The sequence below is a fragment of the Snodgrassella sp. B3088 genome (assembly GCF_026535815.1).
In the GTDB taxonomy this organism is placed as follows: Bacteria; Pseudomonadota; Gammaproteobacteria; order Burkholderiales; family Neisseriaceae; genus Snodgrassella; species Snodgrassella alvi_E.
In genome coordinates, this window is record NZ_JAFNPG010000004.1 from 1 (window position 1) to 115,343 (window position 115,343).

At 43.1% G+C, this 115,343-nt stretch carries 105 protein-coding genes (1 of these 105 running past the window's edge); 56 read left to right on the top strand and 49 right to left on the bottom strand.

The window, feature by feature from the left end; genetic code table 11:
* From J3U75_RS03205 to J3U75_RS03255, 11 genes are all read left to right on the top strand, one after another.
* Positions 1 to 574 (top strand): RHS repeat-associated core domain-containing protein (locus J3U75_RS03205; RefSeq protein WP_267390498.1); only part of this gene is annotated, 574 nt, incomplete at its 5' end.
* Positions 575 to 1,042 (top strand): hypothetical protein, encoded by a 468-nt coding sequence (locus tag J3U75_RS03210; RefSeq protein WP_267390499.1) that lies wholly within the window; start codon positions 575 to 577, stop codon positions 1,040 to 1,042.
* 169 nt (positions 1,043 to 1,211) lie between these two features.
* Entirely contained in the window at positions 1,212 to 1,514 is a 303-nt protein-coding gene (locus J3U75_RS11385; RefSeq protein WP_416384689.1) for an RHS repeat domain-containing protein, read from the top strand.
* 133 nt (positions 1,515 to 1,647) lie between these two features.
* Entirely contained in the window at positions 1,648 to 2,100 is a 453-nt protein-coding gene (locus J3U75_RS03220; protein ID WP_267390500.1) for a hypothetical protein, read from the top strand.
* Positions 2,101 to 2,480: 380 nt separating this feature from the next.
* Complete coding sequence (locus tag J3U75_RS03225; protein WP_267390501.1) at positions 2,481 to 3,539, top strand: bifunctional transcriptional activator/DNA repair enzyme AdaA; 1,059 nt, start codon at positions 2,481 to 2,483, stop codon at positions 3,537 to 3,539.
* A gap of 599 nt (positions 3,540 to 4,138) precedes the next feature.
* Complete coding sequence (locus J3U75_RS03230; protein ID WP_267390502.1) at positions 4,139 to 5,296, top strand: THUMP domain-containing class I SAM-dependent RNA methyltransferase; 1,158 nt, start codon at positions 4,139 to 4,141, stop codon at positions 5,294 to 5,296.
* Complete coding sequence (locus J3U75_RS03235; RefSeq protein WP_267390503.1) at positions 5,293 to 6,036, top strand: pseudouridine synthase; 744 nt, start codon at positions 5,293 to 5,295, stop codon at positions 6,034 to 6,036. Before J3U75_RS03230 ends, J3U75_RS03235 begins: the two co-directional genes overlap by 4 nt.
* Before the next feature lie 119 nt (positions 6,037 to 6,155).
* Entirely contained in the window at positions 6,156 to 6,818 is a 663-nt protein-coding gene (locus J3U75_RS03240) for a CsgG/HfaB family protein (protein WP_267390504.1), read from the top strand.
* Between the two features lie 24 nt (positions 6,819 to 6,842).
* Positions 6,843 to 7,202 (top strand): DUF4810 domain-containing protein, encoded by a 360-nt coding sequence (locus J3U75_RS03245; RefSeq protein ID WP_100151644.1) that lies wholly within the window; start codon positions 6,843 to 6,845, stop codon positions 7,200 to 7,202.
* Positions 7,202 to 7,891: a DUF799 domain-containing protein gene (locus J3U75_RS03250; RefSeq protein ID WP_267390505.1), complete on the top strand. Its 690-nt coding sequence runs from the start codon at positions 7,202 to 7,204 to the stop codon at positions 7,889 to 7,891. The genes J3U75_RS03245 and J3U75_RS03250 overlap by 1 nt, the downstream gene beginning before the upstream one ends.
* 337 nt (positions 7,892 to 8,228) lie before the next feature.
* Complete coding sequence (locus J3U75_RS03255; RefSeq protein ID WP_267390506.1) at positions 8,229 to 12,059, top strand: DUF3683 domain-containing protein; 3,831 nt, start codon at positions 8,229 to 8,231, stop codon at positions 12,057 to 12,059.
* A 97-nt stretch (positions 12,060 to 12,156) separates the two neighbouring features.
* Here the strand turns inward: J3U75_RS03255 and J3U75_RS03260 are convergent, their stop codons facing one another.
* The 9 genes from J3U75_RS03260 to J3U75_RS03300 all read right to left on the bottom strand — a co-directional run bounded on the left by J3U75_RS03260 (position 12,157) and on the right by J3U75_RS03300 (position 22,419).
* Positions 12,157 to 15,768: an SIR2 family protein gene (locus J3U75_RS03260; RefSeq protein WP_267390507.1), complete on the bottom strand. Its 3,612-nt coding sequence runs from the start codon at positions 15,766 to 15,768 to the stop codon at positions 12,157 to 12,159.
* A 164-nt stretch (positions 15,769 to 15,932) separates the two neighbouring features.
* Positions 15,933 to 16,304 carry a hypothetical protein gene (locus J3U75_RS03265; protein ID WP_267390508.1) on the bottom strand — a complete coding sequence of 124 codons (372 nt, stop codon included), beginning with the start codon at positions 16,302 to 16,304 and terminating at the stop codon, positions 15,933 to 15,935.
* Positions 16,301 to 16,489, bottom strand: a complete 189-nt coding sequence (locus J3U75_RS03270) for a hypothetical protein (RefSeq protein ID WP_267390509.1) — start codon at positions 16,487 to 16,489, stop codon at positions 16,301 to 16,303. Before J3U75_RS03270 ends, J3U75_RS03265 begins: the two co-directional genes overlap by 4 nt.
* Before the next feature lie 684 nt (positions 16,490 to 17,173).
* A complete protein-coding gene (locus J3U75_RS03275) occupies positions 17,174 to 17,635 on the bottom strand; it encodes a putative T6SS immunity periplasmic lipoprotein (RefSeq protein WP_267390510.1) in 462 nt (153 codons plus the stop codon).
* Positions 17,636 to 17,693: 58 nt separating this feature from the next.
* Positions 17,694 to 18,155 carry a putative T6SS immunity periplasmic lipoprotein gene (locus tag J3U75_RS03280; protein WP_267390511.1) on the bottom strand — a complete coding sequence of 154 codons (462 nt, stop codon included), beginning with the start codon at positions 18,153 to 18,155 and terminating at the stop codon, positions 17,694 to 17,696.
* Positions 18,156 to 18,213: 58 nt separating this feature from the next.
* Positions 18,214 to 18,672 carry a putative T6SS immunity periplasmic lipoprotein gene (locus J3U75_RS03285; protein ID WP_267390512.1) on the bottom strand — a complete coding sequence of 153 codons (459 nt, stop codon included), beginning with the start codon at positions 18,670 to 18,672 and terminating at the stop codon, positions 18,214 to 18,216.
* Positions 18,673 to 18,853: 181 nt separating this feature from the next.
* Positions 18,854 to 19,486, bottom strand: a complete 633-nt coding sequence (locus J3U75_RS03290) for a hypothetical protein (protein WP_267390513.1) — start codon at positions 19,484 to 19,486, stop codon at positions 18,854 to 18,856.
* A gap of 482 nt (positions 19,487 to 19,968) precedes the next feature.
* Complete coding sequence (locus tag J3U75_RS03295; protein ID WP_267390514.1) at positions 19,969 to 22,173, bottom strand: heavy metal translocating P-type ATPase; 2,205 nt, start codon at positions 22,171 to 22,173, stop codon at positions 19,969 to 19,971.
* 39 nt (positions 22,174 to 22,212) lie between these two features.
* Positions 22,213 to 22,419: a heavy-metal-associated domain-containing protein gene (locus J3U75_RS03300; protein ID WP_100151661.1), complete on the bottom strand. Its 207-nt coding sequence runs from the start codon at positions 22,417 to 22,419 to the stop codon at positions 22,213 to 22,215.
* Positions 22,420 to 22,529: 110 nt separating this feature from the next.
* Here J3U75_RS03300 and J3U75_RS03305 point away from each other — a divergent pair, with 110 nt between their 5' ends.
* The 3 genes from J3U75_RS03305 to waaA all read left to right on the top strand — a co-directional run bounded on the left by J3U75_RS03305 (position 22,530) and on the right by waaA (position 27,954).
* Entirely contained in the window at positions 22,530 to 22,931 is a 402-nt protein-coding gene (locus J3U75_RS03305; protein WP_267390515.1) for a MerR family DNA-binding protein, read from the top strand.
* Between the two features lie 129 nt (positions 22,932 to 23,060).
* On the top strand, positions 23,061 to 26,540 hold the full coding sequence (gene smc, locus J3U75_RS03310) for a chromosome segregation protein SMC (protein WP_267390516.1): 3,480 nt from the start codon (positions 23,061 to 23,063) through the stop codon (positions 26,538 to 26,540).
* A gap of 127 nt (positions 26,541 to 26,667) precedes the next feature.
* Positions 26,668 to 27,954, top strand: coding sequence for a lipid IV(A) 3-deoxy-D-manno-octulosonic acid transferase (gene waaA, locus J3U75_RS03315; RefSeq protein WP_267390517.1), 1,287 nt, complete (start codon positions 26,668 to 26,670; stop codon positions 27,952 to 27,954).
* A 763-nt stretch (positions 27,955 to 28,717) separates the two neighbouring features.
* Here waaA and J3U75_RS03320 read toward each other — a convergent pair.
* The 5 genes from J3U75_RS03320 to J3U75_RS03355 all read right to left on the bottom strand — a co-directional run bounded on the left by J3U75_RS03320 (position 28,718) and on the right by J3U75_RS03355 (position 33,992).
* Positions 28,718 to 29,170: a pilin gene (locus J3U75_RS03320; RefSeq protein WP_323811347.1), complete on the bottom strand. Its 453-nt coding sequence runs from the start codon at positions 29,168 to 29,170 to the stop codon at positions 28,718 to 28,720.
* Between the two features lie 833 nt (positions 29,171 to 30,003).
* Positions 30,004 to 31,434 (bottom strand): sulfatase-like hydrolase/transferase, encoded by a 1,431-nt coding sequence (locus tag J3U75_RS03330; protein ID WP_267390518.1) that lies wholly within the window; start codon positions 31,432 to 31,434, stop codon positions 30,004 to 30,006.
* Between the two features lie 188 nt (positions 31,435 to 31,622).
* The gene (locus tag J3U75_RS03335; RefSeq protein WP_323811348.1) at positions 31,623 to 32,072 is read right to left on the bottom strand and encodes a pilin; all 450 of its coding nucleotides are present in this window, start codon (positions 32,070 to 32,072) and stop codon (positions 31,623 to 31,625) included.
* A 417-nt stretch (positions 32,073 to 32,489) separates the two neighbouring features.
* Complete coding sequence (locus tag J3U75_RS03345) at positions 32,490 to 32,939, bottom strand: pilin (protein WP_323811349.1); 450 nt, start codon at positions 32,937 to 32,939, stop codon at positions 32,490 to 32,492.
* Between the two features lie 249 nt (positions 32,940 to 33,188).
* Positions 33,189 to 33,992 (bottom strand): hypothetical protein, encoded by an 804-nt coding sequence (locus J3U75_RS03355; protein ID WP_267390519.1) that lies wholly within the window; start codon positions 33,990 to 33,992, stop codon positions 33,189 to 33,191.
* 354 nt (positions 33,993 to 34,346) lie between these two features.
* Here J3U75_RS03355 and J3U75_RS03360 point away from each other — a divergent pair, with 354 nt between their 5' ends.
* From J3U75_RS03360 to hrpA, 9 genes are all read left to right on the top strand, one after another.
* On the top strand, positions 34,347 to 36,569 hold the full coding sequence (locus J3U75_RS03360; protein ID WP_267390520.1) for a FepA family TonB-dependent siderophore receptor: 2,223 nt from the start codon (positions 34,347 to 34,349) through the stop codon (positions 36,567 to 36,569).
* A 315-nt stretch (positions 36,570 to 36,884) separates the two neighbouring features.
* Positions 36,885 to 37,829, top strand: coding sequence for an alpha/beta hydrolase (locus tag J3U75_RS03365; RefSeq protein ID WP_267390521.1), 945 nt, complete (start codon positions 36,885 to 36,887; stop codon positions 37,827 to 37,829).
* Positions 37,829 to 38,635: a siderophore-interacting protein gene (locus tag J3U75_RS03370; RefSeq protein ID WP_267390522.1), complete on the top strand. Its 807-nt coding sequence runs from the start codon at positions 37,829 to 37,831 to the stop codon at positions 38,633 to 38,635. The genes J3U75_RS03365 and J3U75_RS03370 overlap by 1 nt, the downstream gene beginning before the upstream one ends.
* 79 nt (positions 38,636 to 38,714) lie before the next feature.
* Positions 38,715 to 39,680 (top strand): siderophore ABC transporter substrate-binding protein, encoded by a 966-nt coding sequence (locus tag J3U75_RS03375; RefSeq protein ID WP_267390523.1) that lies wholly within the window; start codon positions 38,715 to 38,717, stop codon positions 39,678 to 39,680.
* Positions 39,681 to 39,776: 96 nt separating this feature from the next.
* Entirely contained in the window at positions 39,777 to 40,745 is a 969-nt protein-coding gene (locus J3U75_RS03380; protein WP_267390524.1) for an ABC transporter permease, read from the top strand.
* Between the two features lie 7 nt (positions 40,746 to 40,752).
* A complete protein-coding gene (locus J3U75_RS03385; RefSeq protein WP_367418803.1) occupies positions 40,753 to 41,709 on the top strand; it encodes an iron chelate uptake ABC transporter family permease subunit in 957 nt (318 codons plus the stop codon).
* A gap of 50 nt (positions 41,710 to 41,759) precedes the next feature.
* Complete coding sequence (locus tag J3U75_RS03390) at positions 41,760 to 42,518, top strand: ABC transporter ATP-binding protein (protein ID WP_267390526.1); 759 nt, start codon at positions 41,760 to 41,762, stop codon at positions 42,516 to 42,518.
* Between the two features lie 11 nt (positions 42,519 to 42,529).
* The gene (locus J3U75_RS03395) at positions 42,530 to 42,769 is read left to right on the top strand and encodes a hypothetical protein (RefSeq protein WP_267390527.1); all 240 of its coding nucleotides are present in this window, start codon (positions 42,530 to 42,532) and stop codon (positions 42,767 to 42,769) included.
* Between the two features lie 279 nt (positions 42,770 to 43,048).
* Entirely contained in the window at positions 43,049 to 47,071 is a 4,023-nt protein-coding gene (gene hrpA / locus J3U75_RS03400; protein WP_267390528.1) for an ATP-dependent RNA helicase HrpA, read from the top strand.
* 70 nt (positions 47,072 to 47,141) lie between these two features.
* Here the strand turns inward: hrpA and J3U75_RS03405 are convergent, their stop codons facing one another.
* The 5 genes from J3U75_RS03405 to J3U75_RS03425 all read right to left on the bottom strand — a co-directional run bounded on the left by J3U75_RS03405 (position 47,142) and on the right by J3U75_RS03425 (position 53,565).
* On the bottom strand, positions 47,142 to 47,564 hold the full coding sequence (locus J3U75_RS03405; protein ID WP_100151676.1) for a hypothetical protein: 423 nt from the start codon (positions 47,562 to 47,564) through the stop codon (positions 47,142 to 47,144).
* A complete protein-coding gene (locus J3U75_RS03410) occupies positions 47,551 to 48,252 on the bottom strand; it encodes a phosphoadenosine phosphosulfate reductase (protein WP_267390530.1) in 702 nt (233 codons plus the stop codon). Before J3U75_RS03410 ends, J3U75_RS03405 begins: the two co-directional genes overlap by 14 nt.
* A gap of 698 nt (positions 48,253 to 48,950) precedes the next feature.
* Positions 48,951 to 49,376 carry a hypothetical protein gene (locus J3U75_RS03415; RefSeq protein WP_267390531.1) on the bottom strand — a complete coding sequence of 142 codons (426 nt, stop codon included), beginning with the start codon at positions 49,374 to 49,376 and terminating at the stop codon, positions 48,951 to 48,953.
* 32 nt (positions 49,377 to 49,408) lie between these two features.
* Positions 49,409 to 49,882 (bottom strand): Panacea domain-containing protein, encoded by a 474-nt coding sequence (locus J3U75_RS03420; RefSeq protein WP_267390532.1) that lies wholly within the window; start codon positions 49,880 to 49,882, stop codon positions 49,409 to 49,411.
* A gap of 641 nt (positions 49,883 to 50,523) precedes the next feature.
* Positions 50,524 to 53,565, bottom strand: a complete 3,042-nt coding sequence (locus tag J3U75_RS03425) for a S8 family serine peptidase (RefSeq protein WP_267390534.1) — start codon at positions 53,563 to 53,565, stop codon at positions 50,524 to 50,526.
* Between the two features lie 622 nt (positions 53,566 to 54,187).
* On the opposite strand from J3U75_RS03425, the gene J3U75_RS03430 reads away from it, so the two are divergent.
* Both J3U75_RS03430 and J3U75_RS03435 read left to right on the top strand, forming a co-directional pair.
* Positions 54,188 to 54,769, top strand: a complete 582-nt coding sequence (locus tag J3U75_RS03430; RefSeq protein ID WP_100140297.1) for a ferritin-like domain-containing protein — start codon at positions 54,188 to 54,190, stop codon at positions 54,767 to 54,769.
* Positions 54,770 to 55,063: 294 nt separating this feature from the next.
* Entirely contained in the window at positions 55,064 to 56,134 is a 1,071-nt protein-coding gene (locus J3U75_RS03435) for a zinc-dependent alcohol dehydrogenase family protein (RefSeq protein WP_267390535.1), read from the top strand.
* A gap of 225 nt (positions 56,135 to 56,359) precedes the next feature.
* Here J3U75_RS03435 and purF read toward each other — a convergent pair whose 3' ends face one another.
* The 6 genes from purF to J3U75_RS03465 form a co-directional block, all read right to left on the bottom strand.
* Positions 56,360 to 57,895, bottom strand: coding sequence for an amidophosphoribosyltransferase (gene purF, locus J3U75_RS03440; RefSeq protein WP_100140299.1), 1,536 nt, complete (start codon positions 57,893 to 57,895; stop codon positions 56,360 to 56,362).
* An 82-nt stretch (positions 57,896 to 57,977) separates the two neighbouring features.
* Positions 57,978 to 58,475 (bottom strand): CvpA family protein, encoded by a 498-nt coding sequence (locus tag J3U75_RS03445; RefSeq protein ID WP_267390537.1) that lies wholly within the window; start codon positions 58,473 to 58,475, stop codon positions 57,978 to 57,980.
* 15 nt (positions 58,476 to 58,490) lie between these two features.
* Entirely contained in the window at positions 58,491 to 59,684 is a 1,194-nt protein-coding gene (locus tag J3U75_RS03450) for an SPOR domain-containing protein (RefSeq protein WP_267390538.1), read from the bottom strand.
* A 42-nt stretch (positions 59,685 to 59,726) separates the two neighbouring features.
* Complete coding sequence (gene folC, locus J3U75_RS03455) at positions 59,727 to 61,031, bottom strand: bifunctional tetrahydrofolate synthase/dihydrofolate synthase (protein ID WP_267390539.1); 1,305 nt, start codon at positions 61,029 to 61,031, stop codon at positions 59,727 to 59,729.
* Between the two features lie 4 nt (positions 61,032 to 61,035).
* The gene (locus J3U75_RS03460) at positions 61,036 to 61,518 is read right to left on the bottom strand and encodes a protein YgfX (protein ID WP_267390540.1); all 483 of its coding nucleotides are present in this window, start codon (positions 61,516 to 61,518) and stop codon (positions 61,036 to 61,038) included.
* Positions 61,519 to 61,530: 12 nt separating this feature from the next.
* A complete protein-coding gene (locus J3U75_RS03465; RefSeq protein WP_100140304.1) occupies positions 61,531 to 61,884 on the bottom strand; it encodes a hypothetical protein in 354 nt (117 codons plus the stop codon).
* 123 nt (positions 61,885 to 62,007) lie between these two features.
* Here J3U75_RS03465 and J3U75_RS03470 point away from each other — a divergent pair, with 123 nt between their 5' ends.
* Positions 62,008 to 63,414, top strand: coding sequence for an FAD-binding oxidoreductase (locus J3U75_RS03470; protein WP_267390541.1), 1,407 nt, complete (start codon positions 62,008 to 62,010; stop codon positions 63,412 to 63,414).
* Between the two features lie 33 nt (positions 63,415 to 63,447).
* Positions 63,448 to 63,882 (top strand): ribonuclease HI, encoded by a 435-nt coding sequence (rnhA, locus tag J3U75_RS03475; protein ID WP_267390542.1) that lies wholly within the window; start codon positions 63,448 to 63,450, stop codon positions 63,880 to 63,882.
* Between the two features lie 601 nt (positions 63,883 to 64,483).
* Here rnhA and groL read toward each other — a convergent pair.
* The 5 genes from groL to J3U75_RS03500 all read right to left on the bottom strand — a co-directional run bounded on the left by groL (position 64,484) and on the right by J3U75_RS03500 (position 69,915).
* Positions 64,484 to 66,130 carry a chaperonin GroEL gene (groL, locus tag J3U75_RS03480; protein ID WP_100140308.1) on the bottom strand — a complete coding sequence of 549 codons (1,647 nt, stop codon included), beginning with the start codon at positions 66,128 to 66,130 and terminating at the stop codon, positions 64,484 to 64,486.
* A 67-nt stretch (positions 66,131 to 66,197) separates the two neighbouring features.
* Positions 66,198 to 66,485 (bottom strand): co-chaperone GroES, encoded by a 288-nt coding sequence (groES, locus tag J3U75_RS03485; protein ID WP_100140309.1) that lies wholly within the window; start codon positions 66,483 to 66,485, stop codon positions 66,198 to 66,200.
* A 493-nt stretch (positions 66,486 to 66,978) separates the two neighbouring features.
* Entirely contained in the window at positions 66,979 to 67,575 is a 597-nt protein-coding gene (locus J3U75_RS03490) for a sigma-70 family RNA polymerase sigma factor (protein ID WP_100140310.1), read from the bottom strand.
* A 77-nt stretch (positions 67,576 to 67,652) separates the two neighbouring features.
* Positions 67,653 to 68,978: a tRNA lysidine(34) synthetase TilS gene (gene tilS, locus J3U75_RS03495; protein WP_267390546.1), complete on the bottom strand. Its 1,326-nt coding sequence runs from the start codon at positions 68,976 to 68,978 to the stop codon at positions 67,653 to 67,655.
* Positions 68,956 to 69,915 (bottom strand): acetyl-CoA carboxylase carboxyltransferase subunit alpha, encoded by a 960-nt coding sequence (locus J3U75_RS03500; RefSeq protein WP_100140312.1) that lies wholly within the window; start codon positions 69,913 to 69,915, stop codon positions 68,956 to 68,958. Before J3U75_RS03500 ends, tilS begins: the two co-directional genes overlap by 23 nt.
* Positions 69,916 to 70,320: 405 nt before the next feature.
* Between J3U75_RS03500 and rpsP the strand changes: the two genes are divergently transcribed.
* The 7 genes from rpsP (at position 70,321) to J3U75_RS03535 (ending at position 75,506) form a co-directional block, all read left to right on the top strand.
* Positions 70,321 to 70,569 (top strand): 30S ribosomal protein S16, encoded by a 249-nt coding sequence (gene rpsP / locus J3U75_RS03505; protein WP_100140313.1) that lies wholly within the window; start codon positions 70,321 to 70,323, stop codon positions 70,567 to 70,569.
* 16 nt (positions 70,570 to 70,585) lie between these two features.
* Complete coding sequence (gene rimM, locus J3U75_RS03510) at positions 70,586 to 71,098, top strand: ribosome maturation factor RimM (RefSeq protein ID WP_100140314.1); 513 nt, start codon at positions 70,586 to 70,588, stop codon at positions 71,096 to 71,098.
* A complete protein-coding gene (gene trmD / locus J3U75_RS03515; RefSeq protein ID WP_267390547.1) occupies positions 71,098 to 71,844 on the top strand; it encodes a tRNA (guanosine(37)-N1)-methyltransferase TrmD in 747 nt (248 codons plus the stop codon). Before rimM ends, trmD begins: the two co-directional genes overlap by 1 nt.
* 14 nt (positions 71,845 to 71,858) lie before the next feature.
* Entirely contained in the window at positions 71,859 to 72,224 is a 366-nt protein-coding gene (gene rplS, locus J3U75_RS03520; protein ID WP_025331156.1) for a 50S ribosomal protein L19, read from the top strand.
* Positions 72,225 to 72,583: 359 nt separating this feature from the next.
* Positions 72,584 to 73,618: a phosphoribosylformylglycinamidine cyclo-ligase gene (gene purM / locus J3U75_RS03525; RefSeq protein ID WP_267390550.1), complete on the top strand. Its 1,035-nt coding sequence runs from the start codon at positions 72,584 to 72,586 to the stop codon at positions 73,616 to 73,618.
* Positions 73,619 to 73,695: 77 nt separating this feature from the next.
* Positions 73,696 to 74,733, top strand: a complete 1,038-nt coding sequence (locus J3U75_RS03530) for an alpha/beta hydrolase family protein (protein ID WP_267390551.1) — start codon at positions 73,696 to 73,698, stop codon at positions 74,731 to 74,733.
* A 590-nt stretch (positions 74,734 to 75,323) separates the two neighbouring features.
* Positions 75,324 to 75,506 carry a hypothetical protein gene (locus J3U75_RS03535; protein ID WP_267390552.1) on the top strand — a complete coding sequence of 61 codons (183 nt, stop codon included), beginning with the start codon at positions 75,324 to 75,326 and terminating at the stop codon, positions 75,504 to 75,506.
* A 201-nt stretch (positions 75,507 to 75,707) separates the two neighbouring features.
* Here J3U75_RS03535 and J3U75_RS03540 read toward each other — a convergent pair whose 3' ends face one another.
* The 5 genes from J3U75_RS03540 to J3U75_RS03560 all read right to left on the bottom strand — a co-directional run bounded on the left by J3U75_RS03540 (position 75,708) and on the right by J3U75_RS03560 (position 80,110).
* Positions 75,708 to 76,343: an alpha/beta hydrolase gene (locus tag J3U75_RS03540; RefSeq protein ID WP_267390553.1), complete on the bottom strand. Its 636-nt coding sequence runs from the start codon at positions 76,341 to 76,343 to the stop codon at positions 75,708 to 75,710.
* Positions 76,344 to 76,348: 5 nt separating this feature from the next.
* Positions 76,349 to 76,684 carry a (2Fe-2S) ferredoxin domain-containing protein gene (locus J3U75_RS03545; RefSeq protein ID WP_267390554.1) on the bottom strand — a complete coding sequence of 112 codons (336 nt, stop codon included), beginning with the start codon at positions 76,682 to 76,684 and terminating at the stop codon, positions 76,349 to 76,351.
* A gap of 59 nt (positions 76,685 to 76,743) precedes the next feature.
* Complete coding sequence (locus tag J3U75_RS03550; protein WP_267390555.1) at positions 76,744 to 77,544, bottom strand: polyamine aminopropyltransferase; 801 nt, start codon at positions 77,542 to 77,544, stop codon at positions 76,744 to 76,746.
* A gap of 619 nt (positions 77,545 to 78,163) precedes the next feature.
* Entirely contained in the window at positions 78,164 to 78,913 is a 750-nt protein-coding gene (locus J3U75_RS03555) for an NADPH-dependent oxidoreductase (RefSeq protein WP_100140321.1), read from the bottom strand.
* 333 nt (positions 78,914 to 79,246) lie between these two features.
* Positions 79,247 to 80,110 carry a phosphoribosylaminoimidazolesuccinocarboxamide synthase gene (locus J3U75_RS03560; protein WP_100140322.1) on the bottom strand — a complete coding sequence of 288 codons (864 nt, stop codon included), beginning with the start codon at positions 80,108 to 80,110 and terminating at the stop codon, positions 79,247 to 79,249.
* Positions 80,111 to 80,334: 224 nt separating this feature from the next.
* Here J3U75_RS03560 and J3U75_RS03565 point away from each other — a divergent pair, with 224 nt between their 5' ends.
* The 3 genes from J3U75_RS03565 to J3U75_RS03575 all read left to right on the top strand — a co-directional run bounded on the left by J3U75_RS03565 (position 80,335) and on the right by J3U75_RS03575 (position 81,437).
* Positions 80,335 to 80,649, top strand: coding sequence for a DUF883 family protein (locus J3U75_RS03565; RefSeq protein ID WP_100140529.1), 315 nt, complete (start codon positions 80,335 to 80,337; stop codon positions 80,647 to 80,649).
* A gap of 86 nt (positions 80,650 to 80,735) precedes the next feature.
* Positions 80,736 to 81,143, top strand: a complete 408-nt coding sequence (locus J3U75_RS03570; protein WP_100151695.1) for a phage holin family protein — start codon at positions 80,736 to 80,738, stop codon at positions 81,141 to 81,143.
* The gene (locus J3U75_RS03575) at positions 81,144 to 81,437 is read left to right on the top strand and encodes a hypothetical protein (protein ID WP_100140324.1); all 294 of its coding nucleotides are present in this window, start codon (positions 81,144 to 81,146) and stop codon (positions 81,435 to 81,437) included. It abuts the gene before it with no gap.
* A 106-nt stretch (positions 81,438 to 81,543) separates the two neighbouring features.
* Here the strand turns inward: J3U75_RS03575 and dapD are convergent, their stop codons facing one another.
* The 3 genes from dapD to fur are packed head-to-tail and all read right to left on the bottom strand — an operon-like array spanning position 81,544 to position 83,615.
* On the bottom strand, positions 81,544 to 82,362 hold the full coding sequence (dapD, locus tag J3U75_RS03580) for a 2,3,4,5-tetrahydropyridine-2,6-dicarboxylate N-succinyltransferase (RefSeq protein ID WP_267390556.1): 819 nt from the start codon (positions 82,360 to 82,362) through the stop codon (positions 81,544 to 81,546).
* A gap of 29 nt (positions 82,363 to 82,391) precedes the next feature.
* On the bottom strand, positions 82,392 to 83,156 hold the full coding sequence (aat, locus tag J3U75_RS03585) for a leucyl/phenylalanyl-tRNA--protein transferase (RefSeq protein ID WP_267390557.1): 765 nt from the start codon (positions 83,154 to 83,156) through the stop codon (positions 82,392 to 82,394).
* Positions 83,157 to 83,180: 24 nt separating this feature from the next.
* Positions 83,181 to 83,615: a ferric iron uptake transcriptional regulator gene (gene fur / locus J3U75_RS03590; RefSeq protein WP_100140327.1), complete on the bottom strand. Its 435-nt coding sequence runs from the start codon at positions 83,613 to 83,615 to the stop codon at positions 83,181 to 83,183.
* A 129-nt stretch (positions 83,616 to 83,744) separates the two neighbouring features.
* On the opposite strand from fur, the gene J3U75_RS03595 reads away from it, so the two are divergent.
* Together J3U75_RS03595 and dapB are read left to right on the top strand one after the other, a co-directional pair.
* Positions 83,745 to 84,125: an outer membrane protein assembly factor BamE gene (locus J3U75_RS03595; protein WP_100140530.1), complete on the top strand. Its 381-nt coding sequence runs from the start codon at positions 83,745 to 83,747 to the stop codon at positions 84,123 to 84,125.
* Between the two features lie 4 nt (positions 84,126 to 84,129).
* The gene (gene dapB, locus J3U75_RS03600; RefSeq protein ID WP_267390558.1) at positions 84,130 to 84,942 is read left to right on the top strand and encodes a 4-hydroxy-tetrahydrodipicolinate reductase; all 813 of its coding nucleotides are present in this window, start codon (positions 84,130 to 84,132) and stop codon (positions 84,940 to 84,942) included.
* A gap of 187 nt (positions 84,943 to 85,129) precedes the next feature.
* Here the strand turns inward: dapB and J3U75_RS03605 are convergent, their stop codons facing one another.
* Complete coding sequence (locus J3U75_RS03605) at positions 85,130 to 85,459, bottom strand: four-helix bundle copper-binding protein (RefSeq protein WP_267390559.1); 330 nt, start codon at positions 85,457 to 85,459, stop codon at positions 85,130 to 85,132.
* Positions 85,460 to 86,149: 690 nt separating this feature from the next.
* On the opposite strand from J3U75_RS03605, the gene J3U75_RS03610 reads away from it, so the two are divergent.
* Positions 86,150 to 86,422, top strand: coding sequence for a DksA/TraR family C4-type zinc finger protein (locus J3U75_RS03610; RefSeq protein ID WP_267390560.1), 273 nt, complete (start codon positions 86,150 to 86,152; stop codon positions 86,420 to 86,422).
* A gap of 571 nt (positions 86,423 to 86,993) precedes the next feature.
* Here the strand turns inward: J3U75_RS03610 and J3U75_RS03615 are convergent.
* Both J3U75_RS03615 and moaC read right to left on the bottom strand, forming a co-directional pair.
* On the bottom strand, positions 86,994 to 87,749 hold the full coding sequence (locus tag J3U75_RS03615) for an XRE family transcriptional regulator (protein ID WP_267390561.1): 756 nt from the start codon (positions 87,747 to 87,749) through the stop codon (positions 86,994 to 86,996).
* Positions 87,750 to 88,983: 1,234 nt separating this feature from the next.
* Complete coding sequence (gene moaC / locus J3U75_RS03620) at positions 88,984 to 89,469, bottom strand: cyclic pyranopterin monophosphate synthase MoaC (RefSeq protein ID WP_267390562.1); 486 nt, start codon at positions 89,467 to 89,469, stop codon at positions 88,984 to 88,986.
* Between the two features lie 68 nt (positions 89,470 to 89,537).
* Here moaC and mog point away from each other — a divergent pair, with 68 nt between their 5' ends.
* The gene (mog, locus tag J3U75_RS03625; protein WP_267390563.1) at positions 89,538 to 90,113 is read left to right on the top strand and encodes a molybdopterin adenylyltransferase; all 576 of its coding nucleotides are present in this window, start codon (positions 89,538 to 89,540) and stop codon (positions 90,111 to 90,113) included.
* A gap of 163 nt (positions 90,114 to 90,276) precedes the next feature.
* Here mog and pntB read toward each other — a convergent pair whose 3' ends face one another.
* The 5 genes from pntB to queA form a co-directional block, all read right to left on the bottom strand.
* Complete coding sequence (gene pntB, locus J3U75_RS03630; protein ID WP_267390564.1) at positions 90,277 to 91,656, bottom strand: Re/Si-specific NAD(P)(+) transhydrogenase subunit beta; 1,380 nt, start codon at positions 91,654 to 91,656, stop codon at positions 90,277 to 90,279.
* Positions 91,657 to 91,668: 12 nt separating this feature from the next.
* Positions 91,669 to 93,210, bottom strand: a complete 1,542-nt coding sequence (locus J3U75_RS03635) for a Re/Si-specific NAD(P)(+) transhydrogenase subunit alpha (RefSeq protein ID WP_267390565.1) — start codon at positions 93,208 to 93,210, stop codon at positions 91,669 to 91,671.
* A gap of 339 nt (positions 93,211 to 93,549) precedes the next feature.
* Positions 93,550 to 94,491, bottom strand: a complete 942-nt coding sequence (locus tag J3U75_RS03640) for an ABC transporter substrate-binding protein (protein WP_267390567.1) — start codon at positions 94,489 to 94,491, stop codon at positions 93,550 to 93,552.
* A gap of 652 nt (positions 94,492 to 95,143) precedes the next feature.
* Positions 95,144 to 95,530: a lactoylglutathione lyase gene (gloA, locus tag J3U75_RS03645; protein ID WP_267390569.1), complete on the bottom strand. Its 387-nt coding sequence runs from the start codon at positions 95,528 to 95,530 to the stop codon at positions 95,144 to 95,146.
* Between the two features lie 18 nt (positions 95,531 to 95,548).
* Positions 95,549 to 96,592: a tRNA preQ1(34) S-adenosylmethionine ribosyltransferase-isomerase QueA gene (gene queA, locus J3U75_RS03650; protein WP_267390571.1), complete on the bottom strand. Its 1,044-nt coding sequence runs from the start codon at positions 96,590 to 96,592 to the stop codon at positions 95,549 to 95,551.
* Between the two features lie 251 nt (positions 96,593 to 96,843).
* On the opposite strand from queA, the gene aroQ reads away from it, so the two are divergent.
* The 9 genes from aroQ (at position 96,844) to ppk1 (ending at position 105,565) form a co-directional block, all read left to right on the top strand.
* Positions 96,844 to 97,302: a type II 3-dehydroquinate dehydratase gene (aroQ, locus tag J3U75_RS03655; RefSeq protein WP_267390573.1), complete on the top strand. Its 459-nt coding sequence runs from the start codon at positions 96,844 to 96,846 to the stop codon at positions 97,300 to 97,302.
* Between the two features lie 42 nt (positions 97,303 to 97,344).
* On the top strand, positions 97,345 to 97,809 hold the full coding sequence (gene accB / locus J3U75_RS03660) for an acetyl-CoA carboxylase biotin carboxyl carrier protein (RefSeq protein ID WP_267390576.1): 465 nt from the start codon (positions 97,345 to 97,347) through the stop codon (positions 97,807 to 97,809).
* A gap of 45 nt (positions 97,810 to 97,854) precedes the next feature.
* Positions 97,855 to 99,213, top strand: coding sequence for an acetyl-CoA carboxylase biotin carboxylase subunit (gene accC / locus J3U75_RS03665; protein WP_100140340.1), 1,359 nt, complete (start codon positions 97,855 to 97,857; stop codon positions 99,211 to 99,213).
* Positions 99,214 to 99,306: 93 nt separating this feature from the next.
* Positions 99,307 to 100,203, top strand: a complete 897-nt coding sequence (prmA, locus tag J3U75_RS03670) for a 50S ribosomal protein L11 methyltransferase (protein WP_267390578.1) — start codon at positions 99,307 to 99,309, stop codon at positions 100,201 to 100,203.
* A gap of 121 nt (positions 100,204 to 100,324) precedes the next feature.
* The gene (locus J3U75_RS03675) at positions 100,325 to 101,122 is read left to right on the top strand and encodes a hypothetical protein (RefSeq protein WP_267390580.1); all 798 of its coding nucleotides are present in this window, start codon (positions 100,325 to 100,327) and stop codon (positions 101,120 to 101,122) included.
* Complete coding sequence (gene argA / locus J3U75_RS03680) at positions 101,119 to 102,456, top strand: amino-acid N-acetyltransferase (protein ID WP_267390581.1); 1,338 nt, start codon at positions 101,119 to 101,121, stop codon at positions 102,454 to 102,456. Before J3U75_RS03675 ends, argA begins: the two co-directional genes overlap by 4 nt.
* Positions 102,457 to 102,518: 62 nt before the next feature.
* Entirely contained in the window at positions 102,519 to 102,791 is a 273-nt protein-coding gene (locus tag J3U75_RS03685) for an oxidative damage protection protein (protein ID WP_100140344.1), read from the top strand.
* 73 nt (positions 102,792 to 102,864) lie between these two features.
* Entirely contained in the window at positions 102,865 to 103,416 is a 552-nt protein-coding gene (locus J3U75_RS03690) for a serine acetyltransferase (protein WP_267390582.1), read from the top strand.
* 85 nt (positions 103,417 to 103,501) lie between these two features.
* On the top strand, positions 103,502 to 105,565 hold the full coding sequence (gene ppk1 / locus J3U75_RS03695) for a polyphosphate kinase 1 (RefSeq protein ID WP_267390583.1): 2,064 nt from the start codon (positions 103,502 to 103,504) through the stop codon (positions 105,563 to 105,565).
* Between the two features lie 127 nt (positions 105,566 to 105,692).
* Here ppk1 and dut read toward each other — a convergent pair whose 3' ends face one another.
* Positions 105,693 to 106,154 carry a dUTP diphosphatase gene (gene dut, locus J3U75_RS03700; protein ID WP_267390584.1) on the bottom strand — a complete coding sequence of 154 codons (462 nt, stop codon included), beginning with the start codon at positions 106,152 to 106,154 and terminating at the stop codon, positions 105,693 to 105,695.
* A gap of 54 nt (positions 106,155 to 106,208) precedes the next feature.
* Positions 106,209 to 107,396 carry a bifunctional phosphopantothenoylcysteine decarboxylase/phosphopantothenate--cysteine ligase CoaBC gene (gene coaBC, locus J3U75_RS03705; RefSeq protein WP_267390585.1) on the bottom strand — a complete coding sequence of 396 codons (1,188 nt, stop codon included), beginning with the start codon at positions 107,394 to 107,396 and terminating at the stop codon, positions 106,209 to 106,211.
* A gap of 527 nt (positions 107,397 to 107,923) precedes the next feature.
* Between coaBC and J3U75_RS03710 the strand changes: the two genes are divergently transcribed.
* The 5 genes from J3U75_RS03710 (at position 107,924) to J3U75_RS03730 (ending at position 113,158) form a co-directional block, all read left to right on the top strand.
* Positions 107,924 to 109,054 carry an ABC transporter ATP-binding protein gene (locus J3U75_RS03710; RefSeq protein ID WP_100140349.1) on the top strand — a complete coding sequence of 377 codons (1,131 nt, stop codon included), beginning with the start codon at positions 107,924 to 107,926 and terminating at the stop codon, positions 109,052 to 109,054.
* 19 nt (positions 109,055 to 109,073) lie between these two features.
* Positions 109,074 to 110,042 carry an ABC transporter permease subunit gene (locus J3U75_RS03715; protein ID WP_267390586.1) on the top strand — a complete coding sequence of 323 codons (969 nt, stop codon included), beginning with the start codon at positions 109,074 to 109,076 and terminating at the stop codon, positions 110,040 to 110,042.
* A complete protein-coding gene (locus J3U75_RS03720) occupies positions 110,035 to 110,919 on the top strand; it encodes an ABC transporter permease subunit (protein WP_100151712.1) in 885 nt (294 codons plus the stop codon). Before J3U75_RS03715 ends, J3U75_RS03720 begins: the two co-directional genes overlap by 8 nt.
* Positions 110,920 to 110,994: 75 nt before the next feature.
* Positions 110,995 to 112,308: an NAD(P)/FAD-dependent oxidoreductase gene (locus J3U75_RS03725; protein WP_267390587.1), complete on the top strand. Its 1,314-nt coding sequence runs from the start codon at positions 110,995 to 110,997 to the stop codon at positions 112,306 to 112,308.
* A gap of 67 nt (positions 112,309 to 112,375) precedes the next feature.
* Positions 112,376 to 113,158 (top strand): hypothetical protein, encoded by a 783-nt coding sequence (locus J3U75_RS03730; protein ID WP_267390588.1) that lies wholly within the window; start codon positions 112,376 to 112,378, stop codon positions 113,156 to 113,158.
* 100 nt (positions 113,159 to 113,258) lie between these two features.
* On the opposite strand, the gene fnr is transcribed toward J3U75_RS03730, so the two are convergent.
* Positions 113,259 to 113,999, bottom strand: a complete 741-nt coding sequence (gene fnr, locus J3U75_RS03735) for a fumarate/nitrate reduction transcriptional regulator Fnr (RefSeq protein ID WP_267390589.1) — start codon at positions 113,997 to 113,999, stop codon at positions 113,259 to 113,261.
* A gap of 264 nt (positions 114,000 to 114,263) precedes the next feature.
* On the opposite strand from fnr, the gene hemN reads away from it, so the two are divergent.
* Positions 114,264 to 115,343 carry the 5' portion of an oxygen-independent coproporphyrinogen III oxidase gene (gene hemN / locus J3U75_RS03740; RefSeq protein WP_267390590.1) on the top strand. Its footprint extends 306 nt past the window's final position, so the window shows 1,080 of its 1,386 coding nt (coding positions 1-1,080); its start codon is at positions 114,264 to 114,266; its stop codon lies off the right edge, out of view.

Here is a 115,343-nt window from a genome sequence, read left to right on the forward strand (position 1 = left end):
CGAACACAGCCAGATACAACAGAACCTGAGGTATCAAGGCCAGTATTTAGACAGAGAAACGGGCTTACATTACAATACTTTTAGGTACTATGACCCAGATATAGGTAGATTTACGCAGCCGGATCCGATTGGGTTGTTGGGTGGGTTTAATCTGTATCAGTATGCGCCGAATGGGTTGATGTGGATTGATCCGTGGGGTTGGAACGGAAAACAAATAGGTACCGAAGATAACCCTTTTAATTCATCGCGTGCAGCGCGACGTGATGCTATGAGGCAAGTAGGTATTCCCACAAGTCAGCAACCAATTAGCCAATCAAAAAATAAGTCAGGACGAGAATATAGTTATATGACATCCAAAAGAATAGGTGGTGGAATGACAATATCTTCTGTCCAAGAACAAACGATGGATATAAGCCATCCAGGTAAACCGCACTGGGAAGCAGGACAGGTTAAAATGAATGATAGAGGAGAACCTATACATAATAGGTATAAAAGACCTCAATTGCGTAATGGAAAAGGTAAAGCATACTATTTGAAATCAAGTAATATATGTAATAGTAAAGGAAAAATGTAAATGAAATTTTCTGAAAATAAGCGCCAATTACTTCATAATAAACGTGAATTATTATATAGAAAGGCGCAAGGAAAAATATATAAAGACAGTTATTTTAGCAAAATTAGCAAATTTACAAATAAAGACGTTGTTATTAACAATTTTCTTAGTTTAGAAGAAACTGATATTTTGATTGACAAAATTAATTGCAAAAAAATTTTTTGGAGTAAAAAAAAATATAATTGCTCTTATAAAGAAGTCATTGCTTTTATTCAATCGAAAATGAATAATCAGTTTTTTTATTTATTGATTGATACAGAATGGAAGTATTGTGGAGCATATATTGTCATGAATGAGATTGCTGAAGAATATGATTTTGATAAATTAATTTCTGATGAAATAAGAATTATTCCCCACAACTTATCATTTCAAATTCGAATAGATTATGATTTCAACGAAATAGAATGTGAATATATTTCATATAAATAACTAAATTAATAAACTGTAGCGATAATTTTAAAACGACTTACTAAATGTAGACTGCTAAGATTAATAAAAGAAAATAGTCCAAAATTTCTCTATAAAATAAATATCTATATAGATTTAGTTTTCCAAGTTTTTGGTAAGCATCGATAAAAATTCTCAATACAAAACAAAAGTGCTGTACTACCACACCGATGTTAATGGCGCCTCGGAAGAACTTACTGATGAAGACGGTCACATTGTATGGGCGTGCAGTTATCAGCTGTGGGGCAAGCCGATACAGGAAATCGAACACAGCCAGATACAACAGAACCTGAGGTATCAGGGACAGTATTTAGACAGAGAAACGGGCTTACATTACAATACTTTCAGGTATTATGACCCGGATATAGGCAGANCCCGATTGGACTGCTGGGTGGGTTTAATTTGTATCTGCATAAACCAAAAAGAGCTTCTTTTATTTCTGAAACGTCTATAAATGATCTTTTGAGAAATCTTAATAATCAAAAAATAAATCATAGAAATTTATAATATTGAATTGAAAAGTATATGCTAAGATTTACAAACTTTATATAAAACAATTTTTACCAAATCCAAAAAGGGAATTAATAGTGATTGAAATAAATACTTTTATAAAAATAGGTCATGATCAATTTATGAATTTTTTAGCATATCATTATGATATTAAAGATGTAAATAATATTGAGGGCAGCATACATCTGAATATAAACCGTGTTATTTTATTGAAATATAATATGTGTGATTATATTGATAAACTATGGGCTAATTTAGTTGAAGGATTGGAGCAGATAAAAAACAATAACGAATTTAAAATACATTTCGAGAGCCAACCAATTGAAATAAAACTAAAACCGATAGGAAATGATGTACTGGTTAGTGTTAATAGTAATTTGAAAGTTGAAGTTTTAATAAATAAAAAATATTTTATAAAAGCCATGTCTGAACATGCATTATATTTTTTTGATAAACTTTCTGGTTTCAATAAAATTCAAGAAAATCGGTATCAATCGGAAATTGAACAATTAGAACGAATTTGCCTGTAAATCAATTAATCGAAATAATTTATATAAAGATTAGAAAAATTAAACTTATTGTTGATATTAACACTTCACAAAAATATTTATGAAATTCAAATTCATAACTATTCTATTAACTGAAAATTCGACAATAAATTAATCTAACGCATCTCAGTTTCTTTTTATATTTTAATTATTTTTGATGAAAGATTTTCATCGAAATTCATTTACCAGCTCCCAAGCTAGCAGCAATATTATTCTTCGTATTTAAATAGTCATCAAATTTTCGGTTGTGACTGATACAAATTTTTCATTAACATCATTTCATCAGATTTAATAATCAACACATTATCGATTGCCCAGCAAAGCCACAAAAACTAAGTCAGAAAAATCCAGGTAGCTAAAACATGCCCATAACAGACAAAAACATTATTCAGAAATACTATCAGGCTTTACTTGCAAAAGATCCCGCATATGTTGGTATTTTCTTTGTAGGGGTGAAAACAACTTCAATATTTTGTATTTCTACTTGCAGAGCGAGAAAACCGAAATTTGAAAATACCGTATTTTATCAAAGCGTAAAAGAAGCCCTGAATGCGGGTTATAGGCCATGTAAAATCTGCCGGCCTACCGAAAATGCAGATGAAGCGCCTGAGCAAATATTCAAAGCAATCAAAATGATTAGCCAAAATCCCAAGATAAAGATATCCGACTCGGTACTAAGAGAGCATCATATCAGTCCGGAAATCGTTAGGCGTTGGTTCAAAAAAAATTACGGCATTACTTATCAGACCTATCAACGTATGTACAGAATCAATCAAGCTTATCAAGAATTGAAAAGCGGCAAAAAAATAACGGATACAGCATTCGACCATGGTTATGAATCACTTAGTGGTTTTGGCTATACATATAAAAAATTTGTTCAAAATGCCCCCTCCAACCATGCTGAAAACAATATTATCCTGATTAACCGTTTATCCACACCCATAGGCCCAATGTTTATATGCGCCACGCAGCAAGGTATTTGTCTGCTGGAATTTGTAGACCGGCGAATGTTAGAGACGGAGTTTCAGCAATTACAAAAATTACTAAATGGAACAATCATATTTGGCGTAAATAATCATATCCAACAAGCCAGAGCAGAAATTGAGCAATACTTTCAAGGAAAAAGAAAAAATTTTACCGTCGCCCTGCATACCTCGGGGACACCATTTCAGCAATCCGTTTGGGCATGTTTACAAACCATCCCCTTTGGCGAACTATATACTTACAAACAGCAAGCCGAAAAACTAAACCATCCTAATGCAGTCAGAGCAGTAGCCAATGCAAATGGCTTGAATCGGATTGCCATCATCATTCCTTGCCACAGAGTAATTGGTTCCAACGGCCAGTTAACCGGATATAGCGGTGGATTAGAACGCAAACAATGGCTGATTAATCACGAAAAAAGCTATCAGCATTTATAACAACTAAAAACCTCATTTTATAAAACACCCTTCAATCGGACTAATCCCTTTAAGTTCTGGTAAAGACTAATTGAAGATTGTTACCAAAATTATAAGTATTATCAAAATTTTATTTTCAAATATGTATCTAATCCGGTAAGAGAAAATACTGAATCAAAACAAGTACCACAATATTTCAAATTAAGTATCCAAAGTTTATAGCTTAGGAAAATGGATAGAAGGCATGCTTATAAATGTATCAATGTATTGATTCATTCAATCAATCAGTAAACGAAATTTTAATTTATTACTCGAATAATTTTATATTTAAATATCATATTATCTGGATTTCGTAATAAATTTTAATTACTTTAGGTACACTATCCATATACTTGTGAAAATTCACACAGCTCAACCAGCCTAAAATCAGCACGATCGTGCTTTTGTTTTGCAGCAAACCAATTGGCTTTATTCACTATACAGTTTCACACTTAATCACTCAAATTTGCGTATCAGCCTGTTTAAACCATAGTCAATACATGACTTCAATATTACAATCACACCATTCAGACATGCTTGATCAAAACAAGCATAATCATTTTTTCTTTATAAAGTATTGCATGAATTCTTATTCTTTATTTGTAAGCTGCCCGCGCGGACTGGAAACCATATTAAATCAGGAACTGGTGAAGCTGGGCTGCGAACAGATTCACCCTCGCGATGGCGGTGTAGCCGTTAACGGCGATTTAGCCACAGTCTACTGCATCAATCTGCATAGTCGCGTAGCCAGCCGTGTACTCATTCGCCTTAGTAGCGGCCATTTTCGCAACGAAAACGATATTTACCAACAAGCAAAAAAAGTCGACTGGACCAAATGGTTTGACGTTAAAAAAACCTTCAAAATACATATCGAAGGCAAACAGGCGCAAATCAACAGCCTGAACTTTGCTGCCCTCAAAGTAAAAGACGCCCTTTGCGACGTTTTTCGCGAGCAAAACGGCAGTCGACCCAGCGTGGAAAAATTTCAGCCTGATATTCGCATTCATGTTTTTATCGAAAAAAACGAACTATCCATTTATCTGGATACTAGTGGTGAAGCCTTATTCAAACGCGGCTACCGCAGCGACACTGGAGAAGCACCATTACGCGAAAATCTGGCCGCTGGACTGCTGTTATTGGCAGGCTACAACGGCAGTCAGCCTTTTATGGATCCATTCTGCGGCAGCGGCACCCTCGCCATAGAAGCAGCATTGATAGCCAGCAACAGCGCCCCCGGCCTAGAGCGTGCTTTCGGATTTGAACATCTGCTCAATTACGATGCCAACTTATGGCAGCTGCTGCGCCGTAACGCATTATCCGCAAAATGCCAGCCCCAAGCACCGATTTCTGGTGCAGATATTGAGGGGAAACTGATTGTACTAGCTCAAAATAATGCTCGTTATGCCGAAGTAGAACAGTATATCCAGTGGCAGACTGCCGATGCGCTGGATACCCGCCCCAATGGTACCAACGGTATTATGCTCAGCAATCCCCCCTACGGTGTGCGCTTGTCTGAAATCCAGTTACTACACGCTTTATACCCTCAAATGGGAAGCTGGTTGAAACAACATTTTGCCGGCTGGCTGATTGGTATGTTCAGTGCCGATCGAGATATGCCCAAACTAATGCGCCTGTCGCCCAAACGCAAGATTCCGCTTTTCAATGGCAATCTGGATTGCCGCCTATTCCTGCTGGACATGGTAGCCGGTTCTAATCGAAATAAAGAGCACAAAGCATGACAACCGAACAGTACGAAGTACAACGTCTGTCCAAACGCATGGCACAATTGGGCTTATGCTCACGCCGTGAAGCTGACAGCTATATTGAACAGGGCTGGGTAAAAGTCAATGGCGTTACAGCTGTACTCGGACAGAAAGTACTAGACTCAGACCGCATCGACCTCAACCGGCAGGCACACCGCCAACAAGCCGAACGCGTCACCATCCTCTTAAATAAGCCTGTTGGCTATGTTAGTGCGCAACCTGAAAAAGGCTATCGAGCAGCCGTCGAACTGATTACCGAAACCAATCATTGGCTGGAAGACAAAAGCCCCATTCACTTTCAGGCTACCCATACACGCCATTTGGCACCGGCCGGCCGGCTGGACATCGACTCTGTTGGATTACTTGTCCTCACTCAGGATGGGCGAATTGCCAAACAGCTAATAGGTGAAAACAGTGGCATAGAAAAAGAATATTTAGTACGCGTCAGCGGGCGTTTAGATGATAAAGGCTTGGCACTACTGAACCACGGTCTTAGTTTGGATGGTGAAAAATTGCGGCCGGCCAAAGTAAACTGGCAGAATCAGGATCAATTGAAATTTATCTTGAAACAAGGTAAAAAACGCCAGATACGACGCATGTGTGAACTTGTGGGCCTGAAAGTGATTGGACTAAAACGCGTCCGCATGGGCAGAATCAAACTTGGTGCCCTTCCCCCCGGCCAATGGCGCTACCTGAGCCCACAGGAAAAATTCTGATACTAAAATTAATAGAGAAATCTAGTAATAAAATTTACTTCAGATTTCAACTAATATAATTTTGACATAAAAAAACAGTCTCTATATACTTTGCCCAAATTAATTTAACATAAATAACCATGAATAAATTTTATTTAACCTTATTAAGCGCATTTTTATTATCAGCCTGTGCCACCGAAAGCTCACAAGTTTTAAATGTACCTAAAATAGAAACCTATCAGCAGGCATACAATGGTATAAAAGCTCCATTGGCAGTGGGTAAATTTGATAGCCGTGGCAATATGGGCGGGGGCATTTTCAGTAACAGTACAGACCAATTGACCAGCCAGGCTAAAACCATCTTAATGGCAGATTTGCAGCAAACCGGACGTTTTTCAGTTCTTGACCGTGGCAACATGGATGAAATCAAAAACGAAGCAAATTTCAAAGGAATGAATCAGAAAATTAAGGGTGCGCGCTACGTAGTAACTGGAGCCATAACTGAATTCGGTCGCAGAAATATTGGTGATCAGCAACTATTTGGCATACTAGGACAGGGTAAAACACAAGTAGCCTATGCCAAAGTTACACTGAGCATCGTAGACGTTCAATCCTCCGAAATTGTCTTCTCAAGTCAAGGTGCTGGTGAATTCAAACTTTCTTCACGAGAAATACTTGGTACCGGTGGCCATGCAGGCTACGACGCCACATTAAATGGAAAAGTTTTGGATCTGGCTATTCGCGAAGCAGTTAATAATCTAGTACGCGGTATAGATAAAGGACAATGGAATCCTCAACCTTAAATATAAATATTAGGTAAAACAAAAATGAAACATATCTTAACAACGGCCATAGCTGCCTTGTTATTGGCTGCGTGTGCTCAGAACAATCAGCCAGCTCGCACACTTTATTACTGGGGAGATTTCAACAAACAGCAATATCAGACCCTTAATAATGCCCTGACTCCTCAGGAACAAATAGCCAACATGGAAAAATATTTCCTTGATGCACAAAGCAATCAGGCTAAAGCTGCCCCCGGTACCCATGCACATTTGGGCATGCTTTATGCCAAAGTAGGTAATTTAGCCGGAGCCAAGACTCAGTTTGAAATGGAAAAACAAGCGTTTCCTGAATCAACCGCCTACATGAACTTTCTGCTCAAAAATGTAGCCGGAGTAAAATCATAATGCGACTAATCAAACTATTATTACCCTTGTCTGTAGCCACCATACTTTCAGCATGTGGCACCACTGCACAGAAACAGCCCTACGATTACAGCAAATTTCAGCGCACTAACCCCCGTTCTATACTGATAGTACAGCCAACTAGCTCATCAGTAGAAGTAAAAGCACCCAATGCTGTCTTAGCTCAATCAACCAGACCATTGGCAGAATCTGGCTACTATGTATTTCCAGTCGTTTTGGTCAATGAGACATTTAAAGAAAACGGATTAAATGACGGTGCAGAAATACAGGCTGTTGATTTGAAGAAAATTCGTCAAGTCTATAATCCAGATGCTATCCTATATATGGATATAGATGATTACGGTACCAAATATCAAGTGATCAACAGCACTACTACAGTAAGCGTTTCAGCTAAATTAGTTGATGCCAAAACCGGTGATATCATTTGGACAGGTGCAAAAAAAATTACCGTTAACTCCAATGATAACGGAAATCAGGGTTTTCTAAGCGCAGTCACATCTGCTTTAATATCTCAGATTAAAGACAAAGTAAAAGACACTGCTTTTGACCTAGCCGGAAATGTTGAAGCAAACCTGCTTTCTGCCGGCAGGACAGATGGTATTCTTTATGGCCCCTATCACCCAGCCTATCAAAAACCGGTCACACAGCTACCTCCTGTGCAAAACCAATAAATGCCAAAGCCCTTTAATTCAAATTAAAGGGCTTTTTAATGAAATGACAAAATATCAGAAATTTCAAAAAATAATAAAATCAAAATACGACAAATAAACAACAATAATATTGTTTATAAGCTGAAAATATATAAAAACAATACCATAGCAAACCAGACTGACAACTTATACATGAAACAAAATCCCATTACACCGTCAGATTTTTCCATTGCCACACATTTCGTTTTCACCTAAATTGTCAGCAGACAAAAATACGAAATACAGCGTAAATCAGTTAAAATAACCCGTTTACAGATTCATTAATTTAACGCCAGCAGAGCGGAACGGAACACATTTAATGAGCACACAGACCAATCAGCGCATACGCGAAATTCCCTATAACTACACCTCCTTTTCAGACCGAGAAATAGTTATCCGTCTTCTAGGTAGCCAGTCGTGGGAATTATTGCAACAACTGCGCGAACAAAGACGCACAGGTCGCTCTGCACGCATGCTGTTTGAAATACTGGGTGACATCTGGGCAGTAATTCGCAACCCCTACCTTATCGACGACTTACTCGAACATCAGCACCGTCAACAGGCACTGGTCAAAGAAATGCATCACCGCCTAAACGAAATTCAAAAACGGCGCGATAACAACCAGCAGGTTGCCCAGCTCATAGAGAGCACCGAACAGGCCATCAACGATTTTGACAGCAGCTTCGGCAAAACCCGCAGCAAACGCGAACAAGTATTTAACCGTCTGCGCAAAATCACTCATAAAGACAACATCATGTTTGATGGTCTGGCACGCGTGACACACGTTACCGATGCCACCGACTGGCGCATCGAATACCCTTTCGTTGTCATCAACCCAGACCACGAAAAAGAAGTTGCCCCGCTGGTTCGCGCCCTGATAGAGCTTGAACTAACCATTATCCCGCGCGGCGGCGGTACCGGCTACACCGGCGGTGCCATCCCCATGGACGCCATGAGCGCCGTTATCAACACAGAAAAACTCGACCAGTACAGCCCTGTAGCCTTACAAGCATTACCTGGACTCGAAGGCACCCACCCCGTTATCACCTGTGGTGCTGGCGTCGTTACCCGCCGTATAGAAGAAGCCGCCACAGCAGCCGGCTGGGTATTTGCCGTCGACCCCACCTCAGCCGATGCCTGCTGTATCGGCGGCAACGTAGCCATGAACGCCGGCGGAAAAAAAGCCGTATTATGGGGCACCACCCTTGACAACCTCGCATGGTGGAAAATGGTTAACCCCCAAGGCCAGTGGCTGAAAATCGAACGCGTGCGCCACAACTTCGGCAAAATCCACGACGAAACCACCGCCATCTTCGACATCCACACCCTTGATAACGATGGCTATTCCATCATCAAAACCGAGCGCCTCGAAGTGCCCGGCCAGCGATTCCGCAAAGTCGGACTCGGTAAAGACGTTACCGACAAATTTCTTGCAGGCGTACCCGGCGTACAAAAAGAAGGCACCGACGGCATCATCACCTCAGCCGCCTTCGTCCTGCATCGCATGCCCAAATATACCCGCACCGTGTGCATGGAATTCTTTGGCACCGTAGCCAACGCTACCCCCTCCATCGTCGAGGTGCGCAACTACATGCTCAACCACAAAACCGTCAAACTCGCGGGGCTGGAGCATCTCGACTGGCGCTACGTCCGCGCCGTTGGCTACGCCACCAAGGCAGCCGGCAAAGGCCGCCCGAAAATGGTATTACTGGCCGACATCGTCTCCGACGATGAAAACGAAGTACAAGCCGCCGCTGCCCACATCGTGCGGCTGGCCAATGCCCGCTGTGGCGAAGGCTTTATCGCCGTCACCCCTGAAGCGCGCAAAACATTCTGGCTCGACCGCTCCCGCACTGCCGCCATTGCCCGCCATACCAACGCCTTCAAAATCAACGAAGACGTTGTTATCCCATTAGAACAGCTCGGCAGCTACTCCGACGGCATCGAACGCATCAACATCGAACTGTCCATCCAGAACAAACTGGCCTTGTGCGCCGCCATCATCGACTACCTGCAAACCAAACTGCCCGTAGACAAACTCGACACCGACCTGTCCAGCGCCGAATTGCTCGGTTCACGTAAACAACATGCACTGGATTACGTCACCAGCATCCAGAGTCGCTGGACATGGCTGCTAAACCATCTCGATGCCCCACTGACAGACTACCTGCAACAATTTCCGCAGAAACTCGAAAACGACGAACCTGTCTCAGACCAAAGCTGCTTTATCGCCATGCGCGACTTTCACCTGCGTGTTTCCGTTAAACGCGACATCATGCAGCCACTGGCAGAAATCTTCAGCGGCAAAACCGACACCCTCATACTGGAAAAACTCGACGAAATCCACCGCCACATCATTCGCGGCCGCGTATTCGTTGCCCTGCACATGCATGCCGGAGACGGCAACGTCCACACCAACATACCAGTAAACTCCGACGACTACGACATGCTGCAAACTGCGCATCAGGCCGTAGACCGCATCATGGCACTGGCTCGCAGCCTTAACGGCGTAATTTCCGGCGAACACGGCATCGGCATCACCAAAATCGACTACCTCACCACAGCCGAAATGCAGCCTTACTGGGACTACAAAAAACAAGTAGACCCACATGGCCACTTTAACCGTGGCAAACTGATGCCCGGCGCCAACCTCGACAAAGCCTATACCCCATCATTCGAATTGCTCGGCGTAGAATCCCTAATCATGGAGCAGTCCGAACTCGGCCAAATTGCCCATTCTATCAAAGACTGCCTGCGCTGCGGCAAATGCAAACCCGTGTGCAGCACCCACGTACCGCGCGCCAACCTGCTTTACTCCCCGCGCAACAAAATCCTTGGCGTCGGACTCCTTACCGAGGCATTCCTGTACGAAGAACAGACCCGCCGCGGCGTTTCTCTAAAACACTTTGATGAACTCAACAGCGTAGCCGACCATTGCACCGTCTGCCACCGCTGCATCAAACCGTGCCCCGTAAAAATCGACTTTGGCGACGTAACCGTTGCCATGCGCAACTACCTGCGCAAAGCTGGCAAAAAAAAATTCAACCCCACTGTCTACATGGGCATGGCCTTTCTTAACGCCACAGACCCCAGAACCATCAAAGCCCTGCGCGCAGGCGTAATCAAAACCGGCTTTAGACTGCAAAACTGGGGCTACGAAATGGGCAAACACTTCAGCCTAGGCTGGCTCAAACGCCAGAAAACCGCCCCGCGTGCCACCACCGCCAAACCCGAAATCCGCGAACAAGTTGTTCATTTTATAAATCGGCCACTGCCGCGCCACGTACCGATTAAAACAGCGCGTGCCCTGCTTAATATCGAAGACAGCACCACCGTACCAATTATTCGCAACCCACAAGTAAGCGAAGAAACCGAAGCCGTTTTCTACTTCCCCGGCTGCGGCTCCGAACGCCTGTTCAGCCAGATAGGCTTAGCCACACAAGCCATGTTATGGCATGTAGGCGTACAAACCGTACTGCCTCCGGGTTACCTGTGTTGCGGCTATCCGCAGACCGCCGGCGGCAACAAAGACAAAGGTGACAAAATCACCATGGACAACCGCGTCCTCTTCCACCGCGTGGCCAATACCCTCAACTATCTCGATATCAAAACCGTAGTCGTAAGCTGCGGCACCTGCTACGACCAGCTCAGCGATTACCATTTCGACAAAATTTTCCCCGGCTGCCGCGTACTAGATATCCACGAATACTTGTTGGAAAAAGGGCTGAAACTCGATGGCATCAAAGGTCAGCAATACCTGTATCACGACCCTTGCCATACCCCTATCAAAACCACCCAGCCAATCAAAGTAGTTAACGAACTGATGGGACAAAACGTACCCTTGTCCGACCGCTGCTGCGGTGAATCCGGCATGTTTGCCGTCAACCGCCCCGATATCGCCACACAAGTACGTTTCCGCAAACTGGAAGAAATCGAAAAAGGCAAAGCCAAATTGCCTCAAGGCGAACCAGTAAAAATACTCACCAGTTGCCCCGCCTGCCTGCAAGGGCTTAGCAGATATACCGACGATGCCAATATCAAAGCCGATTATGTCGTGATAGAAATGGCCAAACACATACTAGGCGAAAACTGGCAGGATGAATTTGTGCAAAAAGCCAGCAATGGGGGAATTGAACGAGTGTTGTTGTAAGTAATAAAGAACAAGGTTGCTGGCATATAATATGGAGCAACCTTATTTTTATAAAATATTAATCTTAACCATTGAAATAAATATGCATAAAAGATATTTATTTACAATATTCATCTTGTTCCGCAAATCGAACTTCTGGCAATGCATCGTTTTTAGCTTTATCCAAAATATTTTGTAAAGCTGGGATTGGTTCATTTCTTTGTTTCAGAATATCACGTGCTAATTTGACACATTCTGCTCGTATATTTGAAAGTACGATTACATCTTCATTTTCTTCTTCATAATTCATATAGTCTGCTTTCTCAAATAACTCTGGTAAATTTTCAATTAAATTATTTATATCATTAGCAGTTAACCAATTGTCATTAAGCATCTTATTAACCATTGCTAAAACAGCGACTAATCCCAAAAAATAACCTAGTTCAATCATATAAATTAATTTTTCAATGAATGGCCGAATAACACTTTTATCTGATTTAAGCCCACGTCCCCATTCATAAATTGCCTTAGCAGAATAACTAATTGATTGAATATTCTCACTTCTTAGACCACTGCGAATTATTCTCTGAACTTCTCCGTTCCAAGCACCATTATGTAAAACAAAGGGTATTAATGCGACAACGGCCGCATCAAATTTTACCTCTGAAAGATATTTACAAAGTGCATTAAATCGACTTTGATTCTTAGCCTCATCAGGAAGCATTGGAACTATTGCCGTATAAAGTACCGAACCAATAAATTTAGCAATATTTTTTTCTATATGATAATCATCTAGATAGTATTTAAAGTCTTTAGACTCTGAAAAGCGCCAACTAACTAGCTTATCGAAATAATCAACAGCTTGCTCTGGAGTAGGCAAAATATTATTCAGTGGCCTTAAAGCTAAATTTTTTATAATTGCTAATTTTTGACCATTAAAATCATTTTTTTCAAGTGATGAATAAATATTATCGGCTATTAATTTTTTAATTATATTCAGATTATTATCTGGACATAAAGCCAGTAAAACGCTCACATATATATATTGATTTTTATATGAACTAGGTAAATGTTGAAAATCGAAATTTTTTCCACATATAATTTCAACTAATTCTTTTCTTTCCTCTTTAGTTATGAAATTATTTTCAATTAATGGAAACAAACGGCATAAAATGTTTTGCCCAGTTTCAGAAGAAATTTTTTTAATTGCAAGTGTATTAATCAGATTTTTTATCAAATAAGTAATCTTTATATTTCCATCGCGCGTACCCGGATAATATATAATTACATTAGGATAATCATTATTATCTACCAATGGAAAATTTAATATATCTACCAAAAACTCACTGTGCTTATTTTTAGGTATGGATTGCAGTGAATACAAAATTAAATGGCTTAAAGATTTAAAAATTCTAGTTTTTTTAACTCCTTTAGAACCGATTTCCATTGCCAATTTGAATGTTTCTTTAGCTTTATTAATCGAATTTCGAATTTGTATTCTTGCTAAAAATTCTAAATATATGGATAAACGAATTTCTATTTCATTTTGATTTTCTTTAATTTTATTAGAGAGTGCTTTATTCAACCAATACTTTACTGCTTTTTGAAAACAATCAAGCAATATATCCACTTCTTTTCTATCCATTTGTGCAATCTTGTTACGACTTAAAATAGAATTAATTTCATTAGCTTTTTCATCTTTTACTGAACGAACAATAAAACCAATTCGCGTGAGTTTATCTAGTTCAGAAATTTCCGAAAATTTAAAAGCTTCTTTACTCAGTAAATTAAAATTTTTCCACCGAAATGGTAAACCAACTGTATTACAGAGGTAATCGAACCAGACTTCTGTTGCAAAAGGAGTAATTTTTAAGCTAGTTGCAATTGAAACTGTATTTGAATTATCTATATAATGGCCAGATTCAAATGCAGGAGTTTTTTTAGTTTGCCTTTGTTCTTTGTTTTGTTCTTCAAGATGGTCAGTAATTTCATTGTCAAGCGACAACAGAAAATCATAGGGGTTGCATTTCTTTATTGTAAACTTCTGCTCATAAACTTTCACATATTCATCGTATAAAATAAAATTTATTATTCTCTCTAAGTATTTAGCCCAAGCAAATCTGGAAAGAAAATATATTGAATTTTTATTATTACGATAACCTATAGATAATTCATAAACTGCTTGCTTAACCAGATTAGCACTTTTTTGATATTCCGCTAGTTCAACTAATAAATAAGCTTTCCTAAGTTTCCAGATTGGATCTAGTTCAGATATTTTATCTAATTGTTTTTCAATCATATAATAATCCATTTTATCAAGCGCAACTATTGCCTGATGATAAGCCAATTCTGTTTTCAATTCTGGCCAATTATGGATGTTATTGTTTAACCTTGCGCTTATTTTTTCTAAATCTTTATGTAATTTCGAATCTTTATCTGCCCATCTGGAATATTTAAGCAGAAACAATGCAATTTCTAATTGTTGCTTAATTGTTAATTTGCAAAGTTGCTCTGAATCAAAAATTCTTAAAAATAAATCTATATATTCTTCATCTAATGGTTTAGAACTTACTTGGTATAACCAGAATATTTCATATAATAATTTATCACGCAGTTCTTTGTTAATATTATTTATTTCATAAACTAATATAGACAACGTATCTAAATTTTTTATAATACCCCAACGCTTTTCAAATGGGCATACCAACCAGTTCGGATATGACTTTCTGTCTTTCTTCAAAAGCGGGAGTAATATATTTTGAATTTGTTGCTCGCTTTCCAATTTTTTAGTAGATTCATTGAATAAATTATAAAGATTTATATGTGAATTTATCTCTGCTGGTTTCCAATCCCATGTATATTCCGATTTAAATTCTTCTAATTTTTTCAGAAATAATTTTATAACTGTTTTATGTTGCAAATTTTTATCATCAAAATCAGCAACTAAACCATGTAAATCGATAGGCGCCACATTAAGGCTTTCTAAATATTTTCTTTTAGCTGCTGAAAGATTTAATGCACCAACCAGATAAATACGACGAGCATTAGATTGGAGATTATCTCTTACCCAACCAATCCATTGTAAAAAGTTCGGGTCATCACCGGAAAAGCCGATTAAACACAATTCATTTTCAACAAATACCTGCCGGACAAAATTAACGAAAATGCCATATTTTTTCGGATAACAACGATAATCTTCCTGCGTGAATATCAAATCACTGCTTACATTAATTGTGCCATGCAATTTAACAATACGGGGCGAATGACAGCTAGCCATATCTTCTTGTTTACTCGCAATATCGTATATGGGTTCGTGTATATTTTTAGCCCCTCGTTCCAGCAAAGTATCCCAGTTGGTTGTTAAAACTTCTGACCATGGCATAGATAATAATTGTTCATAAAGTTCAGCAGGCTCCCATATTTCATCTTCCACTGCATTTTTTAACAAATCATATAGTCTCGCTTTCCCAAAATAATCTTGATACATTTGCGCCAGTCGTAATGCGTCGGTATGCTCACTTTCACCCAATTCATCAGCCAGTTTTTGGGCTAAATCTCGCCAAATAGGTAGTTTTTTATCAGTATCGTAAGTGGTAGCTGCGCAACGACTAAAACCTGCGCCCACCATAATCGCTACTCCGTGTCCAAATTTATCACGCTGCCAGAGAGCCTGCGCCAATTTTTCGATTAAAGGATAATCGGTTAACTTTGTAATATCATCTTCATTCATATTTCTATACCCCCAGTAAACCAATTTTTATGGTTCTTGCTAAAAATCAACTTTTCTTTTTTTGCCGTAGACAATATTTAGCTAAGCAAATTAACACTGTAATGTACCAAAAAACGCTTATAGCCGTGAAAGCGATAAGCGTGTTAATTGTTACTATAAATTTATCAGCAATAAGAACTAGTAATCATTTTGCAGCTGCTTTCAATGCTATTAATACTGGTTTTCAGGCTGGAAAGCAAGATGCTAAGTATACCTGCGAATTGCAGCATATTTTGATTGTCTACCAGCAGGCTCTGGCTGTTGATTTGCTGGCGTTCGAGCTGAAGCTGGCCGAGGGTGCTGATAAGAAAATCGATGTTGCGGCTGGTGCTCTGGCAGTATTCGATGATGGTACTTAGCTCATGCTGTTTGAGCATAAGAGCTTTTTCTGCGGGGGTTTGGGTTTTGTCTTGAATAATGGCCAGCTCACTAGCCTGTTCAAGCAGTAAGGCGGGGCTATTGCTTAGGCTGGCGTCGATATATTGTTGCTGCGTCATTGTACACCTCCGCCAAGATTGCTGGTTTGAAAGTGGTGTTCACCTGATTGGCGGCTTGTTACTGTTCCTTTTACAGCGCAATAGATTTTCAATTTACCCGCATACCGAGCAACTGGTTGTGATGAAAGAAGGGAAGACAGAAGCAGATATTCACTGCATGGGATAAGCTGCTGAATTGCTTTCATGTTGGTAGCCTTTCATAATAACTTTGAGAAAGCCTACTTCCATACTGACAAGCATAAGACAAATTGACTGACAGGCAGTATGAACCGTAGGCAGAAAACCTATTTGCCATGGTTCACTGTTTAAAGCACACCACTGGCACGGGATTCAGACAATAACCGCTCAATAAAATTATTGGCGGTGTTGTCTGTCATACTAATCAGCCTGTCAAAGCTGGCTGCGCTATTGAACGCAGCAAAGTTTTTTTGCTGGTTAATTATTGATATGTCAATAAGCTGTTCACGCTATGGTATAGGATTCTGCTGATATTTTTAGTTATACAACCAATTTTCCCAATCGGCACCACACTCTGCCCTGTCCTCGCCTCAGACAGGCTGAAAAAGCCAGTTTCTTTACCCATAATTGCAAGATGATCCTGCGTAACTATAACCGCGCTTTCACGGCCATCTACAGCTATGTAATTCCGCTTTCTATTGGTTTTTTCACTAAAATTCCCTTTTCCTTTTACTCTGTTTGGTTTATGTTCTGCCCCATTAGCCACTACTTGCTATAACCACAATATTGCTTAGCTGAGCCATTATTTTTTTTCCCGTCCCTTATTTATGTATAAGGCTTTGAGTTAAACAATGCTTATTCAGGAAAGACATTTTTAGGATAAAAAACAACTTACTTTTCCCTGAATACAATCAAATATCATTCCGAGCTTTTTCATCAAGTAATAATTGTAGTGAATTATCCTTATTTCTTATGATACGCATATATCTTATCCAATCTTTCTGTGTTGATTTCTGCGATTTATTATTTTTCATTTCTTCAGAGGTGAAACCAATGGAATACGGAATATTAGTTTGAAAATGGAAATTAAAATTTATGCATTGCTGATTTTTGACATAATACAGTTTTGCAGAATCTGAATAATCTTGGCTCCAGAGTTCTCCCACTCCAGCTTGATGGACATCTGAATTTAAAATATGAAATTCTTTTATTTGCCTGAAAAAATCTTCATTCTCTGGAATACTAATGCAGGGCTGGCCATCTTTTGTTAATACTATATCTGGCGTATGAAATACATTACGATGCAATATGCAACCTGTTATCAAGGCTGCTGGAAGAAATACTGGCAAAATTCGAAAAAGTTTTTTATTCATTCTCCTTGTGTCCCTATGAATTTCATACAGGTAATGTGCTATATTGCTTCAACCAAAATCAAGAATAATCACGTGCCTCAGCGTCTAATAATAATTGCAACGTTCCATCTGGTTTTTTTATGATTTGCATATATCTCATCCATTCTTTATCAGTAGATTTATTATTTTCTTCATTGCCTTTCTCATTTGAAAAAAAACCTATATGGTAGGGAATATTATTCTGAAAATGATAATTAAAAATCAGGCATTGATCATTTTGAACATAATAGGGTTTTGCAGAATGAAAATAATTTTTACTCCAAAGTTCTCCTACTCCTACTTGATAAACATATAAATATGAAATATCAAATTCTTTTTTTCGTCGGAAAAAATCTTCATTTGCGGGTATACTGATACATGGTTGTCCATCCTTTTTTAATTCAATTTCGGGCGTATAAAATACATTGTTGTGCAATATGCAACCTGTTATCAAAGTTATTGTAAGGACTATTGGCAAAATGCGAAAAAGATTTTTATTCATTCTCCTTGTGTCCTAATAAATATCATCCAGATAATGTGCTGTATAGCTTCAATCAAAATCAAGAATAATCACGAGCCTCTTCGTCTAATAATAATTGCAACGTTCCATCTGATTTTTTTATTATTCGCATATACCTCATCCACACTTTCTTTGTAGATTTTCTATTTTCTTCATCCCCTTTTTCTGTAGAAAAAAAACCAATATCATATAAAATATTAGTCTGGAATTTATAATTGAAATATAAACATTGTTGGTTCTTTACATAATAATAATTTTTAGAATCTAAAAAATTTTTGCTCCAGAGTTCCCCTACTCCAGTTTGATAGACATCTAAGCCTAAAATATTAAATTCTTTTTGGCGACGGAAAAAATCTTCATTCGAGGGGATACTTATGCAAGGTTGGCCATCTTTTTTTAATACAATATCCGGGGTATAAGGCCTTATACAACCTGTAATCAGGATTACTAGAAACATAATTAATCCCCTGCATGGATATTTTGTTATCAACCTCTTCATACTTTATTCCTTATTGATTTTCGAATAAAAATAGACTTGAAAGCCTTCTAGTTAACAGTTAATGATTGAAATATAGGTTAAAAATATCAAACTGCAAAGATAAATCTTATTCTGGTAGACAAATTCATTACTAATTGTATTTTATGATCATTTTCATTTTCTATTTGGTAAAAATTCTGATTCATCCAAATATTGCTTTTTTATCTTTAGGATTTTTTAGAAATAAGCATAAATTATCTTCATACATTTTAAGCCAGTATTTTTGTACAAGTTGTATACTTTTCGGATAACTATCTTTAAACTCTTCGTTTGTAATTTCTTTCCATACATTAAAACCATAATTTTTCAAAGCATAATAATCTGCAATAATGGAAGCCTGCTGCTCCATACCGTAATTAGATAATAGTTTGCCTTCTTTCAACCCATATTCGTAATTTGCGATTAAACTGAATGCGCCACGCAAGGCTACCTGCATGCCCATCTGATATTGCCAAACATGGGTCATTTCATGCATAAAAAAATGTTTTCTTCTAATCGGTTCTATGGAATAATCTCTTGAATAATATTCATGCGGCCAGTATATTCCACCAAATGGTGTGATCGCATATTTACCTTGATGCGGCAGCAAGATGCCATCCCGAACTCGTACTTGTGATAATACTATGGCACTTTTAAAAACAGAGGTTACCATACTCATTTCGCCTGGAGTTAACAGACGAGATTGGGACTTGATATGATTACTTGCAGTTTCGTAAAGAAGATCTAATATTAACCCAGAAGCACCGCAACAACTTTCTGTCAGTAAGTTTGCCATCAGATTACCCCTCTATGGTTATGTAACATTCTAAATTCGAAAATCAGTATTTTTCTGATTTATTTTTCATCCTATTCTAATTCAATCCAAGATATTTTTGGCTTGGATTTATCTAGATGAAATTAAATTTAGTGATAAATATCAAAATGAAATTAATTCTAAAATGATATGCTTATTTGGTATAAAAAAAGCTATATTATTGTATGATTAGCAGAATATTGAGTACTTTTGTTGATTTACTTTTATATCATCTCAGTATTGATTAGTTTAGAAAAAAAATATTTATGCCAAAAACATATCAACAAGATGTTATGTCATAAATAGCAGCGCTACTGGAAAATTGTGCTAATTAGTTATATTTTTAAAAATTTTCACAAAAATCTTAGAAAAATAAGAAAAATTAAGCTGGAATCAGAATTGCGAATGTAAAATATATAGATAGAGTTAAGCTAGAAAATAACTTTACTCAATAAATAAAATATTTATTCCAGCCCGCTTTTTTTCAAGCGTAAAGCATTTAGCAATACCGAGATGGAACTCATGGCCATGGCTGCACCCGCAATCACAGGGCTAAGCAAGCCGATAGCGGCTAGCGGAATGCCAAGTATATTGTAGAAAAAGGCAAAAAACAGATTCTGTTTGACGACGCGCACGGTAGCATGAGCTAAAGCCAGCGCATCGGCTACCTGTGTAACAGAGTGGCGCATTAGCGTAGCTGAAGCAGTATTAGTGGCTACATCAGCACCGCCATACATGGCAAAGCTTACATCGGCGGCAGCTAATGCGGGCGCATCGTTTATACCATCGCCTACCATGGCTACTACATTTCCCTGTTGCATAAGTTGGCGAACTGCTTCGGCTTTCGCGCGGGGATTCATTTCTGCATGATAATGATTGATACCCAGCTGCTTAACAATGTATTCTACGACGCTGTGCTGGTCGCCGCTCATAATATAAATGTCAATATGTTGTTGTTTTAGGCGCTGAATAGCTTGAACGGTATCCTTTTTAAGTGCATCGGCTATAGCAAAGGCACCTTCTAGTTTATCGTTGATAGCTACGACTACAATGCTGGCTATCCGCCAGATTTCTTGTTGTTTTAATTCTTCTGGGATGTTAAAGCTGCAATAAGTGGGATTGCCCACTTTGATTGTGCCATAATTTTCTACCTGTGCCAGTGTGCCCTGCCCGATATCGCTGTGGCTGTTGGTAGCGGTTAATGGGGTTAATTGTTGCTGTTGTGCTGCTTTTATGATGGCCTGTGCCAGTGGATGGGTAGTGAGCTCTTCTACGGCTGCAGCCAGTTGCAGTATTTTTTGTTGGCTGTATTTACTTTCTGGCGCCTGCCATTGCGCAACTATTTGCGGTTGGCCGCTGGTTAAGGTACCGGTTTTATCCAGCACAACGGTGTCTACCTGACTGGTACGTTCGAGTGCGGCGGCATCTTTAAACCAGACACCATAGCGGGCAGAACGCCCCATGCCCACCATCATAGCTGCGGGTGTAGCCAGCCCCAGCGCACATGGGCAAGCGATAACCAATACTGCCACACCGCGGGTAACAGCTTCGTTGATACCATTCCCCAGCCACCAATTTAATAGAAAGGTTAATACAGCTATGGCAACTACAGTAGGAACAAATACCATGGATACTTTGTCTGCCAGCCGTGCAATTGGTGCTTTGCTTCCTTGAGCTTGTGCCAGCGCCTGCATCATGTCGCCCAGCAGGGTCTGGCTGCCTAGGGTCTGTGCCTGATAAGTGATGCTGCCATTGCTGATAAGAGCACCAGCAAGGACTTTGTCTCCGGTTTGTTTTAATAAGGGTTTGGATTCGCCGGTAAGATAACTTTCGTCACACCACGCTTCACCACTGTGCACGAGGCCATCGGCAGCAATGCGATTACCGGCATTGGTTTGTAGAATGTCACCCGTTTGTATCTGGCTTAAGGGAACTTCTTGCCAGCCGTTTTCTGTCTGCTTGCGTACCATTTTCGGCGTAAGCTGCAATAACAAGCTCATGCTGTTGAGACTCTGTTTTTTGGTACGTTGTTCAAGATATTTTCCCAGTGAGACAAAAGCTATCACCATTACACTGGCTTCAAAATAGATATATTGGTGGGCATGGTTCTGATGGTTAAAGAGCATAATGCTGGAGTACAACCAGATGGCTAGAGTACCTAAGGACACCAGTACGTCCATATTGGCCACGCCGCCTTGCAAGGATTTGATGGCACTGGTGTAAAATGGCCAAGCAAAGCCAAGCTGGATAATGGTGGCAAGGATAAACTGCCACAGCGGCGGCAGCATCCAATGCTTCCCTATCAACATGCCAAGCATGCCGATGATAAAGGGGATGGCAATGAGCCAGATTATGGCCAACCGCCACGCTATACCGGTATGTTTACTGGAATCAGCCTCGGCCAGTGCATTGAAACTGCTTTCACTGGCAGGGGTTGCTTTGAAACCAGTTTTAGCCACCATTTGAACAATATCTTCTGTGCTCAGCAGCTTGCTGTCAAAGCGGGTTTGTAATTCATCACTGGCAAAATTAACATCAGCAGTCTGTATACCCTGCTGCCGACGCAGTACTTTTTCTATGCGGTTGGCACAAGCCTGGCAATCCATACCCTCAATGGCAAAACGCGCTGAGGTTGTTTGAGAACTTTTTGTAAGCAAGTTTTCTTCCATGGTATTAACCTTTATTTGCCCAACCGCTGAATTTAAAAATTAAACAACATCAAAACCGGCCGCTTCTACCGCAGCTTTTAGGGTATCAATATTGGTAAGGCTTTCATTAAAGCCTACATCGGCAAGACCTGTAGCAAAGTTAACGGCTACGGTTTCTACGCCAGGGCTGCCTTGTAGTGCTGAAGTAACACTTCTGGCACAGCCTTCACACGTCATTCCGTCAATTTTAAACTGAACCATTTGCATGATTGTCTCCATATAAAGTGGGTCTATAAAAAGTATTTTAGTAAAGCTTAAACCTTAACCCTGTGATAAAGTCAAGTTTTATTCCGGTTTACCCATTTTATTAATTTGCTATGAATATCAGTACAGCAGAAAAATTATCCGGCTTGTCTAGCAAAACAATACGTGATTACGAAGCCGCTGGCTTAATTCGGCCACAGCGACAAAGTAATGGCTATCGCGATTACAGTGATGTAGATATTGCTACATTGAGTTTTATCCGCCATGCACGTGAAGTGGATTTTTCACTGGCACAGATTGCTGAGCTGCTGGCCTTACGCAATGATCCACTGCGTGCCAGTGCGGATGTGAAATCTCTGGTAGGTGAACATATCCAGCGCTTGAATAAAAAAATATCAGATTTGAATAATATGAAAGATACATTGGAAAGCTGGTATAACCGTTGTAAAGGTAATGATTCACCTAATTGTGCCATTATTGATGGTTTGGATAAGCGTGGCTGTATAAAGTCGTAAAACTAATACGGTATCGCATTTTTGATTAAAATATTATAAACAGGTATTTGAAGTAACTAAAACTGTCTTTTTGTTTAAAACCAGCTAAAATAGCCAATTTTGTGGCTATTTGCCTGCTTTATTGTTGCTATGCGTCTAACCCATATCAAACTTTCCGGTTTTAAATCTTTTGTTGATCCCACTACGATTGCCGTACCAGGAAAGCTGGTGGCTGTAATCGGGCCAAATGGTTGTGGAAAAAGCAATGTGATTGATGCCGTACGCTGGGTGCTGGGCGAAGCATCGGCCAGACAGCTGCGCGGTGAAAGCATGCAAGACGTGATTTTTAATGGTGCCAATACCCGCCGCCCCGCCCCGCGCGCCAGCGTGGAACTGGTATTTGACAATAGTGACGGCCAGCTTCAGGGTGCATGGGGACAATATGGTGAGGTGGCAATAAAACGCCAGCTCACAAGGCAAGGTGAGTCTACCTATTATATTAATAATCAAGTAGTACGCCGACGCGATATTACAGATTTATTTTTAGGTACAGGGGTTGGAGCTCGTGGCTATGCAGTGATAGAACAAGGGATGATTTCACGCATAATCGAAGCAAGGCCGGAAGAACTTAGAGCGCATATTGAAGAAGCGGCAGGGGTTTCCAAGTACAAGGAACGCCGCCGCGAAACAGAAAACAGACTGGCAGACACACGCGAACACCTGCAACGACTGGCGGATTTACAAAGTGAGCTAGACAGGCAGGTAGAAAAATTACAACGACAGGCAAATACAGCACAACGCTATCAGGAACTAAAAGAACAGATAGCGGGTAAACAGGATTTATTTGATTACAGCCAATGGCAACAGGCACTGGCTCAAGCTGATGATGCTACTACAATGTATCAACAGCATGACAATGCTCAGGAAACGCTTCAACAGCATCTTGAGACACTTGAAGAAAACCTACAGCAATTGCGCGAACAGGAACAGCAGCAACAGCAACAGGTACGCGAAGCAGAAATGCAACGCGCCGGTCTGCGCGAACAGTGGGCGCGTCTGGAAGAACAGATCCGTCACCGGCGTGACTGGCAACAGCGCATGGCGCGAGAACAAGCACAGGCTCAATCAGAACTGCAACGATTGCATGAAGAAGACCGGCAACAGCAGGAGCAGCTCGAATCAGCCAATAGTGAATTGGAAGAACAGCAAATAGTGCGCGAAGAATGGGCTATGCAAGCTGCCGAGCATGAAGCACGTATGCCAGAGCTCGAAGAGCTGGCACATCTGGGTGAACGCACACGCCAGAATCAACAGAATGAGCTGGCGCGGCTGGAGCGTGAACTGGCAATTAAACAACAGCAACACCAGCATGCGAGCAGCAGTATTACGCAGTTACAACAACGTCAGCAGCGGCTGGAAACAGAGCTGGCGCAGTTAGCCTTACCCTCTGAAGAAGAGATGGAAAAAACGCGGGACAGTGCATCTGAACTGGAACAGGTAGTAGCAACACTGGAGGAAAACCTGCTGCAGTTTGAGCAGCAGCGAGACAATGCCCAGCAAGCACTGGCACTGGCTCAACAACAGTATCGCCAGTTGGACAAACAGCAACTTACACTGAATGCTCAGGTGGAAGCGCTTACCGCAATGTTGCCAAAAGCAGAGCACAGCAACACGACAGCGTCAGAACATACTGATATTCCCTTGCTGTGGCAGCATATGCAGGTTGAACCACACTGGCAGCATGCAACCAGTGTAGCGCTGGGTCATAAAATTCAGGCTCATTACTGTAAACAGCTACAGCTAGACAATATCCAGACTGAGCACACTTCGGTATGGGTCAATCTAAACACTCCATCCGAAACATCACCCGTTGCCAGCGATGCCTTGTTGCAGCATATTGAAGTAGAATCACCCTTTGAAGAAGTATTGCATTTCTGGCTTCGGCAGGTGATATGCGCTGAATCTCTGCAAGCAGCCTTACTACTGCAAAAGGAGTTAGAGGCACATCAACTGATTGTTACTCCGGAAGGCCATTGCATAGATGCTATAAGCATTACCTTATATGCTGAAGATAATGGCTCTAGTTTATTGCAACAGCAGCAGCAATTACGTGGACTGCAACAAGCCCTTGTGGATATCGAACAACCCTGCCAACAGGCACAAGAAGCCATGCAGCTGGCACAGCGAAATCTGGATAATACAGAAGCTCAACTATTACAGTGCCAGCATCAATTGAAACAACAACAACAAAGCTGGCAGGCTGCCTCAGCACAGGCCACAGAATTGATTGCACGTACCAGCCAAGGGCAGCTTCGCCGGCAACATATTCAGCAGGAATGTGCCCAAATAATCAATGAATTAACCCAATACGAACATATACAGCAACAGGCACAAGCAGATGCCGATAATCTGACGCTAGCTATAGACCAATTGCGTCCCCAGCTAGAAAGCCATACGACCAACCAGCAGAACCAACAGCAAACCCTCAAACAAAGCCAGCTGGCGCTGCTAGAGGCACGAAGGCAACAAGGACTGGTTGAAATGGCCATTGTGCGCCTACAGCAGCGAATCCAGAGTGCGTCGCAGGAGCGCCAACGGATTGCACGTGAGACCGAACGTTGGCAAGAACGCCAGAGCGAGCTGGCTCTTGGTATTGTTGACGAAGAAGTAGAAGACGAACAAACTTTGCAAACTGAAGAATTGAATGCACAGATTAATGTAGCCAGTGAACGTTGTGCCGATGCACAGCAACAGTTGCAAGAGCTTCAGCAACTGTTACAACAGGCACAGCAACAACAACACACACTAAACAGCCGCTTACCTCAACTACAGGCGGACACACAAAAAGCCCTACTCCAGCAGCAGGAAGCCTTACTAAATGCCAAACGTTTTTACGAAACACTTCAACAGAATAAAGCCGATATAGATACATTGGCAGAACAATTTGCCCATACCCAAACAGAATCTAAGGAACTAAGCGAGCAAATCGCTACTCTTGCACAGAAAATCAATGCTTTGGGCGCTGTAAATCTGGCTGCATTACAGGAATTGGAAGAAGCCCATGAACGCGCTCAGTACTATCAGCAGCAAACTGCTGATGTTCAGGCCGCCATAGCATTACTGGAAGAAGCCATCAGTACCATTGATGAAGAAACAAAATCCCGTTTTAAAACCACATTTGATGCAGTCAATCAGAAAGTACAAAGCTACTTCCCAACCTTGTTTGGTGGGGGCGAAGCACATTTGGATATGGTTGGCGATGACTTACTCAGCGCGGGCGTATCCATTATGGCGCGACCGCCTGGCAAGAAAAACAGCACTATTCATCTGCTTTCTGGTGGCGAAAAAGCTTTAACGGCTATGAGCCTTGTATTTGCTTTGTTCAGCCTTAATCCGGCACCATTCTGTTTACTGGATGAAGTAGATGCGCCATTGGACGATGCCAATACAAGCCGTTTCTGTCAGCTGGTACAACAAATGTCCGCACAAACTCAGTTTGTTTATATTTCCCATAATCGGCTAACCATGGAAATGGCCGAGCAACTGGTAGGCGTTACCATGCAGGAAAAAGGGGTCTCACGGATCGTGGAAGTTAACATCCGGCAGGCTTTGGATATGGCTGAAGCCTAAGCCAAAGAACAAATATCGATATCAGTACCTTCATTCCTGTAAACAACTGCTTATAAACGGGGTTAAACCCGTGTGTTTTTTATTATATTATGAAGGCCTTGAAACAGGCTTTTTACATTGAGTTCATATGCTATTGAATCTTTTATATCAATTTTTATGGTTGCTCGCCCCTCCTTTTTTACGCCGTTATTTGCGTCGACGTGCCAGACTGGCACCGGCTTATGCCCTATATTGGGCTGAACGTTTTGGAAAACCTTATCCGAATGCGGTAAAAAACGCTATCTGGATTCATGTAGTATCAGTAGGAGAAACACGTGCCTCAATTCAGTTTATTCAAGCGTTGCAAAAACGGTTTCCAAATATACCTCTTTTAATCACTCAGACTACCCCTACCGGCCGTGCTACTGTGCAGCATTTTTTTCCGCAGGCACAGTGCCGTTACCTTCCCTATGATAAAAAATCGTGGATAAACCAGTTTATCCAAGACCATCAACCTTTATTTGGTGTGTTGATGGAAACAGAAATATGGCCGAATTTAATTAATATCTGTGCTAAAAATCGCATTCCTCTATTTATGGCTAATGCACGCCTATCAGAAAAATCATTGCAAGGCTATCTGAAAGTGCGATCGCTGGTTGCTCCTGCTCTCAGCACCTTGACAGGCTGTTTTGCTCAGACAAATGCAGATGCCGAACGCTTGAAAAAAATTGGTGCGGCACATCTTAAAATATGTGGTAACACCAAGTATGATATTTCTCCAACCGAAGACATGCATGTTTTAGCACAGACATTCAAACAACGTATCGGCAACCGGCCTGTGATGGTTTGTGCCAGTACCCGCTATTACCATGGCAGCGACGAAGTACAATTATTGCTCGACGCTTGGGCAAAACAGAATACCGGCCATACATTACTGATCATCGTACCGCGCCATACAGAACGTTTTCAACCAGCTTTCGATTACGCAGAAAAACTTAATTTTATTACACAGAAACGTAGCGATAATCTAAATATTTCCCCAGAAACTCAGGTTTGGATTGGCGACAGTATAGGTGAGTTGTTTGCTTATTATTTATGTGCGGATATTGCTTTTGTAGGCGGCAGTCTCGTTGACAGCGGCTGCCACAACATTATCGAACCCATCGCCTGCAACCTACCCACTTTATTTGGCCCATCTACGTATAATTTCGCTGATGCTGCACCAAAAGCGGTTGCTATCGGAGCAGCGCAACAAATCAGATCTGCAGAAGACTGGGCAACTACCTCATTAGCCTTACTTGCCAATCCACAGCAACGCCGATACATGTCGGAAAATGCAGAAGCTTTTATTACACAACATCGCGGTGCCAGCGAAAGAATGGCACAGGCCATTTTGGACAATCTTGCGCTTACAGCCAAGAACTCTCAGCACTAAGACAAATATTGTATTTAAAGAGCTGCAAATTATAAACAATATATCAAATAAACCCTATAGCATATTATTTATTGAACAAATAAAGTACATTAACACTAATTTTATATTTGGAATCATTAACAAGACTGATTCAGATTAAATACACTTTTATTTCAATCCTATGTCTTAGTTTTATATTAATAAAATGAGCCAAACATATTTTTGTTTGCTTAGTGGGAACTTATGTATTTCAATTTCATATATCTGAATAAACGGTAGAGAGTCAAGCTCAAAACTTTCTTTGTATTCATCAAATATAATTAAATAAATATGATATAAGCATATATAAATCTACTTGTTTTAATTATATTAGCGAAGATTTGAAAAACTATTTTGAAATCCACTTCTGGCATACTTTTGTCTGCCGTCAAATAATGGCTAAAAGCCATTGTAAGTATTTTTACCAGCATATCGTGTTAAGAATACGGATAATAAGTATTCAATTTCATCTACTAGATATTTAATTTTCTCTGTCCTGCCTTATTCTTAGCATGATATATCACACAAGAGTATAACTTATGATTAAATCAATAGACTAATAGAATTGACAACCAGAAAAAACTTCTATTAAATATATAAAATTGTTATAAATACAGATAAAAAAATTTATAACAATTTAAAAGATAAGGTAGTTTCATTAAAAATTTAATATTATTTGCATTATTCGCTTTTTGTTCATATAAAAAAGCCACTCAAAGTGGCTTTGAATTAAATTCAATAAGGATTACAGGTAAGCTTTAGGAATGTATTTATCATTCATAGTAGTGCCGGTAGCATTCTTTTTCAAAGAGCCATTTTTCAAAACTGACAATACCAATATTTTACCTGAAATAGCTGCAGATACGCCGGTTTGATTGACAGTATACTTAATTGTACAACCTGTATCTCCCATGGCTGAAGTAGCTGAACTCATGGTAACGGTACCACCGATTTCAGCTGTGCCATATTTACCTTTTTGCTGATCTACAGCAGCATTAGAACCAGTTGTACATACACTGTTTTGCATGTTATCTACTACCTGTGATTTCAAACCAGCAGCAAGGCTAGAAGCTTCGGATGCCTGAGAACGAGCAATATAGTCAGAATACGCAGGTACAGCGATAGCAGCCAGAATACCGATAATTGCAATGACAATCATCAATTCTATTAATGTAAAACCTTTTTGAAATGCTTTCATTTTAGTCTCCATGTCAATATGGTTAATAAACTAGTTGAACATAAAATCATTAGCAATTTATATGCCTAATTTTAGGATTATACTATTTTTATATATTAATTTCATTATTTAACATTTTTATAATTGAAGAATTCAAACTAGTAACCTAACAAATATTTAGACTTAAGATTAAGCTTAAGAAATTTATTTATAATTTTCAATTATCAAACTGTTTTTGTAAAACAATCTATTTTGTAATAGACGAGCACCACCATATAATGCGTTTAATTATTGCGTTAGTTTTGCTTATATAGCTAACACTTAAATATACAGCGGCTGACAATATTACTAAAACAATCGTCTGCAACTTTCTCACCATGTTTGGTTCGACTAATCGAGATGTCGATGTTGCAAGTCTAAAAATACGCTATTGGTGTGTAACAACAAATCCGCCGCTCGGAAAACAACACCTCTACCTCATATGCCTTATTTACCCTTCCTCAACAAGGCATCAATACATTTCAAAAATGCAAAAGCTTTTATTGCACATTATCGGGTCGCTAAACCAAGCTTGGCACAGGTCATTTTTGCAATTTTGGTCTTGCAACAAATCATTCACTGTATTGTGATGGATCTGTAGTTTAAGAAGCTGCAAAATTACAACCAAGTAATTAAATGTGCTCTAAAGCATTTTTTATCAAGTTATTTAGATACATTCAGACTGATTTTATTTTTAAAAAATCAAAAACCATATTGACACACATAAAATTTCTCTTCAATTTAACCATATAATACTATTGTATATTATAAAAATACCAAATCTACTTAGTAAGTTAGGCATGACAATAAGCCTGTTAATTAACTCGTATGTGAATAAATGGCACTGAATCAGGCTTAAAACTGTCTTTAAATTCATCGAACACAATGGGCGGGCTATGGTCACCAACAACTACAATATCAGTATGCTTAAAACCACCTCTTTTTATTTCATCAGCAAGTACCTGAAAAAACTGATGTTGAAGATTCAAATTCCGGCATGCTTCTTGTCTTCCATTAAATAATGGCTGATGGCAATCATAAGTATTCGCTCCCAACATATCCAGCTCAGAATAAGGATGATGGGTGTTCAGTGTTAGCCAGTATATAAATGATTTACCCTGTGCAGATTTATTGGCAGCTGATACATCATGCACAATATTGTAGTCACAAGCTCCAGGAAATGAATGACATTGCTTAATATTACTGAATTGAGGAAAAAAATGCGCATCTTGCAAATCCATATGTGGATACCAATCTTTTCTGTCATACATCTTGGCATAAGAACCATGGAAAGCTTGGACTGTGTACCCTTGTTTTTGTAATCTTACCGGAACACATTTTTTGAACTTATCAAACGGACCTAGTTTAAAATTGGAACTTTTAGCTTTCAAATCACATAACTCTCGAAGCTCCCCCATTATGGTACTGTGGAGTGCTGGATTTTCACCCTGAGCAATTAGCTGTACATTGGGTAAATTCAGCAAAGGTGCTTTTACCGATGAATTAATAGCGCCATGTTCAGGTACAAAAGTCCCCCATGACTCATTTAAAATAAATAGTATTTTTTTAGGAGGATGCTGTATATTGATCTGCTTTTGTAACACCCCACCATGCGGCCAATCATAAAATTCAGGTTTAAGCGTTCCACGCCAGAAAAACTGTGTATTAAATTTAAGATTTTGAATCGTTTCGTAATAACTTCCCCACCAACCTACAGTCTGATAACGATCTGATAAATTAGCACCGCGATAATCGTAAAAACATATGGCAAAAAGCAAATACAATACAGATAAAGGTACAATCATTTGCGTAGAAGCCAAACGAACCAAATATTTCAGGATTAAAAATAAGCTCAAAATGAGATTGCCTAAAATAATTCCTAAAAATAACCAATATAATTTTGGTGCCTGTGGAATGAAGTAAAGTAAATCAACGAATTCAGACAAATTATCATAGTGATAGAATTGTTTAATCCAGTACAGAATATCAAAAATATAAATACAAATATATGTAATAGTAAATAAGACCAACGACCACTTTTTACGCAAGCATAACAACGGTATTATCCATACGTATTCGAGTACAATATCATAACGTTGTGAATAAGTAATTAAATGTGCAAGCCAGAAAAAAACATTATTTATGATCAAGTAAAATATAAGAAAACACCACAACCGTAGCGAAAAATAACGCTTAACCAAGAAAAAAATTTTGGAAAAAACGGGAAAATGTACAGCCAATTTCATATCTAGATCACATTGTATTAATTTATATAATATTTATAAGGAATTACTAATACATATTAATAATCTTTATAAAAAAATTTGCCCATAAATGAAGGCAAATTTAATATTTAGCAAAAAGAATAATCATTTATTATCTATAAATATAGAAAAGCCACCATCGGTGGCTTTATGTTGTATCTTAACAAAAATTATAAATAAGCTTTAGGTATATATTTTTCATCCATATCTGTACCGGCTGCTGATTTCTTTAATGAACCATTTTTCAACACAGACAATTCTAATTTTTTACCTTTAATAGCAGCAGAAACACCGGTACTATTTACAGTATACAGAATTGTACAACCTGTATCACCCATGGCTGAAGTAGCTGAGGTCATTGTTACGGATCCTGCAATTTTTGCAGTACCATATTTACCTTTTTGCTCATCTATAGCTTTATTATTTGAATCACAGGTATTATTTTGCATGTTATCTACTATCTGTGTTTTCAAACCGGCAGCCAGACTAGACGCTTCAGATGCTTGAGAGCGCGCGATATAGTCAGAATAAGCAGGTACAGCGATGGCTGCCAAAATACCAATAATCGCAATAACAATCATCAATTCGATTAATGTAAAACCTTTTTGGAATGCTTTCATTTGAGTCTCCAGTTAAAACAGTGAATAACCTAATTACACATTAAAAGCATGTAGCAAATATCATGCCATAAACTAGTATTTAACATTTTTTATCTTATATTAAGTAAAGATAATTAGTTGTAGATTAACTCAATATCCAAAATTTTTCACATTATTTGTCTCAAAATACAAACTACTAAATATAAAAATTTTTAGATATCGAAACATTTTAATTCAATAAAAAAAATATTTTCAATATACTACGAAATTGTTAAAGCAATTCCAAACAAATATTGTAAAATTGTAACTGCATTGACAATATAAATAAACAGAGTTTATTTTTACTCTTTCGATAAGTTTTTTATTGGCTAAAATGTATTAATGTCTTACGAGCCATCAATAACTTGATGCTACCCTAACAAATTTTTGGATTAATTATCAAATAAAAGCATTGGGCAGATATTTTTTATCAATTGTACCGTTATTAAATTTCAGAGAGCCGTTGGCAAGTACATCCACTACCATATAACGGTTAATTAATACTGAGGAAGCTTTTTGTGAATATACACTATATTTAATTTGGCATCCTGTCTGAGTGCTTGCTGAATTTTGAACATTACTCAATGGAAATTCAGTGCTAATTTCTGCAATACCATATCTACCTGTATAACGATATTCAGATTGATTCTGAGCCCTACAGCGTTGATGCTGCATATTATCTAAAACCTGAGCTTTCAAATTTCCAGCTAAATTAACACCTTCGGCTAATTGAGCACGAGCGCTATAGTCTGCATATAAAGGCACCGCAATAGCTGCCAAAATCCCAATTACAGCGATCGCAATCATTATTTCAATTAGTGTAAAGCCTTCAGCTTGTAATTTATTCATAATATATTTGATTAGATGAATGAATTTTTCTAAATATTCATAATATTGAAAATATTTATTAAATGATATTATATTTTATAGTAACTTTCATAAACTATTTACATTTAAACATGTCTGTTATTTAGCTATTGATATTTTTAGTCATTGATTACCTTATAATTGATTTAATTTTATATCTTTGTAAATCATAAACTTATATAGCAGAAAATATAAGTTATGTCTTATTTTAAGCTAATCACACTGAAATTTTTACAGATAAAATTTTTTCATATACGCACATACGGCTGCCAGCATGGCCAGCTGATCTGTTGTGTGCCCCATTTCTGCTTCAGCATTGATGTAATCAATCTGTCTCTGCGCGGCCCAGACTGATAATGAACCATCATCGCGTACTGTCTGATTATTCTGTAAAACCACATTGAAATTATGGCCGGCAAAAAAATTAAAGGCTTGTGCACTTGTTACATAAAAAAAATCGTGCGGGTTTTTGTCTGGGCTAATGGCTATCTGACTCACGTCTTGAGCCATGGAGTTACCCGGCATATAGTTTCTTACGGACAGTCCGGCAGTGTGTGTGTTATGCACTGCAATAATCAGTTTTTTCTGGCTTAAATACTGTTGCAGGAAATTTTCAGCCGCCTCACTCAGCTGCTGCAAGATTAGTGCGCAGTTGCCTTTATTACATTTTAATGCTGCTTTTCGTCCGTTTGCAGTAAAAATTCTATTTGGGTCAAAGTGAAAGCTGAACTGCTGATTACGGATGATGATTTCGCGGCTGCCGCCATGGCGCAAATCCAATAAACATCCTTGCTGAATCTGATTTAAGGTAATCAATGCAGTGCGTCGAGCAGTTTCTTCATTATCATGAATGTGTATCCATGTGATATCCGGCCAAGGCGTACCTGTACAAGTTTCGTAGGCAGGTATAGTAATAACTGTATTAGCAGGAGGAGAATTGTCTATAGCTGCAGTTTCCGCGTATACGGGTAGCGCTATGGATAATGCGGTCCATAACGCAGCGTAATGATAAAAATGGATAATTTTTTTCTTCATTTTGTTTACCATATGATTTTATTACATTTTATTTTTTCGTATTAGCTGTTTATAGACTTCTATTTTTATTCTTTAAAAAGATGTGTACTAGCCCTACTGAAATTAAGTAGTGCATAGTTTGCTTTTAGAAATTTACTAAGTAATTTGATGTTAACTTCTAATCAGCTTACATTTTGAGTTTAGGGTGTCAATTTTTGTCACTTTCAACTGATTTGTGTAACTAAAAGCAAGTATTATTATGTATAGGTATGAATTTGTAGCTTTTAGTTAGTTAAAGATGGTTTTAATTGAAAATAATAACAAGATTAATTATCATTCACACCTTTAACAAATTATAAACTCTTTCTGTATTGTATGTCTCAGTCTCCTTTCCCTTCTTTCAAACTGGCTTTATTACCTTTACTCTTTTCCGGCGGTATGGCGCATGCACAGGATGGTGCCAAACTTGATGATATTTATGTCACAGCCGAACAGCAAGTTAAACAATCACTTGGTGTATCAAAAATTGATAGTCTAGATATTGAACGCAGACCACCGGTGAATGACATTTCTGAGCTGGTACGGACAATGCCGGGGGTTAATCTTACTGGAAATACTGCATCTGGCCAGCATGGTAATAAACGCCAGATTGATATTCGTGGAATGGGGCCGGAAAACACCCTGATTATGATTGATGGCCGCCCAGTAACCTCACGTAACAGTGCACGCATGAGCTGGCGCGGTGAGCGCGACACCATCGGCGACAGTGACTGGGTGCCGACAGCTGAAATACAGTCTATAGAGGTAATCCGTGGTCCGGCTGCGGCTCGTTATGGTTCGGGTGCTGCTGGTGGGGTGGTGAATATTGTGACAAAAAAAGTCAGTAATGAATACCACGGTGCTATTAATGCATTTATGAATCTGCCTGCCGATAAAGAAGAAGGCGATACCCATCGGATAGGTTTTGATTTAACTGGACCTATTATTAAGGATGTGCTGGGGTTTCGCCTTTATGGCAATCTAAACAGTACTGATGCTGATTCTCCTTATATCAATCAACGTTCGGGAGACAGGGGCAGCAAATCTTTGGTAGCCGGACAAGAAGGTCTACTGAATAAGGATGTAGGCGGCAGGCTGGCATGGCGCCTTTCTCCGGCACAAACTCTAACGCTCGATGCCACGTATAGTAGGCAGGGTAACCGCTACAATGGCGATGGGCCGAATAATGTACAAACCGATTATACGCAAAGTTTATATGGCAAGGAAACGCGCCGTGTATACCGTCAGAGTTTTGCTCTCACCCATGAAGGCGCATGGGATTGGGGTGATAGCAAGCTGGTGGCGCAATATGATAAAACTACTAATAGTCATTGTTCTGAGGCGCTTGCGGGTGGACCGGAAGGTTTGTGTCAAGATTTAGGAACGAAAGATATCACCTATGCTGACAGTGTCCTGACTACCAAGCGGCTGGCCGGTGAAGTTCACATTCCTTTTTCTGTTTGGGTACCGCATGTTTTAACTATGGGAGCAGAATATCAGCACGATAAGCTGAATGATCCTGACGGTCTGCGCCGCATTCCTATGCCGAATGCTGTGTACCCAGCTGCGGCTAATCACACGCCATCGCTTAGTAGCTGGGCCGGCTACGTGGAAGACAATATCAGTCTTACCGAACAGTTGAAAGTGGTACCGATGCTGCGCTATGACCATAATAATAAAACTGGCGGTAATGTTAGCCCCGGAATCAATATGTCATGGCAGTTGCATCCAAACTGGCTGCTCAAAGGTGGTATCGCACGAGCATACAAAGTACCTAACCTGTATCAAAGTACAGACAGCTATATGCTGTACAGTAAAGGTAACGGCTGTGCTGTTTCTTCAGGCAGTGGCCGCGGTTGCTACTTGATTGGTAATAGTAAGCTAAAACCGGAAACCAGTGTTAATAAGGAAATTGGCTTTGAATTTAGCAAAAATGGCTATCTGGCTTCGCTGGCTTATTTCCGTAATGATTATAAAAATAAGATTGAAGCCGGACGGCAAATCATTTTCACCGGAAGTTCCGGAATCAGTGCCCGCTCCGGTGGCTATGATTACTTTGAATGGACCAATACACGTAAAGCGCTGGTAGAGGGACTTGAAGGCAACTTTACTTTGCCGTTTTCCAAACAGTGGAAATGGGTGAATAATTTTACTTATATGTTTAATTCCAAAAACAAGGAAACCGGTAATCCGTTATCTATTATTCCCAAATATACAATTAACTCCTCTCTGGCTTGGGCACCTACGGAAAAATGGGATACGTTGCTGACTTATACCTATTACGGCCGACAGAAACCACGTACCGTGCCGGTCAATCCGGTAGAAGCAGGGATTGGCAATGGCGGACAAGGTACAGTCGGCCTGAGTGGCGAAGAAATGGGCAGCTATGGTATCTGGGGAATTTCAGCCGGATATGCGGTGAATAAAAACATCAATGTTCGCGCAGGGATGTCAAATATATTCAATAAGCGCATCTATGCTTCCACTTTACGCGGTACGGCCTACACTTATAACGAACGGGGACGTGCAGTGTGGGGCAATATGAAAGTTTCTTTCTGATTATGCCGAAGCATCAGGTTGTCACTGTGGCAGCCTGATAAAAAATATTTGGTTTTCACGTGACTTCGATGTCCAAATAAGTTATATTTATTAATAGTAATGATTATTATTTATAAATAATCAAGGATAGTCCCATCAGCAAAGGTAAACATAATTTATTGATTATCTGAAAGATTTAACCAAAATCCTGATCTGGTGTATTAATTAAGTACTCTTTCATCTTTTTTTGCAATGCAGCAACCTAATCTTACTTCGCTACCGTCTTGTTGTCTCCATATGCTTACTAAAGCCAATCAACTGACGGAAAGATTAAATATGCGCCAGATTATCATTTTTTTATTAATGTTTTTTACGGCCTTAATCTTGCACAATACAGCTAAAGCCCAGCCTAATCTGAATGAAAGTGCTGATTTTGCTGTGCTGCAACAGCAAAATGGCGGTTATCATTTTACAACCCTGCCGCTTACATCTACAGACGGACAGCGCCAGTACCGCATTTACATCGGGATTCCTGCACAACAGCCTCCTGCCGGGGGTTACCCTGTTTTCTACGCGCTGGACGGAAATGCCGTACTGACTTTTCTAACTCCTGAAAACATGCAGATACTGGCACGGCAGCCTCAGCCTCCAGTATTGGTATTGCTAGGTTATGCAACTGATAAACGTTTTGATGTGCGGGCACGCGCCTACGACTACACCATTGCGCCGGAAGACAACAATACCGACCCACTAGATGCCAGCAGAATCAACGGCGGTGCCGATATATTTCTGGATATGATACAGAATGAGGTTATGCCGGCTGTGCAGATGAAAGTAGCAGTCAACCTAGATAACCAGACACTGTGGGGTCATTCTTATGGCGGGCTGCTGGTACTGCATACTCTATTTACTCAGCCTAATCTGTTTCAACACTATATTGCAGCAGACCCGTCTGTGTGGCTGCATGGCGATTTACTTCAGCAGGAAGCAGCGGAAATGCTGAAGCGTAAGGTTGATTTTTCTGGCAGCAGCCTTTTAATATTCAATAGTAAGCTCAGACCCAAAAAAATTCCTAAAAATCCGCATGTTGCCGCCCGAATTCGGATGCGTAACGAACAAACGGCCAGACAAGGTAATTTGGGCAGAAAACTGGCTGATGAATTGCAGCATCATACTGATTTAAGCGTTAAATACGAAGTTTATCCGCAAGAAAACCATGGCAGCCTGTTTGGCAAAAGCCTGCAACTAACTCTTTTTCACCCCTCAATCAGGCCACAATAATGAATAAACGGTCACCTCATCAAGCTTATCTGGTTCGGGTACAAGATATTATCGATCTAAGCCCTAATCTGCGCCGGCTGGTTTTGCACAGTGATGAATTGGTTGATTATCCGCATCAGTTTAATGGTGCTCATATCAAGATTTTTCTGGCGTCGGCAGGTCAGACTTCGCCGCAACTACCGCAATTTTCCGGTCATGGTTTTAAATGGGGTGATCCAGACAATAAGCCGATTGTGCGCACTTATACCATCCGAGATTATGATGCTCAGGCATGCACGGTAAGTATTGATTTTGTGAAACATGGAGACAATGGACCGGCTTCGGCATTTGCAGAACACGCTCGTGCGGGAGACATCATCGGGATTTCATCACCGGGAGGCCCGAATCCGATGCTGAAAGCAGCTACACGTTATTTATTTGTTGGAGATATTACGGCTGTACCAGCGATTGCATCGTTGCTGTCTGATATTGAGCAGGAGGCCAGTGGAGATGTGGTTTTACTGTTGCCAGATGCCAGCGATTTACCAACCACTCTAAACCTGCCTACCAATATGCAGTTGCATATGTTTTATGGCACTTTAAGTCAGATTCCGGCACTAATAGAAAAAGTGTCCGGTTTTCCACCCCTGTGTGCAGATGATTTTGCCTGGGTTGCTGGTGAAGCTGAAATGGTCAGACCGCTGCGTGATTTATTGCGTAACCAATGGCAATTACCACCACAACGCCATTATGCAGTCCCATACTGGCGCCATGGCGAAACAGAAGAAAGTTATCATGAAGCACGGCACCGATTTATTGAAAAATAGGCGTTTACACCGAAATATGACCTGCCTCTGATTCAGGCAGTATAATTAATGCAAACAATAATGATAGGAAATTCAGACAATGTTTAAATCCTGCTGGAAACCACTCGCTTTATCTATACTGGCATTATCGCTTCTCTCCGCATGCGGCGAAAAAAACACTCAGAACAGTTCTGCCAGTAATACAACTGCTTCAGGAGCTGCTGTTAGTGGCCCCACTGTCTCTGTAAACACTGCACGCGGTGAAATGAACGTACCAGAAAATCCTTCCAAAGTTGTGGTATTTGACATGGCCACCCTGGATGATTTGCAGGCTTTGAAAGTACCGGTAACCGGTGCGCCGAAAAAAGTATTGGTACCTTACTTGCAGCAAACATTGGAAACCGTAAACAACACCGGTACCTTGTTTGAGCCCGATATGGAAGCACTCAATGCGCTGAAACCTCAGCTGATTATCATTGCCGGACGTACGGCACCTAAATATGATGAATTAGCGGCTTTAGCGCCAACCATGGATATGACAGACAGCGGACAGGATCTGATTGGTGATGGCATGAAAATGCTTGATACCTACGGTAAACTGTTTAAAAAAGAAGCTGAAGCCAAGAAACTGCATGATGACATTCAGAATCTGCTAGCTGAAACGCAGCAGGCGGCCAAAGGAAAGGGTACTGGCCTGATTCTGATGGTGAATGCCGGTAAACTTTCTGCTTTCGGTCCTTCTTCACGCTTTGGCTGGATACACACACAAGTCGGAGTACCGGCTGCCGATACCAATATTCCGGCCTCCCCGCACGGCCAGTCTGTTTCGTTTGAATATGTACAGAAAACCAATCCGGACTGGATATTTGTGATTGACCGCACCGCAGCCATAGGTGAGGAAGGCAAAACCGCACAGGCTGTACTCAACAATGATCTGGTACGACAGTCCAAAGCGTGGAAAGAAAATCATATTGTCTACTTAAGCAGTGCCTCTTATCTTGCCGCCGGTGGTGTGCAGCAGATGAAAACCGACTTAACCAATATCAAGGCTGCTTTCACACACTAAAACTAAGTATTATTCGTTCACAGCCTTCAGGTTTCGCTTTGCCGCATTTAATAGCGGCAATAGCGAAAACCTGTTGTCTGTATCTTTGTTTGCCCTATGTTTCGTTCTTCCCAGATAAACGCTATCAATATACTGTTGCTGCCACTATTACTGATTATCAGCATCAGTATTGGTGCAGCCGCTTTTCACTGGAGTGATGTATTTAGTAGCAGCGATACCCGCTCTCTGCTGCTATACAGCCGCCTGCCTCGCTCGCTGGCGATTATCCTTACCGGTGCTACACTGGCTGTAGCCGGCATGGTGCTACAAATCGTTTTACGCAACCGTTTTCTTGAACCAAATATGGTTGGTGCCACCCAGAGTGCAGCACTGGGAATCTTATTGGTATCCATTTGGTTTCCTCAGGCCACTCAGCTGGCGAAAATGAGCTGTGCGAGCATCGTTGCCCTGTTGGGCATGACTTTGTTTTTATTTTTGTTTCGCAGATTACCGCCACATCGGCAGATGATGATACCGTTAATCGGCATCATCTACGGCAGTATTATCGAAGCGCTGGTTAACTTTATCGGTGTGGAAACCAATACTTTGCAATTATTGGCTGTGTGGTTTGCCGGTGATTTTTCGGCGGTATTGGCTGGACGCTATGAGCTGCTGTGGCTTACTGGTCTGATGGCATTGGTTATCTATTTTCTAGCTGACCGGCTCACCATCGCCGGATTGGGGCAGAATATCAGCACCAGTCTGGGCATAAACTATGCACAGATGATGTGGATTTCTCTAATCACAGTGGCCATGATTACAGCCATCGTTGTTGTTACAGTTGGCCAGATTCCGTTTATCGGACTAGTAGTACCAAATATTGTTTCCCGTCTGGCGGGAGACCGCTTACGGCAGAATCTGCCGTCAGTAGCATTAATGGGCGCCAATGCACTGCTGGTATGCGACATTATTGGCCGCATCATTGATCCGCCATTTGAAATACCCGTATCACTGATTTTTGGTATCGTAGGTACCGTGATTTTTCTGTATCTGCTGTTTAGAAAGCCTACCGTACATGCAACCTGACCATACCATGCCGTCGCCCCGTTCTGGTGCACGTTTTCTCGGCGTGCTCGGAATATTATTGATAGTTGCCAGCGTTTTGTTTATGACATACGGTGTAAAAGGGAGCTGGGATTTTGTTTTACAACTGCGCGGCAAGAAATTGCTGATGCTGCTGACTGTCGCTTATGCAGTCGGCGTTTCTACATTACTTTTCCAGACACTTACCCATAACCCCATTCTGACGCCGGGTCTGCTGGGGTACGATTCACTTTACCTGCTCCTACAGACACTGACACTCTTTATCTTTGGTGCAGTGGGATACGCCAGCATTGGTGCTTTCACTAAATTTACCATTGAAGCACCATTGATGATGGCTGCCTCCTTACTACTGTTTCGTACGCTAACTCGAAACAGCAATGGTGATCTGGCTCGGCTGATACTTACCGGCACAATATTCGGCGTGATGTTTCGCAGTTTCAACAGTCTGCTGCAACGATTGATAGACCCTACCCTATTTACCGTCGCTCAGACCAGCTATTTTGCCCAGTTTACTTCAGTAAATGTCAGTATGCTGATGATTGGCATCACAGTGATGCTAATCAGTACCATCTGGATCTGGCGCATGCGCTATCAGCTGGATGTCATGATGCTAGGACGCAACGCCTCTATTGCCCTTGGGATCAATTATCCGCGCCTAAGCCGCAACATTCTGTTGTGGATTGCGCTGCTGGTTTCCGTTTCCACAGCACTCGTAGGACCTGTGAGCTTTTTTGGGCTACTGATTTGTGCACTGGTCAATGCCTGTACTCCCAGCATGACACACCGGCTGCGGATTCCGGCTGCGTTTCTGATGGCTGCACTGATACTGGTCTGTGGGCAGCTGATATTCGAACACGTTCTAGGCATGCAGGGCGTACTGAGTGTGGTTATAGAATTCTGTGGTGGTCTGGTGTTTCTATGGTTGGCATTAAAACGCCAATCCTGAGCTCGCCACCTCAACAGCGTATTGCTTTACTGACTTAACCGGACAGCAAGATGATTTCCATAAAAAATGTTAACTATTGTATCAACGGCGCTACCATCCTGCGTGATATTAATCTTGATATTCCGGATAAAAGCATCACCGCATTAATTGGACCCAACGGTGCCGGTAAGTCTACTTTGTTTTCCCTGATAGCACGCTTGCAACCTTTACAGCAAGGCAGCATCCACATCGATGAGCTAGATGTGAGCAGTGGCAAATCCAATGCTATTGCGCAAAAGCTGGCAATATTGTCGCAAGAGAACAACATTCAAAGCCGAATTACCGTACGCGATTTACTGCTATTTGGCCGCTATCCGCACAATCAAGGGCGTATAACCAACACAGACCAGCAGATTGTCGATCAAGCATTACAACGTTTTGAGCTGCAAGAATTGCAACAGCGTTATCTCAGTGCATTGTCCGGCGGCCAGCGTCAGCGGGCATTGGTGGCAATGACCTTCTGCCAGCAAACTAAACATGTTATTCTAGATGAACCGCTCAACAATTTGGATATGTATCATGCTCGCGAACTGATGCGGCTGCTACGTGAGCTCACCAGCGAACAGGGATTATCTACTGTCATGGTGGTGCATGATATTAATATGGCCGCCGCCTATGCTGACCATATTGTCGCCTTGAAAGAAGGACAGATTGTTATGCAGGGTCCACCGGATAAAATAATTACCGCCGATAATATTCAAACCATATTTAATCTGGATACCGAAGTTTTAAGCCACAAAGGCAAACCTCTGGTCATCCATCATCTGTAGCAGGTCTAATTATGCAAAACACCAAAACACCTCAGTCTCGCAAACAAACTTCTCTAATTATTAGCATGGTAGTCTTGTTTGTCATACTGGCTTCATGGTTTATCTGGCTGTTTATGGGAGACGATGCAGCGGTACGCATGTCCATGGCGCGTATTATGCTGATTTTTTTAGGTTTAGTGTGCACATTCCTATTTGGCGTATCTATCATGATTGGCGTAAAAATCCTACGACAACAACACAGCCGGCACTGAAAATTGCCTGAAATACCTGAAAAACTGCCCTCTTCTACAAAAGATGTGCAGCCTCAGCCCTGCTTTTATCTTTGCTTCTGGCCGTTCACACTGTATATAGCCGTCTAATTCAGCCTGTTTAATTTTTATAAAATCAAATTTTACAACTGTTAAACAGTTGCTTTTTGTCTTTGTCTTCGGCTCAAACCGCAATACAGCCATAAAATCCCTGCAAACAAGCTTAATAGACAGATTTGCTATAATACGCATATCTAATTATATTCCGGCAGTATCTGTGCCATGTCTGTATACGAACTCAACCAAATCCTGAGCAAAGACCGCCACTTTCTACAACGTGCAAGTAAACACCCTGCCCGATTCGGCGGAGAAGAAAAAGTTAACCAGCGTTATCAGCGTTCACACCAGATGTACCTACAACGACAGGCACATCTGCCTGTTCCGGAATACGATAACACCCTGCCGGTACATGAAAGACGAGTAGAAATCAAACAAGCCATCAGCCAACATCAGGTGGTCATCGTCTGCGGCGAAACCGGCTCTGGTAAAACCACCCAGCTGCCGAAAATCTGCCTCGAGCTTGGCCGTGGCGTAGCCGGTCTCATCGGCCATACACAGCCACGGCGGCTTGCTGCACGCTCCGTTGCCGAAAGAATCGCTGAGGAACTGCATAGCCAGATTGGCCACAGTGTCGGCTATAAAGTGCGCTTTAACGACAAAACCGCTCCCGAAAGCTACATCAAACTGATGACAGATGGTATTCTGCTCGCTGAAAGCCAGACCGACCGTTTCCTCAGTGCTTACGATACAATTATCATCGACGAAGCACATGAACGTAGTCTCAATATAGATTTTCTGCTGGGCTACTTGAAACAGCTATTGCCTCGTCGTCCCGACCTAAAAGTAATCATCACATCCGCCACCATCGATGCCGAGCGCTTCAGCCAGCACTTTACCATTCACGGCCAGCCATCACCGGTGATCGAAGTATCCGGCCGCACCTATCCGGTTGAAATCCGTTATCGCCCATTGCACAGCACTGATGCCGATGATGCCGAAATGGAAATCAACGACGCCATCGTCGATGCAGCAGACGAGCTGGCACGCGAAGGTCAGGGTGATATCTTGATATTTCTGCCCGGCGAACGCGAAATCCGCGAAGCTGCGCATGCATTACAACAATCATCACTGCGGCGCAATGATGAAATACTTCCCTTGTTTGCCCGCCTGTCTGCGGCCGAGCAACACAAAATTTTCCATCCCAGCGGCCGTCAGCGCCGCATCGTATTAGCCACCAACGTAGCCGAAACTTCTCTTACTGTGCCCGGCATCCGCTATGTGATTGATACCGGTCTGGCGCGAATAAAACGCTACTCTGCCCGTGCCAAAGTAGAACAGCTGCATATCGAACCCATCAGCCAAGCTGCTGCACGCCAGCGTGCCGGCCGCTGCGGCCGCGTTGCGGCCGGTATCTGTATCAGACTGTACAGCGAAGAGGACTACAACCAGCGCCCCGCCTTTACCGATCCGGAAATTATCCGCAGCAATCTCGCCGCAGTTATTCTCCGTATGATTAGCCTTAAACTGGGTAATGTAAATGATTTTCCCTTTTTACAGGCACCGGACCAACGTTATATCAATGATGGCTATCAGGTACTGCTCGAACTTGGCGCGGTAGATGAACACAATCGCTTAAGCAAATTAGGCGAACAGATGGCGCGTCTACCTATAGATCCGCGCATCAGCCGCATGCTGCTGGCCGCAAAACGTCTGCAATGTGTTGCCGAAATGCTGATTATAGTGGCCGCACTATCTATTCAGGATCCGCGCGAACGGCCGCTGGAAGCGCGTGATGCCGCCGCTAAAGCGCATGAACGCTTCACAGACAAACAATCCGACTTCCTTGCCTATCTAAATATCTGGGATTCCTATCAGCGCGAGCGTGACAAAGGTTTGTCCAACCGGCAGATGGTACAATGGTGTCACCAATATTTCCTTTCGCATCTACGTATGCGCGAATGGCGCGAGCTGCACCATCAGCTGGCTCAGATTGCCATTGATATGGGGCTGACAGATAAAGCCACAGCCTACCGTCAGATACCTGAGCAAAATTCTACTCAGCCTGCCCACAACCAAAACGGTGACCAGGATTTAGCTGCCAAACTCAGGCAGCAGCAAATTGTCCGTCGCCAGCAGCGCCAGATTCGGCAAAAAGCAAAAGAGGCCAGTTATGAACAGATTCACCGAGCCTTGCTCACCGGCTTAATAGCTAATATCGGCTTAAAAAGTCCCGAAGGACACGATTATACCGGTGCGCGCGGCATTCATTTCCATCTGTTTCCGGCTTCAGCTTTATTTAAAAGCAAGCCCAAATGGGTTATTGCTGCCGAATTAACCGAAACCACTCGTCTTTATGCACGCGATGTCGCCAAAATTGAACCGGAATGGATTGAAACCGAAGTCCCGCATCTGCTGCGCCATCATTATTTCGAACCACACTGGGAACAGAAACGAGGCGAAGTCGTCGCCAGCGAACGCATTACTCTTTACGGTCTAACCGTCCTGCCGCGCCGACCGATATCCTATGGACGCATTAGCCCAGCAGAAGCACGCGAAATCTTTATCCGCGGCGCGCTGGTGGCACAAGAATGCGACCTCAAAGCCGACTTCTTCCGCCACAACCGGCAACTGATAGAAGAAGTCACCGAGTTGGAACACAAATCACGACGGCAGGATGTACTGGTAGACGCAGAAGCGCTGTTTAGTTTTTACGACCAGCGCCTGCCTGCTACTGTCGAACAACAAGGGCGGCAATTGCCTTTGGCTGACATCCGTACATTTGAACACTGGCGCAGACAAGCAGAAGTCGAAAACTCACACCTGCTGTATCTAGGCCGTGACGACCTCATGCAGCATGCTGCCAGTAATATTACCGAAAGCCAGTTTCCAGAATATCTCAATACCAAAGACGGCCGCTGTGCTCTAAGCTACCGCTTCGAACCACATCATCCATTCGACGGCGTTACCGTATCAGTACCGCTGCCCCTTCTCAACCGCATCAGTGCGGCACGGTTGGAATGGTTAGTACCAGGCATGATTCGGGAAAAATTGCAATTACTCATTAAAGCCCTGCCCAAACAAATTCGCCGCATTTGCGTACCGGTGCCGGACTTCATTACCGCTTTTCTCTACAGCGAACCTGATACCAATGCCCCACTGTTGCCACAGCTTGCACATGCCATCGCTCGTCACGCCGGCGATATGCGCCTGCTCAACCAAATCGATATCGAACACTGGCATAGCCAACAGCTACCCGCCCATTGCTATTTCAACATTCAGGTAATAGACGACAGCGGCACAGAACTGGCCAGTGGCCGTGACCTGAATGCATTACAGCAACAGCTCGGGCAGGCTGCTGCGGTCACTTTCCGCGATAACAGCAACGAATTCGAACGCGACAACATTACCAGCTGGGACATCGGCAAACTACCGGAAAGCATCAGATTTGCACGCGCTCAGCAGCAACTCACCGGCTATCTCGGTTTACAGCAGCAAAAAGACGGCAGCATCTCCCTGCGTCTGTTTGATACCGCTGCTGCCGCCCAACAGGCTCATCACAACGGCATACTTGCACTGATGAGCCTGCAATTAAAAGAACAAGTAAAGGACCTCAACAAAGGCTTGCCCGACTTTACTCAGATGGCCATGCTACTCAAACACCTTGGTGCTGATACCCTGCGTGCAGACCTGACCCATGCCGTACTGGATCGCGCTTTGATTGGCGAAGATGAGCTGCCACGAGATGAAAAAGCCTTTAAAGAACAGTTGAAACGAGCGCGCAGCCGCCTACCGGTTGTAAAAGAGGCACTTAATCAGTATGCGCTGCAAACAGCATTAGCCTATGGCGAAGTCAGTAGCCATCTGGGTAGACATCCTCTATCCTCACTGCTGCGTCAGCATCTGGACAGCCTGATTTATCCTGGTTTTGCCAGCGCCACACCATGGAAACAATGGCCACGATTGCCCATCTATCTGCAAGCCATGCTTAGACGTATGGATAAATATGGTAGTAACCCTGCCCGCGACAGCGCACGTGAGGCTGATATTCAGGCACTCACAGATATATGGCAGGAAAAGATTCGCCAGTATCAGCAACAAAATCAGCCAATCCCTCTAGCCATTGCTGATTTTCGTTGGATGCTGGAAGAACTGCGTGTTTCTCTCTTTGCACAGGAACTCAAAACCCCTTATCCAGTTTCAGCCAAACGGCTAAGCAAGGAATGGGAAAAACTTACAGCACTATAGCAGTACTCAGACACGGCAGCCCTGCTCTAGGCAAAGGCTGCCGTAAAACCAGAATCATGTAGCTATGGTCTCATTTCTCTGTTAGCTCCTGAAAATCCTTATCCACATGGTCAGACAATCGGAAGCGTACCTCTGCTGGCGGCAACGTTATACCGAGCTTTTGTGCCAGTACCAAACCATCAACATATTTATTCTCCTTCGCCGGAATGTCCAGCACCTTCAGGAAAGCCATTAACTGCTCCCGCGACTGAAAACAAACTGCACACCAATATTCACTATCCGTCACTCGCTGACGCAACTGCTGCGGCATCTTGCCAACACGTTCAAATTCCTGCCGTAAATTTTCAAGCTGCCTCAGTGCCTCTTTGTCAGCACGCTGGCCGGCTTGAAAGTTACGTGGTGGAAAAGTCGCCGTTTTATTTATATTTTCCCTGCCATCATCACCAGACAGCACAGATTGTTCTGCCTTGCCTGCATTCTTAATTTTTTCCAAAAATACACTCCCATCGAAAAATCTCCAGCTCACATAATGGAAAAAATTCTAGAATTTTCTGATAATCTCGCGGATAGAATTTTTTTATTGGTAGCAGAAAGCGCAAATCTAAACTATCAAAAGAACAGCCGAAAATCTGATAATCGCTGCCTAGTCTTACATGATTGCGCTTGAAGCAGTGCAGCAAATCCTGCTTTTTCCAATCCCAAACTGGATAATATTGATATTGGCTTTTTACTATCGACCCATGCCGCTGCATACTCAGCCGCTGCTTAGCTCTTTTCTCAACCCTGGTACCATTGGCAACTGGTGTATCCGGCGGTAAATCAAACATACCACACATCATCAGCCGAATATCGGCATAACCAAAATCTGCCAAGCCGGCTGCATCTATTACAGCAGTATGCTTTGGCGGCTGAAATACATGTGCCCGCAACATCTGATACAGCGCAGGATGTGGCAAACGGGTAATCTTAAATCCAAATTGCTGTTCATATAATTCCAGCTGTTCTTCTACAAATTCCAGCTCCGGCACCAGATAAAGATAATACGGATAAACAGCTGCGAAACGCTTCCTGATGGCCAGATACGCCGCTATCGAATCTTTCCCTGCACTGAAAGCCAGAATACTTTGCCTGTGTTCACTGGCAACTTTTTCAAGCGTCATTTTTCCGGACAAAATAGGCATATATTGACACTTTCAGCCTAGAAATCATTAATAATTTCAATCAGTATACCCACAATGAAAATAAATTGCCTAATTTGTCATATCCGCAGCCACTGCTTGACAAATTAACAAAATAGTCATCGATACTAAAAATTAACAACAAAATATCAATATAAATGCATATCCAAATAGTTTATTCTTAATAAATATAATTTTCAGGCAGAAAAAAGCAATTCACAGCCTAGGCTGAAAACTCTCATATACTTGGCTAGCCAACTGCATAAAAGCAACACTCTTACCTTAAATCAGAACAGATTAAGAATCTTCCAATAGCATCCCATTTGCACCAAACATTTATCTTACGGGCTCACAGCGGAATTAAGCTTATTCCATGCATCAGCCAACAAAACAAATTTATACTTTATTCCTAAAACATCAACTCTCACGTACCACTTATCATCACTACCCTAAGCTAAATTCATGTCTGTATAAATTTATATAAATATCGGATATATAATTTATTTTGTTAAGATTAGAAAATTTTTGTAGACGAAAGATAGATATTTTGATAATATAAAATCCAATATCTAAGCTATTTATTTCCCTGTCCCAGCGATTTTATTTATAAGCTTTTCTCCTACATTCAGGCTTATAAATTTAAATGCTGGGTTCTTTTTTTTATTTATAATTACAATAAACAGATAAAATTATTTGTCATCTCAAGATTTAGTATTGACAGGAAATAGACCCCTTATTACGCCAAGGAAAGCGGCAAAAATATTTAAAGTTGTTGCAGAAGTAATAGCAATCAGAACATTATCTGAAAACAAATCTTTATTAAAGAAAAACCGACACAATGCATAAAGAGTCAATAAAATAGCCCAACCCCATAATGACTTTTTTACAACCTTATATGCCTTAAAACCGTACCGTTCTCTAAGATCTCTATCAGCTTTACTATTAGCTATTTCTTCATCATGTTTTTCTTGAACCAAACTTTTGGCATCGTTAGTGGGGTTTTTTTTAATTTCACTCTTAACACTATCCAATTTTTTTTCAGTTACTTCTTCTAAATTTTCTTTTATTTTAGTAATTTCACTATCAAAGTTATTAAAAGAATTTAATGAACTATTATTATCATTCATGCAAAACCCACTATACTAAAATTTATATTTTTTTATTTATATAATGTTTCATCTTCCATTTCTTTTTTAGTAATAATACTTTCATTATCACCACCCCCTTCAGTCCACGCTGTACCTTTCTGATGAGTTAAATTAGATAACTGACTTGCAGTTTTGTTACCATAAACATTTAAGATTTCATTTAATAATGCATGTATTTTTTTGTCTTTGGGCTGATCAGAAATATAATCTTCTATAATATTTCCTTGTAAATCCATTCTTATCAATTTATTAGTCACAGGGTACGAACCATAACCTTTTAAATTATGATATAGTGAGGGCAATACCGGTCCATAAGTCCATCTATAAAAAGACTCATCAATTAACTCTTCTTTTGTTATTTTTATATACCAAACTTGTGCTAAATAGATTAGCTTTTGTATCTTCATAGGTGTCATGTCTGATATATGTTTTTCTTTTGCCATATCTAATAAAGTATTTACTATAGCATTCACTGGATAAGCCATGGTTTGTTCCTTTTATTCAGTTAATTTTATCTAAAACTTGATGCCTTTTAGATAAAAAATACCGTAATAAACCCAAAATTATTACTGATATGGATAACAAGCTTCCACCAACATATATCCCATACAACCAAGCTTCAGAACAACTTATATGGGAAAAAGTTTTAAGGGATCCCATAATATATATCAAACCGATAGAGAGTATTAATACAACAACTGCTGAAAACAATAACAGAAATCCTCGTAAACAACAATTTTCACATAAAAAATTTTTTTTATTTTCTGTTTCTGACATGATTAAAGTTATCTTCATTCAAAGCCGAATGTAAATTATTAATATTTATAAAAAATATCGATTATGTTTTTCTAGTGGAAAAACATTTACCTTATAAAGATTCAATAATTTCTTATCCTTCTCATTATAGTATAGTTTTCACAAAATTTTAAATATTTTAAATTCATTTTAAATTAATATATGATTTATATAAATGTATTAAATAATTTATTTTTTTAATCATAAAATTATAAGATTTCTAATTTTAACTTAAGTTTTGTTTTTTAATTAAAAATATGTTATAAATAAAATAGGATTTCATAACGAATAAAACCCTATTCTCATTTGATAATCACTGTTTGACTTGTATCTAGAACCGTATTCTTAGATTTGCCCGCCCTGAATTACTGTGCCAGTGACTGCCATTCTCGTACTGATACTGAATACCAGCACTCACATTACGGCTCACTTGTACATTGCTACCAATTGCTGCATTCCAGCGTGTTCTGGCTGACGACCATTTACCCGCTCTTGCATCACTATGAATTCCACTAAATCCTCCTCGTGTGGCATATTCTCGGTCTCTGAAATCATGCTCCACACCCACTGCTCCAAAGATATTCGCCACTATATCCCTTATATCAAACAGATATTCAGCTACTAAGCCGGCACTGCCAGTTACTATGCCTTTGTTTAGCTTTCTGCCATATAAGCCATATCCTTCTGCTCCGGCTTCACTGAAACTGTTCTGTTGCAGATAGTCGTAGCGTAAACCTAACTGCGGTGTCAGTGTCAGACCTTTCATAGCGAATGCTTTACCGCCGTTCAATGCCAGCTGCCACACATTACCTTTCGTTTTCGCTCCGCTATCCTCTCTGGTTGTGCCCAGCCATATGCCACGGGTAACATCATTGGAATAGCGGTTATACCCTAAACTACCGGATAGGTACGCACCCCGCCAGTTGGCCGGCGCATAGAAGGTGCCCAGTGTTAAGCCGTTGCTCTTGATATCGGCACTACCATCTCTTTCACTCCAGTCTGTATTCTGGAAACTGTATGCCGCTGCTCCTGACCAACCATTACCAAAATTTCTGCTTACACCAATCAGACCGCTGTTGCTATTCTGCTTGCCGCGCACTTCGCTTGGATTCCACCGATTCTGTGAATGGTTAAATTCCATAATCAGTGCCGGTTCGGCGCTATCATTGCGGATAGACGACATAAAGTCTGTATTCAGCTTGCCCAGTGTCAGGGTATTCACTACATTGGCATTGCTGTATACCGCACCTGATAATGAATACAGTGAACGCCGTAACGTTTCTGCTGTCTGGACATTCTGAATCCGGTTGGCACCAGCAAACAATTCTGCTGTTGGACCATCTGTGCCTGTTACTGACGACAGTTTGTCTAGCTGGCTGAAGCTGGTATCAATCGCTGCAGCTGCAGCCTCAATTGCCGGATCAGCTATGCTGCGCGTTAACAGACCGTTATTTTGTACCGCCTGCCGTGCTGATATCCGCGTTACATCAAAATTCACATTGTCGCCATCATAACTGGCTTTCCCGTCCAGTAATATTCCTGACGCTAATGCAGTTTGGCTGAATTCTCCTACGCGCTTCTGCGCATTGATAACTGCTACTTGAAGACCAGTCTGTGGCACAAAGCTAGATTTCAGGCCGTCGAAATACAACCGGCCAGCCAGACTGGCTGTACCATTTATAGCTGTTTTGCTGCCCAGACTGGTTTGAAATGTTGCCTCTTCACTCTGGCTGTAGTCTCCATTAATCGTGGCATCGCGGCTGACAAACGTACCCTGATTATTCACCGCTCCAGTACTACCGTGCACCTGATAGGTACCGTCTTTGGAAATTTTCGCCGCAGACTGACTGCTGCCATCCAGCGATAGCATTCCAGAATTAATGATGGTATTACCTTGATAGCTGTGACTGCCCGTCAAAATCAATGTACCGTTGCCATTCTTGATTAATCCGCCAGTTCCACTGATATCATTGCTGAAAATATACTGGCCACTGCTGACATTGGCATTAAAATCGCCAAAGGCAAACTGAGCCGGCCCATTTACGGCTTTACCGATATTCAGCAATCCCCAGCCATAAACTGAATCCACACCTTTAGCACCTAAATCTGTAGCTGTGGTCAGTAAAGTGGTGCGCAGATTATCATTGCTCATCCATGGATATTTCTGTTTCACCAGTACGGCTGCTGCTGTAACCTGTGGTGCGGAGAAAGAAGTACCAGAAGTAGTAGTAAGCGGTAATCCATTGATATCTTCACCAGGTTTGGCATTTAAATTGGCCGTTTGTGGCTGATAGTAAGCCACCATACACCAATTTTTAGCGTCGCCGCATCGATTGGAGTAATCTTCAATTTTGTTATCAGCAGATACTCCGGCCACTGCAATCCAGCCCTTTTGTAGCTCTGGTTCTACTAATGGCAATAATGATTGAATACTAGGCTGATTTAAGCCGCCATTACCCGCTGCCCAGATAAACAGCATGTCATCTTCTACCAACGTAAGCAATTGGCCGATATAACTATTTTGTTTAATTTTTGGGTTATCAGCGTTCAGATAATTTTTGGCATCATAGATATACCACGCTTTATTGGTCACATAATTGGTGCCATAACTATTATTGACGATTTTTACACCAGCTTTATCCAGTGCATAAAATCCCTTGATGGTAGCTTGTATATTGATTTGGCCTGCTCCGCGACTGTCTGAAGCACTGGCTGAATATATCTGCGCAGCGGGGGCAATGCCCAGTTTTTTTCCACGTACATCCTTGCCAGCTATATTCAGGGCAACTGCATCGCCATGAGGATAGGCCTCACCATTGTATACCGTACCAAATTGGCCTAAATCAACAATATTGTCTGGCAAAGCAGGATGATTCAGACTGACTGGCAAATCCACAATTCCTACTTTAACGCCTCTTCCGTCTAACTCCTGATCACGAGCATCCTTAAGATTCAGACGATTGGCCTGTGTATTGTCTTCACCATTGTTGCTTCTGGTATATTGATTCTTACTTAAAGGAATGGCAATAGCCTGTTCACTGCTGTCTAGCTGGGACGGATTCACAGAAGGCATGGGAATATTATCAGGAACATCCGGCTGATCTGTTGGCGGAATTACCGGTGGTTTCTCTGGTGGTTTTACCGGTGATGTTGGCTTTTCAGATGGCGGATCATTCACTGGTGGTTTATCTGATGGTGGTTTCGGCGTGATTTCATCGCCGCCGGAATGGCCGTTACCAGTATCCTCACCGCCAGAGCCACCACCTGTTTCTGTAGAATTAGAATGCACTCCACCACTGCCACCACCGCAAGCCGTTAAGGCAAGAGAAACAGCTATGACTAGGGATTTAAGCATTAGTTTAGAATGTTTCATAACCGTCTCACTTCCTGTATTAAATGCATTAATAATCAAAACGCTCATGCAATTTTTTATTCTTATTTTTTAAAAATTTAATAAAATAAATGCAGTTAACCGTTATGAGTTTTTTTCATTTTTGCATCATACATTGCCTAAAATATCGATTTACCTTATTAAGTATTAATTAACCAAATAAGATATAATTTTATTTATTTAATATTCTGCATATTTCTGTTGTTATTTTATTTCATAAAAATGAGCAACTTATCTATCATAAAAGTACAATAATTTATATTCTGTACTGATCAAGCTATTCTGCTGTAATTAAATTACAGTAAGCTTTTGCTATTTTTTTCTACATAAGAAAATGCATAACAATATGTTAATACAATAAATTTATTTTTTTATTAGATATTGATTGAGAATATTATTATGCAGAATGATTTATACAATTTTCACTTTATTTATTAGTTATTTAAAATAAATCCAAATAAATATACGTTATGCAATCAGATTCATCTAACTATTACGTATATTAAAAATAGTTGCATAGACAACCACTTATGTAATCAGCTACCTTACAAAAGGAACACTAAGTACCAGAAACAAATTAATTAATATCAGCAAGGAGATAAAAATGAATAAACGCAAACCACTCAAACGCGATGTAAAATTCAGTACTACTGAAGAATTACGAACCAATGCTCGTAAAAATTATCAGGATGGAGCCGTAACCTCCACCTATGAGCTGGATGTAGATAGAGTAATTGAACTACTAAATATAGCGTTGGCTTCTGAATGGGTGTGTGTACTGCGCTATTTACGCCATTACTATATGGCCAGCGGCCTGTTTATGGATGCAGTAAAAGAAGAATTCATGGAACACGCTGAACAAGAACAAAAACACGCTGCCATGCTGGCTGAACGCATTACCCAGCTGGGTGGAGAGCCAGATTTGAATCCAGATGTTTTTATCCAGCGCTCACCCACCGAATATGTTGAAGGCGAAACCCTGCGCGAAATGGTGGAATCAGACTTGATTGCAGAACGTATTGTAATCGATTTATACCGCCAAACCATCATGTATGTTGGCGACTATGACACCACCACCAAACGTCTGCTCGAACACATTCTGGCTGAAGAAGAAGACCATGCCGATGAATTGTCCGACATGATGGAAGGTCTGGATGGTAAACCACTTTCAGCCAAAATTATTTAAATGCTTGCATAAAACATCCGTGCTCGGGCACGGATTTTTTGTGTCTATATGGCAACTACTTCACTTGTATGCTGCCCTACAAATATTCAAAGCAGAAACTGTATACCTTTTCATAAAATATAGATCACCCAAGCCTCTATAGCCGTTATTTGAGGCAGATTAATAATATGCCATACATAAACTTTCAGATGGCTAATAAATTGTGGTATAGAAATCATAGGAATACAATTTGTTATTACATGATTCATCCATACTAAAGGATGATTTTTTCAATGGTTTTATGGAGGATGCAGCATGAAAGCAATGGTCTACTACGGTGCCGGCGATATCCGCTTTGAAGAACGAGATAAACCGAAAATTATCGACCCCACCGATGCCGTTATCCGCTTAACCAAAACCACTATTTGCGGTACGGATTTGGGTATCTGGAAAGGCAAAAATCCTGAAATCGAACAAAAAGCAACTCAAAAAGAAGGAGCATTTAACGGCCGGATTTTGGGACATGAGGGTATTGGCATTGTTGAAGAAACCGGTAGCGCAGTGAAGCATTTCAAAAAGGGAGATAAAGTAATTATTTCCTGTGTTAGCCGCTGTGGAATTTGTGAAAACTGTCAGAAACAATTGTATGCACATTGTCAGAGCGGTGGCGGCTGGATTATGGGTTATATGATTGACGGTACACAGGCTGAATATGTACGCACTCCTTTTGCTGATAATTCACTATATCGATTACCACCGGATTTGAACGAAGATGTCGCCGTACTACTGTCAGACGCTCTCCCCACTGCCCATGAAATCGGGGTACAGTACGGCGATGTCAAACCCGGCGATACAGTGGCCATTGTTGGTGCCGGTCCAGTCGGTATGAGCTGTCTGTTAACGGCACAGCTATATACGCCAAGCCAAATTATCATGATTGATATGGACGATAACCGTTTACACATGGCTAAAGAACTGGGTGCTACACAGACTATCAATTCTGCCCGTGAAGATGCCGTTGCACGTGTACTCGAATATACTGGTGGACGAGGTGTAGATTGTGCCATGGAAGCAGTAGGACTTGGAGCCACATGGGATATCTGCCAGCGCATCGTAAAAGAAGGCGGTCATCTAGCCAATGTTGGGGTTCACGGACAGTCCGTTAATTTTGAGCTGGAAAAACTATGGATTAAAAACCTCACCATCACCACTGGTCTGGTTAACGCCAATACCACCGGCATGCTGCTGAAAACCTGCTGTTCAGGCAAACTACCGATGCAAAAACTGGCTACCCATCATTTCCAATTCAATGAACTGGAAAAAGCTTATGAAGTATTCAAGCATGCCGCAGATGAGAAAGCCATGAAAGTCATCATTAACTACTGATCGGCCAGCTAAACAACCACTCTAGTAAAATTTTATCGAAAAAGCAGCCATATGGCTGCTTTTCACTATCACATACATCACAGACAAATAACATAAATATTATTTTACGTATCGTGTCACTTAATGCAGCTATCACCACATTTTGCTAAGTACTACCGGCAAATACTTAAACGAGTCTAAATAGCAACACAAATACATACTGAGGAAAAGTACGCTAATGCTGAGCTATTCTTCGTCATCCTCATCTTCCTGTACACTAACACTGTGTTCAATCACACCAGGCACCACAAAAGAAGTGGCCAGAGTATTTTTACGCGTAGATAGCTGCTGCAGATAAGATTCATCCACATCTCCAGTAATATATCGACCATCAAAACACGAGCTGTCAAAACCCTCAATGTGCGGATTCAATTTCAAAACCACCGCTTGCAAATCAGCCAGATCCTGAAATACCACGCCATCGGCGCCAATCTCAGCTGCCACCTGCTCAGCATTGCGCCGGTAAGAAATTAGCTCTTCTCTCGTCGGCATATCGATACCATAGACATTGGGATACAGCACCGCTGGTGCAGCAGAAGCAAAGTACACACGAGTAGCGCCAGCTTCCCGCACCATATCTACAATTTCGCGGCTTGTGGTACCGCGTACAATCGAATCATCAACCAGCAAAACTCGTTTACCACTGAATTCATAATTCATCGGATTGAGTTTCTGCCGTACCGATTTTTTTCGTACCGACTGTCCGGGCATAATAAATGTCCGCCCAATATAACGGTTTTTAAATAAGCCTTCGCGATAAGGTTTATTTAGATGTTGAGCCAGCTCCATCGCACTAGGGCGGCTAGTGTCCGGTACCGGCATCACCACATCGATATCTTGCAAGTTCAGCGTACGTTTTACTTTTTCTGCTAGGGTGACACCCATATTTAATCGGGCCTGATATACCGATACTCCGTCAATCACCGAATCAGGACGGGCAAAATAAACATATTCAAACAGGCACGGCATCAGATGAGGTGTCTGCGCACACTGCTGCGAAAACAGTTGCCCTTCATTGCTGATGAAAATCGCCTCCCCGGGAGCCACATCCCGCAGCAGCTCAAAATCCAAACTAGGAAACACCACTGATTCCGAAGCCACCACATAATCAGTTTTTCCATCCTGCTCCCGCTGCCCTAAACACAACGGACGGATGCCGAACGGATCACGGAAAGCCAGCAAACCATAGCCTGCAATCAAAGCTACCACCCCATAGGCACCATGCACACGTTTGTGCAGTGCAGCCACTGCAGCAAATATGTCTGAAAGAGCCAAAGTAGTGCGATTACCCACCTGATTTTCAAGCTCCCGCGCCAACACATTCAACAATACTTCCGAATCCGAGCGCGTATTCACATGGCGCAGATCAGTAAAGCAGACATTCTTAAACAGCTCTTCTGTGTTGGTCAGATTACCATTGTGTGCCAGCACAATACCAAACGGTGAATTGACATAAAAAGGCTGCGCTTCGGCACTACAATTGGCATTACCGGCCGTCGGATAGCGTACATGAGCAATGCCAACATTACCTACCAATTCACGCATGTTGCGGGTACGGAATACATCACGCACCATACCTCGGCCTTTATGCATATGAAACATCGTACCTTCCGCTGTCACAATCCCAGCCGCATCCTGACCGCGATGCTGCAACATCTGTAAACCATCGTATAAAAGCTGATTCACCGGCTCATGCGCAACAATACCCAAAACACCACACATTATTCTCTCCATTTAAGACAAATAAATACGCGCGTTTTGTAATTAAAAACGCGCGTTGTATTTAGTCAGATAATTCATACGTTTATACCGATGGCGAATTCAGCTTCTCAGCCACAAAAGACGGCAGGTACGGCACCGCAAGCATAGCCAATTGCTCAAACATACCTGCTGTAGCCGAATCACGCCATGCTGGCGTTTTGGGTAAATCAGTAAAAGCACACAGCAATACCACCAGTGTAACAATAATCACGCCTTTCACCGCCCCAAAACAGGCACCGAAAATCCGGTTGACACCACCTAGACCAATTGATTGCAAAGCGGAAGTAATCAGCGCACGAAATAGTCGCTGCACTATCCACATCACCCCAAACACCAGTACAAAAGACAAAGCAACAGCCAGCGCACGGGGCTGCATCGTAGGAAAAGCCATATCCGCTACCGGCGCGGCCAACATCTTGGCACCGAGAAAGGCTACCAGCCAGCATAATAAAGCGGCTATCTCGCCCACCAGACCGCGCATCATCGCTACCAGTGTGGTCAGCAAAATCACGCCCAGAGCCAGAAAATCAAACAGTGTCATGCCCGTATCAATATCCTATAAACCGATTACCAAACCATCCAGCCCAACAGCATGTACTTTATCCAGATTCTGCATTGCCTGACTGCGGCTATTGTAAACACGGCTGCGTACCCGATACAGCGTACCCTTACTGGTCTGGCTAGTCGTAATACTCACTGGCACACCGGCCACTGCCAAACGCTGCTGAACCAGATTGGCCTGCGCTTCAGTGGTATAGGCACCAATCTGAATCACTGTACGCTCCACCGCATCCTTGCTGTTGTTCGTGGCGGCGACAGGCGCTTTATTATTACGGCTCTGCTCTGTCGTACTCTTTCTGCTCACAGCTGCAGCAGCTTTATTTTCCAATATCTGTTGCGGCGTCAGTCTGCCCGTAGTATTGCTGTTCTTGCCACTTGCTGCATTACTATTTTGTTTAGGCATAGCAGCCGGTTTGACCGGAGCAGGATTTTTCACTGGTGTTTTGGCTACTGTCGAGGTTTTCTTTTCGCTTTCAACAACTGTTTTTGTTGAAGACACAGTGGTATTACCTACAGTTTGTTGTTTTCTGTTTTCCGCAGCAGCTGGCGCTTTACTGGCTGGTTTCTCAACAGTTTCCGTTGGAGTGCGAGGTTTGGTTACAGTTGTCACCCTCACTGGCGGATTTTTCTCGGCAGCTTCTACTGGTCTAGTAGCTGCCGGTTTTATTCTAGGCGAAGCAACAGCTTCTTCATGATGCAACCGTTTTTGTTCCACAGGCTGTGATTTATGTTCAGTAAGGGTTTTGGCTGGTTGCACAACCGGCTTAACTGTAGTTTTCTCTGCCTCTACTTTCTGAGGCGCCGGACGTACGGGTTTCACTTGCGGCACAACTGGCACTACCGTTGCAGCCGTTTTAGAAACATGGTTTTCAGCTGGCGGTACAGATGCTGCCGATGAAACTGGTATGCTAGCAACCTCAGAGGCAGGCACCGTTACCGGCAAAGCAGGTGCACTGGCTGCTGGTTCCAGCACCACCGCAGAAGCAGATTGTGTATCCATAGCCGCACTAGCCGGTTTGGCTGCAGAAGCTGCTTTGATATCCAGCTGTGGAGCTGGTACTGGCTGAGGAGTACGACGGCTCAGCATAACAAGCAGCAGAATAGCAGCAATCACCACCATAATCAGTGCACCGACCAAACGGCGCCGATTTCGCCGTTTCAGCTGTTCGTAATTTTCCTGAGCATTCATGCGTTATCCACTCCTCTGTCGTGCTCGTTTCGATTTTAAAATTTACAACGATGACAAATCCATTATTTCTGCTACGGTATGAAACGAACCAAATACCACAATTCTATCATTCTCACCCGCTTGTGATAAAGCTGCACGATAAGCCTCTGCTACTGAAGCATAAGTTGTTATCGCCGAAATATGCTGGCGAGCAAATTTCTCTTCCAGCGCTGCTGTTGTCAGACCTCGCGGTAAATGCAGCGGCGCAATATACCAGCTATCAAACTGGTCTTTCACAATTTCCAGTACCCCTTCAATATCCTTATCAGCGAGCATACTAAAAACAGCCAGACGTTTCTCTGCATACGGTAAAGTAATCAGGCTGTTGCGCAACGCCCGTGCCGCATGAGGATTATGCCCCACATCCAATATCGTCAGTGGCCGACCGGGTAATACCTGAAACCTGCCCGGATGATGTACTCGCAGCAAACCACGTTTAATCGCACCGATATCCAGCGGCAGACGATCTGACAAGCATTCCAATACTGTCAACGCACAGGCCGCATTACTCAGTTGAAAGTTCCCTCGCAAAGCCGGTATTGGCAGAGCATGGCGGGCATGTTCTCCAACAGACAATTGACTGTTTTGGGGATGAAAACGGTATGACCATTGCTGCATTTCCAGCTTATGATAATCAAAATCCCGTCCAAGCAGCAGTAAATCTGCACCCACTGCCTCAGCATGTGCCGCTAAACTTTCCGGTACCGGCAGCTGAGCACAAATCACTGGCCGGCCACCACGCATAATACCGGCTTTTTCAAACGCCACTTTTTCTATCGTATTGCCAAGATAGGCTTCATGATCCAGATCGATACTGGTAATCACCGCCACATCCGCATCAAATACATTTACTGCATCCAGCCGGCCACCCAGTCCCACTTCCAGCACCATAATATCTACCTTCTGCTGGTCAAAGACTTCCACTGCAGCCAGTGTATTGAATTCAAAGTAAGTTAGTACAGTATTACCACGTTCAGCCTCTATACGTTCAAACGCCTGAACTATCAGCTCATCCGCAACCGGCTGCCCATTGATAGCGATTCGCTCATTAAAACGCAGCAAGTGTGGGCTGGTAAGTGTACCCACACGATAGCCAGCTTCGCGATAAATCTGCGTTAGATAGGCACAGACAGAACCTTTGCCATTTGTCCCACCCACAATAACCACTGGACAATGCGGTTGTAGTCCCATGCGTTCCCGCACCGTACCTACACGAGTCAGTCCCATATCAATCTGCCCGCCCGTCACACCCTGTTCCAGATGCTGTAGCCAGCGTTTTAATTCAGTTGCATGAAATTTTTCTGTCATTATTCTAATTATTCATCCTGAGCCGCAGCCAATGGATGACCTTATACAAAATTGATTGCGGCTCAGCAACCTGAGCCGTATGCGGCTGACACCAACGAGCCCATACCTGCAACCGCCGCCATGACGGCGCATCTGTCATATCTGGCAACAATAATTGATACACGCTCCCTTTGGCGGTCTGCCATCGCAAAGCCATCAGTCTGGCTCTGATAACACTGTCAGTAGACAAGACAGCAGGAATTGCCCCTTTTCTGGATGTCAGTATCAGACTGGCCTGCTCCTGACCATTGATTTCAATTCGTTTTATTCTGGTATGAAGCAAACCATAACCCGCCCACAAAACGGATAGTACCCAGACCAGCAAAAACAACGCCCGCTGCCAGCCTGTGCTATACAGCACAACAGCAGTGAGTGCCAGCCCATGCATAATCAGAGCCAAAAACTGAGCTCTCAAAGACGGGCGCACACGCACAACACAGGCTTGCATCAGTCAGCGCCCCTATTCGTCACCATATACGGGCGATATCTCCAACTGTGCATCTACCAGATCCAGAACCATATCATGTACTTCAACAGTGAAAAAATTCCAGAACTGGTCAATATCCAGCGCCGGCCACAATTTTCGGTCTACTTCCCAAGCAGAAAGCTCAGCCTCAAAAATCAATTTAAATCGTTCACCTAAATAACCGATTATTTGCTCAGGCGTTTCAAATTCCGGTACCAGCAGCGTCGTACAATTACTTTGCAATTGCGCCAACGTCAATTCCGGCAAATCTTCACTGGTCTGGTGCAGCCAATCCAGAAACGCCTGAGCTGGTTTCAGCACCACCGCACTGCGATCAACAAAATACATACCTTTTCCTTACTTAAATTACCAATTCACGATATTGTAACATTGTCTAACAGCGTAGATTTCACCAAACAACCTCAGTATTTGCCGTACAATCTTCTTATTCTTCTCTTAAGGTGAACTGCCATGACAACCACCAGCCATCTAGCGCATCTGTCTCAGCTACTCAGTGCCAGAGAAATCATTACCGATTCCAGCCTTATTGAGCCTTACTGTACAGACCAGCGCGGCCGTTATCATGGACAGGTATTTGCCGTATTACAACCGCATTCAGTATCCGCTGTACAGAGCATTCTGCGTTACTGCCAGCAGCAACAAATACCGATTACGCCTCAGGGAGGCAATACCGGATTGTGCGGAGCAGCCACCCCTCATAGCTGCACTGCCGGTAAAGGTATCATCCTTTCACTCAGCAAACTCAACCGCGTCCGCAAGCTGAGTCTGGCCGATAACACCATTACCGTAGAAGCCGGCATGATACTGGCAGATGTACAGGCCGCAGCCAAACAGGCCAACCGTTATTTTCCCCTCAGCCTCGCCAGCGAAGGCTCCTGCCAGATAGGTGGTAATATCGCCTGCAATGCTGGTGGACTAAATGTTGTGCGTTACGGCACCATGCGCGATCTGGTACTTGGATTAGAATACGTACTGCCCGACGGTCAACTGGTGAGTCACCTCAATCCACTGCATAAAAATACCAGCGGCTACGAAATGAGCCAGCAAATCATCGGCAGCGAAGGCACACTGGCCATCATTACCGCCGCCACTCTTAAACTCTTTGCACCACCGCAAAGCATACTCACCGCATGGGTCGGATTAGATAACATACAGGCAGCCACCAGCCTACTCTCTGCCCTTAAAAACCATTTCTCCGAACGCTTGTCCAGCTTTGAATTAATCAGTCAGGCTGCCCTGAATCTGTCAGCCAGATACAGCCAGCTGCAAGAACCAGTCAATGCTAAATGGCATATTCTGTTTGAGCTTACCGATAGCTTGCCCACTCAAGATCTGACCGAGCCATTAATCAACGTACTCGAACAAGGCAACTGGCTCAATGCCATCATTGCCGATTCAGAAACCAAACGTCAGCACCTGTGGACATTGCGCGAAAACATATCTGCAGCTCAGCGCAGTCTGGGCGCCAGTATCAAACACGATATCGTAGTACCAATAGAAAGAGTAGCCGATTTTATCGAAAGCTGCCAGCAGAGCCTCTTCACAGCCTTTCCACAAACCAAAACCATTCTCTTCGGACATCTGGGCGACGGCAGCCTGCATTACAACGTTTTCATTGCCGACATCCGCAGCAACGACGTATACCACTATGAAAAAGAAATTAACCAAGTGGTCTACGAACAAGTTTTACAACATCAAGGTAGCATCGCTGCCGAGCACGGCATCGGCCAACTGAAAAACCAATGGCTATCACAAGTACGAACATCAGCAGAAATCAACTGGATGTGGGCGCAGAAACACTATTTTGACCCAAAAAACATTCTCAATCCCGGCAAGGTTCTGCCACCCCAGCCATGATATAGTAAACCTTTTGCCAGACAGCCTAGAAACATGAGCGAAGTAATCCTATATACCGATGGCGCCTGCAAAGGTAATCCCGGCTTAGGTGGCTGGGGTGCATACCTGCAATCCGGTAGCCATAGCAAAGAACTTTTTGGCGGCGAAGCCAACACCACCAACAACCGTATGGAACTAACCGCTGTCATACAAGGACTGGCAGCCCTAAAGCGTCCCTGCATTGTTCATATCTATACTGATTCCCAGTACGTTAAAAAAGGCATGCAGGAATGGATACACAACTGGAAAGCACGCGGCTGGAAAACCGCCTCAAAACAACCAGTAAAAAACGCCGAGTTATGGCAGCTACTGGATGTCGAAGTACACAAACATCAGGTGCACTGGCACTGGGTCAAAGGCCATGCTGGCCATCCAGGAAATGAAAAAGCCGATGAATTGGCTAATCGCGGCGTGGATCTGGTGAAATAATGACAATACAACTTCTTATACGCATATATAATTAATATAATTATTCATAAGAACAATAAATTATCAATTAATTTAAACAATATTTATTCATCATGATAAAATTTCTAAAATTTAGATGATTCATCTCCAAATGATAAATTTCAAACAATATTGAGACAAAATCAAACCGCAAATTTTACGATATCCGTTTATATATCTTTAAATTTAAAGTATAGAAATCATCAACTAAAAGTAATTTTTATGAGGAAAAAGTAAGCAAGCGTTCGATATTATTTTTATTATCATAATTTCAAAAACAGTTTATTAATAAAACGAACTCATTTTCTATATATATATATCCACAGTTACCACACAATCAGCTCGATTAATACAAAGTTGTAAATATATACCCTACAACGCAACTACCTAAAGTAATGCGACGATGCTAAATTTTTTGTAGCATCTTTTTAAAATTGCCAGATATCGCCCATAGAAACCAATTGTTAAATAACTAAATTTTTGAACAAACAATTTATTAAAATTTGTCTTCTTATACAAAAGAAAAGCCGGATATTTTAATATCCGGCTTTTTCATTTACTAAGCTGAGTGCCTAAGGCTGCATTACATCATGCCGCCCATGCCACCCATACCGCCCATGCCACCCATATCTGGAGCTGCAGGTTTGTCTTCCGGTAATTCGGTGATCATGCAATCAGTAGTCAGCATCAGGCCAGCAATGGAAGCAGCATGCTGCAAGGCAGTGCGGGTTACTTTAGCAGGATCCAACACACCCATTTCCAGCATATCGCCGTATTCACCGGTACCAGCGTTGTAACCATAGTTACCAGAACCATTCAATACATTGTTCACCACAACGCTTGGTTCATCACCAGCATTGGCCACAATCTGACGCAACGGCGCTTCAACTGCTTTCAGCACGATTTTCACACCAGCTTCCTGATCAGCATTGGCACCTTTCAGGTCTTTAATGGCTGCACGGGCGCGTAGTAGAGCTACACCACCACCGGCTACCACACCTTCTTCCACAGCAGCACGAGTAGCATGCAGAGCATCATCTACGCGGTCTTTTTTCTCTTTCATTTCTACTTCTGTGGCAGCGCCTACTTTAATTACAGCCACACCGCCGGCCAGTTTAGCCACACGTTCCTGTAATTTTTCTTTATCGTAGTCGCTGGTTGCAGTTTCAATCTGTTTGCGGATTTCAGCAACACGGGCTTCAACAGCAGCCTTGTCACCCAAACCATCAATCACAGTGGTGTTTTCTTTACCCACTTCTACACGTTTAGCCTGACCCAAATCTTCCAGAGTGGCTTTTTCCAAAGACAGACCCACTTCTTCAGCAATCACGGTACCACCGGTCAGGATAGCAATATCCTGCAACATGGCTTTGCGGCGGTCACCGAAGCCCGGCGCTTTAACAGCAACGGTTTTCAGAATACCACGGATGTTGTTCACCACCAGCGTAGCCAGAGCTTCACCTTCAACATCTTCAGCAATAATCAGCAATGGACGGCTGGTTTTAGCAACCTGCTCCAGTACCGGCAGCAAATCACGGATGTTAGAGATTTTTTTATCAAACAACAGAATGTATGGGCTATCCAGACCGGCAATCTGTTTTTCTACATCAGTTACGAAGTAAGGAGACAAGTAGCCACGGTCAAACTGCATACCTTTAACCACTTCAACTTCATTTTCCAGAGATTTACCGTCTTCAACAGTAATCACACCTTCTTTGCCTACTTCATTCATAGCTTTAGCAATGATTTCACCAATGGATTCATCAGCGTTAGCAGAAATAGATGCAACTTGAGAAATCTCTTTAGATTTTTCCGGTACAGGTTTGGAAATGGTTTTCAGCTCAGCAATTACTGCTTCAACCGCTTTATCAATGCCGCGTTTCAGATCCATCGGATTCATGCCGGCAGTCACGTATTTCATACCTTCAGTGACAATCGCCTGTGCTAACACAGTAGCAGTAGTGGTACCGTCACCGGCCACATCATTGGTTTTAGAAGCCACTTCCTTAACCAGCTGCGCACCCATGTTTTCGAATTTGTCTTTCAGTTCCACTTCTTTTGCAACAGACACACCATCTTTGGTGATATGCGGGCCGCCAAAAGCACGGTCCAGCAATACATTGCGGCCTTTAGGGCCAAGAGTTACTTTTACTGCTTCAGCCAGAACATTGACACCAGCAACCATTTTCTGACGAGCTTCGTCAGAGAATTTCACATCTTTTGCTGCCATTTGAAACTCCTAATCTTTAATAATCAATTACGCAAATACAAATAAAATAGAATTTCTGGATAAACAATTATTCAACAATACCGAAAATGTCTTCTTCGCGCATTACCAGCAATTCTTCACCGTCAACTTTAACAGTTTGACCGCTGTATTTACCGAAAATCACTTTATCGCCAACTTTCACATCCACTTTCAGACGGTCGCCGTTTTTCAGCAGTTTGCCGTTACCAACTGCAATCACTTCACCCATATCAGGTTTTTCAGCAGCAGAACCTGGCAATACAATACCAGAAGCTGTTTTTTCTTCAGCTTCCAAACGTTTTACCACAACACGGTCATTCAAAGGACGAATAGTCATATTATCTTCTCCACATCTTTGGTGCGTAAAGCACCTCAAAGTTGGTTAATACAAACCCGCATATATAGCGGGACGTAAAATTCATTTCGATAAATAAAGTAAGGCTAGGCGGCCACAATTCAAGAGTGAATAGAGTAATTATTTTCCTAATTCTTACAAATACTTAGTAAAATTGACAGAATATTCCTGCACTTACCAGAGTCAGGCACCCCACTGCAGACAAAATATTACCGGCCGGAATATCATAAGATATTCAGAAAATATTTCTGGCGCCACAAGCTTAAAGTTAATATTGCAGACTTGACCCATACGCGCATGCAAGAATTAAAAAAGCTTCCTCTATCAAATAGCAACCAGATTTTCTGGTAAATAATCTGCATGCTGTTTCTATACATTATTAACTCAAGCATACCCAGCAGAATTTTCCAGCCTATTGAGATGGGAACTGTAAACAAATTACTTCACACTTTGCCACAAATGTTCTGAGTCCTTATCAATCATGTTCAAATCTGCTTTCAACTTCAGCAGATAATAGTTCCCGCGCCCTTGCAATTCGTGAGCGTACAGTACCAATCGGACAGCCCATTATCTGAGCAATTTCTTCATATGACAAATCATTGATTTCGAAAAGAATAATCGGTTGACGCAAATTAGGTGGCAACTGATCAATTGCTTCGCCCAGCACATCAATCAACTCGCGGTTTAATAATTGTTTTTCAGGTGTCTGATAGTCGGACAAATGTTCGAGAACATCAACTTCTTCCCCATTCTCATCCACTATTTCAGTAATCATTTGCGGTTCGCGTCCATATACAGCAATCATAGACTTAGCCGTATTCATCCCAATACAGCATAACCAAGTATAAAACTGACTACTAGCCCGAAACTGAGGTAACGCTTTGTAGGCTTTGAGAAAGGTTTCCTGTACCACATCCAACGTAATCTGATCGTCATGAGTAAAACGACGCAGAAAATGCTTTAATCGACGCTGATATTTGCTCACCAGCAAACTGAAAATCTGCGCATCACCCTGCTGAGCCTTACGCACCAACACCTGTTCTTCCACCTGTGGGGTACGGTTTTCATGCATATAGTTATCCTCTAATTTTATTGTTATTGCATCAATCGACAGCTGAGTCTGCGTAGCTGAATTATTAATTTTCCAACTTATAGCCTAATAGGCAAATCCTTCATCAAAGGCATCCAGCCATCAGCAACACCTACGTTAGCGGCAACAGCCACATTAATCACAGCAATACAATGATTATCGGCATCACACAATACTGGCCAGACAGCACGCATAAAAGGAGGAATTTTCCGTTCCTGTAATAATTTTTTAACCTTTTTTCTACCTCCTTTTAAAACAATTGTATCCTGAACATCGACCTGACGAACTGTCCATTCGTCAGCAATTTCCACCAAACCAAAATTATGACATCTCCATTCTAAATAACCAGCCTTCATCAGTTGCATGCTACTTACCGGCAGCAAATCAAACCAAGGCCATTGAGCTGATGCATGCTTTTTATTTATCCACAACCTGAAATCATAATAGATTACACAAGCGTATGGTAAAGACCATTGTGCACCATTTTTGCTTTCCATCAACTGTCTTGCAAATTCTGTCAGTGAAGCTGAAGTAGACATGCCCAGACCATTTTTCTGAGCAAAAAGACGCAATTGCTGCCGGCGCCGTGCTGCGCTGAGTGTTTGCCACAACGAAATATCAAAACCCTGTTGCTGTGCATGCAACAGTGCCCAATCAGCTTCAGCCACCTCATCCAGCAACGCCAGCTCATCCTGCAAACGACTAACAGCAGCTTCAACTTGATTATCCATATATGGCAAATGGGCACGCCAGTATGGCAAACCATCCAGACGTAGCCAGTTGCGCAGATAGATGCAGTTGCGGTTACTGTCGTCTTCTATATGCTCAAGCTGCATCGCTTCAGCATAATTCTTCAGCTGCTCGCGCGAAAAAGGCAACAGTGGCCGCCATAGAATAGTGTGCTCTGTTAATGCCCGCACGTCCGGCATCGCAGCCAGAGAACGCAGACCGCCGCCACGTAGTGCGCCTAGAAAAAAAGTTTCAATCTGGTCATCACGATGATGTGCCAGCACCACCACTTCCGCTCCACTTTCTGCATAAGCCTGATAACGCGCCTTACGAGCCGCAGCTTCCACACCCTCTCCGCTGGCACTGACCGTTACCTTAACCAGCTTTAGTGGAACAGACCAAGTTGCGCAGACCTTCTGACAAAAAGCAGCCCACTCATCAGCATGGCTACTTAAGCCATGATGCACATGAATAGCAGACAATTGCAACGGCAGTACATTACGCAACTGAGTCAGTGCATGCAGCAATACCACAGAATCCAGACCACCACTAAGGCCAACAGTCAAAATACAACGGTCAGCCACAGAGGCTGACCATTGTTGTGCAATATTGTCACATAAACGGACACATAAATTATTTAGCGTTGAACTGACCATAATGCATCAGGCGGTCAAAGCGACGGGTAAGTAAACTCGACAACTGCTTGCCTTTGGCCTCTTCTAACTGGCTAGTCAGTACCGCTTTCACCCGTTGCATAATTTCCGGATAATTGCGATGCGCTCCACCCAAAGGCTCTTCAATCACCTTATCAATCAATTTCAGCTCTAGCAGGCGTTTGGCAGTAATGCCAAGTGCCTGTGCTGCTTCCGGTGCTTTTTCCGCAGTTTTCCACAGAATTGAAGCACAGCCCTCCGGTGAGATCACAGAATAGGTAGAAAATTGAAGCATATTTACATAATCGCCTACAGCTATAGCCAGCGCACCACCAGAGCCACCCTCGCCAATAATCGTACAAATTACCGGCACCTTTAGTCGTGCCAGCTCATATAGATTGCGTCCAATTGCTTCAGACTGGCCACGTTCTTCTGCACCAATACCCGGATAAGCACCAGGGGTATCGATAAATGTCAGCAAGGGGATCTTGAATTTTTCCGCCAGCTTCATTAACCGCAATGCCTTACGATAACCTTCCGGTTTAGGCATGCCGAAATTACGGCGAATTTTTTCCTTAGTATCACGGCCTTTCTGATGGCCGATTACCATAACACTTTCTCCATTGAAGCGCGCCAGACCGCCCACTATTGCTGCATCATCAGCAAAAGCACGGTCGCCGTGCAGCTCTTCAAAGTCAGTACACAGCGCCTCAATATAATCTAAAGTATAAGGACGCTGCGCATGACGTGATACCTGCGAAATCTGTACCGGCGACAGCTTGGCAAAAAGATTCTTGGTTAAATCATCGCTTTTCTTTTTTAGGCGCGCGATTTCTTCGGAAATATCCACAGCCGATTCATCCTGCACAAAGCGAAGCTCATCAATTTTCTGTACCAATTCGGCTATAGGTTGTTCAAAATCCAAAAAAATCTGTTTCATTGTTAAGATATCCGCAAAAACACGTGGCAGCTATGATACGCGAAGAAATGAAGCAATGCAGCCCTAAAAATTAAAAAGCTGTAAACACAGCCACAAAAATCAAACATAAATATATGATTTTATAAATTATTATCAAAAATACAAAACCATATATCAAGCTTTACCATCGGCCACAAACATCGCATTTAGAAAAAATTTAACCATAAACAGCAATAGCTTAATCAAATAATACCAATCAGAATGCCAAAAAAATAAATCTCCTGCAATACACAAATCCACAACAGTATATCTACAACAAATATACATTAACAGCTTGCCAAGACTGGGTTTTACCTACTAAAATTAGCGATTTTCTGTTGTCTTGGCAGAATAAAATTACTTCGATTTTTCACTAAGGAATAAACTATGGTAGTTATCCGTTTGGCCCGCGGTGGTTCTAAACACCGTCCTTTCTATAACATCGTCGTAGCTGACTCTCACAACCGTCGTGATGGCCGCTTCATCGAGCGCGTTGGTTTTTACAACCCTGTTGCCAATGAAAAACAGGAACGTGTACGTCTAAGCACAGACCGTCTGAACCACTGGATTGGTCAAGGCGCGCAGCTGAGCGAAGCTGTAGCCAAACTGGTTAAAGAACAGAAGGCTGCGGCCTAATTCAGCAGTAAAGCAAATGAACAGTACACAGCCACAATGGGTAGCAATGGGCTATATTAAAGGTGTATTTGGCGTAAAGGGCTGGGTAAAAGTCCATTCCGATACTGAATATACCGATAGCCTGCTTGACTATCCGCAATGGCAGCTGAGCAAAGATGGACAAACCAAAACCGTAAGCATTGCCGAAAGCAAAATCAGCGGTGATGAATTACAAGTACGGTTTGACGGTATCAACGATCGTGACAGCGCAGCCTTACTGCGCGGCTTCACCATTGAAATAGACCGTGCCAGCTTTGCAGAAACCGAAGAAGATGAGTATTACTGGACAGACCTAATAGGCCTAACCGTATTTAACCGTACACAGGAAAACCTTGGTACTGTCAGTTCATTAATGCAAACCGGTGCACATGATGTACTGGTAGTAGACGGCGATTTTGGCCGCAAACTGATTCCTTTTGTCGCACAATACATCGATGAAGTAAACCTGCCACAACAGCAGATTTGCGTAGACTGGGGCAGCGACTACTGATGTACATTCAGGCCATTACCCTGTTTCCGGAAATGTTTACTGCTCTTACAGACAGCGGCGTTACCGGACGTGCATTGCAGCAGGGAATCTGGCAGTTTGCTGCAATCAATCCGCGGCAGTTTGCTGACAATCCGCTGGGCTATATTGATGACCGCCCTTACGGCGGTGGCCCGGGCATGATTATGATGGCACCGCCTTTACAGGCCGCCATTGATATGGCTCGAAAGACCAGCCCTGAAGGACGGCTGATTTATATGAGTCCACAGGGTAAACCTCTGACTCACACACAAGCAGCCAGTCTGGCCGATGAATCGGCACTGATTGTACTGTGTGGCCGATACGAAGGCATTGATGAACGTATTCTCACCAGCAACAAAGTGACCGAAATCAGCATTGGCGACTTTGTGGTATCCGGCGGAGAATTACCAGCCATGATGTTAATGGACGCTGTTATCCGGCTGCTACCAGGTACATTAGGTGATGCACGCTCAGCAGCAGAAGATTCATTTGCCACTGGTTTACTTGATTGCCCGCACTACACGCGTCCGGTAGAATTTCGTCAACAGACCGTTCCCGACGTATTACGCAGTGGCAATCATGCATTAATCGCCAAATGGCGATTAACACAGGCGCTTAGGCGCACTTGGACACGTCGACCAGATTTACTGGCCGGCCGTGTATTAACCCCAGAGGAATCCAGACTCTTGCAAAATATCAGACAAGAGGAACGGGACATCCCATTATAATTAGGAAGCTTAATATGAACTTGATTCAACAATTAGAGCAGGAAGAAATCGCTCGTTTGAATAAAGAAATCCCGGCCTTCGCGCCAGGTGATACCGTGGTTGTTTCTGTACGCGTTACCGAAGGTAGCCGTACCCGTCTGCAAGCCTATGAAGGCATTGTGATTGCTCGTCGCAACCGTGGCCTGAACAGCAACTTCATCGTACGTAAAATCTCCAGCGGTGAAGGTGTGGAACGTACATTCCAGTTATACTCTCCAGCCGTTGAAAAAATCGAAGTTAAACGCCGTGGTGATGTACGCCGTGCCAAACTGTATTACCTGCGTGGCTTAACCGGTAAAGCTGCCCGCATTCGTGAAAAACTGCCGGCTCGCAAAGCCTAAGCAGTATACACAATACATTAGCTGCCTGAAGCAGTCTAATACTAAGGTCGAATCTGTTGATTCGGCCTTTTCTTAGCTTATTCAGTACCTCTTCACATTTATCATTCCGACCGTAGCAAATACATAAAAATCATATACATCTGCCATCAAAAAAATACTCAGATTTAGCCTATTGCCATCCACCCTACGTCAAATTAACACTCAGTAAAAATAAAAAATACCAAACCTTATTGCAGATTCAGTCCATTATTCAGTCGGCTAATTTAAACAGCGGCAAAAGTTGAAAAATGTTAAAATTACATGATTTTTGTCTGTTTCATCTTAATCAGCTTTGTACTTTGCCCTAAGGAAGCGCACTAATGAGCCAATCCCTGAGTTATCGCGATGCCGGTGTTGATATTGATGCTGGCGATTCGCTGGTCGAAAAAATTAAACCTTTTGCCAAACGCACCATGCGTCCTGAAGTATTGGGTGATTTGGGCGGCTTTGGCGCTTTGGTGGAAATCAGCAAGAAATACCGTCAGCCAGTACTGGTTTCTGGAACTGATGGCGTCGGTACCAAGCTAAAACTGGCTTTCGAATGGGATCAGCACGACACTGTTGGCATCGATCTTGTTGCAATGAGCGTGAACGATATTTTGGTACAGGGTGCAGAACCTCTGTTTTTTCTGGATTATTTCGCCTGCGGCAAACTGGATGTAGAACGAGCAGCCGCAGTAATTAAAGGTATTGCTTCTGGTTGTGAACAATCTGGCTGTGCCTTGATTGGTGGAGAAACTGCCGAAATGCCGGGTATGTATCCCGATGGTGAGTATGATCTAGCAGGATTTGCTGTAGGAGTTGTGGAAAAAGAACAGGTTATCAATGGACACAGTATTGCTGCTGGTGATATTGTGCTGGGGCTGGCCTCCAATGGCATCCATTCCAATGGTTACTCGTTGGTACGCAAAATCATTGAACGTGCTCGTCCAGAGCTGGACGCCCCGTTTGCAGACGGCCAAACCCTGAGGCAAACGATCATTGCACCTACCCGCTTATACGTCAAACCTATTCTTGCAGCGTTGAAACAGTTTACCATCAAAGGTATGGCACACATCACCGGCGGTGGCATCAGTGAAAATGTACCGCGCATACTGCCAGATAATACCGTTGCCGCCATCGATGCTCAGTCGTGGCCACTGCCCAAACTATTTCAATGGTTGCAACAGGCCGGACAAGTGAACAGCCAGGAAATGTATCGTACTTTCAACTGCGGCATCGGCATGGTATTGGTAGTGAATGCTGCTGATGCTGCTGCGGTGCAGCAGTTTCTACAGCAGCAAGGCGAAACGGTTTACGAGATAGGTGTGATACGTAGTCGTCAGAGTGATGAACATCAGACACAGATAAGCTAAAAGTTTATATCAGGCATATCCTTAAAATTAAATTATTTTTAATTGAGCTAAAGCTATTTACTACATAAATGTAGTTTATGGCTTTTATTTTAAGTCTATTAAATAGATTCACTATTATGTTTAGAGTAATAGCATTAATTATATTATTGTTACTATCATCTCTGAGCAATGCCAATAATCTAGGATTTAAAACTTCAACTCTATCAGATATCGATAAAAGAAGAGAAATAAACATCTTTGTAATCTATCCTACCAATTCTGATTCAAAGCCAATTTTATTTGCTGATAGTTCGGTATTTTCAGGTTTTTATGCAATAGAAAATGCCAAACCTATAAACAATACATATTCTTTATTAGTGATATCCCATGGATATGGTGGTAATTGGCGCAACTTAAGCTGGATAGCTTCAAATCTTGCCAAACTAGGATATATTGTTGCTTTAATTGATCATCCAGACATATCTAAATATAGTAAAACCCCGAAACAAGCTGCACAATTATGGCAAAGACCAATCGATTTACAACGTACTATTACCTTTTTGCAAGAAAATCCTGATTTTGCCGGAAAAGTAGACAACAATAATATCTCATTACTGGGACACTCTTTAGGTGGTTGGACAGTGATGGTCGCTGGCGGTGCTAATTTTAACGTTGCACAGTTTCTTGAGGACTATCGTATAACTAAGGCTCAGCACGAATGTGAACTAAGTGAAGCGTTAGGGATAAGATCAGATAAGCAATCAGCGTTCAACCTTCTGTATGACCCAAGAGTGAAAAAGATTATTGCACTAGATACGGCATTTGCTCGTGGGCTGACTAAATCAAGTCTGAAGAGTTTAACCATCCCTACATTAATTATCGGTGCTGAAATCAATATTGGTGACCTACCCGTTGAAATGGAATCAGGTTATCTGGCTGAAAATTTGCCTGTAACCAGATATATTCTGCTTAAAGATGCCATGCATTTCAGTTTCATACAAGAATGTAAAAAAGATGCTTTCAGTATTTTGCCTGAAAAGAATAAAATTATTTGCAAAGATGGATATGGCGTTAGCAGAAAAAATATTCACACCATTATTTTAAAATATATAAAAGAATTTTTAGATGTTAACTAAAATGGTTTATTATTTAATAACATATTTTCATCAATCTGATTCAGAAATTTGCTGATTGGTTTAATCTTTTTTGTACATTTCTCAATACTCTAAATAAGTAAAGCCAGATATATCCAATATTGAGGCATGAAATACTTTCTATACTATCTGATATTGATTTTATCGTTCTATCCGATACCCAAACCACATCATGCTAAGCAAAATTAATATTAAAGAGTTTAGATAAATGTTTTATATTATTCTTCAAGTTTGAATATCTCAAATTTCTCAAACTGAACCCACTCAATTCTATTTGCAAATTAACAATTGGCCGTCCAAATTTGCTGAATCTTTTTAATGGAATGTTTAAACAATTATTTATTTATTTTAGATAATTATCATTGATGACAAACACTGCTTTATTTATTCTCTTCTACTTTAAGCATGGTTACTTGCACTTCTCTGCTTGAAAGCGGTCAACATATAAAATCTGTGTCGTATATACTACTAAAAATTAAATATTTATATCGTTTACTATAATAATAATGTGTATAGATATTCTTTATACATATAATAAATTTACATTTTTACTAATAATATAAGGAGAAATAATGCAAAAATGGCTAGCTATACTTTCGATTTCTGAATTTATGATAGGTACGTTCAGTAGTGCAGAAGCAGCAAGAGATCGCCAACCCTGCTCTGGGAAAAAGGGCGGTATCTCGCATTGTTCAAAAGGCAAATTTGTTTGCAAAAATGGCAGTTTAAGTGCTTCTAAAAAGATTTGCAGATAAAAGTATAAAAGGCATAAATTTGATTATGCCTTTTTTATGCGTACTATCAAAACTGATTAGTTTATATTCTAATTTATTTTAAAAGAAAGCATTATCCGCCTGAGCTGAATTTATAATTATAAAAAATTTTATTTCCTATTAGCATTGCATAAATTAGGATGTAATAGTATACATTACACTTTTAATTGCAATTAGAAATAATTATTCAGCTAAAACGGCTGGAAACAACCGCTCAATCCATTGGCGCAATACAATCAGTTTACCGTGGAAAAAGTGGCCGGAACCGGGTATGACCACTACCGGTAAATTCTGTGCTTCAGCCCAGTTCATACTATTCTGCAACGGCACCACTTCGTCTTTCTCACCATGAATCAGCAAGGTTGTGGCCGAATTATAGGCATCTGGTACATCAACTGTATACATCCCGATTGCAGGACCCATCAGCAGTAAGGCATCTGGGCGAGCAGTTAAGGCACTGAATAAGGCCACATAGCCGCCAAAAGAGAAACCTGATAATACCAGTTTAGTCACCTCGGGATGCTGTGTACGTGCAAAATCCACTACGGCTAAACAGTCTGCTACTTCGCCACGGCCATAATCGTGCTCGCCATCGCTATTGCCTACGCCGCGCAGATTGGGCAGATAACAATGAAAACCCAGTGTGGTTAGTGCTTTGGCAGCAGTTTGCACAACTTTGTTGGTATTTAATCCGCCCTGCAACGGATTGGGATGATTAATTACCGCTACACCCCGTGCTGTACCTTGTGCCGGCAAATAAATGGTTTCCAGTCTGCCAACCGGCCCATTAATCCAGATATTGGGTTGTTGCTTTAACATCTGTTTTAGTCACTACTTTCGGGTTTATCTAATAATAAACGGGTAACAACACGGTCGTTGGCCAGTTCTTCATCCAGAATTTCCTGCAAATCAGTTTCATCCACATAGGTATACCACCGCCCTTGTGGATACAATACCATGACTGGCCCTTCATCACAGCGGCCAAGACATCCAGCACTACTGATGCGCAGTTTGCCCACACCCATCAGTCCCATGGCTTTGGCGTGGCCTTTCAGATAATCTACAGCATCGGCACCAACGTTATCATCGCCACAGCTTTGGCGACAAGGATTGTCGCGCCGGTTGGTGCAGACAAACAAATGTTTGGCATAAAAACTCACATCTTTTCCTTTAATCTGCCTGTTCACGCTGGCTATTTGTATAAGTGTGCCAGTGTGGGTTATTCATCATTAAATGTTAGTGGCCGGCTGGGGTTTTCCTGTTGTGCTTTAATCGCTGCCAGCATGGCGGGTAACGCAAGATTAAAACGGTCTGCCCGCTGTTGAGCACGTTTTTTTAATTTGCTCCACTCACGCATGGAAGGTGGCTGCTGAAAAGCAAGTACAGCAATATTGCCGTGGGTTTCTGCCGGTACCATTAGCACTCGGTTTTCGAACACTTCACGTAAGCGACGCACGAAAGTATGAAAACGCTTGTCCCCCTGCCACCAGTTGGTGACAAATATACCGTTTTCACTAAGTGCCTGCCGACAATCTGCGAAAAATGGTTCGGCAACCAAACTATCGATAATCTGCTCACCATCGAAGCCATCTACTAGGATAATATCAGTATTGCCGCGCAATACTTTGACGTATTCCGCACCATCATCCTCAATAATCTCAAAATGATCGCCTTCATACGGCAGCTCAAACATACTGCGAGCAATGCTGATTACTTGTGGATTAATGTCTACTGCTGTCTGTCGGGTTTCAGGCAGATAGGCATCTATCCAACGTGCAAACGACCCTCCACCAAGACCAATCTGAGTAATATGCTGTGGCAATTCATCTACAAACAATAGCCACGCCATCATGGCACGGCTATAAGACAATACGAGCTCAGCAGGATAATCCACATTCATTGAACTTTGTATGGTGGGTGTACCTAAATGCAGAGAGCGTATATTACCTGATTCGGATATACCCACTTCCGGTAATTCATGGCGTGCGGGACGTAAACGGCGATAAGGATGTTGTGGCATGGCGTTTTCCATCATCAGATAACAAATAGGAGGCTTATTGATACAAGATCAGTAATGGTTTGCTGAAACATAAACAGATTAAATAGAATAGAACATTATGCTACCCGCTTCATTCTGTAGACGCTGAACTAGCATTAAGCTGACAGCAAAGCTGAATAAATCCATAATCACAGCCTCATTAATCAGACTGGAATGCGCAGTGTTATGGTGAGTCCGTTCTAGCAGGTATTATATAGGGATGGCGGATTTTGTGTTTTATAATATGGTATTTATTTCATGTCGTTGCTTGAGCATTGAATAAGATTTGTTAAAACCCTAATTAATCAATCCTATGCTAGCATATTCAGCGTATCACCTTGGGTTCAAGGTTAAAGTTTTTTCCGTTGCTACTGTAGTGAATCAAGCAAGAAACGCGTGCATTAGCTTATCAGGGTTTTATCACTTTATTATTTTAAACAGAAATGCTAATGAATTTTCTGTTGATTTCACCTGCATTTGCTAAATATCAGAGATAATAAACTTCTTCAAACGCTTTCAGCTATTCTCAATCCAAATTAAAACCATAGAAAAAACCTGCTACATCTAAATTGCAACAGGTTTTTTAATGTTGTTATCGGTTTTAGTACTGGCAAAAACCCTGTTCATGTATCACAGCCAGAATATCATCACGTTTAAAGCGTTTACGTGATATTTTATCGGCTATCTGCTTAGTAAATGAATCAATGCGCTGGTTACTATCGCGTTGGCCATAATAGGTTTCGACAATGGCATCATATTCTGCGAAATTCTGGAGATTGAATTCATCCTGATATTGATTTTCAAAAGAACGCAGTGGCAGTGGCATCCGCGGTTTGACCTGTGTCCGTTTCTCAGGCACACCAACTTGCAGCCCAACGAGAGGAAAAGTCAGCTTCGGCAGCTTCAACATCTGGATAATGGGACGGATATCGTTTTGAATGCTACCCAAATAGACGCTGCCCAGCCCCATACTTTCAGCAGCAATAACCACGTTCTGAGCCGCAATCAGCGTATCTTCCATGCCCTGAATAAATAGATCAGTACTACTTAAGCCATCGTCAGCTAGGCCAAGCTGAGCTCGAATGCGATGATTACGATACATATCCACTACGAAAACCAGTAAGTCCCCGTTTGCGCCCACATAATCCAGATGGCAAATAGTACGAATCTGTTCACGCAAATGGCTATCGGTAACCCGGATAATGGAGCATTGCTGTAAAAATTCCGATGTAGGCGCAAAGCGTGCTGCCTCCATCAGACGGGTATATTGTTCATCAGTCAGTGTTTGATCTTTGAAACTGCGTACAGTATGCCGTTGTAACAATAATTCTTCTGTGGCAGAAATATTCATTAGTTCCCCTTAGCATGATTGGTAGTTAAGTACAGAATGACGGACAATCTGTCTGGACTCTGAAAAGAGAAAACCGATACTAAAGTATTACTGGCACACTGTTAATATCAATCCTGTTAAAATATTATTTCCTATTAAGAAACTCAGAACGGTTTTTTACACTCAAAAAGAGAATTTAGTTAACAAAGAGAAGCACTTTCTGCTTTCTACCAACTTTGTAGACATATAAGCTGCAATGAAAAATAGGTTTCAGCCAATGTGACAAAAACTAACCTATACATCCAAACTGGATATTATTGCAAAAGGGCAGCTTTTGGCTGCCCTTTAATTTGTTTATTGTCCAGCAAGTAAATGCAGTGCTTCCTGATATTTAGCCAATGTTTTAGCGATAATCTCTGGCGGTATGTGCGGAGCAGGAGGCTGCTTGTTCCACCCAGATGCGACCAGCCAATCACGAATAAACTGTTTATCAAAAGAAGGCGGATTGGTGCCTACCTGATAATTTTCCACCGACCAGAAACGGCTTGAATCTGGTGTGAGCACTTCATCCATCAAAGTTAAAGTACCATTTTCATCTACACCAAACTCAAATTTAGTATCTGCAATGATAATGCCTTTGCTTCTGGCATAAGCTGCAGCTTCAGTATACAGCTCAATCGCTTTAGTGCTGACCTGCTTAGTGAGCTCTTCGCCCAGTAGTGAAATACATTCTGCCAGAGTGATGTTCTCATCATGGTCTCCAACAGCCGCCTTGCTGGACGGAGTAAAAATCACTTGCGGCAACGCTTCAGCCTCAAGCAGACCAGCAGGTAGTTTAATACCACATACGGCACCTGTTCGCTGGTAATCACGCCAACCGCTACCAGAGAGATAGCCTCTGACAATCGCTTCAATTTTCAATGGTGTTAGTTTTTTTACCACCACTGCCCTTTTGGCCAATTTTTCTGCTTCTTGGTGTGGCAATACATCATAAACCGTCTCACCGGTAAAGTGATTGGGCATGATATGCTTCAGTTTATTAAACCAAAAATTTGAAATCTGAGTAAGAATTTCACCTTTTCCTGTTATAGGTTCAGGTAAAATTACATCAAAAGCAGATAAGCGATCTGTCGCCACCATCAGCATACGCTGCGCGTCAATCTCATATAAATCGCGTACTTTACCCGAATATATTTTTTTCAGTCCCAGCTCAGTCATCTTTCATTCCCATGCAGCAGTTTATTGCTAATATATTAATATCTGTGCAAATGCATATCCTTGTGCTAAGGTAGACATTGTGAAACAGATGTTAGCAGCCAAATTTATTTTAACCGATATTGCCCCCAAGCAGGCACTCTGTATGCAGTAATCGGTCTTTAAAAATTGGCTGCAAATTTTAAACTTTCTGATATTTTTTCATGCCCACTGGAAGGAGAATGACCATGGCTGATTTTGATGCACAGAAAAAAGATCTAATGAGAGAAGTACGTTCAGTACTGGATGAAGTAGAAGATTTATATGAAAAAGCTGGCGACAACGGTTCAGATCAGGCCAAAGCACTGAAAGACCAGTTGCGCAAGAAACTGGGTAATACCAAATCCAAATTAAGTGAGCTGGAAAGCACCATTGCCGACAAAGCCCGCGCCACAGCTGAACGCACAGATGAGCTGGTTCGTGAACAGCCTTATTATGCAATGGGGATCGCTGCCGCTGCAGGCTTTATTGCCGGCATTTTGCTCGGACGCTGTCGCGGCTAATCATTACCAGCACAGTCTCCATTCAGGCAATCCGGTGATTTCACCGCTTGCCTGAATATTATTCACCTTTTAACGGATACCATTGCATGAGTATTGGCAATATTGGCCGCGATTTGCGTCAGCTAAAAATCTGGCTTGCTTATGGCAGTGAACTGCTGTGGATTCGTCTGCGCATGCTGCGTCTGGATGCCATTGCCCAACTGCAAAGCATCATTGTACTGCTGATACTGGCAGTATTGGTTGGGGCAATGTTTTTTCTCGGCTTTATCAGCCTGTTATTTGGTCTGAATGCTGTATTGGAGCCGGAAACTAAGGTTTGGGTGTTTTTTGGTCTGGCCATATTGTTTTTATTGTTAATCTTATTGCTGACTATCGTTATAGTAAAACTTATACGCAAACAAAGTCAGTTTATGACGCAGACCCTGTCAGCTATTACAGAAGACATCAGCTACCTGAAAGGTGGCAGCCATAGCAGAATTGACGGAGAACAATAAATGAGTAAATCCGACAAACTGAATCTTGCCCAGCAGCGTGAACTGCTGAATCTTCAGGCACAGAGTGCACGGTTGAAATTAATGGCAGAACAATTGAAAAACGGCCACTCCACTAGCAAATCAAACTTGTGGCAGCGCTCACTGAATATAGTAGACAAAATTCCAGCTGGCAGTCTGGCATTGAAATTGGCCAATAAACCCAGACGCTGGCGAAACAAAATTCTGGTCGGTGCCTTATTAACAACTGCTACCCTTATCGCTAGTAAAATCAGTCAGTCTCTTCGTCAGCAATAAATACACAGATTCTTTACGACTGAATTTTGATGGTATGCTCGCTGCCACCATCCAGAACAAATCCTCTTACGGTGCGTAAGAGGATTTGTTATTGCAAAAGAAAAAATTAAATTCCGCGTAAAAGTTCATTCACACTGGTTTTAGCACGAGTTTTTGCATCTACTTTCTTTACAATCACAGCACAATACAGGCTATGGCTGCCATCTTTTGCCGGCAGACTGCCGGACACCACCACCGAACCAGCAGGTACACGGCCATAGGTAATTTCACCGCTTTCACGGTCGTAGATTTTAGTAGATTGTCCAATGAATACACCCATGGAAATGACACTGCCTTCTTCGACAATCACGCCTTCAACAATCTCACTACGCGCACCGATAAAGCAATTATCTTCAATAATAGTAGGTGCCGCTTGCAATGGCTCAAGCACCCCACCGATACCAACACCACCACTCAAATGAACATGCTTACCAATCTGAGCACAAGAGCCTACCGTAGCCCAAGTGTCTACCATCGTACCTTCATCAACAAACGCACCGATGTTCACAAATGAAGGCATCAGTACCACATTTTTACCGATATGGCTGCCGGCACGCACTACCGCACCCGGTACCGCACGAAAACCTGCCTGCTGAAAGTCAGCCTCACCCCACTGAGCAAATTTGGTTGGCACTTTATCAAAATAGCGACCCACCCCATCATCGGTAACCACATTGTCACTGATACGGAAAGACAGCAACACAGCCTTTTTAGCCCATTCATTTACCTGCCACTGATTCCCCTGTTTCTCAGCCACACGCAGGTGGCCACTATCCAATTGCTGCAAGGTTTCATTTACTGCTTCTTTCACTTCGGCTGATACCGATGCCGGCGTGATTTCAGCACGATTATCAAACGCAGTTTCTATCACTTGTTGTAAAGACATAAAACAATTCCTATCATCAATGATTCAGTTCAGGTAATGGGCAACGGAACAACACCATTGCCGGCCAGCAAACGCGGTTCAGGCGGCTGTGGCAAAGATTGGGGATTATATTGACGCAGACAAGCCAAAAAATCGGCAAACGGAATTTCGCGTCCGCCAAAGCTGGCCAGATAGCTGGTATACACCTGACAATCAATCAAGGGTACACCTTGCTGCTGTAGATAGTGCACTGCATGCACAAAGGCAATTTTGGAAGCATCCGACGCATGGGCAAACATGGATTCGCCATAAAAAACACGCCCAATCAAAACACCATACAATCCACCGGCTAGATAAGGCTGCCCGTCGGCATGCTGATACCAGCACTCAAATGAACATGCATGCTGCATCTCATACAACGCACGATAAGCATATTGCATTTCGGGTACCAGCCATGTACCGTTCTGTCCGGGACGCGGTGTCTGAGCACAGTTGCTCAGCACCTGCCGGAAAGCATAATTCATGGTTACAGCATAAGACTTATTGCGCAGATTTTTAGCCAGTGAGCGGCTAATTTTCAGCTCATCCGGAAACAGTACCATTCGCTGCGCGAAGGACCACCACATGATAGGCTCATCCGAGCCATACCACGGAAAAATACCTTGCCGGTATGCAGCCAGTATTCTTGCCGGCTGTAAACCGCCGCCAATCGCTACCAGACCATCACGCTCGCGCTGAGCGGTTTCTAAATCGGGAAAATCCAGATTGGTGCTACTCAGTTGCGGAATAATCGGCCGATAAGCAGTCTGACTCATACTAGACAGTCCTGCCAGAATTATTTACAGATATTTAGTGTCAAATTGCTGACACTCACTGCATACCCCATACATATATAAGGCATGGTCAACAATACGATAGCCATTATCGTCGGCAATTTTCTTTTGTAGCTTTTCAATTTCTTCACTACAAAATTCAGTAACTTTGCCACATTTAATACACACCAAATGATCATGGTGGCCGCCACGATTTAGTTCATAAACTGCCTTGCCGGTTTCAAAATGATGGCGCAGCAGGATATTGGCCTGTTCAAACTGTGTCAGAACACGATAGATAGTAGCCACACCAATTTCCACACCCTCATCCAGCAGACGACGATAGACATCTTCCGCACTTAGGTGTTGTTCGGGCTGCGATTCAAATAGCTCCAGAATCTTCAGTCTGGGGCCTGTCACCTTTAAACCGTTATCTTTCAGTTGAGCTACATTGTTATTCATGATGCTTATTTCACCACTAGCTGATAATACTCGCTATAATACGCACTTTTAAGGCAATTGCCCACTCGGTGTCATACAATGTTGCCACCGCCATTGCTAACTGTTTCGTCCCAGCTCCGAGGTATCAGCATGAAAAAAATCTACTGCCTGCTGGCCGTGGCCATACTGGGCCTAAGTGCCTGCACCACAGCCAAACTGGCACAAATTCCTTCCTACAAACTGAAAATTGTACAAGGAAATGAGCTTGACCAAAACGTAGTGAATTCATTACAACCCGGCATGAGCCGCGAACAGGTACAGATGCTGCTGGGCACACCGTTGCTGCGTGACCCCTTTCATGCCAATCGCTGGGATTACGTGTTTGTAGTTACCCGTGCCAGCCATGTGGAAGAAGAAAAGAAACTCACCCTTTATTTTGATGCCAATGGCAACTTGATTCATGCTGAAGGAGACGCGCTGACCGCACAACCACAGCCAGTGCCCACAACACTCTTCACCCCATCGGAGTAAATGTATGTCTACATCCCGCCTGAGAATTGCCGTAGCCGGCGCCAACGGCCGTATGGGTCGAGCCCTTATTCAGAGTATCAGCCAGCGTCACGATTGCGTATTAAGTGGAGCACTGGAACACAATGGCTCACCAGCCATCGGGCTGGATGCCGGATTTGCCATTGGGCTGGAACTGGGTGTCAGCATTTGTCACGACCCTGAAAAAGTGCTGGACAATACCGATGTACTGATAGATTTCAGCAAACCCGAATCCACGCTTAGTAATCTCGCCATCTGCGAACGGCTTGGCGTAAAGGATGTTATCGGCACTACCGGATTCGACGAAGCCGGCAAACAGCGCATCAGTGACGCAGCGCAAACAATTGGCATTGTCTTTGCGCCCAATTTCAGCGTTGGCGTCAACCTTACCTTTGCTTTATTAAATACAGCCGCTCGAGTTTTAAACGAGGGCTATGATATCGAAATCATTGAAGCGCATCATCGTCATAAAGTAGATGCACCGTCCGGGACAGCACTGCGTATGGGCGAGGTCATAGCCGATGCACTGGGTCGAGACCTAAAAACTTGTGCTATCTATGGCCGCGAAGGCCATACCGGTCCACGTGACCCGCAGACCATTGGTTTTTCCACCATCCGTGCCGGCGACATTGTTGGCGACCACACTGCCTTATTTGCTACAGATGGTGAACGCGTAGAAATTAGCCACAAAGCTTCCAGCCGTGCTACTTTTGCCAACGGAGCTGTCCGAGCTGCCGTCTGGCTGCGCCAGCATGAGCAGGGACTTTTTGATATGCAAGATGTGCTGGGACTGAAATAATCTAGCTGATGAATATGTAATCTCGGGGTTAGCTTTAATCAGGCTAACTCCGTTTGTTTATCTTCTGCCATTCTATTAAGTCAAATAAAACGCTTTATTTCACCCTAGACTCACAAACAGATTTTTTATTAATAATCAAAAAAAAAACCATTGTCGGCGACAATGGTGAAATGGATTTTTTATATATTTAGGCAGCCATAGCCATACATTTGTCGGCACAATTTGTGCAGGCTTCAGCGCAGCGCTGGCAATGATCCATTTTAAAACGGCCACATTCCTGCGCACAGGCGCGGCAAACCTCAGCACATAACTGACACACCTGCACGACGAATGGACTGTTCATGCACATAAAATTTACCGCCAGAGAACACATAGCCGCACACTGCATATCTAAATGAATACATTTCGCCATCATTTTGACATCATCTTCTTGCAAGCAAGCGGTGGAACAATACTGACACAGAGCAATACAACGGTTACATGCTTCTACGCATTCTTTAAACTGACGGGCATCCATAATTATTATCCTTTTTTAACAATAGATTGATTTAACAGGGAAAATCAAAATCAGTCTATAAAATCATCGCGCATATTGCAATGCGGTTTGATGTAAATATAATCATGAATTAGCTAGAATAAATTAAGTTTTAACAGCAATTAATCAATCTCTGCCAAATTTTCTCACCCACTTCCGGTTAGCTTAAATAAATAAAAAATAAAATTATTATCTATCTATTAGTCAAGCAAACAATGATGATGAGCAATTATTAACAGTTACCATTACACTTGCCATTCATGGCAGACCTGAGCACCATCAGCATTGAATCCAGAACGTTCTTACCAGAAAAGACATTATCATGCTGAAAGTTTGGCGCATAGAATGCATATTTTTTACACTTCTCATCTGGTTTCGCTATTACCCTCCATTTTTAGGTTTAGAGCACATCATATATCTGATTTAAATGAATATGTAATTTAAATACGTTAATTTATAACAGAACCATTTGCCGTTGATATTTACTTTTGCCTAAAAAATCTGTTTGTAAACAAACATTCATATAATTGAAAATGGCTGCCAATCTTTAACTATTCAACCAGAAAATGGTATCTATCATTATCTTTCAAAATATTCATATTAATCAGTATTATATTGAAAAAAAGATGTATAACTCCAATATTAATATTGTGAAATTTATAGGAGTTTATTATGGCAAGTGGCTGGGCTTCAGATGATGCAGTCAATCAGCAAATTGAAAGTACCATCGCAGACGCTATCAATCATGTTCGGCAGCAAATGGATCAGGCGGCAGAAAGTGCAGAATTTTGTGAAGAATGCGGTGAAGCTATTCCGCTAGCTCGCCGTCAGGTTTTAAAAGGTGTGCGTTTTTGTGTGGAATGTCAGGCAGAACGAGATAAGGAAATGCAAAAAACGTTCAGTTTGTATAACCGACGTGGCAGTAAAGACAGTCAGTTGCGCTGAGTGGCAATGAAGTAGCGTACTGCAAAATAGAACGTCTTTCGATTTAGATAATTATTCTGAAATTTAGCAGCATTTGTTTTAGTAAGCTGAGGTGGTAATAAAAATTCGGAGTAGCAGTTAATTTTGTCTCATTTTGCAAATACATTTGAGCGTATTTTCAGTTGTTCAGTAGGTATTTAAATGGAATTGTACTTAGTATTTTGCCTCACACAATCAGCAATGTGAACGTGCTCAAGGCACTTGTGCTGACTGTGTGGCTAATTGTCTATGCTTCGAATTATTTGTTTACACGAACAGGCCGAATCAGGATTTATTTTTCATTTTACCAGTCTGAAAAAATCCATAAACAAAGATGACCGATATTATTTGCCGTCTCTACTACGCTATATTTTTTATCAGTAGCTTTCTGTTTCTCTGGCAGTACAGTATACAGTAACGACAGCTAGCTAATTTCTTTGTGAAAAGAAATACAAAACAAACTTAGCACATTTGCAACGGTTTTTATCGTATCACCATATTTACTATTGGTACCTGATTGCAGGCAGATATCAGATTTAGATTACGGTATGGTTTAGATTTTGCGGCCAAACCATTCTACTTTACCGATAATTTCAAAATCCTGTTCACTATCTGTTAAATCAATATTGAATGGCTCATAGGCACTGTTTGCTGACGTAACTAATAACTGGTTGTTTGGCTTGAGCTGGGTGCGTTTCACCAAAATATTTTTGCCTATGCGCAAAACATACAAGCCATCACCACCGGCTTTTTTACTATGATTAATTAATACATGATCGCCATCATTAAGCACACCAGCCATGCTGTCATCTTTAACAACCATCGTGCTGAGTTTCTGTGGATCGATATTCAGGGTGTTTTCCAACCAGTTACGGTTAAAAGCAATAGTACATGCTATTTTGCTCTCTTTGCTTTCAACATCATCTGCATTCTGAATGGAGCAAACCGGTATAAAAGCAAAATCACGAGCATGTACTTCATTAACTGGTAGAATATACTCACAGCCAGCTTCACTGATGGTGGCATTCATAGCCAGCGGATTGGACAGTTTTGCGCAAAAATCAGCTTGTTCGCTATAACCATCCAGTTCGATTTTGCTGCCTTTGCCGGTTGCCAGCCATTCAAGCTTTACTTGCGCAACGCGCGCTATTTTAATCAGATTGGTTGTACTAGGCTCGGCACCTTCTTTCACCCATTTTGAGGCAGTTGGATAGGCCACCTCTACTCGTCTGGATAACTCTGAAACGCTCCCAAGAATATCCACTACTTCTTGCATTCTTGAGGCAAAGCCGACGTTAAAATTTTCCATATTGGAATTACCTTCAAATAAAAATCGTGCAAAGTTAAATTTAAAATATATTGCTAAACAATCGTTTACAATTCAAAGCTTAATCAAATACAACAATTATCTATACCAATTTAAATTAAACCTTGCTAAAAATAACTTTTGCTATATAATTTAGCATGCCAATATATTAGGAGTTGCATCTCAACACATTAAATATATTTCAAGCTAACATTAAAAATAAGCTAAAGTTGCTATTTAAGCTTACAGATATAGCATTTAATACTATAAATAGCACGAGTGCAGCACAATATTAGTGTCTTTATCGGGTATGGGCTGATGATACCATGTTGTCATGTGTAAGGAAATGCTCTGACATAAGTAAATTTGCGCCTAACCACAGGTTAAAATGGTAAGGTATTTATTGCCTCAGTTGTATTTTCACTATCGCAGGGCAATATTCCTGAATTCAATTGCCTCTTGACAAGTCTCTGCATGTGAATCTATGTTAAATTTAATACTAATTTTCTAATCCAGTAATATAACTGCTTTTAATACTATTTTGGTAATAAACATTGATTTTTTCCATTTTAATTAAAATTTATAAATCTAAAACTGCTCTTTTGTATATTTTTCTGCCAATCATTTCTGACAAAGTTTACGGCCATTTAAATATAACTTCAATTCTATAATAAAAAACTTGAAACTATTTCTTAATTTTAATTTGTAAATAAAACGCTTTTTATCATTAATAATATTATCAATTTTTTATGCTAAATTAATTTATATAGCATATTTCAATTTTCATCATTAATTTTAATATTATAAATTTAAACTTCATTATTTCATGTAAAAATATAAAATATTAAATTTTATTTAAATCATCAAAAGAATTATGATAGACATATTTTTGCGCTTGAATTCTGAATTGAATCTGCTATCAGGCGATTAAACTCCTAATTGCACTTAAAATACGGACTTAATCCACCTTAGTGTGAAATGATAAAGGTAATTAATTTAAAGTTAAAAACGACTAAAGCTTTAGAAAATGAAAATTGTTAACTTTTCTTACTGGCGAATTCTGTACCTATTTTTTAGATTACGAGCTCTATACAGAGTTGTTTTTGCGTTAACCAACTAGTGAACGCATGGTTTTCTCTGTGACAAAATGAAACAGATTAAGTCGTTTTTTTGAGACTACAACACTGGCGCTGGCATTTTTAGCCTAAAAAATCCCGAGAATAAATAGAAACACGTTTTAAGAGTGGCGCTGCCAGAGTCCAGACTGCCCGCCTTCTTTGTGTTGTAGGCAAATATGACTAATTTCCATACTGCGGTCGACAGCCTTAAGCATGTCGTAAATGGTTAACAAACCAACGCTGGCAGCGGTTAAAGCTTCCATTTCCACGCCCGTTTGACCAGTATTTTCGGTTTGCACACAGATGGTGATGCTGCGCTCGATGTTGTTAAGGGAGAAATCTACGTTAACTTTAGTCAACGCTATGGGATGGCATAGCGGAATCAGGCTACTGGTCTGCTTGGCACCCTGTATAGCGGCAATTCGGGCAATACCCAATACATCGCCTTTTTTGCTGTCGCCAGCCAATATTTTATTATATGCAGTTTCATTCACCGTGATTTTACCGCTGGCAATGGCCATGCGTTTGCTATGAGGTTTGCCACCAACATCGACCATATGCGCTTCACCACGATTATTGAAATGAGTTAATTCGTCTGAAATCATCTTGCTTCACTGACATGCTAAAAGGTCTATATTACAATATTTGCCTTTTGGATGCTGTGGATCTAACTATGGATGCGTTGCCTTTATTGAAAATTGGATTGGTCTCGATAAGTGACCGTGCTTCCCGAGGTGTGTATGTGGATCAAGGTTTGCCAGAGTTAAAAAAATGGTTGCAACGAGCTGTACTGAATCCATTGGAGCTAGTAGAGCATCTGATACCAGATGAGCAGCCTTTGATTGAAGCAAAATTAATTCAGCTAGCCGATAAGGAAATCTGCCCACTAATACTCACTACCGGCGGTACCGGCCCGTATTTGCGCGATGTTACGCCGGAAGCTACTCTGGCCGTAGCTGATCGTGTGATCCCGGGTTTTGGAGAGCTGATGCGGCAAATTAGCCTACACTTCACACCCACTGCTATTTTATCGCGTCAGGTAGGGGTATTACGTGGTAGCAGTCTTATACTGAATCTTCCGGGTAAACCTTCTGCCATTGCGGAAACACTGGGCGGTGTTAAGGATGAAAGTGGTAAAACGCTGATTCCGGGTATTTTTGCTTCAGTTCCGATTGCAGTGGACGCTGTGGGCGGCCCATTGATTCACACCGATGCCGATTTTTGTCCGGTAGTGATGCCTAAGCGCTGATCAGCATACATGATTATGTCTGCTTGCTTTATGTGAGCAGATTGTATTTTTTCATGAATAAGCCACTATTTTGGAAAGTAAAGATTCACCCCTCTAACCTGTTAGAAAAGGCGGTGCTTGAATAAGAAAAAACAGTCCGGAAAAATCCGGACTGTTTTTTTGATTAAATGTTTTTATCCACTTCATCCAGTGTCGCCTTGGCATCACCAAAGCACATGCGAACATTTTCTTCATAAAACAGTGGATTATCTACGCCCGCATAGCCTGACTGCATCGAACGCTTAAACACAATTACGTTTTTCGCTTCCCATACGTGCAACACCGGCATACCGGCAATCGGGCTGTTTGGGTCGGTGACAGCGGCCGGATTAACAGTATCATTGGCACCAATAACCAGTACCACATCGGTATCGCTGAAATCATCATTGATTTCATCCATTTCCAGTACGATATCATACGGTACTTTGGCTTCAGCCAGCAACACATTCATGTGTCCAGGCAGACGACCTGCTACGGGATGGATGCCAAAACGAACATTTACCCCCTGCTGGCGCAGTTTAGCAGTGATACTTGCCACAGCGTTTTGAGCATGAGCCACCGCCATGCCATAGCCCGGTGTGATAATAACACTATGAGCGTTTTTAAGAGTTTCAGCTACTTGTTCCGGTCTGATTTCCTGTACTTCACCGGCAGGGGTTTGGTCGGTACCAGCAGCCACTGGAACCGAACCAAATCCTCCGCCTATTACTGCCAGAAACTTACGGTTCATCGCCTGACACATAATATACGACAGGATGGCACCGGAAGAACCTACCAGAGCACCGGTTACAATAAGTAAATCATTGTTAAGCATAAAACCAGCAGCAGCTGCAGCCCAACCGGAGTACGAATTGAGCATGGAAATCACTACCGGCATATCGGCACCGCCGATTGAGGCCACCAGATGATAACCAAAAGCAAGCGCGATCAGTGTCATGACAATCAATGCAAATCCAGAACCTCCGGCACCGACAAACCACAGCAACAACAGAAACGACAACACCAGTGCCCCCAGATTGAGCAGATGGCGGTGCGGCAGTTGCAAAGGTTTGCTTGCCATTTTTCCATTCAGCTTGGCCCACGCCACTAATGAGCCGCTGAAAGTGACAGCACCGATAAATACACCAAGAAACACTTCTATCAAGTGAATGGTGAACATATCTGTATCAACATCGTGCGGGTCGATATAGCTGTTAAAACCAACCAGTACAGCAGCCAGACCCACAAAGCTGTGCAGCATGGCTATCAGCTCCGGCATTTGGGTCATTTCTACTTTTCTGGCCTGTTGCAGGCCAACTGCTGCGCCAATTACCATGGCAATGATAACCCAACCCAGCCCGTGCGCATCCTGACTGAATGCAGTAGCCAGCAGGGCAATGGCCATGCCCGCAATACCCATATAGCAGCCACGTTTAGCACTTTCCTGCTGCGATAATCCAGCCAGACTCAGAATAAACAATACGGCGGCAACGATGTAGGCAGCAGTTACAATACCTTGAGACATCCTGTTTCTCCCTTACTTACGAAACATATTAAGCATACGACGGGTAACAGCAAAGCCGCCGAAAATATTTACGCTGACTATCGCCACTGCAATAAAGGCAAGCAGGGATACAAAACCGTGCCCCTGACCGATTTGCAGCAATGCCCCGACCACAATAATGCCGGAGATCGCATTGGTTACCGACATCAACGGCGTGTGCAAGGCATGATTCACATTCCACACCACAAAGTAGCCCACTACACAGGAAAGGACAAACACCATAAAGTGGTTAAGAAACGCTACCGGTGCAACAGCACCAATCCATAACATCAATATCACGGCAATAGCCGCCCAGATAATTTTTTTCTTGCTCTTATCAGGGGCAACACTTGGTGCAGCCGCAGAAACCGGTGCAGCGGCTGTAGCCGCTGCTTTGGGCGCAGCAGATACCTGTATCGGTGGAGGCGGATACATGCTGTTGCCAGCGTGGGTAACCGTCATGTTGCGAATAATGACATCTTCAAAGTTAAGTGCCAGCTCACCGTCCTTATTAGGGGTGAGCAAACGCGCCAGATTTACTAGATTGGTACCATACAGCTGAGATGACTGGCCGGCCAAGCGGTTGGCCATATCGGTATATCCGATTATTTTTACGCCGTTGGCAGTGGTAACAATTTTACCGGGCTCAGTATATTCACAGTTGCCACCTGTAGCGGCTGCCAAATCCACGATTACCGAACCTTCACGCATACTGTCCACCATTTCACGGGTAATCAGCTTAGGTGCTGGCTTACCCGGTATAGCTGCTGTAGTAATAATAATATCAACTTGTTTTGCCTGAGCGGCAAATAATTCCATTTCAGCTGCAATGTAGGCAGCACTCATGGTTTTAGCGTAACCGTCTCCACTGCTGCTTTCTTCTTCCTGATAATCTAGACGCACGAAATTTCCGCCCATGGATTCGATTTGGTCGGCCACTTCGGGGCGGGTATCAAATGCATTTACTACGGCTCCAAGCTGGCGAGCAGTACCAATCGCCGCTAGACCAGCCACTCCAGCACCAATCACCAGCACTTCGGCAGGGGGTACTTTACCGGCTGCGGTAATCTGACCAGTAAAAAAGCGGCCGAAGTTTTCTGCAGCTTCAATAACTGCACGGTAGCCGCTAATATTGGCCATTGAAGACAAAGCATCCATAGCCTGTGCACGTGAAATACGCGGCACCATATCCATCGCCAGCACGGTAATTTTTTTCGCCTGTAGCTTTTCCAGCAGCTCAGGCTGCTGAGCCGGCATAATAAAGCTAACCAAAATCGTGCCTTCATTCATGGCTGTAATTTCGTCAGTATTAGGCGCATTTACTTTAAATATCAGCGGACACTGCCATACCGTAGCCGTATCAGCAATGGTGGCACCGGCTTCGCTATACAATCCGTCTGACAGACTGGCGGCTTTACCGGCATCATGCTCAACTACAACTTCATGCCCCAGTTTAATCAGTTGTGTAATGGTTTTCGGCGTGGCCGCTACTCTGGTTTCACCGGCAAGTGATTCGCGTGGAATACCTATCTTCATTATTATTCCTTTCCGAGGAAGGTGCCGTTAAATAAACTATTTGTTAACACAGCGTAACAGGCTCATGAATGTTTCAATGTGGTCTCCAGTCGCTCTTTAAAACCCCCACTGGCTATCAACCCAGCTTTGCCTGATTCGCTACAACAGTACAGTCGCTATATTATCGAAAAATACACTACCACAACTGTAACCTTGTCGTTATTTCCGCTGATTTAAAAAATTTAACAAAACATTCACTTAGCATATATATTTAACATAAAACTTCCAGCAGACATGAATACATAAAAAAACCAGCCGTGTGTGTATAAAGGCTGATTTTTATGTAACACATACTGAAATCTAGTTAATATCATTCAAAGGTTTGACAACTTCGTCAATCTGTTGATTCAAACTTTCCAGCCCATTACCTGACAGATACCATAAATCTGCACTCAGATAGACCACTCTGGTACCGGCACGTTGCAACACGCTGCTGTCAAAATAATCATTACGCATAGGGGTATTTCCAATGGCTTTGCTGCGGTCAACAACGTACACAATATCTGGATGATATTGGGTGATAAAGCTGTTATCCACCATTAAACGTGTTGGTTTGCCATCCTTACTGCTTTGCTGTACCGGCAATTCATCTATCTTCAGTGCACGTTTAATCTTCAGCTCATCAAAAATTAATGCTGGATAACTACCCTGATTCATCAGCATTACCTTGCCATCATTATGCAGCACTATAATGGCTTTCTGCGTGCTGTGCTCTGCCAACTCACGTGCTGCATTCATTTTTAGGGCTAACGCTTGTAATTGCTGCTGCGCCAAAGCTTCCTGACCTGCCAGCTTACCTAGCAGAAGAATTTGTTTTTGCACATTAGCAAAATAATTGCTATCAGTCTTTACCGAGTAATTCAACGTTGGTGCAATAGACTCTAACTCTTTTGCAAAAGCATTTTGCCGCCCACTCATAATAATCAAGTCTGGTTTGGCTGCCCGAATAGCAGCAATGTCTGGTTCTTTCATTTTGCCAGAATCATGTAACTGTTGATTCTGATACTGGTGCAAATAGGTAGGCATATTACTAATTGGTGCAGCAATTATTCGCCTACCAGCACCCAGTGCATCCAGCGTATCCATTGCGCCAAAATCCATCACCGCAATTTTTTGTGGCGAAGCCGGCAGTTTTGCCTCATCTGTAGCCTGAGTAACAGATACTGAAGCATTAGTCTGACAGGCACTCAGCCCCATAGCCAACGCCGACAATACCACCACTGCTAAGAATCTTTTTATCATCACATCCCCTTACATGTAAAATAATGATAATTATTATCATTTATATACAAACAAAAGTCCAGTCTGCAATGGTTACAAACACGAAATCTTAACTATAGGAGTCCGACAAAGATGGCAGAGCTTGTTCAAGTATCCGAATGTATGCAGTTTAAAGCCAATGAAGCGGGCAATAGTCAGACCAAGGCAAAACACTCACAATCAGCCAGCCTGTTCTTTCATTCAAAGATGCAAACAATATTGGCACTACACTCTCCGCAACCGACACAAACAACGTAATCTAATCAGCAGAATACACATCAACTCATACCAGCAGCAGGAAACTACCTGCCAAAACCAGCAATATCAAAATACACGAAACCTGTTTTTTAAAACTTAGCAAATATTTCAGACCAATGGCTCACACTCTTTTAGTAGTGCCAGCCAATATCTGAGACAGCCACACCTTCACTATTCCTATAAAAAAACTGTGCAGGCCGCCGTGTTTAAGAATGTATTTCAGTGTAGATACCTAAGCAGATGAATTAAAAATTAAAGTAAACCGGCAAAGACAGCATTCAACACCCGTTTAATCTATAAAAATGTACGCTAACCATTTGCCGGAGAAAAAGTATTGGTAGAAAAAGCTCAAAACCAGCTTTTACCAGAAGAGAAATTAGTTCTTTTTCTGAATAAATTCTATTTTATATCCATCCGGATCCTCTACAAACGCAATCACTGTCGTGCCGTGCTGCATCGGGCCGGCTTCGCGAGTCACCTTACAGCCTTTAGCGCGTACGGCATCACAGGCAGCATAGGCATCGTCTACTTCAATAGCAATATGGCCGTAACCACTTCCTAAATCATATGCGTGCGTATCCCAGTTATAGGTCAGTTCCAACACCGTGGTGTCAGATTCCTCACCATAACCAACAAATGCCAGCGTAAAACGGCCAGCAGGAAAATCTTCACGGCGCAACAGCTTCATACCCAGCACATCCTGATAAAACGCTAATGATTTATCTAAATCACCCACACGCAGCATAGTATGTAACATTCTCATAATTGTTCCTTTTCTATTTTAATTATTCTGTCCGATTCGGCTTAGATTACCGAGCAGCATAGCATCGCCATAACTGAAAAAACGATATTGTTCAGTAATCGCATGCTGGTATACAGCACGGATTTCATCATAACCGCTAAACGCGCTAACTAACATTAACAGCGTGGATTTAGGCAGGTGAAAATTAGTAATCATACGGTCAATCACCTTAAACTGGTATCCGGGTGTAATAAAAATATTGGTATCACCCTGACCAGCCTGCAACTTGCCACTGCGTGCGGCAGATTCCAATGCCCGCACCGCTGTGGTGCCCACTGCCCAAACTTTATTGCCCCGTGCATGGGCTGCCTCAATTTCAGCTACCACAGTTTCACTCACGTCATACCATTCACTGTGCATGTGATGCTCAGCAATATTTTCCACCCGTACCGGCTGAAAGGTACCGGCACCAACATGCAAGGTGACTTCCGTCAGATGCACCCCTTTATCTCGCAGCTGTTGCAAAATAGTATCGGTGAAATGTAGACCAGCAGTGGGCGCAGCCACTGCCCCCTCATATTTGGCATACACCGTCTGGTAGCGCTCATCATCGTCATCATCCGCTGAGCGGGTAATATAAGGTGGCAATGGCAAATGGCCGTGAGCAGCCAGCAATTCCCATACTGTCTGCGTACCGGCAAAATGCAGTACAAACAGTTCACCTTGCCGTGCCTGCATCTGTGCATGCAAACCTCCTTCGAAAATCAGCTCCGTACCGGGCTTTGGCGATTTAGAGGAGCGCACATGCGCCAGCGCCGTATGTGCGTCCAGCACTCGTTCAATCAGCGCCTCAATCTGGCCGCCGCTGGCCTTATGGCCAAACAGACGCGCCTTCATTACCCGCGTATTATTAAACACCAGCACATCACCGGCAGCCACATAATCGGTTAAACAGGTAAACTTACTGTCAACAGGTGACTGCCCCGGCAAAGCCACCAATAAACGGCTACTGCCACGTACAGCCGGCGGATGCTGTGCAATCAGGTGAGGCGGTAAATCAAAATCAAAATCATTTATATGCATGTATACGTGCTTGAACAAGGCAAAAGTCGTATTATATGCCTACCGGCTCATACTGAAAAACAGCCAACCACATCACAAGCCCGCTACAGAATCCGCACCAGATGGTGCCGGCAGGAGCAAGCAAAATAAGGCCGCAAGCACACCACGGCAGACAAAACCATGGTTTAAATAATCAAAAAAATACAAAAATACTGGACATTTGCGCTCATTTTCGGCAAAAATGGCGCAATTTTGCAAAAACCAAACATTTTATGAGTGCCTCAATTCTGGTTTTAAACGGCCCCAATCTCAATCTATTGGGGGTGCGCGAACCGCATATATATGGTAAGACCACACTGGCAGACATTAATCAGAAGCTGCAACAACAGGCACAGGCAGCCGATATGACATTGGAAACATTACAAAGCAATGCCGAACACATCTTGATTGAGCGGATTCAGGCGGCTTTATCCGACGATACCCGCTTCATAATCATCAATCCGGGCGCGTACACACATACCAGTGTAGCCATCCGCGACGCTTTTGCCGCTGCAGGCAAACCATTTATCGAAGTACATATATCCAATGTACATGCACGCGAAGCATTCCGGCGCCATTCCTATCTCTCTGATATTGCTTTAGGGGTAATCTGCGGTCTGGGCGTGTACGGCTATGAAGCAGCATTACATCGGGCAATTGAATACATTCAAGAGACCGGCCGCCAACACTAATACCTATTGCGGCCAGCTCCAATCACACAAGGGTTCATCATTATGGATTTACGTAAACTTAAAAAGCTCATTGATTTGGTAGAAGAGTCAGGCATTGCCGAAATCGAAGTAACCGAAGGTGAGGAAAAAGTACGCATTACCCGTACCACTGCCGCCAACCAGCAGCAGATGTATGCTGCACCAATGCAGCAGCCTGCCATCATGGCCGCACCAGCAGCTGCACCCACAGAGAATGCAGCCGCTGCTGCGCCTGAAACAACCGGCCCCGACTTAAGCAAGGCCGTTAAATCCCCTATGGTCGGCACTTTTTACCGTGCCGCCAGTCCGACTTCTGCCCCGTTTGTAGAGGTAGGTCAGACCGTTAATGCTGGCGATACCCTATGTATCATCGAAGCAATGAAACTAATGAATGAAATCGAAGCTGACCACAGCGGCGTAGTAAAAGAAATTCTTGTATCCAATGCGCAGCCTGTAGAGTTCGGTGAACCACTGTTTATTATTGAGTAATCCTCAATTCAGTAATCTTTCCCGTTTCTTACAAGGTGCTGCCTTATGTTAAAAAAAGTTCTTATTGCCAATCGCGGCGAAATTGCGCTGCGCATTCTGCGCGCCTGCCATGAAATGGGCATTGCAACTGTGGCTGTACATTCAGAAGCCGACCGTGATGCCCTGCATGTAAAATTGGCCGATGAATCCGTATGTATCGGCCCTGCCAGCTCTGCCCAAAGTTATCTGAACATTCCTGCCCTGATTTCTGCAGCTGAGGTAACCGATGCCGATGCCATCCATCCGGGCTATGGATTTCTGGCGGAAAACGACGGTTTTGCCGAGCAGGTAGAACAATCCGGGTTTGTATTTATCGGCCCGCGGCCGGAAACCATTCGCCAGATGGGTGACAAAGTTTCCGCAAAAAAAGCCATGCAGGCTGCTGGCGTGCCATGCGTACCCGGCTCCGACGGCGCCCTACCGGAAGACCCGCACGAAATTGAAAAAATTGGTGCCGAAGTCGGCTATCCGGTAATAATCAAAGCTTCTGGCGGCGGCGGTGGCCGTGGCATGCGCGTAGTAGAAAAAGCCGAAGACCTTCTTTCTTCGGTAGAAATGACACGTACCGAAGCCGGTGCTGCCTTCGGCAATCCGGCCGTGTATATGGAGCGCTATTTACAAAAACCGCGCCATATTGAAATTCAGGTATTATGCGACGAACATGGCCACGCTATTTATCTAGGCGAGCGAGACTGCTCCATGCAACGGCGCCACCAAAAAGTTATTGAAGAAGCGCCGGCACCATTTATTACCCCTGAAGAACGAGAGCGTATCGGTAATGCCTGTGTAGCTGCCTGCCAGCGCATCGGCTATCGTGGTGCCGGTACATTTGAATTTCTGTATGAAGATGGCGAATTTTTCTTCATTGAAATGAATACACGTGTACAAGTTGAGCATGCTATTACTGAGCTGATTACTGGCGTGGATATTGTACAGGAGCAAATCCGCGTAGCTTCCGGCCTGCCGTTATCCTATACACAGGATGATATTTGCCTGCGGGGACATGCGTTCGAATGCCGCATCAATGCCGAAGATCCCTACACCTTTGTACCCAGTCCCGGCCTAATTACCAGTTGTCACCAACCTGGTGGCAATGGCGTACGCATCGATAGCCACATTTATCAGGGCTACACCGTCCCACCCTACTACGACAGTATGATCGGGAAGGTATGTACCCATGGTCGTGACCGCGACGAAGCTATTGCCAAAATGAGCGTTGCATTACAGGAACTAGCAATTACCGGTATTAAAACCAATACCAACCTGCACCGCGACATTTTTGCCGATCCCGGCTTCATTCAAGGTGGTGAAAGTATTCACTATCTTGAACAATGGTTACAAAAACACAAAGAAGCACAAAAATAATTTACAATACGCATACATTGCGCTTTTGTTTGCAGGCAGCCGCAGTGGCTGCCTGAAGTTTTATAAAACATCCAATTACGGTAATAAAAAGCCATGCACTACCAACAAGTTGTCATCACAGTTTCTCAGGAGCAGGTAGACAGACTCTCCGACGCGCTGATAGAAAACGGTGCCCTAAGTACAGCCATTGAAGACGCCAATGCCGGCAACGAGAATGAGCAGCCAATTTTTGGCGAGCCGAATATGCCTGCCGAACAAGTGTGGCAACAAAGCAATATCGTGGCACTGTTTGATGAAAATGCCGATATCGAAGCGATTGTTTCTGCTGCTGCATGCGATTGTGCCTTTCCAATGCCCCAGTATTATCTAGAGACTATTCCGGAGCAGGACTGGGTAAGACTGACACAGTCGCAGTTTGACCCGATTCAGATTTCATCTCGCCTGTGGATTACGCCATCTTGGCACCAGCAGCCAGCCGATACAGACATAATCAATCTGCAACTCGACCCTGGTTTGGCCTTTGGTACCGGTAGTCATCCAACAACTCATTTGTGTCTGCAATGGCTGGATAAAAATATACGTGGTGGCGAAACCCTGCTTGATTATGGCTGCGGCTCCGGCATTCTCACCATAGCAGCTCTGAAACTGGGCTGTGGCCGTGCTTGTGGCGTTGACATTGACTCGCAGGCGCTTCGTGCCAGCGAAGACAATGCACTTCAGAACCATGTCCATGCCGAGTTTTACCTGCCGGACGACCTTCCGCCCGAACAGCAGTTTGATATTGTCGTTGCCAATATTCTGGCCAATCCGTTGCGGTTATTGGCGCAGATGCTGGCTGAACGCACCCGTACGGGCGGCCAGATCGTGCTTTCGGGTATTCTGGCTGAACAGACAGAAGAGCTCAGTGAAATCTATCAGCAATGGTTTGATCTGAATTCGCCCAGAACACTAGAAGGCTGGGTATGCATTACTGGCCGCAAAAGAGCATAATAAAACTGCTTAGTCATTTGCCTTATGGCACTGGTATGGCATACTGACACAGAATAATGGCTCCTTACGTTTGACAGAACAGAATTACTCCTTTTAATTATATTGGTTTGCTGAAATAATCATGTCTAAAACAATTACTGTTATTTGTCCCAAATGCCATACAGAAAATACCGTTGCAACACCACCGCGCGACGGGGGACGTGTTGTGTGTCAGCAGTGTCAGCATCAATTTACGGTGGTCTCAAAAATCCGCACCAATAAAAACGTCACCCCGCCAGCGTCAGCCGGTAAAAAACAGAACTCTGCTGCCGAGAAACAAGTATCAAATGCTGATGAGGTCATGGATATGCTTTCCAGCGCACTGAATCTCAATCAGCCCAGTAGCAGACGGGCACAGATATTTACCAGTGCACCTACCCCTAAAAACACGGCTGTCATCGACAAACGGCCGAATTTGAATACCCTGCTGAATCAGGTATCCAACAAAATAGAAATCCGTTTGCCTACAGTAACCGAACCGGAACCAGAGCAGCTGCATAAGCCTCAGCCGCAGCTAGCCAGCAGCGAACTGCTGCTCAATCCGGCACCGATACCACAACCGGAAAAAGAAACACCGGCCACAAGCAACACTCCGATACCGGTTGCCGAAGAAAACACTACTAATATTGCCATGAACAGCAATGTGAATAACCTGAATAATCTTGTTTTTACCTTATTGCCTAATGACAATCCAAATCAGGCGGATGTACCATTATTGCTCAATGATGCTATCGAAAAAACCGATGCCATCCACGCCAAAACCGAATTCTTGCATCACCAGCAGGACAAATTATCCAAAGAATTTAACTGGACACTGGCCACCATTGTTGCACTTACTGTGCTAATGATGCAGTTATTTTATTTAATGGCAGTAAAATGAGCACCTCAACAGGTAATCAGGACAATTTTCACAATCACCGTTTTGTTCACGACTTTCGCCAAGCCTCACCGTATATTCATCATCTAAACGGTAAAACAGTGGTACTGGCCATCAGCAGCCACGTACTGGTCAGCAACAAACTACCTGCACTAGCCGCCGATATTCTGCTACTGACCAGTTTGGGTATGCGCTTGGTTATCATTCACGGTTGCAGCCAGTTTATACAGGCTATAGCCGGTCAGAACACAGCCAACAGCATCGACGAAAATCCCATTACCGATGAACGCGCTCTGGAATTAGTCAAACAAGCCAGCGGCATTGCCCGTTTTAATCTGGAAGCTTCCTTGTCGATGATACCGACACAAGTTATGGAGCACAGTGCACCCAATGTACGTCTTGCTGGCGGAAATTTTCTGCGCGCCAAACCATTAGGCGTGATTAACGGTGTCGATATGAGTTACAGCGGCTGTGTTCGTAAAGTTGATGCAGCTGCCATTGAAGAACGGCTGGCTCATAATCAGCTAGTATTAATCAGCCCGATAGGCCACTCGCTTAGTGGCCAGTGCTACCGTTTGCAGGTCAATGAAGTTGCTCAGGCTGTGGCAGAAGCCATTCATGCAGAAAAACTGATTTTTTTGGGTACACAACCGGGTTTGCTCGATGAACAGCAGCAAACCATCAGTGAACTCAATTGCATTGAAATCAGCCAATTGCTGGCCAAGAGCGTAATGAATAAACGCCAGACCGAACTTTTGCAGACAGCAGCACACGTACTGGAGCATGGCGTACAACGCGTCCATGTCGTATCCGGTCTACAGGACGGCAGCTTGCTACAGGAGCTTTTCACGCGTGAAGGTAGCGGTACGGCAATGGCTAAAGCGCCGTTTATGCGTGTGCGGCCGGCTGAAAACAAAGACATCGGTGATATCCTGCAACTCATTGCCCCGCTGGAGGCAAGCGGTATACTGTTGCCGCGCGACAGTGAATATATGGAAAACCACATTCAAGAGTTTTTCGTGCTCGAGCAAGATTGCTACGTATATGGCTGTGTGGCACTGCATGTTTACCCTGAGGCACAAGCCGGCGAGCTGGCATGCCTGATTGTTTCTCCGTCTGCTCGCGCACGCGGATACGGTGAACTATTACTGGCACATGTTATTAAACAGGCACGGCAATTGCAGCTTCAAACACTGTTTGCGTTAAGTACCCACACCGGTGACTGGTTCGTCGAGCGCGGCTTTACCCCAGCCACACTGACGCAATTACCTATAGAGCGGCAGCAGCAATACACCAGCAATAAACGCCAGTCTAAAATATTTAGCCGTCAGCTTTAAACGCAACCAGCCCAAAATCTTTTACAATCTACCTTTTCCCCGATTGCCATAAAGGAAGACACATGAGTCATATGGTGCATTGCGTCAAACTGGGCAAAGAAGCACCCGGATTGAAATTTCCGCCTTTCCCCAATGAACTAGGTAAACGCATTTACGATAATGTATCGCAGGAAGCCTGGGACGGCTGGTTACGTTATCAAACCATGATTATTAACGAAAACCGGCTTAGTCTGGCAGATCCACGTGCGCGTCAATATATCACCCAGCAAATGGAAAATTACTTCTTCGGAGACGGCGCCGACCACATCAGCGGTTACACTCCACCAGAAGAATAATCAGTAAAGGCTGTCAGCCTGCTTAGCAGGTACACAGCCTTTTCTTTTGCCAGATTAAGGTAATATAGTTTTTATGGTGATACAGCTTATTAAAAGTGATTTATATCGTTACAGTGGCCGAACAGATTGGCGTGCTTTCCTACGTCATTATCTATGTAATCGTGGCTTTCGATTTACCTGCTGGCTGCGGCTGGCTTCAGCCACAAGCACATGGCGCAAATTGGCTTACCCGATGTATGTCTGGCAGAAGCACCGCAGCGGTATCATCATTAGCCCGCGTACGCCCATCGGCTATGGACTCTATATCGGTCATGGTGGTCCATTAATCATTAATAGCAGCGCACGGCTGGGTGAGAATGTCAACCTGTCCCCCTATACTGTTATCGGTGCCAACAACGGACCGGCAGCCAGAATAGGCAACAATGTCTACATTGGTCCCAACTGTAACCTAATTGAAAATGTTTACATCGGCGACAACGCCACCATTGGTGCGGGCAGTGTCGTTACCAAAAACATACCAGCCAACGCCACCGCTGCCGGAAATTATGCCAAAGTTCTGAATTATCATCACCCCGCACAGTTTATCCACAACCGCTGGCCACCAATGGCAGCAGACAAAACTTGACCTACAGCCAAAACAGTGCGAATGTTAACTAATTAAAACCAAACTGACACTCTCTTACTCTAAATGACAGTAACAGGTATGCTCCATGTCCGAAACTAAGCCGCATCTACTCTGTCGTGAACTCAGCCTGCTCGCATTCAACCGTCGCGTTCTGGCACAGGCACAGGATACACAGGTTCCACTGCTCGAACGTTTACGCTTTTTGTGCATTGTTTCCTCCAATCTGGATGAATTTTTCGAAGTACGCATGGCTTGGCTGCGCCGTACCCGTGCTTTGTCACCACATACCCCTCTGGCCAACGGCGAACTGCCGGACACCGTTATTGCCCATGTCACCAAAGAAGCACATGCCATCATTGCTGAGCAATATCGCCTATTTAACGACGAATTGATTCCAGCTTTACGTAATGAAGGCATATCTTTTTATCCACGCAGTGCATGGAGCGAAGCTCAGCGGCAGTGGGTAGCCGATTACTTCCGTCATGAGCTGTTGCCCATTCTGACACCTATTGGACTGGATCCGTCGCATCCATTTCCGCGCTTACTCAATAAATCACTGAATTTCGCTGTCGAGCTGGAAGGAAAAGATGCTTTCGGACGCACAGGCGGAATGGCCATCGTACAGGCACCGCGCATTCTGCCGCGGGTACTGAAAATGCCTAGAGAATTATGCAATGGCCACGATGGTTTCGTATTCCTGTCTTCCATTTTGCATGCTCATGTACATACCCTCTTTACCGGCATGACCGTCAAAGGCTGCTACCAATTTCGCATCACCCGCGATAGCGACTTAAGCGTGGACGAAGAAGATTTGGAAAATTTGCGTACTGCGATAGCCGGTGAACTACAGGGACGCCAGTACGGTGAGGGCGTGCGGCTTGAAGTAGCCGACAACTGTCCGGCACATGTATACGATTTTTTACTCAGCCACTTTCATCTCGGACGAGATGAACTGTATCGAGTGAATGGGCCGGTGAATCTGGTACGTCTGATGGCGGTACCCGATATGGTAGAACGTAACGATTTAAAATTTACTCCCTTTATCCCAGGCACACCAGCCTTACTGAGTAAAAACCGCGATCTATTCAGCATTATTAGCCAGCGTGATATTCTGCTGTATCACCCTTATCAGTCTTTTGAACCAACAGTGCGTCTGATTCAAGAAGCAGCGGATGACCCACAGGTTGTCGCCATTAAAATGACCATCTACCGTACCGGCAGTAACTCCGATTTAGTCAAAGCACTGATGAAAGCAGCAGTAAGTGGCAAACAAGTTACTGTCGTTGTCGAACTGATGGCACGATTTGATGAAGAAACCAACCTAAACTGGGCTGGCCAGCTAGAAGCAGCCGGCGCCCACGTTGTCTATGGCGTCTTCGGCTACAAAGTGCATGCCAAAATGGCACTGATTGTACGCCGTGAAGAAGGTATCCTGAAACGTTATGCTCATGTCAGCACTGGCAATTACCATCAAGGTACCAGCCGCATCTATACAGATCTCGGCCTGATGACCTGCAACCGCGATATCAGTGTCGATGTCAACACCGTATTCATGGAAATCACGGGACTGGGACAACCGAATCATCTGAATAAAATCGCCCAGAGCCCGTTTACGCTGCACAAAATGCTGCTTGACAGCATCAACGGCGAAATCGAACAAGCAAAAGCCGGCAAAACCGCACGCATCATAGCCAAAATGAATGCACTGGTCGAACCCACCATAGTCGAAGCATTATATGCAGCCAGTCAGGCTGGGGTGCAGATCGAATTGATTGTGCGTGGGATGTGTGTGCTGCGCCCTGGCGTAAAAGGGCTGTCGGAAAATATTCGCGTGCGTTCCATTGTCGGCCGTCTGCTCGAACATGCACGGGTATTCTATTTTGAAAATGGTGGTGATACCAAAGTCTGGATATCCAGCGCCGACTGGATGGGAAGAAATCTCTTTCGCCGCGTGGAAATCTGCACACCAATCGAAACACCAGAGCTGAAACAACGTATAATTAAGGAAACACTGATGCTCGCTCTGGCCGATAATCAGTGTGCGTGGCAAATGCAGCCGGATGGTCAGTATCAGCGTATTAAACCAGCCACCAACGAACAGCCAACCAATATGCAGAATTTGCTGATTGAACGCTATCGGCAGCAATAAAGCGGTGAAACACTCTAAGAGCCATAGAGCTGAAATAATATTGCAGCAAGCAGTTTAGCCAGTGCCATGGCAAAAAAAGCAAGGTTATCCGTTTGGATACCTTGCTTTTCTTTTACTTAATCGTTAATTATTGATGACCGGTACTGCCAAAACCGCCTTCGCCTCGATTACTGCGAGCAAATTCATCAACCACAGTGAACGCGGCCTGCATCACCGGCACAATCATCATTTGTGCAATTCGTGCCAAAGGCTCAATCACGTAAGCCTCCTGACTGCGATTCCACAATGATACTTTCAGTTCTCCCTGATAATCTGAATCAATCAGCCCCACCAAATTACCAAGCACAATACCATGCTTATGTCCCAAACCAGAGCGTGGCAGTATTAGCGCTGCGTAGCCCGGATCAACCAGATAAATTGCCAGACCAGTAGGCAGAAGACAACTTTCTCCCGGTTGTAAAGTAAGCGGAGCATCAATACAGGCACGTAAATCCAGACCTGCTGAACCAATAGTAGCATATTGGGGTAACTGCTCCGCCATCAGCGGATTCAATATCTTAACTTGTACAGATAACTCAGAAGCACTCATAATTCGTCTTTAATTTAATCAAAATAAGCTTATGTAACTACTACCAAAACTCAATTAGCACAGAGCCAAAAGCTGAGCCAGCCGCTCAATAATAGCGGTTGCGGTATCATCTTTGCTCATTTGAGGCAAAACGGTTTCTTGTTCATCATCCAATAGTATCACTTGATTTGTGGCTTTACCCATGGCCTGACTAACCTCATTCGCAACCAACAGAGGCACACCTTTCTTCACTCGCTTAGCACGTGCATGTTCCAGCACATGCTCACTTTCAGCAGCAAATCCAACACAGAAAGGTGCATCCGGCCGGCCGGCTACCGTAGCGAGAATGTCAGGATTTTCCGTAAGTTCAATTACCGGCACCTTTTGTCCAGCCTGTTTTTTTAGTTTATGTTCACTACGGTTGCTAACCTTGTAATCGGCTACCGCTGCCACCGCAATAAATACATCCTGATGTGGCAATAATCGTTGTACTGCTGCCAGCATCTCGTCAGCACTGCTTACCTGTTCAACAAAAGCCATCCCAGCTGCCAGCGGCGTCTGAATCTGTCCGTACACCAGAGAAACACTCGCACCAGCAGCGCGGCAAGCCCGCGCTAGAGCCATACCCATCTGTCCGCTAGATATATTGGTAATCCCGCGCACTGGATCAATAGCTTCAAATGTCGCTCCGGCTGTAATCAAGACACGCTTTCCAGCCAACAGCGGCACTGTCCATACATCAGCAAGCAATTCAGCCAATTCGGCTGCTTCCAGCATACGCCCGCTTCCCACCTCACCACAGGCCTGTTCTCCATCAGCCGGTCCTAGTATCTGTACCCTATCCTGTCGCAACAAAGCTAAATTGCGTTGATTGGCCGGATTATTCCACATTTGTACATTCATAGCTGGTGCCACTGCCAGCGGGCAACTGCGTGCCGAAGCCAACGTGGTAAGCAAATTATCCGCCATCCCATGGGCAATTTTAGCCATAGTATTTGCAGAAGCCGGCGCAATCAGCATCACATCAGCCTGACGGCTCAGATTAATATGTGCCATACCATTACCGGATAAACCATCATGCGTATCCAGCAACACCGGTTCTCCGCTCAGAGCCTGAAAAGTAGTCGGGCTGACAAAATCAGTGGCTGCCTGTGTCATCACCACATTCACCTGATGCCCTGCCTTTTTCAGCAGCCGAACCAGCTCACAGCATTTGTATGCAGCAATCCCACCACAAATACCCAACAATACCTTCTTCTTCATTACCCATACCCTGAACTAGCCTGCAGCAAAAGCAACAGACAATTTAGCTGACCAGACAGAAAAATAAAACAAACTATTTGATTAATAGAAAAAATTTTTGCATAATCAATCAACACCGTCCACAAGCTTGACAGCAAACAACGACGTACGTTGACTATAGCCCCGCAACAAACTGACCACCCCAGCCTAAACGAAAATATAACAGACAATTATTACATGGTACACTAAGCAGCACAGCGGCTGCCAGCCACACCGCAGCCAATCATCACAGCTATACCAAATCCTAACAAAAATTAATTCAGGTTAGTAAATTACCACTAAATACCTGATTTCATGCTAAGTTATACCCTAAGTGGAGAATTTAATTGTATTAACACTTAAATTTCATTGCCCCACACAAAATGCTTGCATACAATGCCTCCCCTAAAGCAGGAGCAGAATCGTTTTTGCACCGTTCTTTACACATTACTGTAAACATCCCTATGCCGAGCATTGGCTGGAACGATTTTTCTGGAGTAACACATATCATGAGCGAAAACGCAACCACCAAGCCAGGTGCCGATCCCGCACATTACTTACAGATTAAAGACATTGTCAAAACCTATGGCGACAACTACGCTGTAGACCATGTCAACCTTACCATCAAAAAAAATGAAATCTTCGCTTTGCTTGGCAGCTCCGGCAGTGGGAAATCAACGTTGTTACGCATGCTTGCTGGCATGGAAACACCCACACAGGGACAGATTATCCTAGATGGTGAAGACATCACCAAATTGCAGCCCTACGACCGCCCCATCAACATGATGTTTCAAAGCTATGCACTGTTTCCACACATGAGCGTTGAACAAAACATCGCATTCGGTTTGAAACAGGATAAGCTACCGAAAGATGAAATCAGTGCACGGGTAGAAGAAATGCTGCGCCTAGTGCAAATGACAAAATACGCCAAACGCAAACCGCATCAGCTTTCCGGCGGCCAGCAGCAGCGTGTTGCACTGGCGCGCAGTCTGGCCAAACGCCCAAAACTACTGCTTCTGGACGAACCGCTGGGTGCTCTCGATAAAAAACTACGTCAGCAAACCCAGCTCGAACTAGTAAACACTTTGGAAAAAGTGGGCGCCACCTGCATTATGGTTACCCATGATCAGGAAGAAGCCATGACTATGGCCTCACGCATTGCCATCATGTCCGACGGACAATTGCAGCAAGTCGGCACGCCTTCCGATATTTACGACTACCCCAACAGCCGTTTTACTGCTGAATTCATGGGTGAAACCAACATCCTCGCCGGCAAAGTGACTGAAGACGGTGCCGACCACACCATTATTCATTGCCCCGACCTGCAACAGCTGGTTTACCTCGGACACGGCATTAGTGGTCCAGAAGATCAGAACATCTGGTTATCCATTCGCCCCGAAGACATCAACATTTATCGCGAACAACCGCAGCAGGAATACAACTGGACAGCTGGCATTGTGAAAGAAATTGCCTATCTCGGCAGCTTCGGTATTTTCCATATCCAACTACCATCCGGCAAAATTATCAAAAGCCAAGTTTTATCCTCCTACTGGGAACAATACAGCATTCCCATGCCTACTTGGGAAGAAAAAGTTTACATTAGCTGGCCTGACAATCAGGCAAGCCCGCTGACCCACTAACAGCCGCAGGAGCTTAAATATGAACTGGTTTAACCGTCTCAAAGGCCTGCGTCCTTCACAGGGTCTCGTTATAGGCATTCCTTACCTCTGGCTGCTGGTACTATTTCTGGTACCATTTTTCATCGTACTCAAAATCAGCTTTGCCGAACAGGATATTGCCATTCCGCCGTATACCCCGCTGTACCACATCGACGGCGAACTGGGTCGGGTAAACATATTGGTCAGCTATCAGAATTACGCCGATATCTTCAACGATTTTTGGCATTCACTCGGACAGATGCTGCTCGGTAATCGCGGCGACAACATCTATCTGCTGACATACTGGTTATCCATTAAAACCGCCCTTACTACCACTGTAATCTGCCTGCTTGCCGGCTATCCGATTGCTTACGCCATCGCGCGCGCACCTGAAAAAATCCGCAACGGTCTGTTACTGACCATCATGCTGCCATTCTGGACCTCATTTCTGCTGCGAGTGTATGCGTGGATGAGTCTGCTCGGCCATAACGGCATCATCAATACCTATTTAATAAAATGGGGACTGATCAGCCATCCGATAGACATGTTTTACAACTCATTTTCCCTGAATCTCGTCATGGTATACGCTTACCTGCCATTCATGATTCTGCCTTTATACACCCAGTTGGTAAAACTGGATAACCGCCTGCTCGAAGCAGCCGCAGACTTAGGTGCCGGCCCGATTAAAGCATTTGTATCCATCACCCTGCCCTTATCCAAAGCCGGCATCATTTCCGGCTCCATGCTGGTATTTATACCTGCCGTAGGCGAATTTGTGATTCCTGAGTTGGTAGGCGGTCCTGAAAACCTGATGATTGGTAAAGTTTTATGGCAGGCATTCTTCGACCAGAACAACTGGCCGCTAGCTTCTGCCGTAGCCGTCATCATGGTAATGCTGCTGGTTATCCCAATTGCTTTATTCCACCGTTACGAAAATCGTGAAATCGAAGAAGGAGCCAACCATGCATAAGCACACATCGTCTTGGTTTCTAAGAGGCATGCTGTTTTTGGGATTGGCTTTTCTGTATATGCCACTGGTTATTCTAATTATCTATTCCTTCAATAACTCAAGGCTAGTCACCGTATGGGGTGGCTTTTCTACCCAGTGGTACGGCAAGCTATTACAAAATGAGCAGATACTGGATGCCGCATGGTTGTCAGTACGTATAGCCCTGTGTTCGGCCGCAGCAGCCGTTATTCTGGGCACACTCGCTGGCTACGCCCTCTCACGCATCAAGCGTTTCCGAGGCAATACCCTGTTTGCGGGCATGGTATCCGCGCCAATGGTGATGCCTGACATCATTACTGGCCTGTCTATGCTGTTGCTGATTATTCAGGTACAGATGATGTTACAAAACAGCGCTTTCAGCTTTCTGTATTTCGAACGCGGCTTTTTTACTATTTGGCTAGGTCACACCACCCTGTGCATGGCTTATGTAACAGTGATTATCCGCTCACGTCTGTCGGAATTGAACCAGTCACTGGAAGAAGCAGCCAAAGATCTCGGCGCAAGGCCATTAAAAGTATTTTTCTTGATTACCCTGCCATCCATCGCACCAGCCATCGCTTCAGGTTTTCTGTTATCCATCACCCTGTCACTGGACGATTTGGTTATTACTTCCTTCCTTTCCGGCCCCGGCTCCTCCACCTTGCCCATGATAATTTTCTCCAAAATCAAACTGGGTCTGGATCCACAAATGAACGTACTGGCCACCATCATCATTGCATTGGTCGGCACACTGGTTATCGGCATCAACTACTTCATGATGAGGCAAAATACACGTCGCGAACGCGAAATGGCTGAGGCCTATCGCCAGAGTCAACTACTGGAAGCCAGTAAATCATAATATCCCAGCACAGCAGTTATCCAGACAAACGATAACTGCTTTTTTTATTTCTGCACTCAGAGTCCCACCATACTCATGTCTGACACATTCCTTTCAGCCGTACCAGCACACAGCTATTATCAGGCCAGCCAGCACCAACACACACAATATCCGAGCGTACAAGGTCTCTTAGAAGTAGAAACATGCATCATCGGTGGAGGCCTCAGCGGTATTGGCACTGCCTTACCACTGGCTCAGCAGCATCGCAGCGTTGCCCTTATAGAAGCAGCACAGATTGGCTACGGAGCTTCCGGTCGCAATGGGGGTCAGGTAATTTATGGCTATGCAGCTGAAATGAGCAAGATAGCCAGTATGCTTGGCCAGCAAAATGCACAGACCTTATGGAAGTGGAGCTGCGAAGCCGTCAATCTAGTAGAACAACAAATACGGGAATACAACATAGATTGCAACTGGCAGCGCGGCTATGCTCATGTTGCCATTCGCCCGCACCATATGCATGCTTTAACAGCATGGGTAAAGGAAGCAGCCACAAACTACCAGTTTCACGATTATCAAATTTGGAATCAGACTCAGTTGCAACAGCAATTGGCCAGTGAGCGCTACTGTGGGGCTATTTTTGACCAGCTGGCTGGGCATCTGCATCCGCTTAATTACACCCATGGGCTGGCAAAAGCTGCCGCCAGCGCAGGGGCATTATTATTCGAACATTCACCCATGCTCAATCTTGAACCATGGCAACACGGCTATCGTATTACCACACCGAATGGCTCTATAGTTTCCAAAAACGTGGTACTAGCCGTTAACGCCTTTACCCATAGCCTGCACCACCCCCTTACTCAAACACTGGAAAGCAAAATTCTACCGGTAGGCACCTATATGATTGCCACCGAACCACTAGGTGAACAAGCGCCGCAGCTTATCCGCAACAACATGGCCGTATGCGATACTCGCTTTGTACTGGATTATTTCCGCCTCAGTGCCGACAACCGATTACTTTTCGGTGGCAAGGTTAATTATTCTGGCCGAGAACCTGCTCAAAAACAGCTTACTCGTAGCATGCGCAGCGATATGCTGAAAGTGTTTCCACAGCTGAATGATGTACGAATAGAATATGCTTGGGGCGGACAGGTAGACATTAGCATGAATCGAGCTCCTCATTTCGGCCGCCTCAATCCACAACTTTATTTTTTACAAGGATTTTCCGGTCACGGCGTGGCTGCTGCCGGGCTAGGTGGGCAGATAATTGCCGAAGCCATCAGCGGAGATGACAGCCGCCTGCGCCTGTTTGAAACCATCCCGCATCGAAACTTTCCGGGTGGTACGCTGCTGCGCCTACCTTCACAATGGCTGGGCGTTGCTTATTACCGTCTAAAAGATTTATTACCTTAAATTAAAGAGTAACCAATCCAACTATAGTACAATCAATTCCCAGTTTTAAAATTCAGCAGTAAATTACATGTCCGTTTCCGATACTCATGCCTTTTATCAACACGCTCTAGAACAATGCCTTCGCATACAAACCGGTCTGATGCAAAGCCATACACTGGCAAACGGAGAAAAAGTTTGGGTTCGGCAGGCAGGGGCACGCAACAGTATATGGCGCTATCGCTTATTAAAAATTGTTCAGAAAATCAGTGGAATAGATATTCTACTACCCGTACCCAATCTGGGTGGTATATCCTCATTGCAAACCGAAGCAACCCGCCTGCAAACACTTAGCACAGCTGGTGTACAGGTACCGGCTATTTTGGCTCAGCAGCCTGATGCTTTGATGATTAGCCACATGGGCGAACACAATCTGGAAAAAGAGTGGAAAAAGCAAAAATCCGAGCCTGAAATCCTGCTGCAACGCTGGCAACTTGGCCTTAACGCGATAGAAGATGTTCACAGGCGCAACCAATATCTAAGTGAAACCTTTGCCCGCAACATGATTTATATCAACCATAACAGCATTGGCTTTATAGATTTTGAAGACGATCCATTGTCTGTAATGACTTTGCCACACTGCCATGCACGCGATTGGTTATGCTATCTACATTCCGGAGCTCGTTTAATGCAGGATTTTGGCGTTGCCGAACAGGCAAAAGCATTGTGGGACAGTATTCTACAACAACAGCCACAAGAGGTGTTTCAGACAGTAGCCAAAAGCCTGCGTAAGATTCGTTGGATGCGCCATTTCAACGCCAACATTTATGGTAAGGACACAATCAAACTGGCCGCCATGGCTACTTTTGCCTAAGCCCAGATTTTCACGTTCTTCCTGCACAGATCAAGCATTTAAAGCAAAAGGCTGTAGCCATCTTAGAGCTACAGCCTTGTTTTTTACTCAGCTTGAAAATTTATCCAACTGCCTTCTGACAATGCATAACCATCTCCTGCAACATCCACGGCTGCAACAGCTGAATATGTTTATGCTCCACTTTAATCCAGCCTTCTTGCTGGAATTTCGACAAAGTACGACTTACCGTTTCCAGCTTTAGTCCCAGATAGCTGCCAATTTCTTCACGTGACATCCGCAAAATAAAATCATTGGCGGCAAATCCACGGTAACTCAAGCGATGCGACAAATTAACCAAAAAGCCGGCCAAACGTTCTTCTGCACGCATATTGCCCAGCATTAGCATCAATTCCTGTGTGCGGAGAATTTCCTGACTCATCAACCGATAAAAATGTATCTGCAATGAAGGCAACAAACTACCGGCATCCTCCATGTTATTAAACGGCAGCTCACACACCTCACTATCTTCCAGCGCCACCGCATCACAGCCATGATTGTTGTTACAAATACCATCCAGACCGAGCAATTCACCAGACATAAAAAAACCAGTTACCTGATCCCGACCATCCTGACTATTGACTATCGTTTTAAAAAAGCCAGTACGCACAGCAAAAATTGCTGTGAAAGGTTCACCGGCACGAAACAGATATTCACCTTTTTTCAGGCGACGGCTCTGGCGAATAATTGCTCCAAGATCAGTGAGTTCACGTTCTTTCAGCATCACCGGCATACAAAGAATATGCAAAGAACATTTCTCACACAGTTTTTGAACTATTTCGCCCTGTTTATGCAATCTGATCATAATTAATTTATTAAATACCGGTTATTTTCTGAGAAAGAACATCTATAACAACACATTGACACAAATCAAAATTATTTAAAACAATCATTCACTATACTGACATAATCAATTGAAATTTGCATCAGACCCTGTTCTAATGCAGAATAGACCTGATATGTAGCCAATGCTTTACTTTACTCGCGCATGTGCTTATTCTACCACAAATAATTATCACTCTTATCTATTTCCACCGAGCTTGCAAGACAGAATAATCACTACCAACATATGAACACACGACGCTTCAACATCGAATTTGACCGCAACCTCATCGCATCCCTACCCTCATCCGGCCCACGCTACACATCCTACCCCACAGCAGACCGCTTTAACACCAGCTTTACCGCAGACCAATTGAAGTCTACCTTACAACAAAACATCGGCATACAGCCTGTATCGCTGTACGTACACGTTCCGTTCTGCAATACCATATGCTATTACTGCGGCTGCAATAAAATCATCACCAAAGATACTAGCCGTGCTGATCTCTATATTCAGTATCTAGACAAAGAGCTGGCTTTACTGGCTCAGAATTGGCGGGGTAAGCCTTTACTGGCACAACTGCATTTCGGCGGAGGTACGCCCACCTTCCTCAATAACGAGCAGCTAAGCCACATCTTTGCCAGCATCAGCCGCTACTTCACTCTCACAACAGACGGCGAATATTCAATCGAGATAGACCCACGTAAAGTTACCGCTGATACCGTTGCCCATCTGGGCAAACTTGGTTTTAACCGCATGAGCGTCGGTATTCAGGATTTCAATCCAGCCGTACAGCAAGCGGTTAACCGCATTCAGAGCGAAGCCGAAACTCGGGACGTCATCGAAGCCGCGCGCTGTAATGGCTTTCACTCAGTCAGCGTGGACTTAATCTACGGCCTACCGCATCAGACAGAAGCATCTATGCACTGTACACTCAAACACGTGCTGGAACTAATGCCGGATCGTATCGCCATGTATCACTATGCCCACCTGCCACATCTGTTTAAACCACAACGACGCATAGATACCAACGCTGTACCAGACAGCAGAGTCAAACTGGATATTCTGCAAAACACCGTTCAGTACCTGCTGGAACAAGGCTACATTTTTATCGGTATGGATCATTTTGCCAGACCAACCGACGAACTAGCCATCGCTCTGTCAGAGGGACGTCTACAACGCAATTTTCAAGGGTATTCTACGCATGCTGATTGTGATTTAATTGCTATAGGGGTGTCCAGCATTAGCAAAATTGCCAACATTTATAGCCAGAATGAAAAAGAACTCACAGCCTACTATCAAGCACTAGATGAAGACCGCCTACCG

Excerpts from the sequence above, each read along its gene's own strand:
- J3U75_RS03210 (WP_267390499.1), top strand. The coding sequence starts at position 575 with ATGAAATTTTCTGAAAATAAGCGCCAATTACTTCATAATAAACGTGAA.
- J3U75_RS03225 (WP_267390501.1), top strand. The coding sequence starts at position 2,481 with ATGCCCATAACAGACAAAAACATTATTCAGAAATACTATCAGGCTTTA.
- J3U75_RS03230 (WP_267390502.1), top strand. The coding sequence starts at position 4,139 with ATGAATTCTTATTCTTTATTTGTAAGCTGCCCGCGCGGACTGGAAACC.
- J3U75_RS03235 (WP_267390503.1), top strand. The coding sequence starts at position 5,293 with ATGACAACCGAACAGTACGAAGTACAACGTCTGTCCAAACGCATGGCA.
- J3U75_RS03240 (WP_267390504.1), top strand. The coding sequence starts at position 6,156 with ATGAATAAATTTTATTTAACCTTATTAAGCGCATTTTTATTATCAGCC.
- J3U75_RS03245 (WP_100151644.1), top strand. The coding sequence starts at position 6,843 with ATGAAACATATCTTAACAACGGCCATAGCTGCCTTGTTATTGGCTGCG.
- J3U75_RS03250 (WP_267390505.1), top strand. The coding sequence starts at position 7,202 with ATGCGACTAATCAAACTATTATTACCCTTGTCTGTAGCCACCATACTT.
- J3U75_RS03255 (WP_267390506.1), top strand. The coding sequence starts at position 8,229 with ATGAGCACACAGACCAATCAGCGCATACGCGAAATTCCCTATAACTAC.
- J3U75_RS03260 (WP_267390507.1), bottom strand. The coding sequence starts at position 15,768 with ATGAATGAAGATGATATTACAAAGTTAACCGATTATCCTTTAATCGAA.
- J3U75_RS03265 (WP_267390508.1), bottom strand. The coding sequence starts at position 16,304 with ATGACGCAGCAACAATATATCGACGCCAGCCTAAGCAATAGCCCCGCC.
- J3U75_RS03270 (WP_267390509.1), bottom strand. The coding sequence starts at position 16,489 with ATGAAAGCAATTCAGCAGCTTATCCCATGCAGTGAATATCTGCTTCTG.
- J3U75_RS03275 (WP_267390510.1), bottom strand. The coding sequence starts at position 17,635 with ATGAATAAAAAACTTTTTCGAATTTTGCCAGTATTTCTTCCAGCAGCC.
- J3U75_RS03280 (WP_267390511.1), bottom strand. The coding sequence starts at position 18,155 with ATGAATAAAAATCTTTTTCGCATTTTGCCAATAGTCCTTACAATAACT.
- J3U75_RS03285 (WP_267390512.1), bottom strand. The coding sequence starts at position 18,672 with ATGAAGAGGTTGATAACAAAATATCCATGCAGGGGATTAATTATGTTT.
- J3U75_RS03290 (WP_267390513.1), bottom strand. The coding sequence starts at position 19,486 with ATGGCAAACTTACTGACAGAAAGTTGTTGCGGTGCTTCTGGGTTAATA.
- J3U75_RS03295 (WP_267390514.1), bottom strand. The coding sequence starts at position 22,173 with ATGGAAGAAAACTTGCTTACAAAAAGTTCTCAAACAACCTCAGCGCGT.
- J3U75_RS03300 (WP_100151661.1), bottom strand. The coding sequence starts at position 22,419 with ATGCAAATGGTTCAGTTTAAAATTGACGGAATGACGTGTGAAGGCTGT.
- J3U75_RS03305 (WP_267390515.1), top strand. The coding sequence starts at position 22,530 with ATGAATATCAGTACAGCAGAAAAATTATCCGGCTTGTCTAGCAAAACA.
- smc (WP_267390516.1), top strand. The coding sequence starts at position 23,061 with ATGCGTCTAACCCATATCAAACTTTCCGGTTTTAAATCTTTTGTTGAT.
- waaA (WP_267390517.1), top strand. The coding sequence starts at position 26,668 with ATGCTATTGAATCTTTTATATCAATTTTTATGGTTGCTCGCCCCTCCT.
- J3U75_RS03320 (WP_323811347.1), bottom strand. The coding sequence starts at position 29,170 with ATGAAAGCATTTCAAAAAGGTTTTACATTAATAGAATTGATGATTGTC.
- J3U75_RS03330 (WP_267390518.1), bottom strand. The coding sequence starts at position 31,434 with ATGAAATTGGCTGTACATTTTCCCGTTTTTTCCAAAATTTTTTTCTTG.
- J3U75_RS03335 (WP_323811348.1), bottom strand. The coding sequence starts at position 32,072 with ATGAAAGCATTCCAAAAAGGTTTTACATTAATCGAATTGATGATTGTT.
- J3U75_RS03345 (WP_323811349.1), bottom strand. The coding sequence starts at position 32,939 with ATGAATAAATTACAAGCTGAAGGCTTTACACTAATTGAAATAATGATT.
- J3U75_RS03355 (WP_267390519.1), bottom strand. The coding sequence starts at position 33,992 with ATGAAGAAAAAAATTATCCATTTTTATCATTACGCTGCGTTATGGACC.
- J3U75_RS03360 (WP_267390520.1), top strand. The coding sequence starts at position 34,347 with ATGTCTCAGTCTCCTTTCCCTTCTTTCAAACTGGCTTTATTACCTTTA.
- J3U75_RS03365 (WP_267390521.1), top strand. The coding sequence starts at position 36,885 with ATGCGCCAGATTATCATTTTTTTATTAATGTTTTTTACGGCCTTAATC.
- J3U75_RS03370 (WP_267390522.1), top strand. The coding sequence starts at position 37,829 with ATGAATAAACGGTCACCTCATCAAGCTTATCTGGTTCGGGTACAAGAT.
- J3U75_RS03375 (WP_267390523.1), top strand. The coding sequence starts at position 38,715 with ATGTTTAAATCCTGCTGGAAACCACTCGCTTTATCTATACTGGCATTA.
- J3U75_RS03380 (WP_267390524.1), top strand. The coding sequence starts at position 39,777 with ATGTTTCGTTCTTCCCAGATAAACGCTATCAATATACTGTTGCTGCCA.
- J3U75_RS03385 (WP_367418803.1), top strand. The coding sequence starts at position 40,753 with ATGCCGTCGCCCCGTTCTGGTGCACGTTTTCTCGGCGTGCTCGGAATA.
- J3U75_RS03390 (WP_267390526.1), top strand. The coding sequence starts at position 41,760 with ATGATTTCCATAAAAAATGTTAACTATTGTATCAACGGCGCTACCATC.
- J3U75_RS03395 (WP_267390527.1), top strand. The coding sequence starts at position 42,530 with ATGCAAAACACCAAAACACCTCAGTCTCGCAAACAAACTTCTCTAATT.
- hrpA (WP_267390528.1), top strand. The coding sequence starts at position 43,049 with ATGTCTGTATACGAACTCAACCAAATCCTGAGCAAAGACCGCCACTTT.
- J3U75_RS03410 (WP_267390530.1), bottom strand. The coding sequence starts at position 48,252 with ATGCCTATTTTGTCCGGAAAAATGACGCTTGAAAAAGTTGCCAGTGAA.
- J3U75_RS03415 (WP_267390531.1), bottom strand. The coding sequence starts at position 49,376 with ATGAATGATAATAATAGTTCATTAAATTCTTTTAATAACTTTGATAGT.
- J3U75_RS03420 (WP_267390532.1), bottom strand. The coding sequence starts at position 49,882 with ATGGCTTATCCAGTGAATGCTATAGTAAATACTTTATTAGATATGGCA.
- J3U75_RS03425 (WP_267390534.1), bottom strand. The coding sequence starts at position 53,565 with ATGAAACATTCTAAACTAATGCTTAAATCCCTAGTCATAGCTGTTTCT.
- J3U75_RS03430 (WP_100140297.1), top strand. The coding sequence starts at position 54,188 with ATGAATAAACGCAAACCACTCAAACGCGATGTAAAATTCAGTACTACT.
- J3U75_RS03435 (WP_267390535.1), top strand. The coding sequence starts at position 55,064 with ATGAAAGCAATGGTCTACTACGGTGCCGGCGATATCCGCTTTGAAGAA.
- purF (WP_100140299.1), bottom strand. The coding sequence starts at position 57,895 with ATGTGTGGTGTTTTGGGTATTGTTGCGCATGAGCCGGTGAATCAGCTT.
- J3U75_RS03445 (WP_267390537.1), bottom strand. The coding sequence starts at position 58,475 with ATGACACTGTTTGATTTTCTGGCTCTGGGCGTGATTTTGCTGACCACA.
- J3U75_RS03450 (WP_267390538.1), bottom strand. The coding sequence starts at position 59,684 with ATGAATGCTCAGGAAAATTACGAACAGCTGAAACGGCGAAATCGGCGC.
- folC (WP_267390539.1), bottom strand. The coding sequence starts at position 61,031 with ATGACAGAAAAATTTCATGCAACTGAATTAAAACGCTGGCTACAGCAT.
- J3U75_RS03460 (WP_267390540.1), bottom strand. The coding sequence starts at position 61,518 with ATGCAAGCCTGTGTTGTGCGTGTGCGCCCGTCTTTGAGAGCTCAGTTT.
- J3U75_RS03465 (WP_100140304.1), bottom strand. The coding sequence starts at position 61,884 with ATGTATTTTGTTGATCGCAGTGCGGTGGTGCTGAAACCAGCTCAGGCG.
- J3U75_RS03470 (WP_267390541.1), top strand. The coding sequence starts at position 62,008 with ATGACAACCACCAGCCATCTAGCGCATCTGTCTCAGCTACTCAGTGCC.
- rnhA (WP_267390542.1), top strand. The coding sequence starts at position 63,448 with ATGAGCGAAGTAATCCTATATACCGATGGCGCCTGCAAAGGTAATCCC.
- groL (WP_100140308.1), bottom strand. The coding sequence starts at position 66,130 with ATGGCAGCAAAAGATGTGAAATTCTCTGACGAAGCTCGTCAGAAAATG.
- groES (WP_100140309.1), bottom strand. The coding sequence starts at position 66,485 with ATGACTATTCGTCCTTTGAATGACCGTGTTGTGGTAAAACGTTTGGAA.
- J3U75_RS03490 (WP_100140310.1), bottom strand. The coding sequence starts at position 67,575 with ATGCATGAAAACCGTACCCCACAGGTGGAAGAACAGGTGTTGGTGCGT.
- tilS (WP_267390546.1), bottom strand. The coding sequence starts at position 68,978 with ATGGTCAGTTCAACGCTAAATAATTTATGTGTCCGTTTATGTGACAAT.
- J3U75_RS03500 (WP_100140312.1), bottom strand. The coding sequence starts at position 69,915 with ATGAAACAGATTTTTTTGGATTTTGAACAACCTATAGCCGAATTGGTA.
- rpsP (WP_100140313.1), top strand. The coding sequence starts at position 70,321 with ATGGTAGTTATCCGTTTGGCCCGCGGTGGTTCTAAACACCGTCCTTTC.
- rimM (WP_100140314.1), top strand. The coding sequence starts at position 70,586 with ATGAACAGTACACAGCCACAATGGGTAGCAATGGGCTATATTAAAGGT.
- trmD (WP_267390547.1), top strand. The coding sequence starts at position 71,098 with ATGTACATTCAGGCCATTACCCTGTTTCCGGAAATGTTTACTGCTCTT.
- rplS (WP_025331156.1), top strand. The coding sequence starts at position 71,859 with ATGAACTTGATTCAACAATTAGAGCAGGAAGAAATCGCTCGTTTGAAT.
- purM (WP_267390550.1), top strand. The coding sequence starts at position 72,584 with ATGAGCCAATCCCTGAGTTATCGCGATGCCGGTGTTGATATTGATGCT.
- J3U75_RS03530 (WP_267390551.1), top strand. The coding sequence starts at position 73,696 with ATGGCTTTTATTTTAAGTCTATTAAATAGATTCACTATTATGTTTAGA.
- J3U75_RS03535 (WP_267390552.1), top strand. The coding sequence starts at position 75,324 with ATGCAAAAATGGCTAGCTATACTTTCGATTTCTGAATTTATGATAGGT.
- J3U75_RS03540 (WP_267390553.1), bottom strand. The coding sequence starts at position 76,343 with ATGTTAAAGCAACAACCCAATATCTGGATTAATGGGCCGGTTGGCAGA.
- J3U75_RS03550 (WP_267390555.1), bottom strand. The coding sequence starts at position 77,544 with ATGCCACAACATCCTTATCGCCGTTTACGTCCCGCACGCCATGAATTA.
- J3U75_RS03555 (WP_100140321.1), bottom strand. The coding sequence starts at position 78,913 with ATGAATATTTCTGCCACAGAAGAATTATTGTTACAACGGCATACTGTA.
- J3U75_RS03560 (WP_100140322.1), bottom strand. The coding sequence starts at position 80,110 with ATGACTGAGCTGGGACTGAAAAAAATATATTCGGGTAAAGTACGCGAT.
- J3U75_RS03565 (WP_100140529.1), top strand. The coding sequence starts at position 80,335 with ATGGCTGATTTTGATGCACAGAAAAAAGATCTAATGAGAGAAGTACGT.
- J3U75_RS03570 (WP_100151695.1), top strand. The coding sequence starts at position 80,736 with ATGAGTATTGGCAATATTGGCCGCGATTTGCGTCAGCTAAAAATCTGG.
- J3U75_RS03575 (WP_100140324.1), top strand. The coding sequence starts at position 81,144 with ATGAGTAAATCCGACAAACTGAATCTTGCCCAGCAGCGTGAACTGCTG.
- dapD (WP_267390556.1), bottom strand. The coding sequence starts at position 82,362 with ATGTCTTTACAACAAGTGATAGAAACTGCGTTTGATAATCGTGCTGAA.
- aat (WP_267390557.1), bottom strand. The coding sequence starts at position 83,156 with ATGAGTCAGACTGCTTATCGGCCGATTATTCCGCAACTGAGTAGCACC.
- fur (WP_100140327.1), bottom strand. The coding sequence starts at position 83,615 with ATGAATAACAATGTAGCTCAACTGAAAGATAACGGTTTAAAGGTGACA.
- J3U75_RS03595 (WP_100140530.1), top strand. The coding sequence starts at position 83,745 with ATGAAAAAAATCTACTGCCTGCTGGCCGTGGCCATACTGGGCCTAAGT.
- dapB (WP_267390558.1), top strand. The coding sequence starts at position 84,130 with ATGTCTACATCCCGCCTGAGAATTGCCGTAGCCGGCGCCAACGGCCGT.
- J3U75_RS03605 (WP_267390559.1), bottom strand. The coding sequence starts at position 85,459 with ATGGATGCCCGTCAGTTTAAAGAATGCGTAGAAGCATGTAACCGTTGT.
- J3U75_RS03610 (WP_267390560.1), top strand. The coding sequence starts at position 86,150 with ATGGCAAGTGGCTGGGCTTCAGATGATGCAGTCAATCAGCAAATTGAA.
- J3U75_RS03615 (WP_267390561.1), bottom strand. The coding sequence starts at position 87,749 with ATGGAAAATTTTAACGTCGGCTTTGCCTCAAGAATGCAAGAAGTAGTG.
- moaC (WP_267390562.1), bottom strand. The coding sequence starts at position 89,469 with ATGATTTCAGACGAATTAACTCATTTCAATAATCGTGGTGAAGCGCAT.
- mog (WP_267390563.1), top strand. The coding sequence starts at position 89,538 with ATGGATGCGTTGCCTTTATTGAAAATTGGATTGGTCTCGATAAGTGAC.
- pntB (WP_267390564.1), bottom strand. The coding sequence starts at position 91,656 with ATGTCTCAAGGTATTGTAACTGCTGCCTACATCGTTGCCGCCGTATTG.
- J3U75_RS03635 (WP_267390565.1), bottom strand. The coding sequence starts at position 93,210 with ATGAAGATAGGTATTCCACGCGAATCACTTGCCGGTGAAACCAGAGTA.
- J3U75_RS03640 (WP_267390567.1), bottom strand. The coding sequence starts at position 94,491 with ATGATAAAAAGATTCTTAGCAGTGGTGGTATTGTCGGCGTTGGCTATG.
- gloA (WP_267390569.1), bottom strand. The coding sequence starts at position 95,530 with ATGAGAATGTTACATACTATGCTGCGTGTGGGTGATTTAGATAAATCA.
- queA (WP_267390571.1), bottom strand. The coding sequence starts at position 96,592 with ATGCATATAAATGATTTTGATTTTGATTTACCGCCTCACCTGATTGCA.
- aroQ (WP_267390573.1), top strand. The coding sequence starts at position 96,844 with ATGAGTGCCTCAATTCTGGTTTTAAACGGCCCCAATCTCAATCTATTG.
- accB (WP_267390576.1), top strand. The coding sequence starts at position 97,345 with ATGGATTTACGTAAACTTAAAAAGCTCATTGATTTGGTAGAAGAGTCA.
- accC (WP_100140340.1), top strand. The coding sequence starts at position 97,855 with ATGTTAAAAAAAGTTCTTATTGCCAATCGCGGCGAAATTGCGCTGCGC.
- prmA (WP_267390578.1), top strand. The coding sequence starts at position 99,307 with ATGCACTACCAACAAGTTGTCATCACAGTTTCTCAGGAGCAGGTAGAC.
- J3U75_RS03675 (WP_267390580.1), top strand. The coding sequence starts at position 100,325 with ATGTCTAAAACAATTACTGTTATTTGTCCCAAATGCCATACAGAAAAT.
- argA (WP_267390581.1), top strand. The coding sequence starts at position 101,119 with ATGAGCACCTCAACAGGTAATCAGGACAATTTTCACAATCACCGTTTT.
- J3U75_RS03685 (WP_100140344.1), top strand. The coding sequence starts at position 102,519 with ATGAGTCATATGGTGCATTGCGTCAAACTGGGCAAAGAAGCACCCGGA.
- J3U75_RS03690 (WP_267390582.1), top strand. The coding sequence starts at position 102,865 with ATGGTGATACAGCTTATTAAAAGTGATTTATATCGTTACAGTGGCCGA.
- ppk1 (WP_267390583.1), top strand. The coding sequence starts at position 103,502 with ATGTCCGAAACTAAGCCGCATCTACTCTGTCGTGAACTCAGCCTGCTC.
- dut (WP_267390584.1), bottom strand. The coding sequence starts at position 106,154 with ATGAGTGCTTCTGAGTTATCTGTACAAGTTAAGATATTGAATCCGCTG.
- coaBC (WP_267390585.1), bottom strand. The coding sequence starts at position 107,396 with ATGAAGAAGAAGGTATTGTTGGGTATTTGTGGTGGGATTGCTGCATAC.
- J3U75_RS03710 (WP_100140349.1), top strand. The coding sequence starts at position 107,924 with ATGAGCGAAAACGCAACCACCAAGCCAGGTGCCGATCCCGCACATTAC.
- J3U75_RS03715 (WP_267390586.1), top strand. The coding sequence starts at position 109,074 with ATGAACTGGTTTAACCGTCTCAAAGGCCTGCGTCCTTCACAGGGTCTC.
- J3U75_RS03720 (WP_100151712.1), top strand. The coding sequence starts at position 110,035 with ATGCATAAGCACACATCGTCTTGGTTTCTAAGAGGCATGCTGTTTTTG.
- J3U75_RS03725 (WP_267390587.1), top strand. The coding sequence starts at position 110,995 with ATGTCTGACACATTCCTTTCAGCCGTACCAGCACACAGCTATTATCAG.
- J3U75_RS03730 (WP_267390588.1), top strand. The coding sequence starts at position 112,376 with ATGTCCGTTTCCGATACTCATGCCTTTTATCAACACGCTCTAGAACAA.
- fnr (WP_267390589.1), bottom strand. The coding sequence starts at position 113,999 with ATGATCAGATTGCATAAACAGGGCGAAATAGTTCAAAAACTGTGTGAG.